This is a genomic window from Mesorhizobium sp. B2-8-5 (assembly GCF_006440675.2).
Classification (GTDB): Bacteria; Pseudomonadota; Alphaproteobacteria; order Rhizobiales; family Rhizobiaceae; genus Mesorhizobium.
Genome location: NZ_CP083951.1, coordinates 567,487 through 679,694, shown reverse-complemented (window position 1 = coordinate 679,694; position 112,208 = coordinate 567,487). Strand labels below are relative to the sequence as shown.

Annotated in this window: 114 protein-coding genes (2 of these 114 only partly in view); 49 read left to right on the top strand and 65 right to left on the bottom strand. The window is 63.8% G+C overall.

Annotated elements, in window-relative coordinates; all coding sequences use genetic code 11:
* From FJ430_RS03170 to infC, 6 genes are all read right to left on the bottom strand, one after another.
* Window positions 1-150, bottom strand: partial view of a GFA family protein gene (locus tag FJ430_RS03170; protein ID WP_140708527.1) — the beginning only. Its footprint begins 303 nt before the window's first position; the window shows 150 of its 453 coding nt (coding positions 1-150); it begins with the start codon at window positions 148-150; its stop codon lies off the left edge, out of view.
* Complete coding sequence (pheS, locus tag FJ430_RS03165; protein ID WP_140708525.1) at window positions 147-1,244, bottom strand: phenylalanine--tRNA ligase subunit alpha; 1,098 nt, start codon at window positions 1,242-1,244, stop codon at window positions 147-149. Before pheS ends, FJ430_RS03170 begins: the two co-directional genes overlap by 4 nt.
* Window positions 1,245-1,386: 142 nt before the next feature.
* Complete coding sequence (gene rplT, locus FJ430_RS03160; protein ID WP_042637600.1) at window positions 1,387-1,788, bottom strand: 50S ribosomal protein L20; 402 nt, start codon at window positions 1,786-1,788, stop codon at window positions 1,387-1,389.
* Between the two features lie 91 nt (window positions 1,789-1,879).
* Complete coding sequence (gene rpmI, locus FJ430_RS03155) at window positions 1,880-2,083, bottom strand: 50S ribosomal protein L35 (RefSeq protein ID WP_027166935.1); 204 nt, start codon at window positions 2,081-2,083, stop codon at window positions 1,880-1,882.
* Between the two features lie 335 nt (window positions 2,084-2,418).
* Window positions 2,419-3,066, bottom strand: a complete 648-nt coding sequence (locus tag FJ430_RS03150) for a methyltransferase family protein (RefSeq protein WP_140708523.1) — start codon at window positions 3,064-3,066, stop codon at window positions 2,419-2,421.
* Between the two features lie 199 nt (window positions 3,067-3,265).
* Window positions 3,266-3,802 (bottom strand): translation initiation factor IF-3, encoded by a 537-nt coding sequence (infC, locus tag FJ430_RS03145; protein WP_095767981.1) that lies wholly within the window; start codon window positions 3,800-3,802, stop codon window positions 3,266-3,268.
* A gap of 213 nt (window positions 3,803-4,015) precedes the next feature.
* Between infC and FJ430_RS03140 the strand changes: the two genes are divergently transcribed.
* From FJ430_RS03140 to FJ430_RS03125, 4 genes are all read left to right on the top strand, one after another.
* A complete protein-coding gene (locus tag FJ430_RS03140) occupies window positions 4,016-4,789 on the top strand; it encodes an alpha/beta hydrolase (RefSeq protein WP_140708521.1) in 774 nt (257 codons plus the stop codon).
* Window positions 4,789-5,931, top strand: coding sequence for a benzoate/H(+) symporter BenE family transporter (locus FJ430_RS03135; protein WP_140708519.1), 1,143 nt, complete (start codon window positions 4,789-4,791; stop codon window positions 5,929-5,931). The genes FJ430_RS03140 and FJ430_RS03135 overlap by 1 nt, the downstream gene beginning before the upstream one ends.
* A gap of 116 nt (window positions 5,932-6,047) precedes the next feature.
* Window positions 6,048-6,527, top strand: coding sequence for a DUF2852 domain-containing protein (locus FJ430_RS03130; RefSeq protein ID WP_140708517.1), 480 nt, complete (start codon window positions 6,048-6,050; stop codon window positions 6,525-6,527).
* Window positions 6,528-6,647: 120 nt separating this feature from the next.
* Window positions 6,648-7,406 carry a M48 family metallopeptidase gene (locus FJ430_RS03125; RefSeq protein WP_140641790.1) on the top strand — a complete coding sequence of 253 codons (759 nt, stop codon included), beginning with the start codon at window positions 6,648-6,650 and terminating at the stop codon, window positions 7,404-7,406.
* 254 nt (window positions 7,407-7,660) lie between these two features.
* Here FJ430_RS03125 and FJ430_RS03120 read toward each other — a convergent pair whose 3' ends face one another.
* Window positions 7,661-7,876, bottom strand: coding sequence for a hypothetical protein (locus tag FJ430_RS03120; protein ID WP_140708515.1), 216 nt, complete (start codon window positions 7,874-7,876; stop codon window positions 7,661-7,663).
* A 110-nt stretch (window positions 7,877-7,986) separates the two neighbouring features.
* On the opposite strand from FJ430_RS03120, the gene FJ430_RS03115 reads away from it, so the two are divergent.
* From FJ430_RS03115 to FJ430_RS03090, 6 genes are all read left to right on the top strand, one after another.
* Window positions 7,987-8,646 carry a phosphoribosylanthranilate isomerase gene (locus FJ430_RS03115; RefSeq protein WP_140708618.1) on the top strand — a complete coding sequence of 220 codons (660 nt, stop codon included), beginning with the start codon at window positions 7,987-7,989 and terminating at the stop codon, window positions 8,644-8,646.
* A gap of 27 nt (window positions 8,647-8,673) precedes the next feature.
* Window positions 8,674-9,894 carry a tryptophan synthase subunit beta gene (gene trpB, locus FJ430_RS03110; protein WP_140641786.1) on the top strand — a complete coding sequence of 407 codons (1,221 nt, stop codon included), beginning with the start codon at window positions 8,674-8,676 and terminating at the stop codon, window positions 9,892-9,894.
* Between the two features lie 2 nt (window positions 9,895-9,896).
* Complete coding sequence (gene trpA / locus FJ430_RS03105) at window positions 9,897-10,736, top strand: tryptophan synthase subunit alpha (RefSeq protein ID WP_140708513.1); 840 nt, start codon at window positions 9,897-9,899, stop codon at window positions 10,734-10,736.
* 95 nt (window positions 10,737-10,831) lie between these two features.
* The gene (gene accD / locus FJ430_RS03100; RefSeq protein WP_140708511.1) at window positions 10,832-11,749 is read left to right on the top strand and encodes an acetyl-CoA carboxylase, carboxyltransferase subunit beta; all 918 of its coding nucleotides are present in this window, start codon (window positions 10,832-10,834) and stop codon (window positions 11,747-11,749) included.
* A gap of 137 nt (window positions 11,750-11,886) precedes the next feature.
* Window positions 11,887-13,212 carry a bifunctional folylpolyglutamate synthase/dihydrofolate synthase gene (locus tag FJ430_RS03095; protein WP_140708509.1) on the top strand — a complete coding sequence of 442 codons (1,326 nt, stop codon included), beginning with the start codon at window positions 11,887-11,889 and terminating at the stop codon, window positions 13,210-13,212.
* Between the two features lie 51 nt (window positions 13,213-13,263).
* On the top strand, window positions 13,264-13,683 hold the full coding sequence (locus FJ430_RS03090) for a VOC family protein (protein ID WP_140708507.1): 420 nt from the start codon (window positions 13,264-13,266) through the stop codon (window positions 13,681-13,683).
* Between the two features lie 34 nt (window positions 13,684-13,717).
* Here the strand turns inward: FJ430_RS03090 and FJ430_RS03085 are convergent, their stop codons facing one another.
* From FJ430_RS03085 to FJ430_RS03020, 14 genes are all read right to left on the bottom strand, one after another.
* The gene (locus tag FJ430_RS03085) at window positions 13,718-14,482 is read right to left on the bottom strand and encodes a sulfite exporter TauE/SafE family protein (RefSeq protein WP_140708505.1); all 765 of its coding nucleotides are present in this window, start codon (window positions 14,480-14,482) and stop codon (window positions 13,718-13,720) included.
* A 54-nt stretch (window positions 14,483-14,536) separates the two neighbouring features.
* Window positions 14,537-14,818 carry a cupin domain-containing protein gene (locus FJ430_RS03080; protein ID WP_027166948.1) on the bottom strand — a complete coding sequence of 94 codons (282 nt, stop codon included), beginning with the start codon at window positions 14,816-14,818 and terminating at the stop codon, window positions 14,537-14,539.
* 131 nt (window positions 14,819-14,949) lie between these two features.
* Complete coding sequence (trxA, locus tag FJ430_RS03075) at window positions 14,950-15,273, bottom strand: thioredoxin (protein WP_095767992.1); 324 nt, start codon at window positions 15,271-15,273, stop codon at window positions 14,950-14,952.
* Between the two features lie 74 nt (window positions 15,274-15,347).
* Window positions 15,348-18,860, bottom strand: coding sequence for a double-strand break repair helicase AddA (gene addA, locus FJ430_RS03070; protein WP_140708503.1), 3,513 nt, complete (start codon window positions 18,858-18,860; stop codon window positions 15,348-15,350).
* The gene (gene addB, locus FJ430_RS03065; protein WP_140708500.1) at window positions 18,857-21,976 is read right to left on the bottom strand and encodes a double-strand break repair protein AddB; all 3,120 of its coding nucleotides are present in this window, start codon (window positions 21,974-21,976) and stop codon (window positions 18,857-18,859) included. Before addB ends, addA begins: the two co-directional genes overlap by 4 nt.
* A gap of 60 nt (window positions 21,977-22,036) precedes the next feature.
* Entirely contained in the window at window positions 22,037-22,798 is a 762-nt protein-coding gene (locus FJ430_RS03060) for a nucleotidyltransferase family protein (RefSeq protein WP_140708498.1), read from the bottom strand.
* Complete coding sequence (tsaE, locus tag FJ430_RS03055; protein WP_140708496.1) at window positions 22,795-24,306, bottom strand: tRNA (adenosine(37)-N6)-threonylcarbamoyltransferase complex ATPase subunit type 1 TsaE; 1,512 nt, start codon at window positions 24,304-24,306, stop codon at window positions 22,795-22,797. Before tsaE ends, FJ430_RS03060 begins: the two co-directional genes overlap by 4 nt.
* A gap of 10 nt (window positions 24,307-24,316) precedes the next feature.
* Window positions 24,317-26,896: a sensor histidine kinase gene (locus tag FJ430_RS03050; protein ID WP_140708494.1), complete on the bottom strand. Its 2,580-nt coding sequence runs from the start codon at window positions 26,894-26,896 to the stop codon at window positions 24,317-24,319.
* A 188-nt stretch (window positions 26,897-27,084) separates the two neighbouring features.
* Entirely contained in the window at window positions 27,085-28,485 is a 1,401-nt protein-coding gene (gene ahcY, locus FJ430_RS03045) for an adenosylhomocysteinase (RefSeq protein WP_140641747.1), read from the bottom strand.
* Between the two features lie 267 nt (window positions 28,486-28,752).
* A complete protein-coding gene (locus FJ430_RS03040) occupies window positions 28,753-29,049 on the bottom strand; it encodes an HPr family phosphocarrier protein (protein ID WP_140658726.1) in 297 nt (98 codons plus the stop codon).
* A complete protein-coding gene (locus FJ430_RS03035; RefSeq protein WP_027166957.1) occupies window positions 29,046-29,447 on the bottom strand; it encodes a PTS sugar transporter subunit IIA in 402 nt (133 codons plus the stop codon). The genes FJ430_RS03040 and FJ430_RS03035 overlap by 4 nt, the downstream gene beginning before the upstream one ends.
* Before the next feature lie 164 nt (window positions 29,448-29,611).
* A complete protein-coding gene (locus FJ430_RS03030; RefSeq protein WP_140708492.1) occupies window positions 29,612-30,073 on the bottom strand; it encodes an HPr kinase/phosphorylase in 462 nt (153 codons plus the stop codon).
* Between the two features lie 14 nt (window positions 30,074-30,087).
* The gene (locus FJ430_RS03025; RefSeq protein ID WP_140708489.1) at window positions 30,088-31,872 is read right to left on the bottom strand and encodes a sensor histidine kinase; all 1,785 of its coding nucleotides are present in this window, start codon (window positions 31,870-31,872) and stop codon (window positions 30,088-30,090) included.
* A 147-nt stretch (window positions 31,873-32,019) separates the two neighbouring features.
* Window positions 32,020-32,721 (bottom strand): response regulator transcription factor, encoded by a 702-nt coding sequence (locus FJ430_RS03020; RefSeq protein WP_006201274.1) that lies wholly within the window; start codon window positions 32,719-32,721, stop codon window positions 32,020-32,022.
* Between the two features lie 341 nt (window positions 32,722-33,062).
* Here FJ430_RS03020 and FJ430_RS03015 point away from each other — a divergent pair, with 341 nt between their 5' ends.
* From FJ430_RS03015 to FJ430_RS03000, 4 genes are all read left to right on the top strand, one after another.
* Complete coding sequence (locus FJ430_RS03015; RefSeq protein ID WP_140708487.1) at window positions 33,063-34,673, top strand: phosphoenolpyruvate carboxykinase; 1,611 nt, start codon at window positions 33,063-33,065, stop codon at window positions 34,671-34,673.
* 83 nt (window positions 34,674-34,756) lie between these two features.
* Window positions 34,757-35,194 carry an alternative ribosome rescue aminoacyl-tRNA hydrolase ArfB gene (gene arfB / locus FJ430_RS03010; protein WP_140708485.1) on the top strand — a complete coding sequence of 146 codons (438 nt, stop codon included), beginning with the start codon at window positions 34,757-34,759 and terminating at the stop codon, window positions 35,192-35,194.
* A 78-nt stretch (window positions 35,195-35,272) separates the two neighbouring features.
* On the top strand, window positions 35,273-35,749 hold the full coding sequence (gene lysM, locus FJ430_RS03005; RefSeq protein WP_140708483.1) for a peptidoglycan-binding protein LysM: 477 nt from the start codon (window positions 35,273-35,275) through the stop codon (window positions 35,747-35,749).
* Between the two features lie 203 nt (window positions 35,750-35,952).
* Window positions 35,953-36,570: an alpha-ketoglutarate-dependent dioxygenase AlkB family protein gene (locus FJ430_RS03000; RefSeq protein ID WP_140708481.1), complete on the top strand. Its 618-nt coding sequence runs from the start codon at window positions 35,953-35,955 to the stop codon at window positions 36,568-36,570.
* Here FJ430_RS03000 and FJ430_RS02995 read toward each other — a convergent pair.
* The 12 genes from FJ430_RS02995 to hisB all read right to left on the bottom strand — a co-directional run bounded on the left by FJ430_RS02995 (window position 36,533) and on the right by hisB (window position 45,453).
* Window positions 36,533-38,095 carry a glycosyltransferase family 39 protein gene (locus FJ430_RS02995; RefSeq protein ID WP_226892053.1) on the bottom strand — a complete coding sequence of 521 codons (1,563 nt, stop codon included), beginning with the start codon at window positions 38,093-38,095 and terminating at the stop codon, window positions 36,533-36,535. The two genes, FJ430_RS03000 and FJ430_RS02995, sit on opposite strands and share 38 nt — an antisense overlap.
* Window positions 38,096-38,133: 38 nt before the next feature.
* Window positions 38,134-38,610, bottom strand: coding sequence for a GtrA family protein (locus FJ430_RS02990; RefSeq protein WP_226892052.1), 477 nt, complete (start codon window positions 38,608-38,610; stop codon window positions 38,134-38,136).
* Between the two features lie 2 nt (window positions 38,611-38,612).
* Window positions 38,613-39,650, bottom strand: a complete 1,038-nt coding sequence (locus tag FJ430_RS02985) for a glycosyltransferase family 2 protein (protein WP_226892050.1) — start codon at window positions 39,648-39,650, stop codon at window positions 38,613-38,615.
* Between the two features lie 73 nt (window positions 39,651-39,723).
* Complete coding sequence (gene coaA / locus FJ430_RS02980; protein WP_140708475.1) at window positions 39,724-40,683, bottom strand: type I pantothenate kinase; 960 nt, start codon at window positions 40,681-40,683, stop codon at window positions 39,724-39,726.
* 37 nt (window positions 40,684-40,720) lie between these two features.
* Window positions 40,721-41,044 (bottom strand): phosphoribosyl-ATP diphosphatase, encoded by a 324-nt coding sequence (locus FJ430_RS02975; protein WP_140658734.1) that lies wholly within the window; start codon window positions 41,042-41,044, stop codon window positions 40,721-40,723.
* Between the two features lie 9 nt (window positions 41,045-41,053).
* Window positions 41,054-41,845: an imidazole glycerol phosphate synthase subunit HisF gene (gene hisF, locus FJ430_RS02970; RefSeq protein ID WP_140708473.1), complete on the bottom strand. Its 792-nt coding sequence runs from the start codon at window positions 41,843-41,845 to the stop codon at window positions 41,054-41,056.
* The gene (locus tag FJ430_RS02965) at window positions 41,845-42,684 is read right to left on the bottom strand and encodes an arginase family protein (RefSeq protein WP_140708471.1); all 840 of its coding nucleotides are present in this window, start codon (window positions 42,682-42,684) and stop codon (window positions 41,845-41,847) included. Before FJ430_RS02965 ends, hisF begins: the two co-directional genes overlap by 1 nt.
* On the bottom strand, window positions 42,681-43,427 hold the full coding sequence (gene hisA / locus FJ430_RS02960; protein ID WP_140708469.1) for a 1-(5-phosphoribosyl)-5-[(5-phosphoribosylamino)methylideneamino]imidazole-4-carboxamide isomerase: 747 nt from the start codon (window positions 43,425-43,427) through the stop codon (window positions 42,681-42,683). The genes FJ430_RS02965 and hisA overlap by 4 nt, the downstream gene beginning before the upstream one ends.
* 3 nt (window positions 43,428-43,430) lie before the next feature.
* Window positions 43,431-43,721 carry a DUF1330 domain-containing protein gene (locus FJ430_RS02955; protein ID WP_140641712.1) on the bottom strand — a complete coding sequence of 97 codons (291 nt, stop codon included), beginning with the start codon at window positions 43,719-43,721 and terminating at the stop codon, window positions 43,431-43,433.
* Between the two features lie 2 nt (window positions 43,722-43,723).
* Entirely contained in the window at window positions 43,724-44,374 is a 651-nt protein-coding gene (gene hisH, locus FJ430_RS02950) for an imidazole glycerol phosphate synthase subunit HisH (RefSeq protein WP_140658738.1), read from the bottom strand.
* Between the two features lies 1 nt (window position 44,375).
* Window positions 44,376-44,852: a DUF2628 domain-containing protein gene (locus FJ430_RS02945; protein ID WP_140708467.1), complete on the bottom strand. Its 477-nt coding sequence runs from the start codon at window positions 44,850-44,852 to the stop codon at window positions 44,376-44,378.
* A 4-nt stretch (window positions 44,853-44,856) separates the two neighbouring features.
* The gene (gene hisB, locus FJ430_RS02940) at window positions 44,857-45,453 is read right to left on the bottom strand and encodes an imidazoleglycerol-phosphate dehydratase HisB (RefSeq protein ID WP_140708465.1); all 597 of its coding nucleotides are present in this window, start codon (window positions 45,451-45,453) and stop codon (window positions 44,857-44,859) included.
* 216 nt (window positions 45,454-45,669) lie between these two features.
* Here hisB and hslV point away from each other — a divergent pair, with 216 nt between their 5' ends.
* The 5 genes from hslV to FJ430_RS02915 all read left to right on the top strand — a co-directional run bounded on the left by hslV (window position 45,670) and on the right by FJ430_RS02915 (window position 49,903).
* A complete protein-coding gene (gene hslV, locus FJ430_RS02935) occupies window positions 45,670-46,221 on the top strand; it encodes an ATP-dependent protease subunit HslV (protein ID WP_140641704.1) in 552 nt (183 codons plus the stop codon).
* A 65-nt stretch (window positions 46,222-46,286) separates the two neighbouring features.
* Entirely contained in the window at window positions 46,287-46,811 is a 525-nt protein-coding gene (locus tag FJ430_RS02930) for a GNAT family N-acetyltransferase (protein ID WP_140708463.1), read from the top strand.
* A 4-nt stretch (window positions 46,812-46,815) separates the two neighbouring features.
* Window positions 46,816-47,415 carry a DUF2585 domain-containing protein gene (locus FJ430_RS02925; protein ID WP_140708461.1) on the top strand — a complete coding sequence of 200 codons (600 nt, stop codon included), beginning with the start codon at window positions 46,816-46,818 and terminating at the stop codon, window positions 47,413-47,415.
* Window positions 47,416-47,420: 5 nt separating this feature from the next.
* On the top strand, window positions 47,421-48,731 hold the full coding sequence (gene hslU, locus FJ430_RS02920; protein WP_140708459.1) for an ATP-dependent protease ATPase subunit HslU: 1,311 nt from the start codon (window positions 47,421-47,423) through the stop codon (window positions 48,729-48,731).
* A gap of 215 nt (window positions 48,732-48,946) precedes the next feature.
* Entirely contained in the window at window positions 48,947-49,903 is a 957-nt protein-coding gene (locus FJ430_RS02915; RefSeq protein WP_140708457.1) for a DUF1402 family protein, read from the top strand.
* 6 nt (window positions 49,904-49,909) lie between these two features.
* Here the strand turns inward: FJ430_RS02915 and FJ430_RS02910 are convergent, their stop codons facing one another.
* The 3 genes from FJ430_RS02910 to FJ430_RS02900 are packed head-to-tail and all read right to left on the bottom strand — an operon-like array spanning window position 49,910 to window position 52,603.
* Entirely contained in the window at window positions 49,910-51,127 is a 1,218-nt protein-coding gene (locus FJ430_RS02910) for an NAD(P)/FAD-dependent oxidoreductase (protein WP_181175514.1), read from the bottom strand.
* A 16-nt stretch (window positions 51,128-51,143) separates the two neighbouring features.
* Window positions 51,144-51,458, bottom strand: coding sequence for a MocE family 2Fe-2S type ferredoxin (locus FJ430_RS02905; RefSeq protein WP_127234133.1), 315 nt, complete (start codon window positions 51,456-51,458; stop codon window positions 51,144-51,146).
* 38 nt (window positions 51,459-51,496) lie between these two features.
* A complete protein-coding gene (locus FJ430_RS02900; RefSeq protein ID WP_413467823.1) occupies window positions 51,497-52,603 on the bottom strand; it encodes a fatty acid desaturase family protein in 1,107 nt (368 codons plus the stop codon).
* A gap of 173 nt (window positions 52,604-52,776) precedes the next feature.
* Between FJ430_RS02900 and FJ430_RS02895 the strand changes: the two genes are divergently transcribed.
* The 7 genes from FJ430_RS02895 to FJ430_RS02865 all read left to right on the top strand — a co-directional run bounded on the left by FJ430_RS02895 (window position 52,777) and on the right by FJ430_RS02865 (window position 61,268).
* Window positions 52,777-53,808 carry a LacI family DNA-binding transcriptional regulator gene (locus FJ430_RS02895; protein ID WP_140708453.1) on the top strand — a complete coding sequence of 344 codons (1,032 nt, stop codon included), beginning with the start codon at window positions 52,777-52,779 and terminating at the stop codon, window positions 53,806-53,808.
* A gap of 741 nt (window positions 53,809-54,549) precedes the next feature.
* Window positions 54,550-55,491: a sugar ABC transporter substrate-binding protein gene (locus FJ430_RS02890; RefSeq protein WP_140641688.1), complete on the top strand. Its 942-nt coding sequence runs from the start codon at window positions 54,550-54,552 to the stop codon at window positions 55,489-55,491.
* A gap of 136 nt (window positions 55,492-55,627) precedes the next feature.
* Window positions 55,628-56,704 carry an ABC transporter permease gene (locus tag FJ430_RS02885; protein WP_140708451.1) on the top strand — a complete coding sequence of 359 codons (1,077 nt, stop codon included), beginning with the start codon at window positions 55,628-55,630 and terminating at the stop codon, window positions 56,702-56,704.
* Between the two features lie 2 nt (window positions 56,705-56,706).
* The gene (locus tag FJ430_RS02880) at window positions 56,707-57,477 is read left to right on the top strand and encodes an ATP-binding cassette domain-containing protein (RefSeq protein WP_140641685.1); all 771 of its coding nucleotides are present in this window, start codon (window positions 56,707-56,709) and stop codon (window positions 57,475-57,477) included.
* An 83-nt stretch (window positions 57,478-57,560) separates the two neighbouring features.
* The gene (gene iolG / locus FJ430_RS02875; protein WP_140708449.1) at window positions 57,561-58,553 is read left to right on the top strand and encodes an inositol 2-dehydrogenase; all 993 of its coding nucleotides are present in this window, start codon (window positions 57,561-57,563) and stop codon (window positions 58,551-58,553) included.
* Window positions 58,554-58,930: 377 nt separating this feature from the next.
* Window positions 58,931-59,725 carry an SDR family oxidoreductase gene (locus tag FJ430_RS02870; RefSeq protein WP_140708447.1) on the top strand — a complete coding sequence of 265 codons (795 nt, stop codon included), beginning with the start codon at window positions 58,931-58,933 and terminating at the stop codon, window positions 59,723-59,725.
* A gap of 451 nt (window positions 59,726-60,176) precedes the next feature.
* The gene (locus FJ430_RS02865) at window positions 60,177-61,268 is read left to right on the top strand and encodes a 3-deoxy-7-phosphoheptulonate synthase (RefSeq protein ID WP_140641678.1); all 1,092 of its coding nucleotides are present in this window, start codon (window positions 60,177-60,179) and stop codon (window positions 61,266-61,268) included.
* Window positions 61,269-61,290: 22 nt separating this feature from the next.
* Here the strand turns inward: FJ430_RS02865 and FJ430_RS02860 are convergent, their stop codons facing one another.
* Window positions 61,291-61,926, bottom strand: coding sequence for a LysE family translocator (locus FJ430_RS02860; RefSeq protein WP_140708445.1), 636 nt, complete (start codon window positions 61,924-61,926; stop codon window positions 61,291-61,293).
* Window positions 61,927-62,050: 124 nt separating this feature from the next.
* On the opposite strand from FJ430_RS02860, the gene FJ430_RS02855 reads away from it, so the two are divergent.
* Complete coding sequence (locus FJ430_RS02855; protein WP_140708443.1) at window positions 62,051-62,782, top strand: helix-turn-helix transcriptional regulator; 732 nt, start codon at window positions 62,051-62,053, stop codon at window positions 62,780-62,782.
* A 3-nt stretch (window positions 62,783-62,785) separates the two neighbouring features.
* On the opposite strand, the gene FJ430_RS02850 is transcribed toward FJ430_RS02855, so the two are convergent.
* The 4 genes from FJ430_RS02850 to FJ430_RS02835 all read right to left on the bottom strand — a co-directional run bounded on the left by FJ430_RS02850 (window position 62,786) and on the right by FJ430_RS02835 (window position 65,766).
* Complete coding sequence (locus FJ430_RS02850; protein ID WP_140708441.1) at window positions 62,786-63,586, bottom strand: class I SAM-dependent methyltransferase; 801 nt, start codon at window positions 63,584-63,586, stop codon at window positions 62,786-62,788.
* Window positions 63,587-63,729: 143 nt separating this feature from the next.
* Window positions 63,730-64,266, bottom strand: a complete 537-nt coding sequence (locus FJ430_RS02845; protein WP_140641655.1) for a GNAT family N-acetyltransferase — start codon at window positions 64,264-64,266, stop codon at window positions 63,730-63,732.
* A complete protein-coding gene (locus FJ430_RS02840; RefSeq protein ID WP_140708439.1) occupies window positions 64,266-64,571 on the bottom strand; it encodes a DUF1778 domain-containing protein in 306 nt (101 codons plus the stop codon). Before FJ430_RS02840 ends, FJ430_RS02845 begins: the two co-directional genes overlap by 1 nt.
* Window positions 64,572-64,659: 88 nt before the next feature.
* Window positions 64,660-65,766, bottom strand: coding sequence for a LacI family DNA-binding transcriptional regulator (locus tag FJ430_RS02835; protein ID WP_181175513.1), 1,107 nt, complete (start codon window positions 65,764-65,766; stop codon window positions 64,660-64,662).
* A gap of 629 nt (window positions 65,767-66,395) precedes the next feature.
* On the opposite strand from FJ430_RS02835, the gene FJ430_RS02830 reads away from it, so the two are divergent.
* The 7 genes from FJ430_RS02830 to FJ430_RS02800 all read left to right on the top strand — a co-directional run bounded on the left by FJ430_RS02830 (window position 66,396) and on the right by FJ430_RS02800 (window position 73,544).
* Window positions 66,396-67,358, top strand: coding sequence for a sugar-binding protein (locus tag FJ430_RS02830; RefSeq protein WP_140641641.1), 963 nt, complete (start codon window positions 66,396-66,398; stop codon window positions 67,356-67,358).
* 122 nt (window positions 67,359-67,480) lie between these two features.
* A complete protein-coding gene (locus tag FJ430_RS02825) occupies window positions 67,481-69,046 on the top strand; it encodes a sugar ABC transporter ATP-binding protein (RefSeq protein ID WP_140641639.1) in 1,566 nt (521 codons plus the stop codon).
* Entirely contained in the window at window positions 69,043-70,038 is a 996-nt protein-coding gene (locus tag FJ430_RS02820; RefSeq protein ID WP_140708437.1) for an ABC transporter permease, read from the top strand. Before FJ430_RS02825 ends, FJ430_RS02820 begins: the two co-directional genes overlap by 4 nt.
* Before the next feature lie 185 nt (window positions 70,039-70,223).
* Entirely contained in the window at window positions 70,224-71,066 is an 843-nt protein-coding gene (locus FJ430_RS02815; RefSeq protein ID WP_210242107.1) for a transporter substrate-binding domain-containing protein, read from the top strand.
* A gap of 175 nt (window positions 71,067-71,241) precedes the next feature.
* Entirely contained in the window at window positions 71,242-71,988 is a 747-nt protein-coding gene (locus FJ430_RS02810) for an ABC transporter permease (RefSeq protein ID WP_226892049.1), read from the top strand.
* Window positions 71,989-71,991: 3 nt separating this feature from the next.
* Entirely contained in the window at window positions 71,992-72,729 is a 738-nt protein-coding gene (locus FJ430_RS02805; RefSeq protein WP_319022997.1) for an ABC transporter permease, read from the top strand.
* Entirely contained in the window at window positions 72,729-73,544 is an 816-nt protein-coding gene (locus FJ430_RS02800) for an ABC transporter ATP-binding protein (RefSeq protein ID WP_140708433.1), read from the top strand. The genes FJ430_RS02805 and FJ430_RS02800 overlap by 1 nt, the downstream gene beginning before the upstream one ends.
* A 162-nt stretch (window positions 73,545-73,706) precedes the next feature.
* Here FJ430_RS02800 and phnN read toward each other — a convergent pair whose 3' ends face one another.
* The 9 genes from phnN to FJ430_RS02755 form a co-directional block, all read right to left on the bottom strand.
* Window positions 73,707-74,333: a phosphonate metabolism protein/1,5-bisphosphokinase (PRPP-forming) PhnN gene (gene phnN / locus FJ430_RS02795; protein WP_181166885.1), complete on the bottom strand. Its 627-nt coding sequence runs from the start codon at window positions 74,331-74,333 to the stop codon at window positions 73,707-73,709.
* Window positions 74,330-75,469 carry an alpha-D-ribose 1-methylphosphonate 5-triphosphate diphosphatase gene (locus FJ430_RS02790; protein ID WP_140708431.1) on the bottom strand — a complete coding sequence of 380 codons (1,140 nt, stop codon included), beginning with the start codon at window positions 75,467-75,469 and terminating at the stop codon, window positions 74,330-74,332. Before FJ430_RS02790 ends, phnN begins: the two co-directional genes overlap by 4 nt.
* Before the next feature lie 121 nt (window positions 75,470-75,590).
* The gene (locus FJ430_RS02785; protein WP_140708429.1) at window positions 75,591-76,298 is read right to left on the bottom strand and encodes a DUF1045 domain-containing protein; all 708 of its coding nucleotides are present in this window, start codon (window positions 76,296-76,298) and stop codon (window positions 75,591-75,593) included.
* A gap of 249 nt (window positions 76,299-76,547) precedes the next feature.
* The gene (gene iolB / locus FJ430_RS02780; RefSeq protein WP_140708427.1) at window positions 76,548-77,360 is read right to left on the bottom strand and encodes a 5-deoxy-glucuronate isomerase; all 813 of its coding nucleotides are present in this window, start codon (window positions 77,358-77,360) and stop codon (window positions 76,548-76,550) included.
* A 380-nt stretch (window positions 77,361-77,740) separates the two neighbouring features.
* Window positions 77,741-77,953, bottom strand: a complete 213-nt coding sequence (locus tag FJ430_RS02775; RefSeq protein WP_140708423.1) for a DUF3329 domain-containing protein — start codon at window positions 77,951-77,953, stop codon at window positions 77,741-77,743.
* An 82-nt stretch (window positions 77,954-78,035) separates the two neighbouring features.
* Entirely contained in the window at window positions 78,036-78,950 is a 915-nt protein-coding gene (iolE, locus tag FJ430_RS02770) for a myo-inosose-2 dehydratase (protein ID WP_140708419.1), read from the bottom strand.
* A 42-nt stretch (window positions 78,951-78,992) separates the two neighbouring features.
* A complete protein-coding gene (gene iolD, locus FJ430_RS02765; RefSeq protein ID WP_140708415.1) occupies window positions 78,993-80,837 on the bottom strand; it encodes a 3D-(3,5/4)-trihydroxycyclohexane-1,2-dione acylhydrolase (decyclizing) in 1,845 nt (614 codons plus the stop codon).
* 33 nt (window positions 80,838-80,870) lie between these two features.
* Window positions 80,871-82,805: a bifunctional 5-dehydro-2-deoxygluconokinase/5-dehydro-2-deoxyphosphogluconate aldolase gene (locus FJ430_RS02760; RefSeq protein WP_140708411.1), complete on the bottom strand. Its 1,935-nt coding sequence runs from the start codon at window positions 82,803-82,805 to the stop codon at window positions 80,871-80,873.
* Between the two features lie 154 nt (window positions 82,806-82,959).
* The gene (locus FJ430_RS02755; protein ID WP_181175512.1) at window positions 82,960-83,805 is read right to left on the bottom strand and encodes a MurR/RpiR family transcriptional regulator; all 846 of its coding nucleotides are present in this window, start codon (window positions 83,803-83,805) and stop codon (window positions 82,960-82,962) included.
* A gap of 248 nt (window positions 83,806-84,053) precedes the next feature.
* Between FJ430_RS02755 and FJ430_RS02750 the strand changes: the two genes are divergently transcribed.
* Complete coding sequence (locus FJ430_RS02750; RefSeq protein WP_140708409.1) at window positions 84,054-85,163, top strand: Gfo/Idh/MocA family protein; 1,110 nt, start codon at window positions 84,054-84,056, stop codon at window positions 85,161-85,163.
* 23 nt (window positions 85,164-85,186) lie between these two features.
* Here FJ430_RS02750 and iolG (FJ430_RS02745) read toward each other — a convergent pair whose 3' ends face one another.
* From iolG (FJ430_RS02745) to iolE (FJ430_RS02720), 6 genes are all read right to left on the bottom strand, one after another.
* Complete coding sequence (gene iolG / locus FJ430_RS02745; RefSeq protein WP_140708408.1) at window positions 85,187-86,179, bottom strand: inositol 2-dehydrogenase; 993 nt, start codon at window positions 86,177-86,179, stop codon at window positions 85,187-85,189.
* A gap of 21 nt (window positions 86,180-86,200) precedes the next feature.
* Window positions 86,201-87,019: an ATP-binding cassette domain-containing protein gene (locus FJ430_RS02740; RefSeq protein ID WP_140708407.1), complete on the bottom strand. Its 819-nt coding sequence runs from the start codon at window positions 87,017-87,019 to the stop codon at window positions 86,201-86,203.
* A 3-nt stretch (window positions 87,020-87,022) separates the two neighbouring features.
* Entirely contained in the window at window positions 87,023-88,141 is a 1,119-nt protein-coding gene (locus FJ430_RS02735) for an ABC transporter permease (protein ID WP_140708406.1), read from the bottom strand.
* 186 nt (window positions 88,142-88,327) lie between these two features.
* On the bottom strand, window positions 88,328-89,308 hold the full coding sequence (locus FJ430_RS02730) for a sugar ABC transporter substrate-binding protein (protein ID WP_226892046.1): 981 nt from the start codon (window positions 89,306-89,308) through the stop codon (window positions 88,328-88,330).
* 102 nt (window positions 89,309-89,410) lie between these two features.
* Window positions 89,411-90,253, bottom strand: coding sequence for a polysaccharide deacetylase family protein (locus FJ430_RS02725; RefSeq protein ID WP_140708405.1), 843 nt, complete (start codon window positions 90,251-90,253; stop codon window positions 89,411-89,413).
* Window positions 90,243-91,172: a myo-inosose-2 dehydratase gene (gene iolE, locus FJ430_RS02720; protein WP_140708404.1), complete on the bottom strand. Its 930-nt coding sequence runs from the start codon at window positions 91,170-91,172 to the stop codon at window positions 90,243-90,245. The genes FJ430_RS02725 and iolE (FJ430_RS02720) overlap by 11 nt, the downstream gene beginning before the upstream one ends.
* 540 nt (window positions 91,173-91,712) lie before the next feature.
* Here iolE (FJ430_RS02720) and FJ430_RS02715 point away from each other — a divergent pair.
* Window positions 91,713-93,287 (top strand): PLP-dependent aminotransferase family protein, encoded by a 1,575-nt coding sequence (locus FJ430_RS02715; protein WP_226892045.1) that lies wholly within the window; start codon window positions 91,713-91,715, stop codon window positions 93,285-93,287.
* On the opposite strand, the gene FJ430_RS02710 is transcribed toward FJ430_RS02715, so the two are convergent.
* Together FJ430_RS02710 and FJ430_RS02705 are read right to left on the bottom strand one after the other, a co-directional pair.
* Window positions 93,268-94,074 (bottom strand): hypothetical protein, encoded by an 807-nt coding sequence (locus FJ430_RS02710; protein ID WP_140711143.1) that lies wholly within the window; start codon window positions 94,072-94,074, stop codon window positions 93,268-93,270. The two genes, FJ430_RS02715 and FJ430_RS02710, sit on opposite strands and share 20 nt — an antisense overlap.
* Window positions 94,071-94,715 (bottom strand): hypothetical protein, encoded by a 645-nt coding sequence (locus FJ430_RS02705; protein ID WP_140711144.1) that lies wholly within the window; start codon window positions 94,713-94,715, stop codon window positions 94,071-94,073. The genes FJ430_RS02710 and FJ430_RS02705 overlap by 4 nt, the downstream gene beginning before the upstream one ends.
* Window positions 94,716-94,911: 196 nt before the next feature.
* Here FJ430_RS02705 and FJ430_RS02700 point away from each other — a divergent pair, with 196 nt between their 5' ends.
* The 6 genes from FJ430_RS02700 (at window position 94,912) to FJ430_RS02675 (ending at window position 99,692) form a co-directional block, all read left to right on the top strand.
* Window positions 94,912-95,478 (top strand): ADP-ribosyltransferase domain-containing protein, encoded by a 567-nt coding sequence (locus FJ430_RS02700; RefSeq protein ID WP_140711145.1) that lies wholly within the window; start codon window positions 94,912-94,914, stop codon window positions 95,476-95,478.
* Window positions 95,479-96,135: 657 nt separating this feature from the next.
* On the top strand, window positions 96,136-96,714 hold the full coding sequence (locus FJ430_RS02695) for a hypothetical protein (protein WP_140711146.1): 579 nt from the start codon (window positions 96,136-96,138) through the stop codon (window positions 96,712-96,714).
* Window positions 96,715-96,807: 93 nt separating this feature from the next.
* The gene (locus FJ430_RS02690) at window positions 96,808-97,359 is read left to right on the top strand and encodes a copper chaperone PCu(A)C (RefSeq protein ID WP_140711147.1); all 552 of its coding nucleotides are present in this window, start codon (window positions 96,808-96,810) and stop codon (window positions 97,357-97,359) included.
* Complete coding sequence (locus tag FJ430_RS02685; protein WP_140711148.1) at window positions 97,340-97,960, top strand: SCO family protein; 621 nt, start codon at window positions 97,340-97,342, stop codon at window positions 97,958-97,960. The genes FJ430_RS02690 and FJ430_RS02685 overlap by 20 nt, the downstream gene beginning before the upstream one ends.
* Window positions 97,957-98,202, top strand: coding sequence for a hypothetical protein (locus FJ430_RS02680; protein WP_140711149.1), 246 nt, complete (start codon window positions 97,957-97,959; stop codon window positions 98,200-98,202). Before FJ430_RS02685 ends, FJ430_RS02680 begins: the two co-directional genes overlap by 4 nt.
* Before the next feature lie 89 nt (window positions 98,203-98,291).
* Entirely contained in the window at window positions 98,292-99,692 is a 1,401-nt protein-coding gene (locus tag FJ430_RS02675; RefSeq protein ID WP_140711150.1) for a PepSY-associated TM helix domain-containing protein, read from the top strand.
* A 74-nt stretch (window positions 99,693-99,766) separates the two neighbouring features.
* Here the strand turns inward: FJ430_RS02675 and copD are convergent, their stop codons facing one another.
* The 3 genes from copD to FJ430_RS02660 all read right to left on the bottom strand — a co-directional run bounded on the left by copD (window position 99,767) and on the right by FJ430_RS02660 (window position 101,589).
* Window positions 99,767-100,657, bottom strand: a complete 891-nt coding sequence (copD, locus tag FJ430_RS02670; RefSeq protein WP_140711151.1) for a copper homeostasis membrane protein CopD — start codon at window positions 100,655-100,657, stop codon at window positions 99,767-99,769.
* Window positions 100,658-100,741: 84 nt separating this feature from the next.
* The gene (gene copC / locus FJ430_RS02665; protein ID WP_140711152.1) at window positions 100,742-101,110 is read right to left on the bottom strand and encodes a copper homeostasis periplasmic binding protein CopC; all 369 of its coding nucleotides are present in this window, start codon (window positions 101,108-101,110) and stop codon (window positions 100,742-100,744) included.
* A 110-nt stretch (window positions 101,111-101,220) separates the two neighbouring features.
* Entirely contained in the window at window positions 101,221-101,589 is a 369-nt protein-coding gene (locus tag FJ430_RS02660) for a hypothetical protein (RefSeq protein ID WP_140711153.1), read from the bottom strand.
* A 317-nt stretch (window positions 101,590-101,906) separates the two neighbouring features.
* Between FJ430_RS02660 and FJ430_RS02655 the strand changes: the two genes are divergently transcribed.
* Genes FJ430_RS02655 through FJ430_RS02645 form a run of 3 tightly spaced genes read left to right on the top strand, consistent with a single transcriptional unit; the run spans window position 101,907 to window position 104,366 of the window.
* Entirely contained in the window at window positions 101,907-102,788 is an 882-nt protein-coding gene (locus tag FJ430_RS02655) for a metal ABC transporter solute-binding protein, Zn/Mn family (RefSeq protein WP_140647742.1), read from the top strand.
* Window positions 102,785-103,579 carry a metal ABC transporter ATP-binding protein gene (locus tag FJ430_RS02650; RefSeq protein WP_140711154.1) on the top strand — a complete coding sequence of 265 codons (795 nt, stop codon included), beginning with the start codon at window positions 102,785-102,787 and terminating at the stop codon, window positions 103,577-103,579. The genes FJ430_RS02655 and FJ430_RS02650 overlap by 4 nt, the downstream gene beginning before the upstream one ends.
* Window positions 103,563-104,366, top strand: a complete 804-nt coding sequence (locus FJ430_RS02645) for a metal ABC transporter permease (protein WP_210242130.1) — start codon at window positions 103,563-103,565, stop codon at window positions 104,364-104,366. The genes FJ430_RS02650 and FJ430_RS02645 overlap by 17 nt, the downstream gene beginning before the upstream one ends.
* A 94-nt stretch (window positions 104,367-104,460) precedes the next feature.
* Here the strand turns inward: FJ430_RS02645 and FJ430_RS02640 are convergent, their stop codons facing one another.
* From FJ430_RS02640 to FJ430_RS02630, 3 genes are all read right to left on the bottom strand, one after another.
* Window positions 104,461-105,165, bottom strand: coding sequence for a hypothetical protein (locus FJ430_RS02640; protein WP_140711155.1), 705 nt, complete (start codon window positions 105,163-105,165; stop codon window positions 104,461-104,463).
* 76 nt (window positions 105,166-105,241) lie between these two features.
* Window positions 105,242-105,886 (bottom strand): HupE/UreJ family protein, encoded by a 645-nt coding sequence (locus FJ430_RS02635; protein ID WP_226892044.1) that lies wholly within the window; start codon window positions 105,884-105,886, stop codon window positions 105,242-105,244.
* A 285-nt stretch (window positions 105,887-106,171) separates the two neighbouring features.
* Complete coding sequence (locus FJ430_RS02630; RefSeq protein WP_140711156.1) at window positions 106,172-108,052, bottom strand: M23 family metallopeptidase; 1,881 nt, start codon at window positions 108,050-108,052, stop codon at window positions 106,172-106,174.
* 180 nt (window positions 108,053-108,232) lie between these two features.
* Here FJ430_RS02630 and FJ430_RS02625 point away from each other — a divergent pair, with 180 nt between their 5' ends.
* The 3 genes from FJ430_RS02625 to FJ430_RS02615 are packed head-to-tail and all read left to right on the top strand — an operon-like array spanning window position 108,233 to window position 110,430.
* Window positions 108,233-109,195, top strand: coding sequence for a CobW family GTP-binding protein (locus FJ430_RS02625; RefSeq protein WP_140711157.1), 963 nt, complete (start codon window positions 108,233-108,235; stop codon window positions 109,193-109,195).
* 31 nt (window positions 109,196-109,226) lie between these two features.
* Window positions 109,227-109,550: a nitrate reductase gene (locus FJ430_RS02620; protein WP_140711158.1), complete on the top strand. Its 324-nt coding sequence runs from the start codon at window positions 109,227-109,229 to the stop codon at window positions 109,548-109,550.
* 4 nt (window positions 109,551-109,554) lie between these two features.
* A complete protein-coding gene (locus tag FJ430_RS02615; protein WP_140711159.1) occupies window positions 109,555-110,430 on the top strand; it encodes an alpha/beta hydrolase in 876 nt (291 codons plus the stop codon).
* 62 nt (window positions 110,431-110,492) lie between these two features.
* Here the strand turns inward: FJ430_RS02615 and FJ430_RS02610 are convergent, their stop codons facing one another.
* On the bottom strand, window positions 110,493-110,918 hold the full coding sequence (locus FJ430_RS02610) for a Fur family transcriptional regulator (protein ID WP_181175614.1): 426 nt from the start codon (window positions 110,916-110,918) through the stop codon (window positions 110,493-110,495).
* A 103-nt stretch (window positions 110,919-111,021) separates the two neighbouring features.
* On the opposite strand from FJ430_RS02610, the gene zigA reads away from it, so the two are divergent.
* Window positions 111,022-112,208: the 5' portion of a zinc metallochaperone GTPase ZigA gene (gene zigA / locus FJ430_RS02605; protein ID WP_140711161.1), read on the top strand. Its footprint extends 31 nt past the window's final position; 1,187 of the gene's 1,218 nt are visible here — the first part of the coding sequence; it begins with the start codon at window positions 111,022-111,024; the stop codon falls past the right edge of the window.

Below are 112,208 nucleotides of genomic sequence, written 5' to 3'. Positions count from 1 at the left end.
GTCGGCCATGAAGCCGACAAAGGCCGACACCGGCGCGCCCGTGGCGCGCCGGCAATCGCCGCAATGGCAATAGCTGATGTGGTGCGGCTCGGCCGAAGCCTCGAACCGCACGGCGCCGCAGCGGCAACCCCCGGTGTGGGGTGCGGTCATGTCGACAATCCCCCGAACAGCGTCGGCAGGTCGAGCGGCCTGAAGCCGTAATGCGAAAGCCAGCGCACGTCGGCGTCGAAGAAGGCGCGCAGATCCGGCATGCCGTATTTCAGCATGGCGATGCGGTCGATGCCCATGCCCCAGGCAAAGCCCTGATACTCGTCGGGATCGAGCCCGCCGGCGCGCAGCACGTTGGGGTGAACCATGCCGCAACCCAGGATCTCCATCCAGTCGGTGCCTTCGCCGAAGCGCACTTCGCCGGGACGCGAGCGGTCGCACTGGATGTCGACCTCGAGGCTGGGTTCGGTGAACGGGAAGAAGGACGGGCGGAAGCGCATCTTGACCGACGGCACCTCGAAGAAGGCCTTGCAGAACTCCTCCAGCACCCACTTCATGTTGGCAATATTGGCCGACTTGTCGACCACCAGCCCCTCGACCTGATGGAACATAGGCGAGTGGGTGGCGTCGGAATCCTGCCGGTAGGTCTTGCCGGGGATGACGATGCGGATCGGCGGCTTCTGCCGCTCCATGGTGCGGATCTGCACGGGCGAGGTGTGTGTGCGCAACAGTTTGCGCTCGCCCTTCTCGTCCGGCTGGAAGAAGAAGGTGTCGTGCATTTCGCGCGCCGGATGCCCCTCGGGGAAATTCAGCGCGGTGAAATTGTAGTAGTCGGTCTCGATATCGGGGCCTTCGGCGATGGCGAAGCCGAGATCGCCGAAGATCGCCGCGATCTCGTCGATCACCTGGCTGATCGGATGGATGCGGCCACGCTCGGCCGGCGACTGGCGAACGGGGAGCGTGACATCGACCTTCTCGGCAGCGAGCCGGGCGGCGATTGCCACATCCTTGAGCTCCGCCTTGCGCGCGGCGAGCGCCTCGGTGACGCGGTTCTTCAGGCCGTTGATCGCCGGGCCCTTCACCTGGCGCTCCTCGGCGCTCATCGCGCCGAGCGTCTTCAGCATTTCGGAAACCGAGCCCTTCTTGCCCAGCGCCGAGACGCGCACCGCCTCAATCGCCGGCTCGTCGGCCGCGGCCGCGATTTCGGCTAGAAGGGAATTTTCAAGTGTATCCAAGCCGGTAGTTGCGTCGTTCACGGTCAAACTCGCTTCGTTGGAAATCACGCTAAAGGTGAAAATCACTTTAAACGTGACAGGTCAGGCGCAAAAAAGAACCCGCGCCAGCCGTGCCAGCGCGGGTTCCCCAAATCAGTACTAAAAATGCTTGGGAAGCGCTGGCTTAGGCGACAGCGCTCTCAAAAGCATTCGGCGTGGTGTTCTTCAGATATTCGAGCGCGACCTTGGCCTTCGCGACCAGCGCGGCGAAAGCCTGCGGCTCGTGGATGGCCATGTCCGAAAGAACCTTGCGGTCGATCTCGATGCCGGCCTTGTTGAGGCCGTCGATGAAGCGGCCATAGGTCAGGCCGTGCTCGTGCGTCGCGGCGTTGATGCGCTGGATCCACAGCGCGCGGAACGAGCGCTTGCGGTTCTTGCGGTCGCGGTAGGCGTACTGCAGCGACTTTTCCACCGCCTGCTTGGCGATGCGGATGGTGTTCTTGCGGCGGCCGTAGAAACCTTTGGCGGCCTTCAAAACCTTCTTGTGCTTGGCGTGGGCGGTGACGCCTCTCTTTACGCGTGCCATGTCATGATCTCCTTAAAAAGCAATTCCAGGAAAAGTGTCTAGCGGTTTTCCGTTCGGAATTGCGTCAAACAAATGCGTCCAGGCCGAATGCTCAGAGGCCGTTCGGCAGAAAATTCTTGATGACCTTCTTGCCGTCCGGTTCAGCCAGAACCATCGTGCCGCGGGCATCGCGAATGAACTTGTTGGAACGCTTGATCATGCCGTGGCGCTTGCCGGCGGCAGCCGACAGCACCTTGCCGGTGGCAGTAATCTTGAACCGCTTCTTGGCGGCCGATTTGGTCTTCATCTTGGGCATTTTGCTACTCCGTATTGGTGGCGCACCATCGCGCTTCTTTTTCGCTTCGGGCCGACCAAAGCCCGAAAAGCAAATGAAACCGCCACGGCATGCCCTGCCGGGCGGTTTTCTTGGAACGGCGGTCCTATAGATCAAACAGGGCCGGTGCGCAACACCTGAAGCCATGCGACGCGCTGTCCTCGCCGTGCGCCGGCGGGAACGGTTGAGATTCAGGTCAGGCCGAGTCGAAAATGGTGGGTTCCGAGAACCGGAGCGGAGCGTACTTTTCGTACGTGAGCACCGGAAGCGCAGGAAGCCGCCATTTGCAGGCCGACCTCACCTGAAGATCACCGTTCCTACGGCAGCGTGAACCACACCGGCAGCATCCCCGACTGCTGCATGCCGTCGATCAGTTCGAAGGCCGGCAGCGCGACAAGGAACACCAGCCCGTCGAGCAGCGTGTTCAAGAGCAGGCGGGGCTTGAAGCTGCCGGTGTCGCCTTCCTGGTAGAGCGAAAGGTTCGGGAAGAAGCGCGGCACCCTGGCGAGATAGGCCTGGTAGGGCGCGCCGAGCACTTCCTTGAGATACCGCTCCTCGCGCAGGATGACGATGTGGAAGGCGCCGGCGCAGAGCAGCGAAAACAGGACGATGCCGCTGAACGAGCCGATCTGCGCGCCGACGCCGGCGGCAGCAACCGTCGAAAACAGGTAGAGCGGGTTGCGGGTGATCGAATAAGGCCCGCCGGTGACCACTTCGGCCGACTTGCGCCCGCCGATATAGAGCGTCGACCACAGCCGCCCGACGATGCCGAGGAAGATCAGAAGCACGCCGAACATCTCGATCGACTCATGCATCGAGGTCTCGGGCGGAAAGCTCGATTGGCCGAACAGCAATGCGCAGAACAGCACCACGATCAGCACCGCCAGCACGATCCGGCGCATGTGCTGGTAGCCGCCCAACCCTTCATTCTGGTTGTCGGCCGGGACCTTCATTTCATCGACCATGACCCATCCGATCGCATTTTGCTCGCGATCGGGAAACCCGATCATCGATTTGTTCGCGATCGGATGGAAAACAGCGCCCCGCCGATCGCCGGGACGCCGTGCCCGGCAATTCGGGCGGATTTTAGAGCGGGATACGAAGAGCCCGGCAACTCTCGAAACCGTGATAGACGCGACGCTTTGACGGCCGCGCCTTTCCCGGTCAGCGCGGCGCCAGCACCATCATCATCTGACGGCCTTCGAGCTTCGGCTCCGCCTCGACCTTGGCGATCGTCGCAACTTCCTCGCGCACCTTGTTCAGAAGCTGCATGCCGAGTTCCATATGCGCCATCTCGCGGCCGCGGAAGCGTAGCGTCAGCTTGACCTTGTCGCCTTCCTCGAAGAAGCGCCGCACGGCCTTCATCTTGGTCTCGTAGTCATGGCTGTCGATGTTCGGGCGCATCTTGATCTCCTTGATCTCGATGACCTTCTGGTTCTTGCGCGCTTCGGCCGCCTTCTTCTGGTTGGCGTATTTCAGCTTGCCGAGATCGAGGATCTTGACGACCGGCGGTACCGCGTTGGGCGATATCTCGACCAGATCGAGCCCGGCCTCTTCGGCCAGCAGCAATGCGTCGTTGATGGAAACATCGCCTCGGTTCTGGCCGTCGGCGTCGATAAGCTGGACCCGGGGCACCCGGATGTCTCGGTTGGAGCGCGGCCCGTCCTTGGTGGGTGCCGCTGCTTTGAAAGGTCTGCGAATGGTCGTGGTCTCCTCGGCCGTTTCGTTCTGGGTTCTTTAGACAAAAATAGGTGGACGCGCCTATGTGGTGAGCGCGGGGCGTGAGTCAATAGCATAGCCCCGCCGGAAAATCACCTGCCGACTGGCAATTGTCTGCACCAAGCAAAGAAATGCCGCGAGCACTTTTCGTTGAACCACCGCCTGTGCCAAAAGACCGGCCGAGAGGACAAGCTCATGGCCGCCAGCGCTCCGGTTTTCATCGATGTGGACGGATCGGACATCGCCGTCAGGCAGGCGCCTGGCGCGGCGCCCGGCGTGGTCTGGCTGGGCGGCTACAAGTCCGACATGCTGGGCACGAAGGCGGAGACGCTTGCCGCCTGGGCCACGAGCGAAGGTCGTGCCTGTCTGCGCCACGACTATTCCGGCCATGGCGAATCGGGCGGCGCGTTCGCCGACGGCACGATCTCCAGATGGCTGGCCGAGAGCCTTGCCGTCTTTCGCCGGTTCAGCCAGGGCAAGCAGATACTGGTCGGCTCCTCGATGGGGGCGTGGATCGCGCTGCGCATGGCGCAGGAGCTGCGCAAGGCGGGCGACACGAGGGTTGCCGGCCTCGTTCTGCTCGCCCCGGCGCCTGATTTCACCATCGAGCTGATCGAGCCGGTGCTGACCGACGCGCAGCGCCGCGATCTCGAGGAAAAAGGCTTCTTCGCCGAGCCGTCCGACTATTCGGACGAGCCTTACATCTACACGCGCGCGCTGATCGAGGATGGCCGCGCCAACCGGGTGATGACGGGGCCGATCGACACCCATTGCCCGGTGCACATCCTGCAGGGCCTGGCCGATCCGGACGTGCCTTCGGGCCATGCGCTGAAGCTGGCCGCGATGCTGCCCGCCGACGACGTGACGCTGTCGCTGATCCCGGACGGCGACCATCGCCTGTCCCGCCCCGAGGATCTCGATATGCTCAAGCGAGCCGTAGGCGACATGGTCAAGCGGGCCGCGGGATAATGCGCATCTCCATCCCGATATCCGCCTTCGTCGCGGCGATCGTCGGCTTCGGCGGCACGCTGGCCCTCGTCATCGCCGCCGCCAAGGCGGTCGGCGCCACGCAGATCGAGACCGCAAGCGGCGTGACGGCGATCTGCCTGGCCATGGTCGTGGAATGTCTGTGGCTATCCTGGCGCACCAAGATGCCGGTGATCACCGCATGGTCGACGCCCGGCCTGGCGCTGATCGCGGCCTCCAGCGGTTTTACCATGCCGCAGGCCGTCGGCGCCTTCATCGTCACCGGCATCCTTTTGGTCGCCACCGGCCTGTTCGGACCGCTGACCCGGCTGATCGCGAAGATCCCGGCCTCGGTCGCGTCCGGCATGCTGGCCGGCATCCTGGTGAGCTTCGCCGTCAATGCGGTGAAGGCCATTCCAGCCGACCCTTGGCTGATCCTGCCCTTGATCGCCGCCTTCTTCGTCATCCGCCTGTTCAACCCGGCCTTATCGGTGCTGGTGGTGCTGATCGGCGGCGGCCTCGCCGCTTTCCTTACTGGCCGCGTCGGCAGCCTGCCGGCGCCGGAACTGTCGACATTGACGTTCATTGCGCCGCAATTCACCGCCTCGGCGATCATCGGCCTTGCCCTGCCGCTCTATCTGGTCACCATGGCATCCCAGAACCTTTCCGGCCTCGCCGTGCTGCGCGCCGCGGGCTATCATCCGGAGCCCGGTCCGCTGATCGGCGTCACCGGTCTGTTTTCGCTGCTCTCGGCGCCGTTCGGCGCCGCTACCACCAATCTTGCGGCGATCTCGGCCGCCATCTGCACCGGTCCCGATGTCCATCCCGACCCGGCCGAGCGCTGGAAGACCGGGCCGTTCTACGCGCTCGCCTATCTCATCTTCGCGATCTTCGGCGCCTCGCTCGTGGCGATCTTCGCCGTCCTGCCGCAAAGCCTGATCGTGCTGGTCGCGGGGCTCGCCTTGACGGCGCCCTTGGCCAACGCGCTGTCGATCGCGCTGAAGGACGAGGCCGAACGCATGCCGGCCACCGTCACCTTCGCCGTGACGGCTTCGGGGCTCACGCTCTTCGGCGTCGGCGCCGCATTTTGGGGGCTGGTCGCCGGAATGGCAGTGCTTTTCCTCGAGAAGCTCAAAAAGCGATAATCATTTCAGGTGCTTCGCCGGTTTTGGCCGGGTTTGCCTTGAATAGCCGATTTCGCCTTCCCATTTCGATTCCACGCAGCCGGTTTGGCTGTCTCCAATGGAAGGATTGGGAGAAAATGAACACAAGTGCATTGATCCGTCCGGCCTGGACGCCGGCCACCATCGCGCTGATGGTCATCGGCTTCATGGTGTTCTGGCCGCTCGGCTTCGCCATGCTCGCCTACATCATCTGGGGCGATCGGTTGGAAGGCTTCAAGCGCGACGTCAACCGCGCCACGGACGGCATCTTCGCCGGCTGCCGCCGCGGTTCCGACAAGGCGGCCCGCTGGGGCCACGGCTCGGCCCGCACCGGCAACGTCGCCTTCGACGACTGGCGCGAGAAGGAACTCGAGCGCCTCGCCGAGGAGCGCCGCAAGCTCGACGAGATGCTGACCGAGTTCGATGACTACGCCCGCGAACTGCGCCGCGCCAAGGACCAGGACGAGTTCGACCGCTTCATGGCGAACCGCAACAAGTCGACCGCGCCGACCACCACCGGCTCGACCGACAAGACCGCTCCCAAGCGCGGCAAGGGCACGACCCTGCTCGACGACTAAGATCCGGCGACAGGTCTTAGGCTGATAAAACGGCGTCGCGCGAGCGGCGCCGTTTCTTTTTTGTTCTCCATGTGCCTTCCCTCCACTGGCCGTTTTTTTCGAATCGCGTATCGTCCAGCCATGACCCTCGGCTTCTTTCGCAATCTGACCAAGCCAAAGCCCACGCCTGTCGTGGAGCGCGAACATTGCGTCGCCGGCCGCACACTGCCGCTGAAAATCGTCGAAAGCGCCAGAGCCCGGCGGCTCACGCTGCGCATCGATTCGGGCGGCCAGGGCCTGCGCGTCACCGTGCCGCCGGGCCTGCGCCGGGGCGAGGTGGAGAAATTCCTCGACCGCCATCAGGACTGGCTGGAACAGCGGCTGGCCAAGGTGCCGACGAGGCCGCAGGTGCGCCCGGGCATCAGGATCCCGATCCGCGGCGTGCCGCACCGTATCGTGCATGAGTCTTCGAGGCGCGGCACCGTCACCGTCGCGCGCGACGAGCGCGGCCCGCTCCTGATCGTCCATGGCGAGCGCATCCACCTGCCGCGCCGCATCGCCGATTACCTCAAGCGCGAGGCCAAGAAGGAGATCGAGAAGCTGGTGGTGAAGCACACCGAGGCGATCGGCAAGCGCGCCAAGGCGATAAGGTATAAGGATACCTCCAGCCGCTGGGGGTCATGCACCTCGGAGGGCAATCTCTCCTTCTCGTGGCGCATCATGATGGCGCCGCCGGCGGTGATAAACTACCTGGTGGCGCATGAGGTGGCGCATCTGAAAGAGATGAACCACGGCCCGAAATTCTGGAAACTGTGCGAGAAGCTCTGCCCCGACACCGACCGCTGCAAGGACTGGCTGAAGCGGAATGGTGGGGCGTTGCAGGCGATTGTGTTCGAGTAGCTACTCTGATGTTGCGCGCGGATGCGCGCGCAACATCTAGACGCCGAGTTCCTTCGCGCCCCCCTCTGCCCTGCCGGGCATCTCCCCCACAAGGAGGGAGATCAGCAGCTCGGGCGCCTCGCTCTTTCTGTAATGTTGGTGATTGGCGAAAGCCGGCGTTAAATCCAATCTCCCCCCTCGTGGGGGAGATGTCCGGCAGGACAGACGGGGGCGCTGTCCCGCCGACGCTTGCCGGGTTCACGGCATAAGCAGTTTCAATCGTCATTCGCCGCATTCAGTTCCTCCGGCCGCAGTCCTTCCTCGGAATGCGGCCAGGGCAGGAAATTCCGATCGAACGCGTCGCTGCTGAAATACTCCAGCGCCCGGTGCGCTTCGGCGCCGTTATAGGCGGCCTTGTCCATCAGATGCGCGATCACCTCGCGCGCCTGCGCGATCTTCTGCTTGAGTTCGGCGACGGTCCGGTCGGCCATGCTTATCGTTCTCCCGCCTGTGGTTCCTATATCAACGTAGTGTTTTCCGCAGAACCGGCAACAGCATGCTTTTTCTCGACTCTTTGGCCGTTTCGTGCCAATCCCGCGCCATGACGCTCGACATCAAGATCTGCGGATTGAAGACCGACGCCGCGATGACCGCCGCGCTTGCCGGCGGCGCCAGCCATGTCGGCTTTATTTTCTTCGCCAAGAGCCCGCGCTATGTCGAGCCCGCTGAGGCCGGGCGCCTGCGCGAAGCGGCGCGCGGCAAGGCCAAGGCGGTCGCCGTCACTGTCGATGCCGACGATGCCTTCCTCGACGAGATCGTCGCCAAGATGCAGCCGGACATGCTGCAACTGCACGGCTCGGAAACGCCCGGGCGCGTGGCGGAGCTCAAGGCCCGCTATGGCCTGCCGGTCATGAAGGTGTTTTCCGTCAGCGAGGCAGCCGACCTCGAGCGGATAAAGCCGTTCGTCGGGATTGCCGATCGTCTCATGTTCGACGCCAAGCCGCCGAAGGGATCGCAGCTTCCGGGCGGCAACGGCGTCGCCTTCGACTGGCGCGTCCTTGCCGGCCTTGACGCCGGGCTCGATTACATGCTTTCCGGTGGGCTAAACGCCGCCAATGTCGGCGATGCCCTGAGACAGGCCAATCCGCCCGGAATAGACGTTTCGTCCGGCGTGGAAAGCGCTCCGGGCGTCAAGGATCCGGCGCTGATCGAGCAGTTTTTCCGGGCCGTCAGGGCCGCGCGCGACGACCGCGCCGCCTGAAGCACAATTCACACTAGGAGATCGGCGATGAACAAGCCGGCAATGCCCAATTCCTTCCGCACCGGCCCCGACGAGCAGGGCATGTTCGGCATTTTCGGCGGTCGTTTCGTCGCCGAAACGCTGATGCCGCTGATCCTCGATCTGGAAAGGAACTGGAACGAGGTCAAGAACGATCCAGAGTTCAAGGCCGAATTGCAGAACCTGTCGACCCATTATGCCGGGCGGCCATCAAAGCTCTATTTCGCCGAAGGGCTGACGAAGCATCTCGGCGGCGCCAAGGTCTATTTCAAGCGCGAGGACCTCAACCACACCGGCTCGCACAAGATCAACAATTGCCTCGGCCAGATCCTGCTCGCCAAGCGCATGGGTAAGAAACGCATCATCGCCGAGACGGGTGCGGGCCAGCACGGCGTGGCTTCGGCAACCGTCGCCGCGCGCTTCGGCTATCCGTGCGTCGTCTACATGGGCGCCACCGACGTCGCCCGCCAGAGCCCCAACGTCTTCCGCATGAAGCTGCTCGGCGCCGAGGTGCGGCCGGTCACCGCCGGCCACGGCACGCTGAAGGATGCCATGAACGAGGCGCTGCGCGACTGGGTCACCAATGTCGAGGACACTTACTACCTGATCGGCACCGCCGCCGGCCCGCATCCCTATCCGGAGCTGGTGCGCGACTTCCAGTCTGTGATCGGCACGGAAGCCCGCGCCCAGATGCTGGAGCAGGAAGGCCGGTTGCCCGATGTCATCATCGCCGCCGTCGGCGGCGGCTCCAACGCCATCGGCCTGTTCCATCCCTTCCTCGACGACAAGGATGTGCGCATCATCGGCATCGAAGCAGGCGGGCGCGGTCTCGACGGCATCGAGCATTGCGCCTCGATGAATGCCGGCAAGCCAGGCGTGCTGCATGGCAACCGCACCTATCTGTTGCAGAACTCGGACGGCCAGATCCTCGACGGCCACTCGATCTCGGCCGGCCTCGACTATCCGGGCGTCGGCCCCGAGCATTCCTGGCTGCGCGATTCCGGCCGCGTCCAGTATGAGCCGATCCTCGACGACGAGGCGCTGGAAGCCTTCCAGCTCACCACCCGGGTCGAAGGCATCATCCCGGCGCTGGAATCGGCGCATGCCATCGCCCACGCGATGAAGATCGTGCCCAAGATGGACAAGGACCAGATCGTCATCGTCAATTTGTCCGGCCGCGGCGACAAGGACGTGCACACGGTGGCGAACATGCTGGGCATGGAGATCTGACAATGACCACCCGCATCGACCGCCGCATGGCCAAGCTCAAAGCCGAAGGCCGCCCGGCTTTGGTCACCTATTTCATGGGCGGCGACCCGGACTACGATACCGCCTTGGCCATCATGAAGGCGCTGCCGGGCGCCGGCAGCGACGTCATCGAGCTCGGCATGCCCTTCTCCGATCCGATGGCCGATGGCCCGGCGATCCAGGCGGCCGGTCTTCGAGCGCTGAAGGGCGGCCAGACGCTGGCCAAGACGCTGAAGCTGGCGTCCGAATTCCGCGCCGGCGACGACGAGACGCCGATCGTGCTGATGGGCTACTACAATCCGATCTACATCTATGGCGTCGACCGCTTCCTCGCGGATGCCAAGGCGAGCGGCATCGACGGCCTGATCGTCGTCGACCTGCCGCCGGAGATGGATGAGGAGCTTTGCATTCCGGCGCTGAAAGCCGGCGTCAACTTCATCCGGCTGGCGACCCCGACCACCGACGACAAGCGCCTGCCCAAGGTTTTGGAAAACACCTCCGGCTTCGTCTATTACGTCTCGATGACGGGCATCACGGGCTCGGCCTTGGCCGACACCGGCAAGGTCTCGGCGGCTGTCACCCGCATCAAGGGCCATACGGCGCTGCCGGTCTGCGTCGGCTTCGGCGTCAAGACCGCCGAGCAGGCGCGTGTCATCGGCGCCTCGGCTGATGGCGTCGTCGTCGGTACGGCGATCGTCAACGCGATAGCCAATGTGCTTGGACCGAAGGGCGAGAAAACCGCCGATCCGGCCGAGGCCGTCGCCACTTTGGTCAGCGGCCTTGCCCAGGGCGTCCGCTCGGCCCGCCTTGCCGCCGCCGAATAGCCTGACTATTTGTTCTTGAGCAATTCCGGCCGGAAAACCGCCACAGACTTTTCCTGGAATAGCTTGAAGTTCTTTCCAGGACAGGAGCCGAAGCCATGAACTGGATCACCAATTACGTCCGCCCGAAGATCAATTCGATGCTCGGCCGGCGCACTGACATGCCGGAAAACCTCTGGATCAAGGATCCCGAGACCGGCGAGATGATCTTCCACAAGGATCTCGAATCCAACCAGTTCGTCATCCCGGCTTCCGGCCACCACATGAAGATCTCGGCCAAGGAGCGGCTGAAATACTTCTTCGACGACGGCAAATACGAGGTGTTGGAAAACCCCAAGGTCGTCCTCGATCCGCTGAAGTTCCGCGACGAGAAGCGCTACACCGATCGCCTGAAGGAGGCGAAGGCCAAGACCAGCCTCGAGGACGCGATCCTCAACGGCGCCGGCACCATCGACGGCCTGCCGGTCATCGTCACCGTGCAGGATTTCGCCTTCATGGGCGGCTCGCTCGGCATGGCCGCCGGCGAAGCCATCGTGCATGCCTTCGAGGTCGCGCTGCAGCGCAAACGGCCGCTGATCCTGTTCGCCGCCTCCGGCGGCGCCCGCATGCAGGAAGGCATCCTGTCGCTGATGCAATTGCCGCGCACAACGGTCGGCGTCGACCGGCTGAAGGAAGCCGGCCTGCCCTATATCGTCGTGCTGACCAACCCGACCACCGGCGGCGTCACCGCCTCCTACGCCATGCTGGGCGACGTCCAGATCGCCGAGCCCGGCGCGCTGATCGGCTTTGCCGGCCCGCGCGTCATCGAGCAGACCATCCGCGAAAAGCTGCCCGATGGTTTTCAGCGCGCCGAGTATCTGATGGAACACGGCATGGTCGACATGGTCGTCTCGCGCCTCGAGATGCGCCGGACCATTTCCCAGCTCTTGAAGATGCTGCTCAAGATGCCGGAGGCCGAGAAGCCGGAGATCCTGCCGCCGGCGGTGGTCAATGCCGAGGCGCGGCCGCAAGCCTGACGCGATATCGGCCCGACGCGACATCGCTCGCCGCGAACCGCGATTTGCGCCGCCCGTTGCGTGCTGTAGCCTCTGATTTGCGCATGGCCGTTCTGAAACCGATTCCCGGTTTCGGGACCGTGCGCTAGGATTCCATCATGACAACGCTTTCCGCCGAACGCGAAATCGAACATCTGATGACGCTGCATCCGAAAGGCTTCGACCTTTCGCTGGACCGTGTCACGCGGCTTCTCGAGCGCCTCGGCAATCCGCAGGACCGGCTGCCGCCGGTCATCCACATCGCCGGCACCAACGGCAAGGGCTCCTGCGCCGCCTTCTCGCGCGCGCTGCTGGAGGCGGCCGGCCATCTCGTTCACGTCCACACCTCGCCGCATCTGGTGAACTGGCACGAACGCTACCGGCTGGCGGACGAAGGCGGCGGCAAGCTCGTCGATGACGATATCTTCGCCGAGGCCATCGCGCGTGTCGCCGAGGCCAATGGCGGCCAGAAGATCACCGTCTTCGAGATCCTCACCGCCGTCACCTTCATCCTGTTTTCGGAGCACCCGGCGGAGGCGGCGATCATCGAGGTCGGCCTCGGCGGCCGCTTCGACGCCACCAATGTCATCAAGCGGCCGGCGGTTTCGGTGATCATGCCGATCTCGATGGACCACGAGGCCTATCTCGGCGACCGCGTCGAGCTGATCGCCGCCGAAAAGGCCGGCATCATGAAGCACGGCTGCCCGGTGGTGATCGGCGCCCAGGAAAGCGACACCGCGCTTCAGGTGCTGATCGAGACGGCCGAGCGGCTGGATTGCCCGACCGTGGTCTATGGCCAGGATTTCCTCGCTTTCGAGGAGAACGGCCGCATGGTCTATCAGGACGGGGACGGGCTGATGGACCTGCCCTCGCCGCGCCTGCCGGGGCGCCATCAATACGCCAACGCCGCCGCGGCGATCGCCGCCGTCAAGGCGGCCGGCTTCGAGATCGGCCACCGCGCCGCCGAGCGGGCGATGACCCAAGTCGCCTGGCCGGCGCGCATGCAGAAGCTGACGCAGGGCAAGCTCGTCGACCTGGCGCCGAAGGGCGCCGAGATCTGGCTGGACGGCGGCCACAATCCAGGCGCCGGCATCGTCATCGCCGAGGCGCTGGCCGAGCAGGAGGAAAAGAACCCGAGGCCGCTGGTCCTGATCTCCGGCATGATCAACACCAAGGACCAGACGGGCTATTTCAGCGCCTTCAAGGGGCTGGCCCGCCATGTCTATACCGTGCCGGTGAACAACAGCGACGCCGGCGTGCCGAATGATGAGCTGGCCCTGCGTGCCGCAGAGGCCGGGCTGTCGGCCGAGCCGGTCAGCTCCGTCGCCAGCGCGCTGATGCTGTTGCGTGACAGTTGGGACGGCCCGGCACCGCGCATCCTGATCGGCGGCTCGCTCTATTTCGCCGGCGCCGTGCTGGCCGAGAACGGCACGCCGCCGACCTGAAGCGATCAGCATGGCGTGTTGGATTTCGGCGGGGGTCGAAAGGAACCGGCCATGATCAAGGTGAAGCAGCTTGCCCATGTCTGCATCTTCGCGCATGACTTGGAGGAGACGCGCCGCTTCTATCGTGACGTGCTCGGCATGGACACGCGGTTCAATTTCCTGCGTGACGGCAAGATCTTCGGCTTCTACCTCGATTGCAGTGGCCGCAGCCACGTCGAGGTGTTCGAGAAAAGTGAAGCCAGCTACAGCGACGCAAACCAGATCAACCACTTCTGCCTTGAGGTGGAAGACATCGATGCGGCGATCGCTCACATCCGGTCGAAAGGCGTCGCGGTGACGCCAAAGAAGCTTGCCTGCGACGACACGTTCCAGGCCTGGATCGCCGATCCCAACGGCGTGAAGATCGAGCTGTTCGAATACACCGCCAAGAGCGCGCAATTCGCCGGCGGCGACCGCATCGCCGACTGGTGATGGAGCTATGCATCGCCGGCGTGAGCAATTGAACTTAGACGGCAAGATGCATCGCGGCGGGCAGCGCCAGCGAGAGCCCTGACAGGAAAAGCAGAACAAAGACGATCTTTCGCATCGTCCCTTGCGACAATGACGGTGGCCAGCGGCGCGCGGCATAGGTCATCAGCATTACGGCCGGTATGGCGAGGACGAGCGCGACAGGCGACATAGTCGGGAGGTTGCCGCTTGCCATCACCAGGATGAGCCGGACCACCTGCGCGGCACCGAAGGCGGTGACGAGCGTTTCACGGACACGTACGTGCGCCATTGGCTGGCGAAAGAGATGATAAACGAGCGGTGGGCCGCCGGTCGCAAACAGCCCACTCATCAGGCCCGAAACGACACCGAAGCCGACGAAACTCGCATCCGACGACCGTTTTGCCAAGCCGGCGGGCCTGATGGCCAGTTGCAGGCTGGACACCATGATGACCAGGCCGAGTCCGATTTTCAGCAGGTCGGCCCGCGTGTCCGCCAGCCATTCCAACAGGGCATACCCCAAGAGCAGCGAAGGCAGGCTTGCTACCAGGATAAGCCGCAGCTCCCGGCGGGCAATCTCGCGCCAGCCGCCCTGGATCAGCATCTGCGTGGCGTTGACCAGGGTCAGCATGCCGACCATTGCGGCTGCGTCGGGCAGCGGCAGCAAGCCGACAAGCGTAATCGCGCCCATCATCACCAGGCCGAAGGCGAAGCCTGTCAGGGTCTGGACATATGCGGCCACCGCCGCAAAACCGGCAAAGGCGAGGAGAGATGCTACAGTCACGACATCCCGCACGGGGCCGAAATGGAACCGTGCAAGCCGGCAACCACGGCCGGCCTACTTCAGCTCGATCTCGATGAAAGCATACTCGCCGTCATTGGCGTTGATGACGTCGTGCTCGACGCCTTCCCGCCGGAAATAGGGCGCGCCTTGCTTCATCTCGGCAAAGGACTCGCCGTCCTTGGTCACCAGCTTCACCTTGCCGTCCATCAGCGGCACGACGACATAGTCGTGGCCATGGCGGTGCCAGCCGGTGTTGGCGCCCGGCGCGAAGCGGTATTCGGTGACGATGACGCGCTCGTTGTCGACGTGCACTGTGGCCTTGGCTGTTCCGGTCATGGCGCTCTCCTTTTTTCTGAAGCAGAGAGTATGACGTGCCTGCGTGCGAGGGCCAGAGCGCGTCGAGCGATGACGCCAAAGAAAAGCCCGGCGCGATTGGCCGGGCTCGTTCTTGAACTTTTCGGATTGGCTCAGGCGAGGCTGCCGTTGATCCAGTGCGACAGCGCGGTCTTCGGCGCGGCGCCCACCTTCATGTCGGCCACTTCGCCACCCTTGAAGATCATCAGCGTCGGGATCGAGCGCACGCCGTACTGCGCGGCTAGCTCGGGATTCTCATCGATGTTGAGCTTGGCGACCTTGATCTTCGCGCCGAGCTCGTTGGCGATGTCTTCCAGCGCCGGGGCGATCATCTTGCAGGGGCCACACCATTCCGCCCAGAAATCCACCACGACCGGCTCCTTGGCGTTGAGCACATCGGCCTGGAAATTGCCCTTGTCGACCTTGACGGTGGCCATGCTGAAATCCTTTCGAAAACTCGGGTTGCACCAAATGTGGTGGTTGTGGCGGCGATGTTCAAGCAGTTCTTGTGTCACGCTGCCGTGAGTCGGGCAAGGGCGTCGTCCATGGCCGCCGCCGGCAGCTCGATCAGCCCCGGCGCCTCGGTGAACAGCAGCGCGGCCGTTACTTCGCGGCCCGGATAGAGCGGCTGGAGCAGCGCCCGGTAAAGCGCAAGCTGCAGCACATAGGCGGGCGGCACTTCGGCCAGACTCGTGGGCGCCGGGCGATTGGTCTTGTAGTCGACGATTGAAACCTTTTCCGGCGTGACGGCCAGCCGGTCGATCTTGCCGGAGATCGAGCGCAGCTTGCCTTTCACCTCCAGGCTGCCCATCACCGCGACTTCCGCGCGCGAGGATTGCGAGAACAACGCCGCGAAATGATTGTCGGACAGGATCGACAGCACCGCTTCCAGCGTCCGGTCGCGCTCGCTTTCCGGCCAATCGACACCGGCGCGTGCCAGATAGCGCTCCGCCGCGCCGCGCCTTTCATCTTCAGCGATCCCGGGCAGCATCTGCAGCAATTTGTGCACGGCCAGGCCGCGCATCACCGCAAAGCCGGGCTCGGCGGCGGCATCGAGTACCGGCGAGCGTGTGTCGGGCGCGGTGTCTTTCGCCTCGTCGATCAGCGCCGAGGCGCCGGAAGGCGAAAGCGGCCGCGGCAGCTCCTCATAGGGCGGCAGCGGCCGGAACAGGCCGTCCGGCAATGGCGCGGTATGCTCGAACAACCCCGCCTTGTCGACGCCGGTCAGCGCCACCGGCGGCAATTTGGTCATGTGGAAGCGGTGCACGGCCACATCGTTCGTTGCCGGATGCCGGCGCTCCTCGCTTTCCGGCGCACCAAGCAACGCGCGGCTGACGATCGAATGCCACGTGCCGGGGCTGGGCTGACGCTTGCCGTGATAGCCGCAGACGATCAGCCGGTCCTCGGCGCGCGTCATGCCGACATAGAGCAGCCGTCGGTATTCGTCGTCCGCCAGTTCGCGCGCCCGGATCGAAGCCGCCTTTGAGACGCCATTGGCGACATCGCTGGCCGAGCGCCACAGATAGCCCTTGCCCTTCCAGTGCGCGCCCGAGCCCTCGAACGGCATCAGCCGCGGCAGATGCTGGTCGCTGAACGGCGCCGAGCCGCCGTCGACCAGGAAAACCACCGGCGCCTCCAGGCCCTTGGCGGCGTGCACGGTCATGACGCGGACCTCGTCGCGCGTCTGGTCCATCTCGCGCTTGATCTCGGGACCGGCATTTTCCAGCGTCGACAGGAAGGACTCCAGCCCCGGCAGGCCAGTGCGTTCCTCGGCCAGGCAGAAACTCAGGAATTCGTCCAGGATATCGCCGGCTTCGGGCCCCAGCCGCGCCGTCATCTTGCGGCGCAGGCCGTCACGCGCCAGCACCGCGGCATAGAATTCGAACACCGGCTTGAACGCCACTTCGCTCGCCCAGGCGTCGAGCCGGCTAACGACAGCGGTGAGCGCGACATCTTCCGCCGCTTGGTGCCGCAGCGAAGCGATCAGCGACTGGCCTTTCGGCCTCGAGCCAGCGAACGCCAGCAACGTCTCCTCGGAGACCTCGAAGATCGGACTGCGCAGCACCGCGGCCAACGAAAGATCGTCTTCCGGCTGGATCAGGAAATGTCCAAGCGCGATCAGGTCCTGGATGGCTATATGGCCGGGCAGGCTCAGCCTGTCGGCGCCGGCAACCGGGATTTGCCGGTTCTTCAGGCTGCGCGACAGCGCATGGACGAAGCGGTCGCGCTTGCGCACCAGGACGAGGATGTCGCCGGCGGTCAGTTTCTTGCCCTTGCCTTCGATCACCTCGCCGCTGCGCAGCCAGGTCTGGATCGTCGCGGCCACATGCTCGGCCACGCGCACGGCCGGCGCGCTGGCATGGTTGACCGGCAAGATCCAATCGTCGGGCTCCTCGACCATTTCGGCGCCGATCGAAGGCCACACCTCGACATAGCCCGGCGCATCATTGCGGATCGCCTTGTGGCTCAGCGGATCGGGATCGTGGCTGATGCCGCGCCAGACACCCGGCTCGGCGAAGACCCGGTCGACGGCGGCCAGCACGTCGTCGCTCGAACGGAACGACCAGGTGAGCTTGAGATTGGCGAAGGCGGCTTCGGCGCCGCGCACGCGGCCGGCGAACAACAGCCGGCTTTCGGCGAAGGAATCGGGTGCTGCTCCCTGGAAGGAGTAGATCGACTGCTTCTCGTCGCCGACGGCAAAGACAGTTCGGCGCACCGTTTCGCGCTGGCCAAGCCCGGCAAAGAAGTCTTCCGTCAGTTTCTTCACCACTTCCCACTGGTCGGGGCTGGTGTCCTGCGCCTCGTCGAGCAGGATGTGGTCGATGCCCTGGTCGAGCTTGAACTGCACCCACGGTCCGGCATCCGGCCGCGACAAGAGACCGACCGTGCGTGTGATCAGATCGTTGAAGTCGAGAAAACCCCGCCCGCGCTTCAACTGCTCGTAGCGCGCGATCAGCCAGCCGGCGACGGTGAGCGCCGCCGCTGTCCCTTCCAGCATGCGGAACAGCGCCAGCCGGTCGGTTACCTCGAGGATCGCCTTGGCCGCGGCCAGATAGCGATCGGCCAAGTCCGGCAGCCGGTCGACCAGCGCCTTCTTGAAGATCTTGGGCGGCTCATAGGGGTCGCCGTCGGCCTTCAGGAAGGCCTTTGCCAGCAGCCGCAGCCGGCGGATCGGGTCGGTTTCGGCGAAGGCGCCCCGTGCATAGGGGATGACATTGTTCAGCACCTGCCGCGCGTCGGCGGTTTCGGCGGCCTGCGCGAATTCGGCGAATTGGCCGGGGGCGAAGCCAGGCAGCGGCCACAGCGAAGCGGCGATGCCCTCGGCCGTCTGTCCGGGCCTGAAACCGAATTCGGCGAACAACGGCCGGAAATCCCGATCCCTGCCGAGCTTGGCGATGAAATCGCGCAATTCGTCGCGCTTGCCGACGATTTCGCCAAGCAGCGTGTCGAGCCCGAACTCGCCGCCGCGTTCCAGCACGGTGGCGAAGGCCTCCGCCAGGCCTTCGACGCCGGCGCCCGCCCCCGAAATCATGTCTCGACGAGCGTCGCCAAACAGTGAGGCCTCCATCTGCGGATCGAGCATCTCGAAATGCGCCGGGATATTGGCTTCGAGCGGGAACCGGTGCAGCACCGATTCGCAGAAGGCGTGGATGGTCTGGATCTTCAGCCCGCCCGGCGTCTCGAGCGCCTCGGCGAACAATCGCCGCGCGCGCCGCATCGTGTCGCGGTCGGCGCCGCGGCCGTCCAGCGCCGCGATCCGCACGCCAAGTTCCGCATCGGGCAGCGCCGTCCATTCTGACAGGGTCGAGAACACACGGTTCGACATGTTGGCGGCGGCGGCCCGCGTATAGGTGAGGCACAGGATCTTCGATGGGTCGGTGCCGTTGAGCAGGAGCCGGATGACGCGCTGCGCCAGCACATGCGTCTTGCCCGAGCCGGCATTTGCCGACACCCAGGCGGAATAGGCCGGATCTGAGGCGCGCGCCTGGATGGCCGCGGTATCGGAGGGGATCGGATATTTCATCCGTCCGCCTCGTCTTCGCTGGCGCCGCCGGCCGACCATTCGAGCACACGCGCCAGATGGTCGTAGTCGCCGTCGGCTTCGCCCTCGCGGAATGGCAGGGCGCGCGACAGATAGCCGGCGGTCGGATCGGCATAATGGAAAAGCAGCCGCTCCAGCCGCGCCCAGGCTTCCTCGGAAAGGTCGTTGGCGGTACGGGGCTTGCGGTTGTATTCGAGGATCGATTCCTCGAACACCTCGCCATTCGGTTTCAGCCGCACGAAGGCGAGTTGCGAGGGCTCGCGAATGCCGAGTTCCTTGAAGGCGCCGCGTCTCAGCAGCGCGCCCTCCAACGCAAGCTGCGGCGACAGCAGCGTGTGCGCCTGCGCTTTCGAGGGTGAGGAGCCGGTCTTGTAGTCGAGGATGTCGGCCATGCCGCCGGCAAGCAGGTCGACGCGGTCGGCATAGCCGGAAAGCGTCACGCCGGTGCGGCCGACCACTGTCTTCTCCGCGCGTTCCTCGGCATAGCGCCTCGCCACCGCATCGGCGCGGCCATGCTCCCATTCGATGATGTTTTCGGCGAGCTTTTCGAAGCGCGGCCACCAGATCGCCTCGATATCCGCCGGAAGCTTTGCCTCGGCAAAGCAGACACGACCCGCTTCGATGAGGCTTTGCAGCGCGTTTGGTGCCCGGGGGTCTTCGACGCGGCGCGAAAACAAATGCAGGATTTCGTGGAACAATGTGCCGCGTTCGGCGGCGCCCGGATCGCGGATAAGCGGCTCCAGCGGCATCAGGCCAAGGATGCGCCGTGCGTAGACCGCGTAGGGGTCGCGGCGCAGCGTCTCGATCTCGGTGACCGAGAAATGCTGCGGGCGCATGCTGAGCGGCGGCTTCGGCTGCGGGCGGGCGGCAAAATCCTTCTTCTCGCCGGCATCGAGCGCGCGCGCCCAGGCAAGCAGCGCGTCGCCGCGCCCGCGAAGTGCTGCCGCCGGCTCCTTGCCGATGAAGGTCAGGATGCGCTGCAGCCAGCGCGACGGCACCGCCGGCGCGTCGCCCGAACGTGCCGAACGCGTCAGCACCACTTCGCTCGCGCCCATCGCCATCTGGAAATCATGCGCGGCAAGGCCAATGCGCCGTTCCGGCGGTTCGAGGTCGATGCCGGTCTTCATCAGCCGCGACATGAAGCGGTCGCTCTCGGGTTTGCGCGGCCAGACACCTTCATTGAGCCCGCCGATGACCAGCGTGTCGACGTTCTGCAATCGGGCTTCCAGCGCGCCCCAGATGGCGATGTTGCGGTCGGTGCCTTGCGCCGGCTTCACCGTCTCCGGCGCGATCAGCGCTTCCATCACGTCGGGCCATTCCGAAGCGGCGAAGGTGAAGGGCGAGGACGCCGCCACCAGCCCGCGCAACAGCTCGGCGAGTTTTTCGCCGGCGTCGCCGGCATAGAGTTCCGCCAGACCGCCATCAGCCGCGCGGCCCAAATCCTCCAGCGCGACAACGCTCGCGCGCGTCAGCGTCGCGATGTCGGCGTCCTTCTCGTCGCGCATCGCGTTGAGCGGCGAGAGCGCCTTGGTAAGGCGGCTAAGCATGCCGTGCGCCTGCTCGATGCCGCGCACGGTCAGGCGCGAAAACCAGAAAGGCTGCCTGGCGTCGCCGCTCAGCTCCGCGAGTCGTGTCTCGAAAAGCGCGCCAAGCGAGGCGACATCGGGGCGCCCCGTGCCGCCGCGCAGCGCCACCAGTTCGACGAGCTCGGCCGCCTTGCGCACGCTCCGGCGTTCGAGACCGAGTCCAAGCAGCGGATGCTTGAGCAATGACAGGAGGCTTACCGGATCGCCGGGCCGGAAGGCGGCGCTCAGCGCGAGCCTGAGCAGGCTGGCGGCCGGCGTGTTGACGAGCGGCGCGCCGCCGGAATCGTCGGCGACGACGCCGAAACGCAAAAGCTCGGCCGAAACCCGTCGCGCCAGCGCCCGGTCGCCGGTGACGAGCGCCGCGCGCTTGCCTGGGATCTCCACCGCGCGCTTCAACGCGATGGCGATTGCCGCCGCCTCGTCGCGTTCGTTCGCCGCTTCCACCAGCGTCACGCCGGCAAGCGCCGGTTCGACATCGTGCGCCGTGAAGCGCGGCCGCGTCTCGGTCCAGTATTCGGTGGTTTCGGCCGGCCGCAGCGCCTCGCCGACAAGGGCGGCGCGCAACGCAAGCGGCGGTGGCGCGGCGACGATATCCTCGACGTCGCGGCGCGCAATGCCGATGCTTCCGATCAGCTTGGCGAGGCCGTATTGCGGGTGGCCGAGCGTCGCCGGACGCGCGCCAGGCGCCGTGATCGCCGCGAAGGATGCGTCGTCCAGCTCGCGGTCGAGCCCGGGCAGCACGACGGCGCCGTTGGGCAGGCCGGCGATGACGCCAAGCAGTTCCGCGGTGGCGGGAATGGAGCCGGTCGAACCGGCGGCGATGACGGGCCCGGCCGGCGGATTGCGCTTCAGCCGCGCCGCCTCCAGCCGGATCAGCGCGCTGCGATGCGCGGCAGGATTGGAACGGTCGCGCTCCTTCAGCAATTCCGGCCAGTTGTCGGTGACGATGCCGAGGAAATCGAGCGTCACCTGCCACCAGCCGGCGAGGTTGCCGGTCACCAGCGTCGCGAGCTTCGCCCAATCCGTGCCTTCGGTCTCGATCTCGTCCATCAGCCGGGCAAGGTCGCGCGCCAGCCAGATGGCGTCGGCGGCCGAGGCCGGCACGACGAATTCCTCGTTGAACCGGGCTCTGACATGCGCCGGGAGGCTTTCCTTCCAGGCCCGCACCAGCGGCGCCAGCAACAACAGCCGCTCCTGCGCGGCGATCGGCGGCGCGAGTTCGATGGCCGGCGCCGCCTCGGCGTCGAAGGCGGCCTCGTCCTCGTCGAATTCGCCGAGCGGCCGCACCGTCGGCAGGATGGCCGAGCGTCTGCCGAGCATGTCGACGAAGGCGCCGCGCAGCGCACGCGCCGCACGGCGCGTCGGCACATAGATGGTGGCGTCGGCAAGCGCCAGCGGATCGCCGTCGAAGCGGAAGCCGGGGATCAGGCGTCCATCGAGCAACGCTCCAGCCAGCGTCGGCAGGAACGGCGCTCCGGACGGAATGGAAAGGACGCGGCGCGCGCCGCTCATACCGCATTAGATCGCCGTGCGCCCGTTTGGGCGCACAAAGGACGATCTAACCCTTTGACTCTACGCATCGTGCTTTCCGAAAATCGGAGCCGATTTTCGGGCCGATGCGGATGCGAGCGCGCCGGCCACGGCCGCCTCGGCCGCTGGAATGGCGTCCGGGGTGCCGACGGTGATCCAGCTTCCGTTCATCTTCATGCCGAACAGGCGGCCGGCGGCGATCGCCTTGTCGAAATAGATGTTGAGCGAATGCGAGCCGGTGCGAGCGTCCTTGAAGATGCGCGGATGGATGATCGCGGCACCGGCATAGATCAACCCCGTCGGATCACCCTTCGAGCGCTGCAGCGCGCCGTCATGCACAATCAGGAAATCGGTGCCGACGCAGTGCCCGGTCGCTGAGTCGAGATCGGTAAGCATCAGCAGAATATCCATTCTCGCGGCGTCCCATGCAAGGGCAAGGCGCTCGAGGCTGGGTTGGCCGCTGTCGATCCAGAACGTATCGGCGTTGATGATGTAGAAGGGCTCGCTGCCCAAAAGCGGCAGCGCCTTGACGATGCCGCCAGCCGATTCCAGCAGCGCCTCGCGCTCGTCGGAGATAACGATCTTCGGTGCGCGCCTATGGGCGACATGGGCGACGATCTGCTCGGGCAGATAGTGCACGTTAACGACGGCCTTGGCGACGCCGGCGGCTTCCAGGCTATCCAGCCCCCAGTCGAGCAAGGTCTTGCCAGCGATCTTCACCAGCGGCTTCGGCATCGAATCGGTAATCGGCCGCATGCGCTTGCCGAGCCCGGCCGCCAGCACCATCGCCGTCGTCGGCTTCATGGGACCCGTTCCTCGAGCAGGCCGTGGGCCATGTAGAAATCCTTCAGGCCGGCCAGCGCCGGATGCGCCAGCGCCCGCCTCAGATAGTCGCGGATGCGCGGCAGGTGCTTCAGATAGTAAGGCTTGCCGTCGCGCTTTTCGAGCCGCACGAAGATGCCGAGGATCTTCGAATTGCGCTGCGCGGCCATGATCGCATAGGTCTCGGCGAAGCCGGCCTCGTCGAAAGCGCCGGCGGCGCGTCGCGCCGCGACATAGGCCGCGACCGTCCGCCGCTCGATCTCGGGCGGGACGGTGACGCGCGCATCCATGGCCAAGGAGGCGACGTCATAGGCCGCCGGCCCGATCAGCGCGTCCTGCACATCGACGATGCCGAGCCGGTCGAGGCCGGAACGCTCGGCCCGCCAGATGATGTTGGGCGAATGGAAATCGCGCAGCATCAGCGTGTATTCGCTGCCTGCCAGGCGGTCGAGAACCGCGTTCCATACCTTGTGGTAGCCTGCCCGCAACTCGTCGTTTGCCGGTTCGCCGGTGATCCATGGCACATACCAGGCGACCAAAAGGTCGGCTTCGATCAGCATGGCTTCCCGGTCGAAAGGCGGCACGTCGTGGAATGCGCGCGGCGCCGCTTCCATGCGTGTGGGCCAGGTCTCGCCATGCATCATGGCCAGCAACTCGGCCGCCGCCTCGTAGCGTTGGGCGACAGGCTGGCCGTCCTTGCTCAAAAAGCCTTCCGAGCCGAGATGCTCGATGAGCAGAAAACCCTGGTCGAGATCCTGGGCATGGATCGCCGGCACGCTGACGCCGGCCGCAAGCAACGCCCGGTCGATGGCGACGAAGGCGGTGACGGATTGCGCCGTATGGGCGATCACCGCATAGGGCTTGCCGTCGCGCACGGGCGGCCCGAGCACGAGGCGCGGCGAGTTCATCAGCACGCGCGGCGCCTTGCCGGGCAGCGAGACGATCTCATAGGAGCGGGCGGAGGCGTCGCCGACGAAATGGCGGCGGCTGGCTTCGCCCCATCCGGCCGAGGCCAGGAAATCGCGCATCGCCAGCGATCGCGCCACGCGATCATAGACCGGCCCGTTTCCGGACAGCCTTGCCACGCGGCCCTCGCCATGTTCGGCAAGATCGACCCACAGCGCGCCTGCCGGCAACCGGTCTCCGGCCCGTTCCGGCCATTCGATCAGCGCCGCGCCCTGCGTCAGCGCGTCGTCGAGCCCGAGCTCGTCGAGCTCGTCCGGTGAAGAGAGGCGGTAGAGGTCGAAATGATGCACCGGAACGCGCGTCTCGTAGCTCTGCACCAGCGTGAAGGTAGGGCTGGGCACTTCGAGGCCGCTATCGTCGGCGAGCGCCCGGATCAGCGCGCGCGCCAGCGTCGACTTGCCGGCGCCGAGATCGCCTTTCAGCGCGATCGCGTCGCCGGCGCGCAATGCCATGGCGAGATCCTCGCCAAGCCTTGCTGTTGCCGCCTCGTCGGCGAGAAAACGCTCCAGCGCCATCCCTGTCATATAGGCCGCGCTACTCGGCCGCGTCGCGGATGCCCGCCGGCGTATCCGGGATTCCGGAAGGCTTGTCCGGGAAGGTGCAGATGACGGTCGTGCCCCTGTCCTGGCCGGTCTCGATGCGCACGGTCCCGCCATGCAGTTCGACGAAGCTCTTGACGATCGAGAGCCCAAGCCCCGCGCCGCGCCGACGCCCGCCATTGGCGCGCGGCTCGAAGCGGCGGAAGACCGATTCAAGCACGTCCGGCGGCATGCCCGGCCCGTCGTCATGCACCGAGAACTCGACGCCGTCGGCCAAGCGGCGGCAGGTCAGCCGGATCGTGCTTGCCTCCGGCGCGTAGTTCGCCGCGTTGCTGAGCAGGTTGTAGAGGATCTGGCGAATGCGGGTCTCGTCGCCATGAAAGCTCGTCGGCGCCTCGGCCGCGTCGATCGTGAGCTTGATTTGATGCTCGTCCAGCCGGTCGGCGACCAGTTCGGCGGCCGCGGCGATCGTCCGGTCGATGTTCATTTCGGAGATGTCGAGCTGCATGATGCCGGCATCGACGGTGGCCAGATCGAGGATATCGTTGACGATGGTGAGCAGCACTGAGGACGACGAGCCGACATGCTCGACATATTCGCGCTGTTTCGGTGTCAGTGGCCCGGTCGCGGGCAGCGACAGAAGCTCGGTGAAGCCGATGATGTTGGTCAGCGGCGAGCGCAGCTCATAGGACACGTGCTGCACGAATTCGTTCTTCAGCTGGTCGGATTTCTCCAGCGCCTCGTTCCTGTCCTTCAGCGCCCGTTCGACATTGACGGTGTCAGTGACGTCGACGAAGGTGATCATCACCTGGCCGTTGGGCAGGTGGATCACCGCGTAGCTCAGCACCGTGCCGTTGACCAGCTCGATCTGGCCGCGGCGGTCGCGGCGCTCGTCGTCGAAGCCGGTGACCGCGGCGACGAAGCCGCCCCACGGGCTGTTCGCGGCGCGCTGGTCGCAAAAGTCGCGGATCGCCGAGACATGGACTTTCGGCTTGACCGCTTCCACAGTCAGCCCCCACAGCGCGACGAAGGCCGGATTGGACAGGCGCAGCCGGCCGTCCGGACCGAACACGACCACGCCTTCGGCGAGGTTGTCCAGCGTCTCGCCCTGCACCCGCACGGCGGTCTGGTAACGGCTTTCGAGATCCATCTTCTCGGTCAGGTTCTCGAATACCCAGGTGACGCCGCCCTTCGGCTGCGGGTTCGCCACGACGCGGATCGTCTTGCCGTCCGGCAGATGCCACCAATGCTCCTGCGATTCGACGGCGCGATAGGCGCTGAGCAGGTTTTCCTTCCAGCGCCGCCATTCGGGCTGCTCGGCGATCCTGCCTTCGCTGCGCAGCCTGTCGAGCAGCAACGTGTTGGAGGGAGCGCTGAGCAGGAAACCCGAGTCGAGACCCCACAGCTTCTGGAAGGCCTGGTTGAAGAAGCGCAGCTTTTCCTCGGTGTCGAAGATCGCTACCGCTGTGTTCAACTGGTCGAGCGTGTCGGCATGGCTGCGCACGGTCCGCTCATATTCGGCGCGGATCGTCTCGGCGGCACTGGTGTCGCAGGCAAGTCCCGCCGAACCGTCGGCGCCGGCGAAATCGGTGACCGCGAACATGCGGCGGTCGCCCTCGATCACGGTGGAAAGCGTCTGCTCGAAGACCGGGCGCGACTTGTGCTGTTCGGCGATCTGCTCGCGCGCCTGGCCGCCGAGGAATTCCTTCGCGTCGCGCACGGCCGCGGCCGTGCTTTCCGCCTCCACCGCCTCGGCATAGGCGCGGTTGACCCATTGCAATCGCCCGTCCGCGCCGCGCAGCCACGCCGGCATCTTCAACGCGTCGAGCAGGCCGACCATGGTGTCGTAGTCGGCGCTGAGCCGCTGGTTCTCGATCTTCAGCCTGGCCTGGTTGCGCAGCGTCTCCGACAGTGAGACGAAGCGCACCAGCACATGCGCCGCGCTCTTGCGGCCATGCACCTCCAGCGGCACGCCGGCCTGCGTTTCGATGACGAGATCGAAGGCCCTAGCCTGTTCGCGCAGCGCCGCAACCGCGTGCTCCAGCGCCGCCGCCGAGCGCGGCATCAGCCAGCGGCCGAAGGCCAGGAAAGCGGACCTGTCGTCGGGCGCGCCGCTTTCCAGCGGCAGGCTGCCGATGAGCTCGGGCTTCTTGTTGTCCGTGGTCCACACCACCAGGCGCTGGTCGCGCAGGTTGAGCAGCGCCTCGGAGCGCTGCAGCGCCGCGTTGACGTCCGCGATGCGGGCCCTGAGCTGTAGATTCTGCGAGGCGGTGCGTGCGCGCTCGCGGATCAGGAAGATGGCCGAAACCAGCGCCGCGCCCATGACGCCGACGAACATTGCGAGCTGCATGACCTCGACGGTGCTGACCGGCGCCGCGGCCTTTCCCGGGATGCCTGTCTCGGCATGGGCGGCAAAGGCGAGCAGCGGGCCTGCAAGCGCCGAGGTGGCAAGCAGCGACGCCAGCCGCAAGCCGGCACGAAAACCGCCGCCGCTCACGGCGGGGCCAGCCTCGTTCGAATCCTCATGGCCGCCGGAAACGGCCTTTCCCGCGCGTGGCGGGTAATCCCCCGGCATGTCTTGGTCCTCTTCGCCGCTTGAATGCAAGACCGCCCTGAATGCGTCCCGGCCCAACATGTCCCCGAGCCGCGAATCACAACAATAACGCTTGCCGGAATCGGCGTGAAGAATCATGGCGCAAAAAATAAAGCCGGATGGAAAGTCAACCACCCGGCTTCAATATATGGTAGATAATTTCGCTTTGGTTAATAGCGGTAGTGTTCGGGCTTGTACGGGCCCTGCGGCGTCACGCCGATATAGGCGGCCTGTTCGCCGGACAGCTCGGTGAGCTTGGCGCCGAGCTTGTCGAGATGCAGCCGCGCGACCTTCTCGTCGAGATGCTTGGGCAGCACATAGACCTGGTTCTCGTACTGGCCGTGCTTGCTGAAAAGCTCGATTTGCGCCAGCACCTGGTTGGTGAACGAGGCCGACATGACGAAGCTCGGATGACCAGTGGCGTTGCCGAGGTTGAGCAGGCGTCCCTCGGACAGAAGGATCATCCGCTTGCCGTCCGGGAAGGTGATCAGGTCGACCTGCGGCTTGACGTTGGTCCATTTCAGGTTGCGCAGCGACGCCACCTGGATCTCGTTGTCGAAGTGGCCGATATTGCCGACGATCACCATGTCCTTCATCGACCGCATATGGTCGAGCGTGACGACGTCCTTGTTGCCGGTGGTGGTGATGACGATGTCGGCGTTGGGGGCCGCGTCTTCCAGCGTCACCACCTCATAGCCGTCCATCGCCGCCTGCAGCGCGCAGATCGGGTCGACCTCGGTGACTTTGACGCGGGCGCCGGCGCCGCGCAGCGAAGCCGACGAGCCCTTGCCGACGTCGCCATAGCCGCAGACCACCGCGACCTTGCCGGCCATCATCGTGTCGGTGCCGCGGCGGATGCCGTCGACCAGCGATTCCTTGCAGCCGTATTTGTTGTCGAATTTCGACTTGGTGACGGAATCGTTGACGTTGATCGCCGGGAAGGGCAGCAGGCCCTTCTTCTGAAGCTGGTAGAGGCGGTTGACACCAGTGGTGGTCTCCTCGGTGACACCGCGGATCGCCTCCCGCTGCTTGGTGAAGAAACCGGGCGAGGCCTTCAGGCGCTTCTTGATCTGCGCGACGAAGTATTCCTCCTCCTCGCTCTGCGGATTGGACAGCACATCCTCGCCGGCCTCGGCGCGCGCGCCGACCAGAATATACATGGTGGCGTCGCCGCCATCGTCGAGGATCATGTTGGAGAGGCCGCCATCGGCCCACTGGAAGATCCTGTCGGTGTAATCCCAGTAGTCCTCGAGCGACTCGCCCTTGACCGCGAACACCGGGATGCCGGCCTCGGCGATCGCCGCGGCCGCATGGTCCTGGGTCGAGAAGATGTTGCAGGAGGCCCAGCGGATGTCGGCGCCCAGCGCCTTCAGCGTCTCGATCAGCACCGCCGTCTGGATGGTCATGTGCAGCGAGCCGGTGATGCGCGCGCCCTTCAGCGGCTTCTTGGCGCCGAACTCCTCGCGGCAGGCCATCAGGCCTGGCATTTCGGTTTCGGCGATCTCGATCTCCTTGCGGCCCCAGCCGGCAAGCGAGATGTCGGCGACCACATAGTCCTTGCTACCCGTCATGGCAGTGCTCCGGTGTGATTTTTTCTCAAAGACGCGCCGGCGCCGGGAGGCGCGTGGAAGGGCGCGGTTGCCGGCTTGACTAGCAGATCGGCCGTCGCCCGACAATGGGATATAAAGAAATCTTTATGCGCGCATGTCTCTGCGGGGCGGTGCATGTCGCCCAAAAGTGCACAGCGGTTTTGGGATCACGACATGCACAAGCAGAAATCATGTCGCCCAAAAGTGTGCGGCGGTTTTGCGATCACGACATGCACCAAAGCAAAAATTTCAGATTTCCTCGCCGAAACGCGAGGCGACCAGCTGCTCCAGCGCATCCATGGCCGGCACGGCTTCCGGGCCGCTGGCGATGACGCGGATCGAATAACCCGGGCTTGCCGCCAGCATCATCAGGCCCATGATCGAGGTGCCGCCGACCTTCACGCCGTCCTTCTCGACATGGATGGTGGCATCAAAGCCGCTGGCGACCTGGACGAACTTGGCCGAAGCGCGCGCGTGCAGGCCGCGCTGATTGATGATCGGGAACTCCCGCACCACCTCATCCGTACGCGGCGCCGGTGCGTTCATTTGCTGCTCAGGAGCTGGCTGGCGACGTTGATGTATTTGCGGCCCGCCGCCTGCGCCTCGTCGAGCGCGGCGGCCATGTTGTCGCCCTTGCGGATCGAGGAGAGCTTGATCAGCATCGGCAGGTTCATGCCGGCGATCACCTCGGTGCGGCCCGATTCCATCACCGAGATGGCGAGGTTGGAGGGCGTGCCGCCGAACATGTCGGTGAGCACGATGACGCCGGCGCCGGTGTCGACGCGCGCCACGGCGTCGACGATGTCGGCCCGGCGCTGCTCCATGTCGTCATCGGCGCCGATCGCCACGGTTTCGAAATTGTCCTGCGGCCCGACGACATGCTCTACGGCATGCCGGAACTCGGTAGCGAGTTGACCGTGCGTCACGAGCACGAGTCCGATCATTCTCTGGTGGCTCCCGTCATCGCCTCTTCACAGGCGTATCTTATGTTCGCCAGCCATTCCAGGCGGCGGGAGCGCTATCTTGTCGACGCACGGCCGGTTGACAAGCCCAAAATTGCGGCAGCTCGGGCCATTTTGACGCATCGCAGCAAAAAACCCGGGGCGGATCATGAAAAAGGCTGGATCGACAGCCGCGCCATCAGCAGGGGCAGCGCGGCGGTGACGTTTTGCCGGGCGACGTCGACGCGGGGCAGCCGGCATCCGTCGATCGTTTCCGTGGCTTCGTCCTGCAGGCGCGGCATGTCGGCCGCCTCGACCAGCCGCACCATGAGGTCGATCACGGCGGCCGGTTCGAAAGCCAGCGGCCGCGGGCCGATGCCGTGCACCTCGGCGAGACCGGCGATGCTCGCCGGCGCGCGGCACACCAGCCGGCCGCCATGGGCCACCGCAAACAACTGGTCGTCGCCCACCAGCCGGGCAAAAAGCCCCCGCGCGCGGCAATGATCGATTAGCGCCAGCGCCAGCGTCGTCTTGCCGGCGCCCGACGGCCCGGTGATCAGCACGCCGCGCTCGCCGACCAGTATGGCCGTCCCATGGATGTTGCGGGGCTTTGCGGCGGCGTCTGGCATGTTCGGCTCGGCGGTCAGCCTTCCGCCGGCAGCGTCACCACGAAACGCGCGCCCTTGATCTCGCCGGGCTTGGTGCCGGGGATGTTTTCGGCCGTCAGCGTGCCACCATGCGCCTCGACGATCTGGCGGCTGATCGACAGCCCGAGGCCGGAATTCTGGCCGAATGCCTCGCCGGCCGGCCGGTCGGTGTAGAAGCGCTCGAAGATGCGGTCGATCTTTTCGGCCCGGATGCCCGGGCCGTTGTCGTCGACGGTGATGATGTTGAACTTGCCCGCGCGCGCCAACGAGATCGCTATGTGGCCATGCTCGTCGGGCACGAAGGAGCGCGCGTTCTCGATCAGGTTGGTGATGACCTGGCCGATCCTGAGGTCGTGGCCAACAACGAAATAGCCTTTGGCGCCGGCCGGCAGCTTGGCGACCTTGAGCTCGATCTCGACGGCCTTCTTGTTGCGCGTCGCCTCGCGCGAGACCGCGATGAGATCGGTGGTGAATTTCTTCAGGTCGACGGTCGCGGCATCCTCGCGCGCCAGCTCGGCATCGAGCCGCGAAGCGTCCGAGATGTCGGTGATCAGCCGGTCGAGCCGCCTCACATCGTGCTGGATGATTTCCATCAGCCGGCCACGCGAGTTCTCGTTCTTCGCCAGGGGCAGCGTCTCAACCGCGCTGCGCAGCGAAGTCAGCGGGTTCTTCAATTCATGCGAGACATCCGCCGCAAAACTTTCGATCGCCTCGATTCTCGCGTACAGCGCATTCGTCATGTCGCGCACGGCAATGGACAAATTGCCGATCTCGTCCTGGCGATCGGAAAAATCGGGGATTTCCTCGCGGTTCTTGACGCCGCGCCGCACCCTGACGGCGGCCGCGGAAAGCCGGCGCAGCGGATTGGCGATGGTGGAGGCGAGCAGCATCGACAGGATCGCGGTGACGAGCGCCGCCACCCCGAACACGCGCAGGATCGCCTTGCGCTCGGCCGCGACGATCTTGTCGATGTCGCCGCCTTCGGTGGACAGCATCAGCACGCCGAGCACGGCGCGGAAGCGCTGGATCGGCACCGCGACGGAGACGATCTGCTCGCCCTGCTCGCTCACCCGCACGATGGTCGAAGGGCTGCCGGTCAGCGCCTTGACCACTTCGGGGAAGGCCGCGCCATTGCCGCCGGGCTGCTCGTGGTAGACCGGCAGGTCCTTGTTGCGGAAGAAGTCGAAGATGAATTTCTCGACTTGCTCCACGACGCCGGGCTGTTCGTCGTCGACGGGCGGCAGGTCGTAGCGCAGGATCTGGCCGCGCGAATAAAGATGCCGCGAATCGAGCAGCAGGTTGGCGTCGCGGTCATAGATGCGGGCGCGGGTGCGCGTCGGCGAGATCAAGCGTCGCAGCACCGGCGCCACGCGCTCGGGATTGATCGGGAAATCGAGGTTGTCGAGCTGGTCCGACCCCGGCCCCAGGCTTTCGCCCGCCTGCAGCTCAAGCAACTTTTCCGGGTCGATGCTGATCGAATCGGTCTCGACGGTCGCCGAGGCCGCGATCGCGCCGGCGATGATCTCGCCCTGCGTCATCAGGCTTTCGACCCGCGCGTCGATCAGCCCGTCGCGGAAGGTGTTCAGGTAAAGGATGCCGGTGACCAGCACGGCGAGGCCGGCCAGGTTGAGGAACAGGATGCGCCGGGTCAGGCTGGAGAAAATGTGATGGCCGAGAAACCGGCGCATCGGCACCGTGAATTTCGACACGAAGGCGGGCACGATCCGCGACGGGCGCCTTGCCGCGCCCATCCGTCTGCCTCGCTCTACTTCCACTGCCATCGACTAGCAGGCCCTGCTTAGTTAGTGGGTAGTGAGTGGGCAGTAGGCAGTAGGAGCAATGATTGGCTGACTGCGGCTATGCACGAATGGCCGCTCGCATCATTCAAAACTGACTACGGACTATTCCCTACTGCCTACTGCCTATTCTCATGCTTCGCGGAACCGGTATCCGACTCCGTAAAGGGTTTCGATCATCTCGAAGTCGTCGTCGACGGCCTTGAACTTCTTGCGCAGCCGCTTGATGTGGCTGTCGATGGTGCGGTCGTCGACATAGACCTGCTCATCATAGGCCGAATCCATTAGCGCATCACGGCTTTTTACCACGCCGGGACGCTGCGCCAGCGAATGCAGGATGAGGAACTCGGTCACCGTCAGCGTCACCGGCTCGCCCTTCCAGGTGCAGGTGTGCCGCTCCTGGTCCATCACCAGTTGGCCGCGTTCGAGCGAGCGGGCCTGCTGGCTCGGCGCCTTGGCCGCCGCCTCGCGGGCGCTGGTCCGACGCAGCACGGCGCGCACGCGCTCGACAAGGAGGCGCTGCGAGAAGGGTTTGCGGATGAAGTCGTCGGCGCCCATCTTGAGGCCGAACAATTCGTCGATCTCGTCATCCTTCGACGTCAGGAAGATGACCGGCAGGTCCGACTTCTGGCGCATGCGGCGCAACAGCTCCATGCCGTCCATGCGCGGCATCTTGATGTCGAGGATGGCGAGGTTCGGCGGCCGCGCCGCCAGGCCTTCCAGCGCCGACGCGCCGTCCGTGTAGGTTTCGACCCGATAGCCCTCGGACTCGAGCGCGATCGACACCGAGGTCAGAATGTTGCGGTCGTCGTCGACAAGCGCGATTGTTGCCATTTCAAGCGGCTCCCTCATGAGCTGTCCCTTCTGTCGTCGAGAAGGGGCTTTTGCAGGACAAATTGGGTACAAAATGTGGCACGGGCCTTGTCCGAAGTCACGAGCGGCCTGCCGTCACACGACATCGCACCCTAATTGGGATTGGACGCACCAAGCCTGCCAATCCTTTGGGCAACCTCTGCGATTTTTTGCACATATAAACGATTTAAACAACTTTCAAATTTTTTAAATCGATTAATGATTTGATATCATTCGGCTTTTCTGGTTTTGAACCTGACGGCCCCAGCGCGGGCTCCGGGAAGCCACCCGTCAGATGCGGCCAAATCCAGAGAGGAAATTTGATGTCGGAAGCCGGCAAACGCAACCCCGACTGCGCCATCGACGCGATCGGCCTGAAGACAACGGGTATGGTGCGCTATAATTTTGGCGCGGCGGAACTCTACGAGGAAGCGATCCGGCGCGGCGAGGCGAGGTTGACCGCGCAGGGCGCGCTGGTCGCCGAGACCGGCCAGCACACCGGGCGTTCGCCGAAGGACAAATTCGTCGTGCGCGACGAGGCGACCGGCGGCCAAGTCTGGTGGGACAACAACAAGCCGATCTCGCCAGCACAGTTCGAAGCGCTGCTCGCGGATTTCAAGGCTCACGCAACCGGCAAGGACCTCTACGTGCAGGACCTCGTCGGCGGCGCCGACGCCGATCTCAAGCTGCCGACCCGGGTCGTCACCGAATTCGCCTGGCATTCGCTGTTCATCCGCAATCTTCTGATCCGCCCTGAAGCCGCGGAGCTCGAGCGTTTCGTGCCGCGGATGACGATCGTCGACCTGCCCTCCTTCCGCGCCGATCCGGCACGTCACGGCACCCGCACCGAGACGGTGATCGCGGTCGACCTCACCCGCAAGATCGTGCTGATCGGCGGCACCTCCTATGCCGGCGAGATGAAGAAGTCGGTGTTCACGATGCTGAACTACCTGCTGCCGGCAAAGGGCGTCATGCCGATGCACTGCTCCGCCAATGAAGGTCCGGACGGCGACGCGGCCGTCTTCTTCGGCCTGTCCGGCACCGGCAAGACGACCCTTTCCGCGGATCCGTCGCGCACGCTGATCGGCGACGACGAGCATGGCTGGGGTCCGCAGGGCATCTTCAATTTCGAGGGCGGCTGCTACGCCAAGACGATCAGGCTGTCGGCAGAGGCCGAGCCGGAGATCTTCGCCACCACGCAGCGCTTCGGCACGGTGCTGGAGAACGTGGTGCTCGACGCCGGCCGCGTTCCGGATTTCAACGATGGCAGCCTGACCGAGAACACGCGCTGCGCCTATCCGCTGGACTTTATCCCCAATGCCTCGAAGACCGGCCGCGCCGGTCATCCGAAGAACATCATCATGCTTACCGCCGACGCCTTCGGCGTCATGCCGCCGATCGCCAGGCTGACGCCGGCGCAGGCGATGTATCACTTTCTGTCGGGCTATACCGCCAAGGTCGCCGGCACGGAAAAGGGCGTCACCGAGCCGGAAGCGACGTTCTCGACCTGCTTCGGCGCCCCGTTCATGCCGCGCCACCCGTCCGAATACGGCAATCTGCTGCGCGAGCTGATCGCCAGCCACGGCGTCGACTGCTGGCTGGTCAACACCGGCTGGACCGGCGGCGCCTATGGCACCGGCCGCCGCATGCCGATCAAGGTGACGCGCGCCTTGCTGGGCGCCGCGCTCGACGGTTCGCTGAACTCGGCCGAGTTCCGCACCGACGCCAATTTCGGCTTCGAGGTGCCGGTGGCAGTCCCGGGTGTCGACGGCGCCATTCTCGACCCGCGCTCGACCTGGGCGGACAAGGCCGGTTACGACCGCCAGGCCGCAAAACTGGTCAACATGTTCGCGACCAATTTCGAGAAGTTCGAACGCCATGTCGACGCCACTATCCTCGGCGCCGCGCCGCGCTTGCAGGAAGCGGCTGAATAGCGGCCGCTTCTCATATCTTTCCTCCAGGGCCCGGCTCGCGCCGGGCCTTTTCTTTTTGCCGTCATCGCGTCATGAGTGCGTGCATGGCAAGCGACGACGACATCATCATCTCGGGCGAAGCGGTCATTCGTGCGGGCGACCTGCATGAGGACTTCATCCGCTCGTCCGGTCCGGGCGGCCAGAACGTCAACAAGGTGGCCACCGCCGTGCAGCTGCGCTTCGACGCGGCGAACGCTTCCGGCCTGTCCGAGCGGGTGCGCGAGCGCGCCATCAAGCTTGCCGGCCAGCGCGCCACCAAGGACGGCGTCATCGTCATCGAGGCCGGCCGTTTCCGCACCCAGGAGCAGAACCGGGCCGATGCGCGGGCGCGGCTGATGGCGTTGATCGCCAAGGCGGCCGAGCCGCCACCGCCGCCGCGCAAGAAGACCAGGCCGTCCAAAGGTGCCGTGGAGCGCCGCCTCAAGAGCAAGGCGGGCCGATCGACGGTGAAAAAGCTGCGCGGCCGTGTCGAGAACGATTAAGCACGGTTGTATCAGCTGCTTCCAATTCTGGGTTGCAGATGGCAAGCTCCGATTGCTGCAACAGCGAGGAGGCCAGCCATGGGTATTTTCGATTTCGTCAAAGGCGTCGGCAAGAAGCTCGGCATCGGCGGCGACGACGAGGCATCGCCAAACGCGGATACGTTGAAGAAGGAGCTCGATTCCCACAAGCTGGGCACGGACGGCGTCGAGGTTGCCGTCCAGGGCGACACCGCGGTTTTGAAGGGCACGGTCAAGGATCAGTCGGCCTTCGAAAAGGCGGTGATCGCCGTCGGCAACACGCTCGGCGTCTCCAAGGTGCAGGCGGACGAGCTGAAGGTCGCGCCCGAGGCCGGCAAGGCGGCGCCGGCCAAGGAACCGACGCTCTATACCGTCCAGAAGGGCGATAATCTCTGGAAGATCGCCGAGAAATATTACGGCAAGGGGAAGGGCGCCAAGAACAACGTCATCTTCGAGGCCAACAAGCCGATGCTGACGCATCCCGACAAGATCTATCCCGGCCAGGTGCTGCGCATACCGGATATCGACCAGGCCTGAGGGCATATCGCCGAGATTGAACGAACGGCGGCTTTCGGGTCGCCGTTTTCTTTTGCCGGTGGCATGCTGGAGCCGGATGATTTCAGGTCTGTTCGACCTGAAATCATCCGGCTCTAAATCAAAAAGATAGAGCATGATGTCGTCCGAAAGCCGCTTCACGCTTTTCGGCGTCGTGCTCCAGGGCGGATAAACCGGATCGACCCATGCTCGTTCTTCCCAAAGGCGTCCGCCATATGCCGGGCTACATCGCCCGGCCGGCCCAGGAAGCGCTGGTCGAGGAGATCAGGCGCGTCGTGCAGGCAGCCCCCCTCTACGTGCCGGCCATGCCGCGCACCGGCAAGGAGATGAGCGTGCGCATGACGAATTGCGGCGCGCTCGGCTGGGTCACCGACAAGGAGCGCGGCTATCGCTACCAGCCCACGCATCCGGTGACGGGCGAGCCCTGGCCGCCGATCCCGGAAGCCTTGCTGCAACTGTGGCGCGAGGTCTCGGCCTATTCGCATCCGCCCGAGGCATGCCTGGTCAACTTCTATTCGGCGGACGCAAGAATGGGCCTGCATCAGGATCGCGACGAGCAGGATTTCGCCGCGCCCGTGGTGTCGGTCTCGTTGGGCGACGACTGCCTGTTCCGGGTCGGTCAGCACAGGCGCGAAAATGGCACGAAGTCGTTCAAGCTGAAGAGCGGCGACGTCGTCGTGCTGGGCGGCGAGGGACGCCTCGCCTTCCATGGCGTCGACCGCATCTATCCCGCGACGTCGGCCCTCTTGAAGAATGGCGGCCGCATCAATCTGACGCTTCGGCGGGTGACGGTGCCGGGCTGACGCGAGTATCGCGAAGCAGCACCCGCACGGTCTCGTCCTCGGCGATTGGCCGGTAGTCTTGCATCAGACGGACATAGTCCTGGTGGCGCGACAGCTCTTCGGCCAAGGCTTGGTTGTTTTTCTGAATGATGAGTATCGTCGGTCGTTTCGTCTCGAGCTCGGCAAGCTTGCCGTCGATGTAGCGGTCGGCCATCTCACGATAGTGAGAGGCCGCCTCTTTGTTGCCGTCCCGGGTTGCGATCGCCGAAAGGTAAAGCGCCGTATCACTCAGCCAGTCGCTGCAATAGCGTGAGATCCATGTTCCGCCGAGCATGCGGGTAAGCGGATGGCCCGCCGCGATGTCTGAGCCGACGAGTGCGACGGTCGGTTGATGAACCGCGGCCTTGACCTTGGCGACGAATTCAGCGCCCGGCTTTTGTGTTTTCATGAACGGAATGGCCGCGGCGACGACGATGGCGGCCAACAACAGCTTTTGCCCCGGTTCCATCGTCCTGCCCGCCGACGAACGTGGCGCCGGATCGATTTGCGCGGTTCTCATCAGGAGCGCCGCCAGCAGCAGGCTAAACGCCGGGAATGCGTGATAGGGCCAACCCTTGGCCTGGTAGATCAACGGCGCCGTTGCCGCCAGCGAAGCGAGCGTGAGCACGCTGACCAATGGCGACGGGGTTAAGCCCGGCCGAAGAAAATGCAGCATCAGGAGCGCGATAAGATAGACCGGGGCATAGTCGATCAGCAGCGCCTGCATGTTCCCCATCCGCATGTAGGTGTCGGCCAGTATCGGATAGATGACGCTGAGGAATTCCGGATAGCAAAGCATCACGGCCACGGCATAGGCGACGCAGATCAGGCCGATCACCCAATATTCGACCGCCAGCAATGGCAAAATCGACCGGCGCCGCCAGGCCACGTACAGCGCCGGGACGAACACCACCAGCGCGTAGTAAGGCTTCACCAACAACAGGACGCTGCCGCCAAGCCCGGCAAGCACCGCCACCAGCAGGCTTGGTCGTGTCTCGTTCGCCGGCGCCGCGCGCCAGGCCATCAGCACCAGCAAAGGCAGGAACAACGCAACGCCCAGATGCTCCCGCTCGCTGAAGGCATTGCCGGGAAAGATGACCAGCAGCGCCAGGAACAGCGGCAGCATGGACAACAGCGCGCTGTTCTCCGCAAAGCCGGCCCGTCTGGCGATCAGCGCGGCAAAGCCGAGACCAATCAGGCAGACCGCATAGGCGTAGACATGGATCACCACTTCCGGCGACAGGCCGAGAGCCTGCGCCAGGGCCACGGCCGGCATGAACAACCAGGGCGTGAACGGCGGATTGACCTCGAACAGATCAACATAGAGCCGGGAGCCGGAAAGCACCCGTTCGGCCATGGTGATTGCCCAGCTGGTGTCGGGTATGACGCCCCATCGCATTTGCCAGGGCACCGCCGCCGCCAAGACGAGCAGGCAGAGGACCAAGGTCCGTGTCACCACGCCGGCGCTGGACACGCCGGCCGGCGAGCGGTCCAGGATCGGGGTCATGGCCGACCTCTCGGCAAGCGAAGCGCGGGTTTCCATGTTCATCGGACCACCGCCGTGAAGACGAATTTGCGCAGGATAATGAAGTTCAGGACCGGAACCAGCGTGCAGGCCATTGCCACCGGCACCAATGCCGGCAGCCCGACGACGTCGGCGAGCACTACGGTCAGCCCGACCGTGAGCAGGAAGCCGATCGCCGTGGCGCAGGCAAAGCGGATGATCTCGAAGCCCACCGCGCCGTCAGACATGAACGTCACGAAGCGGTGCCCGCAGTAGGAGAACACCGCGCCGGTGCCGTAGCCAGCGATCGAGGCGACCGTCGCCGGCATGCCGAAGCCATCCCGGTCCGATACCGCCAGCGTCACTCCCGCATAGATCAGGGTCGATACGCCGCCGATCGCGGCAAACCGCAGGATTCGCGCCGACTCCGAACGACCCATGGCCCATGATCGTAATCGCTGGCCGGGCGAGGGAGCTCCTGCAGCCACGATCTTCTGCTGATTGAGCGCCTGCAGCAAAGTCAGCCGAGCCGCCGTTCGCGCGTCGCCGGCACACGGTCCTTCGGCGCTTCGGCGTTTCTCATCGCGGCGATCGCTTCCTCAAAACCGGTTAATCGATCGACCACATAGAGCGGTCTCCGCTTCACCTCGGCATGGATACCGCCGACATAGAGGCCGATGATGCCGGTCATGAAGAGATTGATGCCGGACAGGAAGGAGATGATCACCACCGTCGATGTCCAACCATGGACGACGTCGTTGGTGAAGAGCCAGGAAGCCAGGGCGTAAAGGCCGAGCACGGCCGCAAAGCCGGAAATGGCGAGGCCCGACCACAGCGCCAGCCGCAAGGGCTTGTCGGAAAAGCTGATGACGCCATGGACCGCCAGCCGCACCATTTTCCAGAACGGATATTTGGTTTCGCCGGCCGCGCGCTCGGGCCGTTCGAACGACACCGCCGTTTGCTTGAAACCCATCCAGCCGAACATGCCGCGCACGAAGCGGTCGCGCTCGGGCATCTGCTTGAAGGTTTCCAGGGCCTTTCGTCCCACGAGCCGGAAATCGCCGACGTCGCGGGGGATGGTCACAGAGGTCATCTGCTCGAGAGCGCGGTAGAAGAGGCTGGCGCTCGCACGCTTGAAGAGCGTTTCCCCCTCGCGTTTGGTGCGGCGGGCATAGACGATCTCATAGCCTTCCTTCCATTTGGCGACGAGGTCGAGCACCACTTCGGGCGGATCCTGCAAGTCCGCGTCCATGACGATCACGGCATCGCCGGCAGCGGCGTCCATGCCGGCGGTGATCGCGATCTGGTGGCCGAAATTGCGCGACAGTTCGATCAGCCGGAAACGTGGGTCCGAGGCCGACATGCCGCGCAGGAAGATGACGCTTGTATCCCGGCTGCCATCGTCGACGAAGATCGCCTCGGCGCTGGCGTCGAGCTTGTCGAGCAAGGCCGTGATCCGCCGCACGAGCAGCGGCAGCACCGCCTCCTCGTTGAAGATCGGAATGACCAGTGAATAGACCGGGGCCTTGCGGCCGGCGGCATTGCCCGCATTGATCACCGGTTGCCTCCCGACACCCGCTGGAGTTTGGCTGGCAACGCTAGTCGGGATTGCCTAAGGCGCCGTTAAGGGGTCACAATTTCCTTAACGCCACTTCCTCGATCAGGTGGTTGGTGCCCTTGCGCAGGATGAGATCGGCCCGCGCCCTGGTCGGCAGGATGTTCTCGCGCAGGTTCTTCAGGTTGATGTTGGCCCAGAGCCCTTCGGCGATGGCCCGCGCGGCATCCTCGGAGAGCTGCGAATAGCGGTGGAAGAAGGAGTCCGGATTGCGGAAGGCGGTTTCACGCAGGCGCATGAAGCGCTGGATGTACCATTGATGGATCAGCTTCTCGTCAGCATCGATATAGATGGCGAAGTCGAAGAAGTCGGACAGGAACGGCACGATCTTGCCGTCCTTCGGCAGTTTGCCCGGCTGCAGGACGTTGATGCCTTCGAAGATCAGTATGTCCGGACGGTCGATGGTGACGAACTCGCCGGGGATCACGTCGTAGGTCAGGTGCGAATAGACCGGCGCGATGACGCTGTTTTGCGCCGACTTGATGCCGGACAGGAACCTGAGCAGCGCGCCGACGTCGTAGCTCTCGGGGAATCCCTTGCGCTCCATGAGGTTCTCGCGGCGCAGGATCTCGTTGGGCAACAGGAAGCCGTCGGTGGTGATGAGGTCCACCTTCGGGCTCGACGGCCAGCGCGCCAGAAGCTGCTTCAGCACGCGCGCCGTGGTCGACTTGCCGACCGCGACCGAGCCGGCGATGCCGATGATGAAGGGGGTCTTGACGACATCCTGCGCCTTGAAGAAGGCCTGGCGCTGCCTGAACAAAAGCTGGCTCGCCTCGACATGCGCCGAAAGCAGGCGCGACAACGAAAGGTAGATGCGCTTGACCTCTTCCAGGTCGACCGGATCGTTCAGCGAGCGCAGCCGGTCGATCTCTTCTCCGGTCAGCGTCAGCGGCGTGTCGGCGCGGAACTGCGACCATTGCTCGGCGGAGAAGAATCGATAGGGGGAATACTTCTCGGTCGGAGCAAGCTGGTCCATCGGGTTTCCTACCCTCCTCGCCGTCAGCCCCGGGCCATCAACCGCGGGGACGAGACGCCTTTTCGGCGATGCCCGAGCGTCCGGTTCGGCTCTCGAGCTCCTTCAGCACGTCGTCAAGCGGAATGCCCGCTATGCCAAGGACGACCAGCCAATGATATATAAGATCGGCACTTTCCGAAACGAGGGCCTGCCTGTCGCCGCGGATGGCGGCGATCACGGTCTCGACCGCTTCCTCGCCGAGCTTCTGCGCCGCCTTGTCCATGCCCTTGGCGAACAGCTTCGCCGTCCATGAGTCAGCGTCGCCGGAATGGGCGCGCTGATGGATGATCGTTTCCAGCTCGGCGAGCGAAAATTGAGCCATAGCAGTGGTTTAAGTCCGATGTGCCGACGAGTCCAGCCGCATCGGCAGGCCGGCTCTGGCCATGTGCGCCTTGGCCTCGGCGATCGTGAAGGTGCCGAAGTGGAAGATCGAGGCGGCAAGCACCGCGCCCGCATGGCCGTCGCGGATGCCTTCGACCAGGTGATCGAGCGTTCCGACGCCGCCGGAAGCGATCACCGGCGCGCGCACCGCGTCGGCAATCGCGCGGGTGAGCGCAATGTCGTAGCCGGCCTTGGTGCCGTCGCGGTCCATCGAGGTCAAAAGGATCTCACCGGCGCCGCGATCGACCATCGTCTTGGCGAATTCGACCGCGTCTATGCCGGTCTTCTCGCGTCCGCCATGAGTGAAAATCTCCCAGCGATCGGCTTCGCCGGCCGCCGACACCTTCTTGGCGTCGATCGCCACGACGATGCACTGGTTGCCGAACTTGTCGGCGGCTTCCGCGACGAAATCCGGGTTCTTCACCGCCGCGGTGTTGATCGATACCTTGTCGGCGCCGGCCAGAAGCAGCTTGCGGATGTCGGCCACCTGGCGCACGCCGCCGCCGACGGTAAGCGGCATGAAGCACTGCTCGGCCGTCCTGGCGACCACGTCGAAGATCGTCTCGCGATTGTCGGACGATGCGGTGATGTCGAGGAAGCAGAGCTCGTCGGCACCAGCCGCATCATAAGCCTTGGCGGCTTCGACCGGGTCGCCGGCATCGATCAAGTCGACGAAATTGACGCCCTTGACCACGCGGCCGTTCTTGACGTCGAGGCAGGGGATGACGCGGGCCTTGAGCATCACTTGCCTTCCAGGGTCGAGAGCAGGTCGACCACCAGCTCGCCGACCAGCGGCGGCACGTCGCCCTTGGGATCGAAGGCCGGATCATAGGCGGAAATGGTCAGCCCGGCGATGGCGAGCGGACCGGCGAGACCGCACATCGCGGTGCGCACCTGTTCGGGCGCCGGACCGCCGGGCGTGGTGTAGCGGTTGGCCTGCAGCTTTTCGGGATCGTGCACGTCGAGGTCGACATGCATGTGCACCTGGTTTGCGCCGTCGGCCTTCAGCCTTTGCGCAGCAGCCTTCCAGTCCGGGCACTCGGTCCGGATGACGGGCAGCGCTTTCAGCAGCTCCTTCTCGGCCTCGTCGAGGTCGCGCGCATTGACCAAAACACAACGCGACGGATCGACCGGCTTGAAGCCGGGAATCTGGTTGGCCATCGTCCGCCAGCACAGGCCGAGTGCGACAGCCAGCGCCATGCCGTCGAGGAAACCGGTGGTGGAGGTCTCAGGCGTGTTGAGGTCGCCATGCTGGTCGGCCCAGATGATGGCGTCAGCGCCGGCACCGGCCACGGCGCCAGCGGCGGTCAGGCAGTTGCCCGCCAGCACGATCGGAAACCGCTTCTTGTCCATCGCGATGCGGACCTGGCCCGAAACGGCATTGCAGACGGCGAATCCGGTGCTGATCTCGCGCTCTTCTTCGTCCTCGACCACCTTGCCGATGTCATGCACCTCGACGTCGTGGCCGGCGAGCTTCAGCGCCTCGGCCAGCCCACCCGAGATCAGCGCGTCCGGGCCCTGGCCGCAGCCGCCGTGGAAATGGCCGCTGTCATAGGATGCCAGGATGATGGAAATGTTCACGCTCTTGCCTCCGCCCGCTCGCCGCGCAGGATCGCCAGCGCCTCGGCCGGGTCGATACGTCCGTCATATAGGGCGCGGCCGGAGATCGCGCCTTCGAGTTTGTGCGCGTCCGGCATGGTCATGCGCACGATGTCGGCGATCGAGGCGAGGCCGCCGGACGCGATCACCGGAATGGACACCGCCTCGGCGAGGTCGATGGTCGAATCCCAGTTGATGCCGGTCAGCACACCGTCCCGATCGATGTCGGTGTAGATGATGGCGGCCACACCTGCCCCCTCGAACTTCTTCGCCAGCTCGATGACGCCGAGCTCGGAGGCCTCGGCCCAGCCCTCGACGGCGACCTTGCCGCCCTTGGCGTCGATGCCGACCGCTATTTTTCCGGGAAAAACCTTGCAGGCTTGCTTGACCAGTTCGGGTTCGCGCACCGCCACCGTGCCGAGGATAACGCGCGTCAGGCCGCGGTCCAGCCAGTCTTCGATCTGCGGCAAGGTGCGGATGCCGCCGCCGAGTTGCACCGGATTCTTCGTCGCCTTCAGGATGGCGTCGACCGCCGCTGAGTTGACGCTCTGGCCCTTGAAGGCGCCGTTGAGGTCGACGACATGCAGCCACTCGAACCCCTGGTCCTCGAAGGCCTTGGCCTGCGCGGCGGGATCGTCATTGTAGATGGTGGCGGTGGCCATGTCGCCGTGCTTCAGGCGCACGCACTTGCCGTCCTTGAGGTCGATCGCCGGAAACAGGATCATGGGTCAGGCGCCCTCGACGATGACGAAATGGCCGGTCGAGGCGGCGAGCCGGAACTTCGAGGCATGCTGGTATTCAGGCGAGTGATAGCATTCGATCGCCTTGTCGTAGGTGTCGAACTCGACCAGCACGTGACGGTTGCCGGTCGCTCCTTCCGGGCTCTCGTAGCGGCCGGCCCGGACCGGGAACTTCGCGCCGTATTTCGCGAAGGCGACGGCATTCGCTTCGATATACTGCTTGTAGACGTCCGGATCGCGGACATCGATCATCGCCATCCAATAGCCCTTCTTGCTCATTTTCAGGGCCTCCACTTCAAGAAATTGGTGATCAAGGCCAGGCCGAGCGCCTGGCTCTTTTCAGGATGAAACTGCGTGCCGGCGATATTGTCGCGCGCAACCGCTGCTGTCACCGCGCCGCCATAGTCCGCTGTCGCCACGATCTCGGCCGGATTCTTCGCTTCCAGATGATAGGAATGGACGAAATAGGCGTGCAATCCCTTCGCGCCGGTCTCGATGCCGGAAAACAGCGGATGCGGGCGGGTAAGCTCGATCGTGTTCCAGCCGATCTGCGGAATTTTCAGCGCCGGATCGGACGGCGTGATCTCCTTGACGTCGCCGGCGACCCAGCCGAGGCCCTTGGTGACGGTCTTTTCGAGGCCGCGTTCCGACATCAGCTGCATGCCGACGCAGATGCCGAGGAAAGGCCGCCCCTTGGCGATTGCCGCTTCCTCCACCGCCTCCCACATGCCCGCCACCGCGTGCAGGCCGGCGGCGCAGTCGGCATAGGCGCCGACACCCGGCAGTACGATGCGGTCGGCGGAACGCACCCGCTCGGCGTCGGCCGTCAACTCGATGGCCGCGGCAAGGCCAGCCTCGTGCGCGGCGCGCTCGAAGGCCTTGGTGGCCGAGCGCAGATTGCCCGAGCCGTAGTCGATGATGGCTACCCGCATGTCAGGGCCTTCCGGGCGTATGGGTCAGTCCCAGCGCCATGCCTGTCTGTGGCGGACGGGCCAGCGACGCATCCGGCACGATGCGCGGCATTGGCGCCTCCTCCTCGACATCGTCGGCGGTTTCCAGCGCATGGCGCGTCTCGGCATCGCCGAGATTGCCGGCCTCGACCACGCCCCATTCCCGCCAGCCGCGCCGGCGAAGTGCCGCGATGCGCAGGCCCCGGCCTTCGAACCCGACATAGAGCGAGACCAGCAGCGACAGCAGCGATCCGGCCGCTTCGAGCCCGAGCCTCTCGCCGAGCACCGACAGGAGCGCCATGACGATGAAGGTCAGGGCCGCCTCGATCCACAGCCGGTGCCAGGCGAGCCAGAGCGGCGCGGCCAGGAAGCCCAGCCAGGTGAAACTGTCGCGCACGAAGATCGCGTCCTCGGCTTTGTTGCCGCCAGCCGGCGGCTGCATCACCACATAGATCGCCATAGGGCTATCCTTTCAGGGATCCCTTGGTGGAAGGCACCGTGTCAGGCTGGCGCGGATCGCGCTCCAGCGCCGCGCGCAGCGCCCGCGCCACCGCCTTGAAGCAGGTTTCGGCGATGTGATGGTTGTTGGCGCCGTAATGGTTGGTCACATGCAGCGTGATGCCGGCATTCTGCGCCAGCGCCTGGAAGAACTCGCGCACCAGTTCGGTGTCGAACGTGCCGATCTTCGGCGACGAGAAGGCGACATTCCAGACCAGGAAAGGCCGGCCGGAGACGTCGATCGCCGCCCTGGTCAGCGTCTCGTCCATGGCGAGGTCGATCGAGGCGTAGCGCATGATGCCACGCCGCTCGCCCAGCGCCTTGCTCAACGCCTGGCCGATCGCGATCCCGGTGTCCTCGACCGTGTGGTGGTCGTCGATATGCAGGTCGCCCTTGGCCTTGATCGTCATGTCGATCAGCGAATGCCGCGACAGCTGGTCGAGCATATGGTCGAAGAAGCCGACACCGGTCGAAATGTCGGATTTTCCCTTGCCGTCGACATGGACGGAGACCGAAATCTCGGTTTCCTTGGTCTTGCGGCTAACTTCGGCCGAACGCGTCATCGCTCTGTCCTTGTTGCCCTGTTCGGAGGCGCCAGGGCTTGAAAACGAAAGCCTTCTATCAGCATGATCCGGCGATTGCCAGTTGCCATTCCTAGCGGTATGGCCTCGGCTGAGGGGCGGTTTGCAATCGTTGGCCCTATGCATACATATGGCCGATCAAACTCACTCGTACCGCGCCAATCGCCTTTTCAAGGGATAGCGCGCATCGGAGCTCAAATGTCGAACGAACTCACCATGCACGCCACGACCATCATCAGCGTGCGCAAGGGCAATAAGGTCGTGATCGCCGGCGACGGCCAGGTCAGCCTCGGCCAGACGATCATGAAGGGCAACGCCCGCAAGGTGCGCCGCATCGGCAAGGGCGGCAGCGTCATTGCCGGCTTCGCCGGCGCCACCGCCGATGCCTTCACCCTGCTCGAGCGGCTCGAGGCCAAGCTCGAGCAATATCCCGACCAGCTGACGCGCGCCTGCGTCGAGCTCGCCAAGGACTGGCGCACCGACCGCTATCTGCGCCGCCTGGAAGCCATGATGCTGGTCGCCGACAAGTCGGTCTCGCTGGCGCTGACCGGCAATGGCGACGTGCTGGAGCCCGAGCATGGCGTCATGGCCATCGGTTCCGGCGGCAACTATGCGCTGGCGGCTGCCCGCGCGCTGATCGACACCGACAAGGATGCCGAGGAGATCGCCCGCAAGGCGATGCAGATCGCGGCCGACATCTGCGTCTATACCAACAACAATTTTGTTGTCGAAACGCTCGATGCCGCCTGACGACCATGATCCCGAACCGAAGGACCGCGAAAGCGAAAAGTGGCCGCCGGTTTTCGGACAAGATCATGGTCGAACCAGCAGACACATATGATTTTCGGCCGGTCACGCAAAAAGACCTGCCGATGATCGCCAGTTGGCTGCGCGAGCCGCATGTTGCCGCATGGTGGGACGATCCGACCAAGGAAATCGCCGAGATCCGCGAGCATATCGATTCGGTCTCGGTGGAACCGCTCATCGTCGAGCTCGACGGCAGGCCGATCGCCTATCTGCAGAGCTATGACCCGCATATGGAGGACGATCATCCCTATGCCGATCAGCCCTTCGGCACGGTTGGCATCGATCTGTCGATCGGTCCGCCGGAGCTGGTCGGCATCGGCCATGGCTCGGCCATCGTGCGCCAGTTCGTCGAGGAGCTGTTCGAGGAAGGCGCGCCGCGCGTCATCATCGATCCGCATCCCGACAATGGCCGCGCCATCCGCGCCTATGAGAAGGCGGGCTTCAGGCCGATCGGCCGCAGGCATTCGCAATATGGGGACGTCGTGCTGATGGCTGTCGATGCGGCCGAAGACGACGAAATTTTGGGGGACTGACTGAATGACCGCATCCGAACAGGATAAGACGCTATCGGCCTATGAGGACAGCTGGCGAATGGGCCTGCTGCTCGTGCTTGCCCTGGTCGTCTTCCAGGCGGGCGCCTTGTACGGCATGGGCCATCCGCCGATCTGCACCTGCGGCTACGTCAAGCTCTGGCACGGCGTGGTCAACAGCTCGGAGAATTCCCAGCACATCGCCGACTGGTACACCTTCTCGCACATCATCCACGGCTTCCTGTTCTACGCGCTGGCGACGTTCCTGTTTCCACGCTCGCCGGTCGGGCTGAGGCTCGCTTTCGCGGTCCTGATCGAGGGGGGCTGGGAGCTTCTGGAAAACAGCCCTTTCATCATCGACCGCTACCGCGCCGGCACGATCTCGCTCAACTATTACGGCGACTCCATCATCAACTCGGTGTCCGACACGCTGTTCATGGCGCTGGGGTTTGTGATGGCGCGAAAGCTACCTATATGGGTGATCGTGGCCCTGGCGCTCATCTTCGAGCTCGGCACGGGCTACATCATCCGGGACAATCTGACGCTCAACGTGATCATGCTGCTGCATCCGTTCGAGTCCATCAAGCAGTGGCAAAGTGGAATTTGAGTCTTATGAGCACCTTTTCTCCCCGTGAAATCGTTTCGGAACTCGACCGCTTCATCATCGGCCAGAAGGACGCCAAGCGCGCCGTGGCGATCGCCTTGCGCAACCGCTGGCGCCGCCAGCAGCTGGAAGGCCAGATGCGCGAAGAGGTGATGCCGAAGAACATCCTGATGATCGGCCCGACCGGTGTCGGCAAGACCGAGATCTCGCGCCGCTTGGCGCGGCTTGCCGGCGCGCCCTTCGTCAAGGTCGAGGCGACCAAGTTCACCGAGGTCGGCTATGTCGGCCGCGATGTCGAACAGATCGTGCGCGACCTCGTCGAGGTTGCCATCGGCCTGGCGCGCGAAAAGATGCGCGGCGATGTCAATGCGCGCGCCCAGGTCAATGCCGAGGAACGCGTGCTGGAAGCCCTCGTCGGCAAGACGGCGAGCCCGGCGACCCGCGATTCGTTCCGCAAGAAGCTGCGCGACGGCGAGCTCGACGACAAGGAGATCGAGATCGAGGTGGCCGACACCGGCACCGGCGGCATGCCCGGCTTCGAGATTCCCGGCATGCCCGGCGCCAATGTCGGCGTGCTCAACATCAACGACATGCTGTCGAAGGCGATGGGCGGCCGCAAGACCAAGACCCGCAAGACCACGGTGCGCGATTCCTACGCGCTGCTGGTCAATGACGAGTCCGACAAGCTGCTCGATCAGGACGAGGTGGTGCGCAGAGCGCTGGAATCGGCCGAAAACGACGGCATCGTCTTCCTCGACGAGATCGACAAGATCGCGGCCAGGAGCGACATTTCGGGCGGCCCGTCGCGCGAAGGCGTGCAGCGCGACCTGCTGCCGCTGGTCGAAGGCACCACGGTCGCGACCAAATATGGGCCGATCAAGACCGACCATATATTGTTCATCGCTTCGGGCGCCTTCCACGTCTCCAAGCCGTCCGACCTGCTGCCCGAGCTGCAGGGCCGCCTGCCGATCCGTGTCGAGCTGCGCGCGCTGGAGAAGGCGGATTTCATCCGCATCCTCACCGAGACGGAGGCAAGCCTCATCAAGCAGTATATCGCGCTGATGAAGACCGAAGGCGTCGATCTGACCTTCACCGACGACGCCATCGATTCGCTCGCCGGCATCGCCGTCGACCTCAACGCCAGCGTCGAGAACATCGGCGCCCGGCGCCTGCAGACGGTAATGGAGCGCGTGCTGGACGAAATCTCCTACGACGCCCCGGACCGCAACGGCACGGCCGTCACCATCGACGCCGCCTATGTCGAGAAGCATGTCGGCGACTTGTCGCGCAACACCGACCTGTCGCGGTTCATCCTTTAAGCCTGTCTTGGTTTCGGGGCTCAAGCTCGCCCCGAAACGCCCCCTCGCCAATGCCCGATTTAGAGCCGGGTTCAGGCCGGCCTGAAACGCCCTTCCAATGCGAAGTGTGGCCAAATGGAAGCATCTGGCCACCATTCTGGTGGGTGGCTCGAAGCCTTCTCTCGACTCTGCCACGCGCTTTACCTAGTTTGCCGCGCATTCGAAAGCGGCGGCGTATGAAGAAACTTATCCTGCTTTTTCTCGGCATGGCCTTGGCGACGGCGGTGGCAACCGCCGATGCCGCGACAATGGTGCCGCCGGGCAACCGCTACAGCGTGCAGCCGGATATTCCGGGCGCCTCCAGCCGGCGCACCCAAGCCACCAACACCACCTTCCAGGCCAAGTACCGCAAGGTCTACGCGCTGTTGCAGAACGACGCCGAGCTACGCGGCAAGATCAGGAAGGTGGCGGCGGCCTACGGCATAGATCCCATGCATATTGTCGGCGCCATCGTCGGCGAGCACACCTACAATGTCGACGCCTACGACCGCCTGCAGACCTACTACGTCAAGGCGATCTCATACCTGTCGAGCAAGCTTTCCTTCGCCTATCACGGTGAGGACGTCAGCGATTTCATCCAGCGGCCGGAATTCAAGAAATGCGCCGGCATGGACAGCTACGACCTTTGGGAATGCCGCGAGCAGGTCTGGAACCGCTCCTTCCGCGGCAAGAGCGTCGGCGGCGAGGATTTCCCCGACGACCGCTTCGGCGCCACCTTCTTCCAGCCTTATTATGCCGGCCAGACGTTCGGGCTCGGCCAGTTGAACCCGCTGACGGCGCTGCAGATGAGCGACCTGGTGCACAAGGTCTCCGGCCTGCCCAGGCTCGACGTCAGCGACCCCAACGCGGTCTACAAGACCATCATGGACCCGGACCTGACGCTGCCCTACGTCGCCGCGACCATCAAAAAGTCGATCGACGCCTATCGCGGCATCGCAGGCTTCGACATCTCGAAAAATCCGGGCCTGACCGCCACGCTCTACAATGTCGGCAATCCCGAGCAGCGCGCCTATGCACTGAAGGCCGAGAACGAGAAGCGCAGCGCCGCCGGCGAGCCGGAAAAGCTGCCGGAGGAGAATTATTACGGCTGGCTGGTCAACGACAAGCTGGACGAGCTGAAGGCGCTTTTCTAAAAAACCTCACGCCGCCAGCAGCGACTTCAGCTTGACCGCCTGCGAGCCGAGCGCTTCCGGCGCCGGGCTCGCTCTCTTGGCGATCAGCATCTCCGCCAGGCGGATGTCGCGCGCCACCGAATTGCCGGGGCCGATGCCGCTGGCGGCGACCAGTCTGCCGTCTTCCGCCAGGTGGAACAGGATGAAGGCGCCGTCATCGAGGTCGCGCCGCACGATGCTCTTGCCTTCGTCCGACAGCCCGGCGATCTGCAGGGTAAGCCCGTACTGATCCGACCAGAACCACGGCACGGCGGCATGCGCCGCATCGGCGCCCAGCATGTTCTTCGCAGCCAGTGCGCCCTGTTCCTGGGCGTTGCGCCAGGCCTCCAGCCGCACCCGCCGGCCGCCATAGACGGCGAGCGGGAACGAGCAGCAATCGCCGGCGGCGAAGATATCCGGATCGGCTGTGCGCAAATGCTCATCGACAGCGATGCCGTTGTCGATTGTTAGCCCACTTTCGGCGGCAAGCGCCGTCACCGGCACGGCGCCGATGCCGATCACCGTGAGATCGGCGATGACCTTCCGTCCGTCGGCCAGCGTGATGCCGACCTCCGCGCCGTCATCGTCAATCGCTGCGATTCCCTGGCCGGTGCGGATCGCAACACCCTCGGTCTCATGCGCCTTGTGGATGATTTCGGCGATCTCGGCCGGCACGCCGCGCATCAGGATGCGCGGCTGCGCCTCGATGACCGTGACGATGGCGCCAAGCTTGCGCGCCGAGGCCGCGAGCTCGAGGCCGATGAAGCCGCCGCCGATGATGGCGACACGGTTGCCGGCGCTGAGATGGGCGCGAATGGCTAAAGCGTCGTTGAAGGTCCTGAGATAGACGCAGCGGCCGCCAAGCCCCGGCATCGACAGCTTGCGCGGCACCGATCCGGTCGCCAGCAAAAGCTTTTCATATGGCAGGGAAGAGCCGTCCGACAGCCGCACGACGTGCGCGCCGCGATCGATCGCGACGGCGCGGACGGAATGGATGTGGCGGATCGAGCGTTCGGCGAAAAACGCGTCGCTGGCGATCGCCTTGATGGCCGGCGCCTCGCCGGTCATCGCTTCCTTCGACAGCGGCGGCCGCTCATAGGGCAGATGCGGCTCGTCGCCGACCAGCGCGACCGGCCCTTCGAAACCGAGATCGCGGAGCGCAAGCGCGGCGCGCCCGCCGCATTCGCCTGCTCCGATGATCACCATCCCCGCTTGCATGATCTCACCCGATCTGGATCAGGACTTTGCCGGCGTCGACCTTGACCGGATAGGTCTTGAGGTTGACGCAGACCGGCGCGCCGCGCGCGTCGCCGGTCTTGTAGTTGAAGCGGCCGTTGTGCTTGGGGCATTCGATGATGTCGTCCATCACCAGCCCGTCGGCCAGATGCACCTTTTCATGCGTGCACAGGCCGTCGGTCGCGAAATATTCGTCGTCCGGGCTGCGGTAGATGGCAAAGGTGCGGCCGGCATGGTCGAACCGCATCACGTCCTCTTCGTCAATGTCTCCGGCCGCGCAGGCCTCGACCCAGTCGCTCATCTCGTCCTCCAGCGAATATCCTTGAATTTCTTTGGGCCTCACTCCGCGGCGGCAGCCATCGGAATATCGTTATGCAGTTCCTCGCGATAGGGCTTCGCCGTCGGCGGCAGCGCGCGCTTGAGGAAATAATCCTCGTTGCGCAACTGGCGCAGGAAGGCCGGAACCATCTCGCGATAACCGGCCAGGATCGAAGGCGTCGGCGCTGGCAGGTCGTGCTTGATCATCTCATGCAGCTTCGGCAGCGCGTGATAGGGCACCATCGGGAACATGTGGTGCTCCACATGGTAGTTCATGTTCCAGTAGATGAAGCGGCTGATCGGGTTCATCAGCACCGTGCGGCTGTTCAGGCGGTGGTCGATGACATTGTCGGCGAGGCCGCCATGCTGCAGCAGGCCGGTCATGACGTGATGCCAGGCGCCATAGAGCCGGGGCAGGCCGATCAGCATCAGCGGCAGCCACGAATGCAGGTAGAGGGCCAAGGCGATGGTCGCGACGTAGATGGCGAGCCATATGCGGGCCACCCGGATCGCCTTCGGCTGCTCCCGCTCTGGAATGAAGGTTTTTTCAGCGGCGCTGATGACGCCGGCGGCGTTGCGCACCATGTCGACGACCGCGTGCCAGGCGTCGAGAATGCCGAAGAAGTTGAGCACCACGCGCAGCAGGTCCGGCGGCCGCATAACGGCGATCTCCGGGTCGCGGCCGACGATGATGGTGTCGGTGTGGTGGCGCGTGTGGCTCCAGCGCCAGGTCACCGGGTTGCGCATGATCATGAAGCAGGCCAGCTGGTAGACGGCGTCGTTCATCCACTGCGTGCGGAAGGCCGTGCCGTGGCCGCATTCGTGCCAGCGGGAATCGGTCGAGGAACCGTAGAGCGTGCCGTAGACGAACAGGAACGGCACGCACCACCAGCTGCCCCAGAACCAGATGCCGCCCGCGGCGCTGACGATGAAAGCGGCCAGCCATATGATGGTGTCGCGGATCGCCGGCTGGTCCGAGCGCTGCATCAACTCCTTCATCCGCTTGCGCGGGATTTCGGTGTGGTACCACTCGGCCGCCGACAGCCCGTTCTCGACGGCGCGTTTTGCATCGCGGCCGGTCAGGCTGTAGTCGCGTGGCGGCGTTGCCAAAGACGTCATGGCCGTCATTGAGGTTCCTCCAACAGCGCCTGGTGAACGGCTCCGGCAGGTCCGGGCTCGTCCATGGCCAGCTTGCACTTCAACATACCGCCAGCCCATGATAGGCTCAACATCAGAAAGATAGTTTCTATCATTTCCTATCAGAATGAGATACCCTCAGCCGGATAAGCGATGGAGCATTCATGGCAAAGCGGCCGACCATTACCGATCTCGCGCGCGTCTCGGGCGTCAGCGTCGCTACCGTCGACAGAGTGCTGAACAGCCGCCTGCCTGTGCGCGAGGAGACGGCGCGCCGGGTCTACGAGGCCGCCACCGAGATCGGCTATCACGCGGCGGGACTGATCAAGCAGCGCATGCGACAGGAATTGCCGGAATACCGGCTCGGCTTCCTGCTGCTGAGGGGCAATGACGTCTTCTATGGCGATTTCGCCAGGGAACTCGAGCTGGCGGTCGCACAATCGCAACGCTTTCGCGGCGCTGCGACAGTCGATTTCGCCGCCTCGCTGGCGCCCGACGAGATTGCCGCCCAGATGCGTGGGCTGGCGGCGAAGTCGAGAGCCATTGCCGTCGTCGGCCCGGATCATCCGACGCTGACGGCGGTCGTGGAGGCGCTGAAGGCGAGGGGGCAGCCGGTCTTCTCGCTGCTGTCCGATTTTGCCGCCGGTATCCGCGAGGGCTATGTCGGTCTCGACAACCGCAAGGTCGGGCGCAGCGCCGCCTGGATGATCGCCAAGGCCGCCAGGAAGCCAGGCAAGGTCGCGCTCTTCGTCGGCAGCCATCGCTTCCACGGCCATGAATTGCGCGAGATCGGCTTCCGCTCCTATTTCCGCGAGCACGCGCCGGACTTCACCGTGATGGAGACGCTGGTCAACCTCGAGGCCAATGACGTCACGCATGACGCCATGCTCGATCTTCTGGCGCGCCATCCCGATCTTGCCGGTTGCTATGTCGCCGGCGGCGGCATGGAGGGCGCGGTCTCGGCGCTGAGGGCGGCGAGCCCGGCCGAGATGCCGATCGTCATCTGCAACGAGATCAACGCCGTCTCGCGCGCCGCGCTCGCCGATAACATCCTCACCATGGTCATCTCGACACCGCTCGCGGCACTCTGCCGGGAACTCGTCGGGCTGATGGCCCATGCCATCGAAAGCGGCGCGGCCAATGCGCCGGGACAGACCTTCCTGCCCTTCGACATCTACCTGCCGGAAAATATCTAGTTCCCCAGCACAGGGATTTTGACCGGTCGGCTTTGTTTGCGTTGGCAGGTGGCATGCGTTGGAGATTGGCCGAAACGCCCTTCGCGATCGTCATTCTAGGGCGGAGCAGGAGCGAAGCTCCGTCGCGAAGACCCTGGAATCCATGCCGTTACCTTCGCCAAGGCGTGCGACGGAGCAAAATTCTTCACCGCAGCAACGCTTCCAAGTCACGGAATGGATTCTATGGTCTGCGCGCGTCGCTTCGCTCCTTGCTCCGCCATAGAATGACGAGGTTGGGGCGGCTTCAACCAATCCCCGGCGTTTGCGCTGATTCACGGAAATGAACGGAAAGTCCTGCACCAAGACAAACGGCAACCTTTCAAAATCCCTGTGTCGGGGAACTGACTCCCGGAGCAATGGGATCGATGTGAAAGAATCCATCAGGCTGATGGATTCTTTCACGGCGGTTTGCCGCGATTCTGGCCCATGCAGCGATGATCGTGGGTCTTCGCCGCGACGATCGCGATCGAAAAACCGACTGCCCCAGTCGGAATCACCCTTGACGTTTCCAAACGAAATGGAATAAATATTTCACTAACTAGGCTTTTTGGTTCTTTCGTTCCGAAGCGTCTGTTTCGAACGGAGGAAGAGGCGTTCCACCGGATTGGCAGCGCCGCATGGCCGCAGGGAGAGATTCCCCGGGCAAACCGGGGATTCCGGTTCAAATGGGTGCAGCCGGACACCAAGTGGAGGAGAGATAAAATGAAGAAACTGCTTTTGGGCGTCGCGCTTTCGGCGCTGATGTGTTCATCCGCCTTCGCCGCCAAGATCGGCGTTTCGATGGCCAAGTTCGACGACAACTTCCTGACCGTGCTGCGCAACGGCATGATCGCGCAGGCCAAGGGCATGGACGGCGTCGAGCTGCAGGTCGAGGACGCGCAGAACGACGTGGCCAAGCAGCTAGACCAGATCAAGAATTTTGCCGCATCGGGCGTCGACGCCATCATCGTCAATCCGGTCGACACCTCGGCCACCCAGGCGATGTCGGATGCGGCCGCCGCGGCCAAGATCCCGTTGGTCTATGTCAATCGCCAGCCGGTCAATGTCGACTCGCTGCCCGACAACCAGGCCTTCGTCGCTTCGAACGAATCCGAATCCGGCACGCTCGAGACCAAGGAAGCCTGCCGCCTGTTCAAGGAAGCCGGCAAGAAGGAAGCCAATGTCTATGTGATCATGGGCGAGCTATCCAACCAGGCCGCGGTGCAGCGCACCAAGGACATCGAGGAAGTGATCGCCACCCCGGACTGCAGCTTCATCAAGATCATCGACAAGCAGACCTCGAATTGGGATCGTGACCAGGCGCAGAACCTGATGACCAACTGGCTGTCGTCCGGCAAGCCGTTCGACGGCGTCATCGCCAACAACGACGAGAGTGCCATCGGCGCCATCCAGGCAATGAAGGCCGCGAATGTCGACATGAAGTCGGTGGTCGTCGGCGGCGTCGACGCCACCCAGGACGCGCTGGCCGCGATGCAGGCCGGCGATCTTGATGTGACGGTGTTCCAGGACGCCGCCGGCCAGGGCGCCGGCGCGCTCGACGCGGCGCTGAAGCTCGCCAAGGGCGAGAAGGTCGAGCACAAGGTCTATGTGCCCTTCCAGCTTGTCACCCCGGCGAACATCGACAAGTTCCTGAAGAAGAACTGAGGCTGGACTTCTCGATGAGCGGCGCGCCGACGCATCGGACCGGCTGAAATCGGCTGCTGTTAAAGCGGCGCCGCTCCCTTCGTTCTCCCGCCCCACCGGGCGGGAGAACGGGCGCGGTCATTCGGAGGAAGAAGACGTGTCACAGACATCGCATGGCATTGGCGGGTTGAGCTATGACGCCAAGAAGCGTCCATGGCCCGCCGAATTCAACGTGTTTCTGGCGCTGGTCATCCTCGTCGTCGCCTTCGAACTGATCGGCCGAGTCTTCCTTGGCGACAGCTTCCTGTTCAACACCCGCGAGAACGTCAACGCGATCTTCAACCAGCAGCGTCTGGAAATCATCATCCTGCAGGTGTCGATCGTCGGCATCATCGCCATCGGCGTCACCCAGGTCATCATCTGCGGCGGCATCGACCTCTCCTCGGGCTCGATCGTCGGCGCCACCGCCATGATCGCCATGAGCTTCGCGCAAGTCGCGACCGTCAACGGCAATCCCAATCCCAAGGCGATGTTCATCGACTATGGCTGGACCGACCTGCCGGTCGTCGTGCCGCTGCTGGTTGCGGTCGGCTGTGGCCTGATCGCCGGCCTGATCAACGGCCTGTTGATCGCCTACACCCGCATCCCGCCTTTCATCGCCACGCTCGGCATGATGGTCACCGCCCGCGGCATCGCCAAATGGTGGTCGAAGGGCCAGCCGATCTCGTTCCCGACCGAGAGCTTCGCGGCCATCGGCAAGGGCCTGATGCCTGTCGTCATCTTCATCTCGCTGGCGATCCTGTTCCAGCTCATCCTGACCTACACGAAATACGGCAAGCACTGCTACGCCATCGGTTCCAACGAGGATGCCGCGCGCATGTCCGGCATCAAGATCGCCAACCACAAGGTGCTGGTCTATGCCATCGCCGGTATCCTGGCAGCGATCGCCGCGGTGGTTCTCTCCTCCAAGAACCTCACCGCCCAGGCCGGCATGGGCGTCATGTACGAGCTCGACGCCATCGCCATGGCGGTCATCGGCGGCGTTTCGCTGTCGGGCGGCCGCGGTTCCATCATCGGCACCGTGATCGGCTCGCTGATCTTCGGCGTCATCATTTCCGGCTTCACCTTCCTGCGCCTCGACGCCTACTATCAGGAGATGGTCAAGGGCGTGATCATCGTCGGCGCGGTCGTTCTCGATCAATGGCGCCAGCGCCGCCGCGCGATAGGAGCTTGACCATGTCCGACATCGTTCTGAAGACCGAAAACCTCACCAAGCACTATGGCGGCGTGCACGCGCTCCAGGAGGCGAATTTCGAGCTGCGCAAGGGCGAGCACGTCGCCATCATGGGCGACAACGGCGCCGGCAAGTCGACCTTCGTGCGCCAGATCACCGGCGTCGAGCAGCGCACCGACGGCAAGATCTGGTTCGACGGCAAGGAGGTGAATTTCGCCGGCCCGATCGAGGCGCGCGAGGCGGGCATCGAGACAGTGTTCCAGAACCTCGCTCTGGCCGACGACCTCGACGTGCCGTCGAACCTGTTCCTCGGCCGCGAGAAGGTGCTGTTCAATCTCGGGCCGTTCTCGATCCTCGACCGCAAGGCGATGCGCAAGGCGACGGAGGCAGCACTTGTCCGCACGGCGGTGAAGATCCCGAACCTCTCCAGCACCATTCGCCACATGTCGGGCGGCCAGCGCCAGTGCGTGGCGATCGCCAGGACCGCGACCTTCGCCTCCAAGCTGATCATCATGGACGAGCCGACGGCGGCGCTCGGCGTGCAAGAGACGGCGCAGGTCGAAAACATCATCCGCACGCTGAAGGAAAACGGCGAGCCGCTGATCCTGGTCAGCCACAACATGCGCCAGGTGTTCGACCTGGTCGACCGCATCGTCGTCTTCCGTCGCGGCAAGATCGTCGCCAATCTGCGCAAACAAGACACCGACGGCAACGACATCGTCGCCTACATCACCGGCGCCAAGACCGGACAGGCGGAGCTGCAGGCCGCCTGACGGGGGCCACGACGGGATCAAACCAGTCATCCGCGCCGGAAGGCGCGGATATGCCTACAAAACCCACCCTCGAAGGACATTCCATGACACTCCGCTTCGCTCTCCTCGGCGCCGGCCGTATCGGCAAGGTGCATGCCCGCGCCGTCGCCTCCAACCCGCAGGCCAAGCTGGTCGCCGTCGCCGATGCGTTCGAGAAAGCGGCGACGGAGCTCGCTTCCGCCTATGGCGCGGAAGTCCGCACGATCGAGGCGATCGAGAAGGCCAAGGACATCGACGCCGTCATCATCTGCACGCCGACCGACACCCACGCCGATCTGATCGAGCGCTTCGCCAAGGCCGGCAAGGCGATCTTCTGCGAAAAGCCGATCGACCTCTCCGTCGAGCGCGTCGAAAAATGCCTGGCGGTGGTCGAAAAGACCGGCGCCACGCTGATGGTCGGCTTCAACCGCCGCTTCGATCCGCATTTCGCCGCCGTCCGCAAGGCGATCGATGACGGCGCCATCGGCACGGTCGAGATGGTCACCATCACGTCGCGCGATCCCGGCGCCCCGCCGCTCGATTACATCGCCCGCTCGGGCGGCATTTTTCGCGATATGACCATCCATGATTTCGACATGGCGCGCTTCCTGCTCGGCGAGGAGCCGGTTGCGGTGAGCGCCCACGCCTCCGTGCTGGTCGACAGGAAGATCGGCGAAGCAGGCGATTTCGATAGCGTCAGCGTCATCCTCGAAACCGCCTCCGGCAAGCAGGCCGTCATCTCCAATTCGCGCCGTGCCACCTATGGCTACGACCAGCGCATCGAGGTGCATGGCTCCAAGGGCATGGTCGCGGCCGAGAACCAGCGGCCGGTGTCGATCGAGCTCGCCAACGACAAGGGCTACACCCGCCCGCCGCTGCACGACTTCTTCATGACCCGCTACATCGACGCCTATGCCAATGAGATCGCCTCCTTCATCGCCGCTGCCACCGCAGGCAAGAAGGCGGCACCGAGCGGCAAGGATGGGCTGATCGCGCTGAAGCTGGCGGACGCTGCCTTGCAGTCGGCCAAGACGGGCAAGACCGTCCGCGTCGACTAGTCCGGCTGGGCGAACGCTTTGAAGGATGGTCGGTTTGTTGGTCTGCAAGGGTGGCGAGTAGCCGGAACATCCATCGCGTCGTCATCCACGGGCGGAGCAAGGAGCGAAGCGACGCGCGCAGACCCGAGGATCCATGCCGTTACATCGGAGCGGTGCCCAACGGTCCAGAATTCTGCGCCGCGGCATTCTTCGGCCGGGGTCACGGCATGGATCCTAGGGTCTCCGCGACGGAGCTTCGCTCCTGCTTCGCCCTAGGATGACGAAGTTGGGGACGCCTCGGCCAAGTTGTGAACGTCGCGACAAGGCACCGGGAAGCTGATCGGAACGTCAATGAACCTCGAAAATCCATTGGTCATTCAAAACACAGGAGCAGAGCGATGAACGGTTTGGCCGGTCGCAATTCAGAAACGCGTGCCATCGTCACCGGCGGCGCGCAGGGCATCGGCTTCGCGGTTGCGGAAGCCTTGGCCGACGAGGGCTGCCGCGCGCTGGCCCTGATCGGCCGCTCGCAGGAAAAGGGCGACAGGGCGGTCGCGGCGCTGAAGAAGAACGGCGTCGACGCCATCTTCATCAGCGCCGATGTCGCCAAGGTCGCCGATTGCAAGCGCGCCGTGGCAACGGCCATCGCGCATTTCGGCACGCTGAACGCGCTGGTCAACGCCGCCGCCACTTCCGCGCGCGGCTCGCTGGTCGAGACCTCGGAAGAGCTTTTCGACCAGATCTTCGACACCAATGTGCGCGGCCCCTTCTTCCTGATGCAGGGCCTCGTCGCGCATCTGCTCGAACGCAAGGCGCCCGGCTCGATCGTCAACGTGCTGTCGATGTCGGCGCATGCCGGCCAGTCGTTCCTGACGCCCTATTCGACCAGCAAGGGCGCGCTGATGACGCTGACCAAGAATGTTGCGAGCTCCTACCGGAAGAACCGCATCCGCTGCAACGCGGTGCTGCCCGGCTGGATGGACACCGAAGGCGAGGCGATCGTGCAGAAGAAGTGGCACGACGCCCCCGACGATTGGCTGGCAAAGGCCGAGGCAGCGCAGCCCATGGGCCAACTGGTCAAGCCGGCGCAGCTTGCCCGGCTGATCACCTATATGCTGAGCCCCCAGGCCGGCGTCATGACCGGCTCGTTGGTCGATTATGACCAGAACATTGCTGGCGTGATCGGGGAGTAGTGACGGCGAGCCCGGTGGAAACCGTCACTTCGTCATCCACGGGCGGAGCAAGGAGCGAAGCGACGCGCGCAGACCCGAGGATCCATGCCGTTACTTTGAAGCGGCGCAGCGGCGCAGAATTTGCTCCGGTGCAACCCTCGGCCAAGGTCACGGAATGGATCCCAGGGTCTCCGCGACGGAGCTTCGCTCCTGCTTCGCCCTGGGATGACGAAATCGCGAGATTCGGCCATTCCGAATTGGCTCTCATCACCCGCGTGACAAACACTCCCGCATCGACTATATGAGCCGCATGATCAACCTGACCGCCACCTATTGGTACTTTAGCAGCTCGCTGGCGGCGGGAGGATTGCGCTCGATCTGAAGATTTGCAGATCAAACATCCGACAAGCCGCCAGACCTGGCGGCTTTTTTGTTTCAGCCGGCAGGTCTCCTAAACCAGGAGCAGAAAGCCGTGTTGACCACCACAGACGACCTTCGGGTCACCGAAATCAGAGCCTTGAGCACGCCGGACGAGGTGATGCGCGAAATATCGCGCACGCTGACGGCGACGCGCACCGTCGCCACCGCGCGCAACGCCATCCATTCCATCCTCTCGGGGGCCGACGATCGACTGCTTGTCATCGTCGGCCCTTGTTCCATCCACGATCCGGTCGCCGCCGTTGACTATGCCAGCCGTCTGGCGGCGCTGCGCGAAACCTTGGCCGACCGGCTCGAGATCGTCATGCGCGTCTATTTCGAGAAGCCGCGCACCACGGTCGGCTGGAAGGGCCTGATCAACGATCCCGACCTCGACGGCAGCTTCAACATCGAAAAGGGGTTGCGCATGGCGCGCAACGTGCTGTCGGCCGTCAACAATCTCGGCCTGCCGGCGGCGACCGAGTTCCTCGACATGACCATCCCGCAATACATCGCCGATCTCGTCGCCTGGGGCGCCATCGGCGCGCGCACCACCGAAAGCCAGATCCACCGCGAACTGGCCTCGGGCCTGTCCTGCCCGGTCGGCTTCAAGAACGGCACCGACGGCAATTTGCGCATTGCCGCCGAGGCGGTGAAGTCGGCCGCTCAGCCGCATCATTTCATGGCGGTGACCAAGGGTGGACGCAGCGCCATTGCGGCAACCACCGGCAACGAGGATTGCCACGTTATTCTGCGTGGCGGCGTCCAGCCGAACTATGATGCGGCGAGCGTTGAAGCGGCCGCTGCCGAGCTTGGCCGGATCGGTATAGCGCCGCGGCTGATGATCGATGTCAGCCACGCCAACAGCGCCAAGAAGCCGGAGAACCAGCCAAAGGTCGCGCATGACGTGGCGGAGCAGGTTGCCGCGGGCGACGAGCGCATCGTCGGCGTCATGATCGAGAGCAATCTCGTCGCCGGCCGTCAGGATGTCGTGCCTGGCAAGCCGCTCGTCTACGGCCAGAGCATCACCGACGGCTGCATCGACTGGGCGACCACCGAAACGGTGCTGCACGGCCTCGCCGGCGCCGTCGAATGGCGCCGGTCGGTGAAGCGCGAGATGCTCGCCACCCGTCAGGGCGCTGCTTGAGCGAAAAAGGTGAGGGCGGCGCTCACGCCGCCCTCAATCCTTCCCAGGCAGTGAATATCGAAACGGCAAACAAAAGCAGTCCGGCGCCCCGTCCGGCCAGGATTGTCGCTTGCGGATTGTCGACCAGCAGCCCCCGGCTGCGCCCCGCCGTGACGGCGAGCCCGCCATAGATCGCGGCCTGCGTGGCGACCGTCAGCAATCCCATGATCGTCGCCTGCATCCAGATCGGGCCGTAAGCCGGCTTCAGGAATTGCGGATAGACGGCTAGGATGAAGAGATAGGCCTTCGGATTGATCAGGCAGGTGACCAGTCCCTGGCGAAACGCCTTCCAGGCCGAGCGGCTCCCCGAAGGCCCGTCGTCGCCGACGGTGATCGAGCTGCGCATCAGCGAAATGCCGATATAGGCCATGTAGGCGGCGCCGGCTACCAGCAGCGGCGTGAACAGGATCGGCGCGAAATGCATGAGCAGGCCGACGCCGATGGCGCCGTTCAGCGTGTGTACGGCGCCGCCAAGCATGATGCCGCCGGTGGCGGCGAGACCCCTGTTGCTGCCGCCGGTCAGCGCGTTGGCCAGCACGAACAGCATGTCCATGCCCGGAACGGCGATGATGCCGAACAGAAGCACGAAGAACAGCCAGAGGTTTTCGGCGTAGCTCATGTCAGTTGCCCGTCGCATTACCCGCTTGCGCAAAAAGGAACCTGTTGATTTTCAAGTCGGTAGGCGGCCCTATAGGCGATCCCAACTGACGGGGATGTGTCAGTTGCGTTTCGGGTGAGAAAAAATGCGCAAGGCCTCGCGCCTGTTCGAGATCATCCAGATCCTGCGGCTGGCCAAGAAGCCGGTCACGGCGGCGACGATCGCCGGGCGGCTGGAGGTCACGGTCCGCTCGGTCTATCGCGACATCGTCGCGCTGCAGGCGATGCGCGTGCCGATCGAGGGCGGGCGTGGCATCGGCTACATACTGCGTCCCGGCTTCGACCTGCCGCCGCTGATGTTTTCCATCGAGGAGATGGAAGCGATCGTGCTGTCGCTGGCGCTGCTCGAACGTACCGGCGACGATGAGCTCAAGCAGGCCGCGAAGCGCGTCGGCGCCAAGATCGCCGGCGCGGTGCCGCCGCCCTTGCGGCAGACGCTGGACGCCAACGCCCTTCATGCCTGGGGTTTTGCAGCGCCTTCCGCTTCCGCCGTCGATCTCGCTCTGGTCCGCCGCGCCATCCGCGACGAGGAGAAGCTCGACCTCTCCTATCGCGACGAGGCGGGGCGGGCGACCGGCCGTGTCATCCGCCCGGTCGCGCTGATCTACTATGCCGAGACCGCCAACATCGTCGCCTGGTGCGAACTGCGCCAGGCCATCCGCAATTTCCGCAGCGACCGCATCGAGGACTGCCGGCCGGCAGGCCTGTGGTTCAAGGGCGAGGGCGACCGGCTGCGGCAGGTCTGGGTGGACGGCTGGGAGATCAATGCTTCGGCCGCTGCCGGCAACCGAGGCGCCGCCCCGCCGCGGTCGAGGTGACTTTCAGGGCACGATGCCCCGACAGGCCCAGGCGACATTGGCGAAGGACCGCGGCCCGTCGGGCCGGCCGGCCTGATAGGCATCGCGCACGGCGGCTTCGACGCGCTCCCGCTCGGCCGGATCCAACGTGGTCATGTATTTGCCGAGCGGGCCTTCGCCGGCGCCGATCGGCGCCCAGAAGTCGTCGAAATCCGTGTAGTCCATGCGGATCATGAGCTCGGCCTCGCTGACGTCGATGAGATCTTGCTCGACAAACGTCCGCTTCATCTCGCCCGGCTGCATCATCGGCTGGAAGCAATAGCGGCCGCGCATCTGGCGCCCGCTTTCGCTGAGCGCCGCGACGGTGTCGATCATCATGCGCATGCCAGGCATGCCGCCGTAATGATCCCAGACCACGGCCGCGACCACGCCGCCCGGACGCACCACGCGGCGCATCTCTGCCACCGCCTTGCCGGCCTCCGGCACGAAGTGCAGCACCAGCAACGCCAACGCGCGGTCGAACGCGTTGTCCGCGAATGGCAGCGCCGTGGCGTCGGCCTGACTGATGGTGACGCGCGGATCGGTGTTCCTCTCGTTCGCCGCCGCGACGAAAACCGGTGAAAAGTCGATGGCCTGGATCTCGGCAAGATCGGCCGATTTTGCCAATTCGAAGGCCAGGCTGCCGGTGCCGCAGCCGACATCGAGGATTTTTTCGCCGCCGGCCAGACCGGCGAAGTCGATGAACTTGGGCGCGAGCCTGCGGCTCCATCGCCCCATAAGTTGCTCATAACCGGATGCGGCGTGAACGGTGAAGTTGGATGCCATTGGAGCCTCCCATATGAGCCCAAGCTAAACCTCGGCGGAATTGCTGCCAAGACACAGAGCGATCGTAATCGGAGCAAGGATAGCGTGGTGCATACAGGTGTTTATGTGGGCGATCTCACGCTCGCCTGGCTATGGGATCAGGCTCAAACGTTCGAGAATAACGCCTGAGCGGTTTCGATTGGCAGCAGCATGATCCGCTCGCCAAGCAGAGACGCGATGAAGCCATGCCGTTGATAGAAACCCATTGCTGCATCATCGATCGCGTGTGCCACCACAGCACGAACCCCGGCAATGTCCGAGACAGCGAGACATCGCCTAAGCGCGTCGGAAAGCAGGTCGCCTCCGAGTCCCATTCCCTGGAACGTCTGATCGACCGCAAGGCGACCGATCAGCAGCAGGGGCACTTGCTCGGGCATGCCTCGCCGAAGCTTTGCGCTTGGCAGCGCGATCCGTTCTTCCATCGCCGTCGAGATCGCATAATAACCGACGACGCGATTTTTAGTGCCCGCGTCACAGACGACATAGGTTCGGGCGGACAGTCCTTCGGCAACCAAGGCGCGGTTTCGCAGCCAGTCATCGAGAGATGAATGCTTGCCATTGTGAAATTCAGATACGTCGTGGCTAATGGTCAGCCGTTCCGGAGCGCGGACTCGCCATCCTTGCGGTCGGCCAGCGGACATCAGCGCTCCCAGGCCGGCTTACGCGTCATACGCGCGCGAAGCTCCTCCGACGGTTTGTTCGGAGCATCAAGCAGGTTGAGAAATTTTTCATGCGCGTCCGTATCGAGAAAGAAGGCGCGCTGGTCGAGAATCGTCTCCTCGGCCTGCCTGCGGGCACTGTCCAGCATGAACTCCGACAGCTTCTGCCCGCGCAAACTCGCGGCGCGGTTGAGAATAGCCTTCATCCCCGCCGAGGCGCGGATCTGAATCACGTCGTCCTTGCGCGCTGCGTCGCGATTGCTGCCGACATGACTGGAATGCGCCATCGAAATCCTCCTATGTCAGGATCAGATATCTAGCGACTGTCAATACAATGTCAATACGTATCGGCTTTGAAGTGGTGATCTGGGGTACCTATTCCTTCACACTGGCCACGCTCTCCCGCTCCACCAGCGGGCATTCGAGCTTGGTGATGGGATAGCGGCCGCGGCCGGGCGTTGGCGGCGTTTCCAACTGCTCGATCGCCCATTGGCCCATCGCCAGATGCGGCAGGATGGAGGTGGTCAGCGGCGGGAAGAGGTGCCGGGCGATCTCCTCGTCGTCATAGCCGACCACCGAAATGTCCTGCGGGATATGCAGGCCCGCTTCCTTCAGCGCTTCGTAGCAGCCGATCGCGGTTCGGTCGTTCTGGCAGAAGATGGCGGTCGGCCGCTCCTTGAGCCCGAGCAGCTTGACCGTCGCGGCATAGCCGGCGCTGGCCGACCAGTCGCCCTCGACCACCAGTTCCGGGTCGAACGGGATGTCGGCGGTGGCCAAGGCGCGGCGATAACCTTTCAGTCGGTCCTGCGCGGCTTGCATCCAAGGCTCGCCGGTGACGGTGGCGATGCGGCGATGGCCGTGGGCGATCAGGTGCCTTGTCGCGCTCTGGCCGCCGGCGATCTCGGAGGGAACCACGGCCGGGAAGGCATAGTCGGCGGTGTAGCAGTTGAGCAGGATCACCGGGATGTCGAGGCTGTAGAGGAAATCCGGCGCGGCGATCTCGCGGGTGAAGATGGTCATGTAGATCAGCGCCGAGATGCCTCGCCTTGTCAGTGCTGAAACCGCGCGCGGCTCCATCACCGCGTCGCCCATGGTCTGCGCCACCAGAAGCACATTGCCGGCGTTCCAGGAGGCTTGCCGGGCGCCCTCGATGGCGACCACCGCCTCGGGGCTGGTGGCGAGCTGGTCGACCGCGAAGCCGATGACGCCGTCGAGGCCTTCGAACGGCGTCACCGGCGGCCGCAGCGCTGAAAAGACCGGCGGCGAATAGCCCAGCGCTCGGGCTGCCTCGATCACCCGGTCGCGTGTCTGCTGCGACAGCCTGATGCCCGGTGAATTGTTGAGCACGAACGACACCGTCGCCTGCGAGCAGCCGGCGGCGCGCGCGATGTCGGTCATGGTGACGCGTCCCTTGGGCTTGGCGGCCGGCTTGCGGCGCTTGGAAGCTCCGGGGGGATCGCTCAGTTCCGTCGGTTCGCTCATGGTCGTTTCCCAAACCCAGCCGGCTCTAAAGCAAAGGCCGACGGCAACGGCAAGATGGTCGAGGTCGGTGCGTTTATCGACATTGCGCTCGGCTAATACATATTAGCAAGCGCGACAGGCAAATCGCCGGCTGCGCCGCTTCGCGACGAAACCGCCAGACAAGGTCAGCAATGCTGACGATTCCCGTATTTTCCGCGCGGTTTCAAGCGTTGCGGCGTTCGCTCCCCTCACTCCTGGCGCGCCCTTCGACCAGCGTTCTCCTCCGCGTCGAAAGCGCGCCTCGCGGCCTCATAACTAATACTCTTTACTAATAGCTGTTAGCGTTCTACTGTCAACTCGTCGTAACCGTCCGGGCTTCCGTTCGGTGCCGGCAAAGTGCGAAGGATGCTTGCTTGGAACCCGGCGGCATGCCGGATTGGGTGTGCACTCCGTCTCACGAAAATGTCAGACAAATCGGACTATTTACGAACGCCACATGAGTGTCTAGTGTCTTGACCGCGGCCGGATCGGCACCGTTCTTAAGTCGGCGGACCTTTGCGCCACACCCTTGAGGAGGAGGGTTATCCGCGCCGCAGCCGGGACATCAGCGAAGAGTTCTACAAGGCAAGTTCTACAAGGGAGGTTGAACTATGAAATCCATGATCCGTAACGCATCTGTCGCCGCGGCGGCCCTGCTTGTCGGCCTGTCGGTAAGCGCCAGCGTGCGCGCCGACGACAAGCCGACGCTGGCCTTCGTCGTCAACGGTGCGTCAGACTTCTGGAAGGCGGCGGAAGCCGGCGTGAAGAAAGCGCAGGGTGAACTGCCCGACTACAATCTCGAGCTCAAATATCCGGAACAGTCCTCGGTCGCCATCCAGCAGCGGCTGATGGACGACCTGGTGACGGCAGGCGTCAAGGGCATCATGGTCTCGGCCGTCGATCCCAAGACCTCGACCGACGGGTTGAACAAGATCGCGTCGGAAACGGCGCTGTTCACCACCGACTCGGACGCGCCGCAGACCAAGCGTGTCGCCTATATCGGCTCGTCCAATGTCGATGCCGGCAAGCAGGCGGCCGAGATCGCCAAGAAGGCGATGCCGAACGGCGGCAAGTGCCTCGGCTTCGTCGGCCTGCTCGGCGCCGACAACGCCAAGGAGCGCATCCAGGGCATGAAGGACGGGCTCGCCGGCAGCAAGATCGAGCTGGTCGACGTGCGCGGCGACGACATCGACCAGGCGCGCGCCAAGAAGAATGTCGAGGACGCGCTGGTCGCCAGCCCCGACATCACCTGCATGGTCGGCTTCTACTCCTACAACACGCCCCGCATCTACGAAGCGCTGCGCGATGCCGGCAAGCTTGGCCAGATCACCGTCGTCGGCTTCGACGACGATCCGATCACGCTGGGCGGCGTCAAGGAAGGCACTGTCGCCGCGACCGTGGTGCAGCAGCCGTTCGAATGGGCCTATCAAGGCATGAAGCTGATGGCCGCCTACCTCAAGGGCGACAAGTCGGGCATCCCGGCCGGTAACCTGATCATCATCCCGACCAAGATCATCGGCAAGGATGACGTCGACACCTACGCCGCCAACCTCAAGGCGATGGCGGGCAAGTAAGCCCAAGACAGTTGCGCCGGCTCGAGGGTCCACCTTGAGCCGGCGTTCGTATTGACGGACCTGCCAAGGCCCGTCAGTCTGTGGCCCACCGGCTGCTGCCCCGTGCGGTAAACTATGGCGCGATGACCTCTACCGACACCACTCAACCGATCGCCGCTCCGTTCCTGGGCCTGGAGGCCGTGCGCAAGACCTATCCGGGTGTTGTGGCGCTGGACAGGTTTTCGATGGAGGTCCGGCCCGGCGAAGTCATCGGCCTCGTCGGCGAAAACGGCGCCGGCAAATCGACGCTGATGAAAATCCTCGGCGGCGTGACGCGGCCGGACAGCGGCACCGTTGCCGTCGATGGCGCGGCGCATGACGGATTGACCGTCGAGCAAAGCATCGGCTCCGGCATCGCCTTCGTGCACCAGGAGCTCAACCTCTTCGAAAACCTCGACGTCGCCGCCAACATCTTCTTCGGCCGCGAGCCGCTGCGCGCTGGGCCGCTGAAGCTGGTCGACCGCGCGAAACTGCGCGAGATGGTGGCGCCGCTCCTGAAGCGCGTCGGCGCCAATTTCTCGGCCGACGCGCCGGTGGCTTCGCTGTCGCTCGCCCAGCAGCAGATGGTCGAGATCGCCAAGGCGCTGTCGATCAAGGCGCGCCTGGTCATCCTCGACGAGCCGACCTCCAGCCTGCCGATCGCCGAGACCGAAAAGCTGCTCGACGTCATCAAGGGCCTGAAGGCGGAAGGCATCAGCGTCATCTTCATCTCGCACCGGCTGCATGAGATCGAGCGCGTCGCCGACCGTGTCGTGGTGCTGCGCGACGGCACGCTGGCCGGCACGCTGGCAAAGGACCAGATCAATCACGACGAGATGGTCAGGCTGATGATCGGCCGCATGCTGAAGGAGCGCGAGAAGGCCGGCGAAGCCGCCCGCGCGCCGGGCAGCGTGGCCCTGTCGGCGGACGCGATCCGCACCAGCACCTATCCCGACCGGCCGGTCAGCCTGGAATTGAGACACGGCGAGATCCTCGGCCTCGCGGGCCTAGTCGGCTCCGGCCGCACGGAGTTGGCGCGCGTGCTGTTCGGCATCGACGAGCGGTTGGCAGGCAGTGTCACGCTCGACGGCAAGCCGCTCGATGTAGGCTCGGCGGCGGACGCGGTGGCGAACGGCATCTTCCTGGTGCCGGAGGACCGCAAGCTGACCGGCATATTGCTCGACCTGTCGATCGCCCAGAACATCTCGCTGCCCAATCTGCCTGCGCATGCCAGGCGCTCACTGGTGTCCGCCAGCGCTGAACTCGCGACGGCCGAAAAGCAGAAGAAAAACCTCGGCATCAAGGCACCGTCGGTCCTGACCCGCACCGGCACTTTGTCAGGCGGCAACCAGCAGAAGGTGGTTCTGGCCAAATGGCTGGCGATGAACCCGAAGGTGATGATCCTGGATGAGCCGACGCGCGGCATCGACATCGGCGCCAAGGCCGAGATCTACGGGCTGATGCGAGCGCTGGCCGATGCCGGCGTCGCCGTGCTGATGATCTCCAGCGACATGGAAGAGGTGATCGGCGTGTCGGACCGCATCGCGGTCATGCATGAGGGGCAGATCTCCGGCATCCTCGACAAGGACGATTTCAGCCAGGAGAACGTGCTCTTGCTGGCGGTCGGCAAGAAGCCGAAATTGCTGCAAGCGGCGGGAGGAGCGCAATGAGCAAGAAAGATCTCGGCCTGCTGATCCTGATCTTGGTGGTCGGCGCGGTGGTGACGGCCATCAACCCGCGCTTCCTGTCGGCGATCAACCTCGCCAACACCTCCAACCTGGTGGCGCTGTTCGGCATCCTGTCGATCGGCCAGGCCTTCGTCATCATCACCGGCGGCATAGAATTGTCGGTCGGCTCGCTGGTCGCCCTGCTCGGCACGCTGTTCATCGACTTCATCGCGGTGCGCGAGGTGAACTGGCCGCTGGCCTTCGTGCTGATCCTGGTGCTTGGCGCCATCATCGGCTTCGTGCATGGCTGGCTGATCACGCGGCTGAAACTGCAGCCCTTCGTGGTGACGCTGTGCGGCCTGCTCATCTATCGCGGCGTGGCGCGCTTCTACACCGCCGACGGCACGGCGGGCTTCGCCTTCGGCCAGAATTTCCCGACGCTCGAATTCCTGACCGCGGGTCGCTCCTATGGCCTGCCGAACAGCTTCATCGCGCTGATCGTCATCGGCATCGTCATGTGGGTGGTGCTGCACCGCTCGGTATTCGGCCGCTACCTCTACGCTATCGGCAAGAACGAGGAAGCGGCGAAATATTCCGGCATCCGCACGGGCCGGGTGATCATCGCGGCCTATGTCATCTGCGGCGTCCTGACAGCGCTGTCTGCGATCTATTTCGCCATGTACACGCGCTCGATCTCGCCGGCGAGCCACGGCCAGTTCTACGAGCTCTATGCCATTGCGGCGGCGGTGCTGGGCGGCTTCTCGCTGCGCGGCGGCGAGGGCTCGCTGGTCGGCGTCATCCTCGGCACCGTGCTGCTGCAGGAGTTGCAGAACCTCGTCAACCTGCTCGGCATTCCCTCCTCGCTCAACTTCGCCGTGATGGGCGGCGTGATCCTGATCGGCGTGCTGGTCGACCAGCAATGGGGCGTCTTCCGCGCCCGCCGCCGCATGGTCGAAGCGACGCGCCAAAACGTTGCGGGCGCGCCGGCGGAGTAGCCTCGCTTTAACATTCACGGTTCTGATTGGACCGATGCTCGCGGGAAAACCCACCGGGCAGACCCGGATTCGCGGGCGGATTGCAACAACGCGTGAACCGGAAAACTGCCCTTGTCGCAGAATTGGGGCTGGGCTAAGCAATTGGCATCTGAGGGTTCCAAGAACAGAATATGGGAGAAATTACCGTGACATCAGCACGTTGGATCGCGCTCGCCGCGCTGGCGTTGACCTGCTCGACCCCGGCAATGGCCAAGGACTGGAAGACCGTGACGGTCGCCATGGAGGGCTCCTACGCCCCCTGGAACCAGACGGATGCCAGCGGCAAGATCGTCGGCTTCGAGGTGGATATCCTCAACGACGTCTGCGCCCGCGCGAAGCTGGAATGCAACATCGTGGCGCAGGACTGGGACGGCGTCATTCCCGGCCTGACGGCCGGCAAGTTCGACATCGTCATGGATGGCATGTCGATCACCGAAGAGCGCATGAAGACCATCGACTTCTCGATCCCCTATGCCTCTTCGCCGGTGGCTTTCCTTGCCGACAAGAACGGTCCGCTGGCGCAGCTGTCCAACAGCGGCAAGATGATCGATCTGTCGAAGGACGACGCCGAATCCAAGGCGGCGCTCGACACGCTGCGCAAGGAGCTCACCGGCAAGAATGTCGGCCTGCAGGTTTCGACCACCGAGGCGACGTTTGCCGACAAGTATCTCAAGGACGTCGCCAACGTCCATGAATACAAGACCACCGACGAGCATGACCTCGACCTGATGGCGGGCCGCATCGACGTCGCTTTCGCCGACACCACCTACTTCCTCGGCACGCTGGCCAAGCCGGACGCCAAGGACCTGGAATTCGTCGGCCCGCAATTCAAGGGTGGCCCGATCCTCGGGCCGGGCATCGGCGCCGCTTTCCGCAAGACCGACAAGGACCTGCAGGACATTTACAACAAGGCGCTCAAGGCGGCTCTCGACGACGGCTCGGTGTCGAAATACAGCCTGCAGTGGTTCAAGATCGACATTACCAAGTAATGTCGCAACGGGAGCAGCCAAGGCTGCTTCCGTTTTGCTTTGCATGTCGCCCAAAAGTGCGCAGCGGTTTTGGGAGAACGACGTGCATCAAGGCAAGGCCTTAAAGCGCGTCGCCTAACCCGTTTTGACACGCGCTTTAAGGCGGGCAACCCGTCGACGCCCGCAGGAGCCGTACGTGGAGTTTCTCAACGATCTCAAGGACCAGGTGTCGACGGCCTATGAGCTGTTGGCCGCCGGCTGGGGCGTGCAACTGCTCTGGGGCATCGGCTGGACGCTCGCCGTCACCGTCGTCTCGATGCTGATTGGTGCCGTGCTGGGCTCGCTGGTTGCGGCGGCCAAGCTTTCGCATCACGGCGGATTGAGGTTCATCGGCGAGAGCTACACAACCGTGTTTCGCGGCGAGCCGGAACTGCTGATCATCTATCTGTTCTACTATGGCGGCACGCAGGTCTTGACCGGCGTGGCAAGGTCCACCGGATCGATCGGCTCGACCGACATCTTGAACATGCCGAGCTTCCTCGGCGGCGTTCTCGCGGTCGGCATCATTTCCGGCGCCTATCAAGCGGAGGTTTTTCGCGGGTCGTTCCTGGCGATCCACCGCGGCGAGCTGGAAGCGGCGCGTGCCTATGGCATGTCGGCCTGGCTGCGGTTTCGCCTCGTGATCATGCCGCAGGTCCTGCGCCTCGCCGTGCCTGGGCTGGGCAATGTCTGGCAATTGACCATCAAGGATTCGGCGCTGATCTCGGTCACCGGCGTCGCCGAGCTGATGCTCACCGCGAACAAGGCCGCGCGTTCGACGCATCATTCGCTGCTTTTCTACACGGTCGCCGGCATCCTTTATCTGGTGATGACCTCGATCTCGACGCCGATCTTCGAGAAGGCCGAGCGTTACACTTCGCGCAGTTTCACCCGGCCGAAATAAGAGGTGGCGGTGGATTTCGACTTCTACCTTTCGACCATGTGGAGCGTGCTGAAGGCGCTGCCGCTGACGCTCGAGATCTGGTTCTTCGGCATCGCCTTCGGGCTACTCATCGCCACCGGCCTGACCTGGTTGCGGGCTTCCGGCTACAAGTTCGGCGAATATTTTACCCGCGCTTATGTCTTCGTCTTCCGCGGCTCGCCGTTGCTGGTGCAGCTCTATCTGATCTATTTCGGGCTCTCCCAGTTCGATTTCGTTCGCCACAGCCCGATCCTGTGGCCGATCCTGCGCGATCCGATGTATTGCACGATCGTCGCCATGGCCTTGAACACAGCCGCCTATGAGAGCGAGATTTTCCGCGGCGCGCTGCGGGCGGTGCCTGTCGGCCAGATCGAGGCGGCCAAGGCGTTCGGCATGTCGGCCTTCACCCGCTTCCGCCTCGTCACGCTGCCGATCGCGCTCAGGCTGGCCTTGCCGGCCTATTCGACCGAAATCATCCTCATGACCAAGGCGACGGCGCTCGCGTCCGTGGTCACCATCATGGAGATGATGGGGACGGCGCAAAAGATCCAGCACGACACGTTCCGGCCGATCGAGGTGCTGACCTGCGCCGGCGTGATCTACCTGCTTCTCAACTTGTCGATCGCCCGCCTGTTCGCCTGGGTCGAATACCGGCTTTCACCGCATCTGCGTCCCCCGCCTGAGCAGAGCCAGCAAATCAAATCCGTTCCGGAGGTGTTGTGATGTCGGCAAATGTCGCCACTTCCGCGCAAGCGGCATCGTCCCCGGACGACAAGGCAGCCATCAGCGTCAAGGACCTGCGCAAGTGTTTTGGCGATCACGAGGTGCTCAAGGGCATTTCGCTGGAAGCGCACAAGGGCGATGTGATTTCGATCCTCGGCTCCTCGGGGTCCGGCAAGAGCACGATGCTGCGCTGTATCAATCTCCTGGAGACCCCGGATTCCGGCGAAGTGCGCGTGGATGGCGAGCTCATCCGGATGAAGCGGGGCCGCGACGGCCACCAAATGCCGGCCGACATCCGCCAGGTGGAGCGGATCCGCGCCAACCTCGCCATGGTTTTCCAGAGCTTCAATCTCTGGTCGCACATGACCGTGTTGGAAAACCTCGTCGCCGCGCCGACGCATGTGCTGAAGCGGCCGCGCGCGGAGTGCCTGGAGCAGGCCGAGGCATTGCTGAAGCGCGTCGGCATCTGGGAGCGCCGCAACTACTATCCGCCGCATATGTCGGGCGGCCAGCAGCAGCGCGCTGCGATCGCCCGCGCGCTGGCAATGAATCCCAAGGTGATGCTGTTCGACGAGCCGACATCCGCGCTCGATCCGGAACTGGTCGGCGAGGTGCTGCGCGTCATGCGCTCGCTTGCCGAAGAAGGGCGCACCATGCTGGTCGTGACCCATGAAATGGGCTTTGCCCGCGACGTGTCGAGCAAGGTGATGTTCCTGCACAAGGGCGAGGTGGATTCGGCCGGCGAGCCGAAGGAGATGTTCGCCAGGCCGCCGACGCCGCAGTTCAAGCAGTTCATCGCCAACTTCAACAAGTGAAGACGGACCTTGCTCGGCACCAAGATGCGCTGAGATTCAGGTCAGGCCGAGCCGAAAGTGGTGGCTTCCGAGAACCGGAGCGGAGCGTACTTAAGCACGTGAGCACCGGAAGCGCAGGGAGCCGCTACTTGCAGGCCGGGCTCACCTGAATATCAGCGCATCTTAGATCATGTCCGACAGGTCGGAAAACGCCATCGCCTTGCGCAGCACCTCGGCAAAGCGTTCGCCGGCGACCTCCTTGTCGCCGCCATTGTCGATCGACGTGATGTCCGGTCCTGTCAGCTTGACGTTCGTGCTGCGCGCCAGGCGGGCAAGCACTTCGCCGCGTGATTCACGGCCGCGCGCCGCCAGCCGTTCCGCGAGGATCTCCGGCGCCGCGGTGATCTCGACCACGGCCAGATTGGCGTAGCGTTCGCGCAGCGCCGGGATGACCGCGCGGGAGACATTCGCCACGGCCACATGACCATTGGCGACAGCCCAGTCGACATCGGCCGGCAGGCCATAGCGGAGGCCATGCGCGTCCCAGCACAGCGAGAAGGCGCCGTCGGCCTCCGCTTCGGCGAAGGCGGCGTCGGCCAGTGTGTCGTGGTCCTCGCTTGCCGTGTCGCTCGGCCTGGTGATGACGCGGCGCACGAATTCCAGCCGCGTCTCGCCGGCGAAGCGCTGCTTGGCGTAGCCGATCAGCGTATCCTTGCCGGCGCCGCTCGGCCCCACCACCGCGACGAAGACGCCGTTGCGGATCGGCAGGCTCTCGGCCAGCTCGCGTTCGATGAGGGCCGAGACCATCATGCGACCCGGCGGCCCTGGCGCCACACGGTGCGCACGACCGGCACATGATCGTCGACGCGCACCCGCACCAGGTCCGCGCGGCGGCCCGGCTCGATGACGCCGCGATCGGTAAGGCCGATGGCTTCGGCCGGGTTCTTCGAGACCATGGCGACCGCCTGCGGCAGCGAGATGCCCTCGACGACATCGCCGAGGAAGAAGGCCGACTGGATCAGGCTGAAGGGGATGTAGTCCGACGACAGGATGTCGAGCAGCCCGTCGGCGGCAAGCGTCCGCGCTGAAACATTGCCGGAATGCGAAGCGCCGCGCATGACGTTGGGCGCGCCCATCAGCACGCCGAGGCCGGCCGCCTTCGAGGCCTTGGCCGCCTCTTCCGTCGTCGGGAACTCGGCGACGCGCACGCCCTGCTCGATTGCTTCTTCGACATGGCCGGCGGTCGCGTCGTCATGGCTCGCCAGCACGATGCCGCGCTCCTGGCAGGCGGCCGAGATGAAGACGCGGTTCGGACCGGAGTTGCGGGCCGATTCCGCCATCCGCTTCTCGCAGAATTTCTTGAAATCCTGGTCCGTCAGCTTCAGCTTGCGCTGGTAGTAGTAGGCATAGGTCTCGAGGTTGACGAACTGGCGCTGTCCGGGCGCATGGTCCATCAGCGAGGCAAGTTTCACCCGGTCGTCGGTCTCGAAATTGGCGAAAGCCTCGAGGCAGTCCGGCGCCGAGACCTCGCAGCGCAGATGGATGAAATGGTCGGCCCTGAGCCGGTCCTGGCGCACGCTGTCCTCGATCGCGTCGGCCAGCTTGCGAACGTCGTCGGATTTCAGGTCGGCGTCCTCGTCCATGCCGACGCGCAAGGCGTCGAGCACGGTGGTGATGCCGGCGGTCGCCACCTGGGCGTCATGCGCAAGCACGGCGGCGATCGGGTTCCAGCGCACTTTCGGCCGCGGCGCGTAGTGGCCTTCGAGATGGTCGGTGTGAAGCTCGACGAGGCCCGGGATGATGTAGTCGCCGCCCATGTCCTCCCCGGTGCGGGCAGCGCCCGGTTCGACGGCGGCGATCAGGCCGTCGCGCAACAACAGCGAGCCCTCGACGATTTCGTCCGGCAGCACGATGCGGGCATTGGTGAGAATGGTTTCGGCGGTCATCTCAGGCGGTCCTATCTCGAGCGGTCAATCAGAGCAATTCCAGGAAAAGTGCCTTGCGGTTTTCCGTCCGGAATTGCGTAAACACAGAGCTAGGGCGGTTCAGCGTTTCCGCTGACCCGCCCTAGGCGGTCTTGCGGGCCGGGCCGTGGCCAAGCGCATGATGGGAAAGCACCATGAACGGGGCGCCGGGCTCGCTTTCGACGAATAATGTCAGCGCATCCACCGGCACCGGCTGCCGCAGCACGTCGGCGAACAGGCCGTCTATCGCTGCGCGAAGACGTGGGCTTTCCTGTGGCCCGGCGCGCCCCGACAGCGTCATGTGGAAGCGGAAAGTGTCGAAAACATATGGGTAGCCCCATTGGCAAAGGTTGCGGAACTCGTCCGGCTTCAGCGAATCTGGGCTGCGGCGCTCGATCTCGGCCTCGGTCAATGGCGCACGGAAGCCGTCGAAGGCGCGCACGACCTCGCCGGCGAAATCGTTGATCGGGGCGAACGCGGCTTCGGGCACCAGGGCGAAGAAATCGTCGATCTGGCCGACCACGAGGCGCGGGATGACGACCGGCGGCGTGGCTTCGGCGAAACTGTCGAGAGCGGCGCGCAGCGAAGCTTCCGTCTCGTCCGGCGCCAGCCGGAACGGCGCCTTCAGCGTCGCGTGGAACCCGTAGCGCCTGGCCGAGGCGGTATGGAAGGCGACTTCCGCGGCCGACAGATCGCCCACGGCCTCGACCGGTCGCGTCGCCGCGCCAAACGGGTCGCGGCCCAGCCAGTTGGCGGCAATGCGCGCCAGCTTCTCGTCCTGTCCCGGAGTGTAGTAGATGGCGTAGCGCATGGGCATTCCTCGTCAAGCGCGCTGCGCGCCCCGAAAGGAATATGCGACGCGCTTCAAGTCATTGTCTTGGCAAGTCGTGGCCCAAAAACGCCGGAGCGTTTGCGGCGACATGCACCGGAACCGCTGCCATAGGTGATTTCCATGACGGATTGACGAAGCTTTCGTGGGTTTTCGAAGGCAAGTCCAGCCGCAAGGTCGTTAGCCGACGATTTCTCTTAACTGGACCAACGGCTTTGCCGAACTGCTTGATCAGGCCTTCATCAGCCACTCGTGCTCGGCCGCGTTGTGGAATTTCCACGTCCGCTTCGGTCCGGCCATGACATTGAGGTAATAGAGGTCGTAGCCGTGGCAGGCCGCGCAGGGGTGATAGCCCTTCGGCACGAGCACGACATCGCCGTCCTCGATCGCCATCGCCTCGTCCAGCTCGCGCACGCCGTTGCGGTCGGCGTCGGTGTAGACGCGCTGAAAGGCAAAGCCCTGCGGCGGGTTGAGCCGGTGGTAATAGGTCTCCTCGAGATAGGATTCCACGGGGAGATTGTCCTGGTCGTGCTTGTGCGGCGGATAGCTCGACGTGTGGCCGCCGGGCGTGATCACCTCGACCACCAGCAGCGAATCCGCCGGCTTGCCCTCGGGCAGGATGTTGGTGACGTAGCGCGTGTTGGTACCCTTGCCGCGCACCTCCTGGCCGAGATCGTCAGGTCCGATGACGCGCACCGGCAGGCCGCCGCTTAAGCCCGGCGCCGAGCAGACGGCAAGCTCCAGTTCGGTATCGGCGGTCACCGACCAGTCGTCGCCTTCCGGCACATAGACCGACCAGGGCTTGCCTTCGAAGGGCGACATGCGCTCGCCGAGCAGGCCGAGGTCCTTGCCGCCGGCCGACGCCTTGCCCTTGCCGGTGACGAAGACCAGGCAGACCTCGCGGTCGCCGGTCTTGCCGGACACCGTCTCGCCCGCTTTCAGCCGATGCAGATCGAAACCGACATAGGTCCAGCCGGCGCTTTGCGGCGTGACATGAGCGACATGGCCGTGGCCCTTGTCGGCCTTGACGAGCAGTTTCGACATTTTTGTCTCCTAATTCCTCGACGCTTCGATTTTCAGGCCTGCTTGCAGGATTTCATCGTTCATTGGACTATCGTGAAAACCGTGGAGATTGGCCGGTTCCTCTCAACTTCGTCATCCTAGGGCGGAGCAGGAGCGAAGCTCCGTCGCGGAGACCCTAGGATCCATTCCATTCCCTCAGTCGAAGAGTGCAGCGGAGCAGAATTCTGCACCGCAGCGGCTGCTTCGAAGTCACGGAATGGATCCTCGGGTCTGCGCCGCGTCGCTTCGCTCCTTGCTTCGCCCGTGGATGACGAAGCGAAAGATGTTTCAGCCAATCGCTAATGCATCCGATGCGCCATGCGCGCTGTCCGATCCGTGAACCCTCCACCCCATCGACCGCTTCATTCCCTCGGCTCGGCCGGTGGCTTGGTCTCGTCGGCCGGCTTGTAGAGGTAGAAAAACTGCCATACCGCATAACCGGCGAAGCCGAGCGCGATGACGCCCCAGAACGGCGTGCCGGAGGCGAATTCGATCACCGACCAGACCAGGCAGACCGCGACGACGGCGATGCGGCGCCACAGCGGCCGGAAGAAGGGGTGCTCATAGTCTTTCATCACGCCAATCCAGGATTTGCCCAAAGCGCATCAGATAGACCGAGTGCCCGGACTAATCCATCATTCATGACTAATCCACCGTTCAGGCCGGAAAACCCTGCGTTTCGACCGTGTAGCCGGCGGCCGTCATCACCCGCATCAGCTCCTTGTGGCCGACCTGAGCCATCTTGAGCGGCGGGTTCTTCTTCGGATCCTGCTCGGCTTCCACGACGAACCAACCCTCATAGCCATGATCGGCGAACCGTTGGACGATGGCGCCGAAATCGAGCGAGCCGTCGCCCGGCACGGTGAAGGCACCGAGCGCCACGGCATCGAGGAAGGACTGTTTTGAGCGGTCGAGCCCGTCGATGACGCCCATGCGCACGTCCTTCACATGGACATGGTTGATGCGCTTGTGGTGGTTGTCGATGGCGCGCAGCACGTCGCCGCCGGCAAAGGCCAGATGGCCGGCATCGAGCAAAAGCGGAATGCCTTCGCCGGAATGGCGCATGAAAGCGTCGAGCTCCGGCTCGGTCTCGACCACCGCCGCCATGTGATGGTGGTAGGAAAGCGGCATGCCTTGGTCCGCGCACCATTCGCCGAATTCGGTGACGCGGCGGCCATAGGCCTTCATCTCGTCGCCGGTAAGCGTCGGCTTGGTGGCCAAGGGTTTCGAACGATCGCCCTGGATGGAGCGGCCGACCTCGCCATAGACGATGCAGGGCGCGTCGACCGCCTTGAACAGGTCGATCATCGGCTGGATGCGGTCCTTGTTCCTGGCCAGGTCCTCATTGACCAGCGTGCCGGAGAACCAGCCGCCGCAAAGCGTGACGTCGGCCGCCTTCAGGATCGGCAGCATCACCTTCGGGTCGTTGGGGAAGCGGCGGCCCATCTCCATGCCGGTGAAGCCGGCCGAGCGCGACTGGCGCAGACACTCCTCCAGCGACACGTCATCGCTCAGTTCCACGAGATCGTCGTTCCACCACGCTATGGGGGACATGCCCAGTTTGGCTTTCAAGTCTTCGCTCCGATGTCAGTTCATTATGAGGCGGACGCCGGCTCAGCCTTGCCGGCTGTCCACGGCTTCCTCGTATTTCTTGCGCGCGGCGTTGACCTGGGGCCGCGCGGAGACTTCCGGCACGGCGACATCCCACCAATGGCCGCCGGCATCGGTCGACACCAGCGGATCGGTGTCGATGACCAGCACCGTCGTCTTGTCATTGTTTTTGGCCTTGGCCAGCGCCGTCTCCAGTTCCGCGATCGACGCCACCTTCTCGGCGACGGCGCCGAGGCTCGCCGCATGGGCGGCGAAGTCGACGTCGGGCATCACCTCGTGGCGGGCGTCCTTCAGCAAATTGTTGAAGTTGGCGCCGCCGGTCGCCATCTGCAGCCGGTTGATGCAGCCGTAGCCGCGATTGTCGAGCAGCACGATGGTGAGCTTCAAGCCAAGCATGACAGAGGTGGCGATCTCGGAATTGAGCATCAGATAGGAGCCGTCCCCGACCATGACGACGACCTCCTGGTCGGGCCTTGCCATCTTGACGCCGAGCCCGCCGGCGATCTCGTAGCCCATGGTCGAGAAGCCGTATTCGGCATGGTAGGAGCCCGGCGCGCCTGCCTGCCAGAGCTTGTGCAATTCGCCGGGCAGGCCGCCGGCGGCATGCAGCAGCGTCACATCGGAGCCCATCGCCCGTTGCACGGCGCCGATCACCTGCGCGTCGGAAGGATAGGCCGCGTTGGTCGAGGCCGTCACCTTGGCGGCGGCGGCCTGCCATTCCGTCTTGCCCTTCAGCGCATTGTCGGTCCAGGCGGCCGGCGCCTTCCAGCCCTTCAGCGCGGAAGCCAATTCGGCCAGACCCTCGGCGGCATCGGCGACCAGCGGCAAGGCCCAATGCTTGCCGGCGTCGAAAACCTGGGTGTTCAGGCCGATGATGGTGCGGCCGGCATTCTTGAACAGCGCCCAGGAGCCCGTTGTGAAATCCTGCAGCCTGGTGCCGACGGCAAGCACGACATCGGCTTCCTCGGCCAACCGGTTGGCGGCTGAGGTGCCGGTGACGCCGACGGCGGCCATGTTGAGCGGATGATCGTCCGGCAGCGAGGACTTGCCCCCTTGCGTCTCGCAGACCGGGATACCGGCGCCCTGCACCAGCTTCGCCAGCTCTCCGGAAGCCTGCGAGTAGAGGACGCCACCGCCGGCGATCACCAGCGGCTTCTTGGCGCCCTTCAACGCCGCGACGGCGGCGACCAGTTCATTGCGGTCGGGGCGCAGTCTGCGCGGCGTCCAGACGCGTTCGGCAAACAGGCTTTCGGGATAATCATAGGCCTCGGCCTGCACGTCCTGGCAGAGCGAGAGCGTGACCGGGCCGCATTCGGCCGGATCGGTCAGCACCTGCATGGCGCGGTTCAGCGCCGGGATGATCTGCTCCGGCCGCATGATGCGGTCGAAATAGCGCGATACCGGGCGGAAACAGTCGTTGACGCTCGCCGTACCGTCGGAAAAATCCTCGGCCTGCTGCAGCACCGGGTCAGGCAGGCGGTTGGCGAAGACGTCGCCGGGCAAAAACAGGACAGGCAACCGGTTTACATGCGCGAGCGCGGCGGCCGTCACCATGTTGAGCGCGCCGGGGCCGATCGAGGTGGTCGCTGCCATGAAGCGGCGGCGAAAATTCGCCTTGCCATAGGCGATCGCCGCATGCGCCATCGCCTGCTCGTTATGGGCGCGGAAGGTCGGCAGCTCGTCGCGCACCTGATAGAGCGCCTCACCGACGCCGGCGACATTGCCATGGCCGAAGATCGCCCAGACGCCGCCGAAGATCGGCACCGTCTTCCCGTCGATCTCGGTCATTTGCCGGCTGAGAAAGCGGGTTAGCGCCTGCGCCATGGTCAGGCGAACGGTCTTGCTCATTGTCGTTTCCTCCGCAATTCTTCAGCGGTCTTCTTATGCGGCCTTGCGGCCGCGCGCGGCAAGCCACGCCTCGGTCAGCTGCTCGAAGCGCGCGGCCATGTCGGCCACCGCTTCGTCATCCGACATCCTGCCGGCCAGCCATTGTTCGGCGGCGTTGATGAAGATGGTGCGGCCGACGGCAAAACCTTTGACGATCGGCGCGTTGGCGGTTGCCGCGAAGGCCGCGACCAGCTCGTCCTGTGGCGCTTCGAGCCCGAGCAGCACGACGCCGCGGCACCAGGGATCGTTCCTGACGATCACCTGTTCGATCTTCGCCCAGGCGCCCGCCGAAGCCTGCGGCTCGAGCTTCCACCAGTCCGGCTTGATGCCCAGCACATAAAGTTCCTCCAGCACGCGCGGAATGGTGGTGTCGTCGAGCTTGCCATGCTTGCCGGCGATGATCTCGACCAGCAGTTCCCGGCCTACCTTCCTCGCCGCCTCGAACAAAGCGCGCAGCTTCTGCTGCTGCTCGACTTTGAGCGCTTCCGGGTCGTCCGGGTGGTAGAAGCACAGGCATTTGATGCAATGGTCGACCGGCCATTCGGTGAGCTGCGAGCCGATATCCTGCGAGAACTCGAAGCGCAGCGGCCGCGATCCGGGCAATTCGACGGGACGCCCGAGCCAGGCGAAGGGATGGCATGCGAATTCGAACATCGCGTCGCGCCCGTATTTCTCGTCGATCAGCATGCCGTAGCCGTCGCGGCCGGCGGCGACTTTTGCCGCCGCCTTGACCGTCAGCACCTTGAAGTCGGGGATGCGCGAAACGTTGGCGCCGATCTTGGCGGCAACGTCTTCGAGCTGGACACGATGATCGCAGGCCAAAGCCATCAGCGAGGGGATATCGCGCCGCCGCGTCGTCGCCCAGTGGATGTGGTTGATCGCCTCGTCCTTGCGCAGCGCCAGGTGCTTGCTGCCGTGCTTCAGGAAGAACTGCAGCTCCTCGAAGGTCGGGTACTCCGGCGCGCAAAGCAGGCGCGATACGGCGAAGGCGCCGCAGGCATTGGCCCAGGTCGCGGCGGTGGCAAAACTCTCGCCGCCCAGCCAGCCGCGCAGGAAGCCCGACATGAAGGCGTCGCCGGCGCCGAGCACATTGTAGATCTCGATCGGGAAACCCTTGCCGACGATACCGTCCTCGAGATCGTCGCTGATCGGGCCGTCATAGACGATGCAGCCCTTGGCGCCGCGCTTGAGCACGATGGTGGCCGAGGACAGGGCGCGGATCGTCTTCAGCGCGCTCAGGCAATCGTCGGCGCCCGACGCGATCATGATCTCTTCCTCGGTGCCGACGATGAGATCGCAATCCGGCAGCACGGTCTTCAGCTGTGCCGAGACGCGGTCGGATTTGACGTAGCGCTCGAAACCCTCGGCATGGCCGGCAAGACCCCAGAGGTTCGGGCGGTAATCGATATCGAACACCACCTTGCCGCCCTTGGCCTTCATCAGGCGGATCGCTTTGCGCTGCGCGGCATCGGAATTGGGCCGCGAGAAATGCGTGCCGGTGACGACCACCGAACGCGCCGAGGCGATGAAGGCTTCGTCGATGTCTTCTTCGGCAAGCGCCATGTCGGCGCAGTCGGAGCGGTAGAAGATCATCGGCGAGACGCCTTCGCTCTCGACCGAAAGCAGCACCAGCGCTGTCAGCCGTTCCTTGTCGGTCTTCAGCCCGTCGACCGACACGCCCTCGCGCCGAAGCTGCTCGCGGATGAAGCGGCCCATCTGCTCGTCGCCGACGCGCGTCAGCAGTGCCGAGCGCAGGCCGAGCCTTGCCGTGCCGACGGAAATATTGGCCGGACAGCCGCCCACCGACTTGGCGAAGGAGGCGATGTCCTCCAGCCGCGAGCCGATCTGCTGGCCATAGAGATCGACCGAGGCGCGGCCGATGGTGATGACGTCGTGCGGCGGGTATTTCCCTTCCACGGCTTCGCCCATTCGAACCTCCCATCGGCCTTGTTGGATAGAGCAGCGTCGTTTTGGACAGCACGCGCCAGCGACGGCGTAGTGTCGTCAATATGAAATATTAATTCCAATCTACAGTCAATATGGAATGAGTGTTCCCATGCCGAAAAGCGCTCCTCGGCGAGGCTCAGCCCTTGCGCCGGCGCCCGGCTTCGCGGCGCTTCTCGCCGACGGCGACGGTCAGCGCCATGGCCAGCGCCATCGTCGCCGAGATCGAGCGGAAACCGCCGAAATCGGCCTCGGCGACCTCGAACCAGACCTTTGCGAATTGCGCCAGCGGCGAGAAGGACGAGTCGGTGATCGCCACGATCGGTACGCCCTGTTCCGCGATCGAGCGCGTCTCGTCGATGGTCGCCGGCGCATAGGGAGAGAAGCTGATGGCGATGACGGCGTCGCGCGGCGTGGCGAAGCCGATCATCTCGGCATTCAGGCCGGCGGCCGATTCCACCAGCTGGTTGCGGATCTTGAGCTTGCCCAGCGCATAGGCGATGTAGGACGCCACCGGATAGGATCGGCGTTTGGCCAGCACATAGATCGTCTCGGCCTTCGCCAGAAGCGCCACCGCCTCTTCGAAATGCCCGTCGTTCAGCGCGCGAGAAATATCGCCCAGCGAGGTGCTGGCGGCGGCGACGAAGCCGTCGAAGATCGCCCGATGCCCGCCGCCGTCCTCGGCCTTGGCGCGCAGCGCCGCCAGCCGCTCATCATAGGAGGAGTTGCGTTCGCGCAGCCGCTCGCGGAAAACCTGCTGCAGGCTGGTGAATCCGTCGAAGCCGAGCTGCTGGGCAAAACGGATCAGCGTCGAGGGCTGAACGCCGGCCGAGGCCGCGATGCTTGCCGCCGTGCCGAAAGCGATGTCGTCGGGGTTGTCGAGCGCATAGGCGGCGATCTGCGCGATGCGCTTGGGCAGGCTCGCGCGCCTGTCCAGGATCGTCGCGCGCAGCGTTTCGAAATCGCGAGGCACCCGTTCGTCCATCGTCGCTCCGCCCACGCCCATAAGGTTTGCCCCTCTCCTGCCTCATCATAACGAGTTCGCGCAAGAACACCATAAAAAATGATTTGGATGTTCCATTCCTTACCAAAATGGACTAATTCATCCACACCAGTATTTCCCCGGAGCGATTCCGCTTTCACGCAACCGCTCCATCTGTTTGTTGACGCAATTCCGGACGGCAAACCGCTCGGCACTTTTCCTGGAATTGCTCTGGCGCGGAGACAATCGACATGGTCGGAGTGGGCCTCATCGGCACGGGCTTCATGGGCAAGTGCCACGCCATCGCCTGGAATGGGGTGGGCACGGTCTTTCCCGATGTCGAGAAGCCGAAACTGGTGCATCTGGGCGAGGTGAATGACGAGCTTGCCCGGCGCAAGGCCGGCGAATTCGGCTTCGCGAAAGGCTCCGGCGACTGGCGCGCCGTGGTCGAGGATCCGGACGTCGAAATCGTCTCGCTGACCACGCCCAACCAGTTCCACCCCGAAATGGCGGTCGCCATCCTCGAAGCCGGCAAGCATCTGTGGTGCGAGAAGCCGATGGCGCCGAGCTTCGCCGAGGCCGAGACCATGGCGGCCGCGGCGAAGCAATCCGGCAAGGTCGCCGTGCTCGGCTACAACTACATCCAGAACCCCGCCATCCGCCACATCGGCGCGCTGCTGGAGGAAAAGATCATCGGCGACGTCAACCTCGTGCGCATCGAGATGGACGAGGATTTCATGGCCGACCCGGAAGCACTGTTCTTCTGGAAGCACGAGGCTTCGTCCGGTTATGGCGCGCTCGACGATTTCGCCGTCCATCCGCTGTCGCTGATCAAGGCGCTGTTCGGCCGTGTTTCCCGCGTCATGTGCGACATGGTCAAACCCTATGCCGACCGCAAGACCGCTTCCGGCGCCCGCCGCGCGGTCGAGACCTACGACATCGCCAGCGTCTTGATGCATCTGGAAAACGGCGTTGCCGGCACGCTCATGGTCAATCGCTCGGCCTGGGGCCGCAAGGGCCGCATCGCCATCCAGATTTTCGGCTCGAAGGGCTCGATCCTCTACGACCAGGAGCGGATGAACGAATTCCAGCTCTACCTCACCGCCGACCGGCCGACCGAACAGGGCTACCGCACCGTCCTGGTCGCGCCGCACCACAAGCCTTACGATTCCTTCCTGCCGGCGCCCGGCCACGGCCTCGGCTTCAACGACCTCAAGATGATCGAATGCCGCGAGCTCTTGATGCGCATCGCCGGCAGGCCGGCCCGCATCATCGACTTCGACGAGGGACTGGAGATCGAGCGCACCGTGCATGCCATGGCGCGCTCGTTCCAGGAGCAGCGCTGGGTCGATGTGAGATAGGGCAGCGGGCAAGGCGTCACGCCTTAGAATCGAACCGGCTCGAAGCGGCCGGACTTGGCCGAGGCAAGCGCTGCCTCGCACAGGATCATCGCCTTGCGCCCGTCCGCCGCGCCGACCGCCGGCTTCCGCCCTGCGGCGACCGACTGGATGAAATGGTCGAGCTCCGCCTCGTAGGATTGGGCATAGCGCTCGACGAAGAAATAGAGCGGCCGGTCTGCGGCGATCCCGTTCTCGCCGCTGAGACTGACGGAGGTCGGGGTACGGTTGCCGGCCTGCAGCATGCCCTTCGAGCCATGCACCTCGATGCGCTGGTCGTAGCCATAGACGGCGCGCACGCTGTTGTTGATGTGGCACTGCCGGCCTGACGCGGTGCGCAGGATGAACATCGCCGTGTCGTAATCGCCGAGTTTTGCGTAGTAGGGCGCGACCAGCGACGATCCGGTCGCGAAGAGCTCCACCGGCTCTTCGCCGAGCAGGAAACGCGCCATGTCGAAATCATGGATGGTCATCTCGCGGAACACGCCGCCGCCGCCGGCCAGCGCCTCCTCGGTCTCCGCCTCCGGGTCGCGGCTGGTTATGATCACCTGCTCGACCGCGCCGATCTCGCCGGCCTCGATCCTTCGCTTCACGGCGGCGAAGGACGGATCGAAGCGCCGGTTGAAGCCGATTTGCAAGGGCACGCCAGCCTTCTCGACCGCCGCCAGACATGCGTCCGTGCGTGCGATGTCGAGGTCGATCGGCTTTTCGCAGAAGATCGCCTTTCCCTTGGCGGCGGCCTCGACGATCAGGTCGGCATGGGTGCGGGTGGCGGAAGCGATCACCACCGCCTTGATCGACGGGTCGTTCATCACCGTTGCGGTGTCGGCGATCTCCGCGCCTGCTCCGGTGGCGATGCGCTCAGCCGCGTCGCGGCGCGGGTCGACGATAGTGCGCAGGCGCACCCCCGGATGCCGGGCAAGGTTTTTCGCATGCACCGAGCCGATCAGCCCGGCGCCGAACAATGCGGCGTCGATCATTTTTCTACCTTCTGTAATGCCTCAGTGAGTAGCCGCTTCCGCGCCGGATCCCGGCTTGCTGAAGCGCTCCAGTTCCTGCTGCAATTCGCGGATCTCGCGGCCGCCGGCCATCATGTCGAGCACCTCCTTCTCGGTGATGTCGCCCTTGCGGAACGTGCCGAGCGAACGGCCGCGGTTGAGCATGGTGAAGACATCGCCGATCGGATAGGCGTGGTGGATGTTGTGGGTGATGAAGATGACGGCGAGCCCACGCTGGCGCGCCTGCGCCACATAGCGCAGCACGATCGAGGCCTGGTGCACGCCGAGCGCCGAGGTCGGCTCGTCGAGGATCAGCACCCGCGCCCCGTGATAGACGGCGCGCGCGATCGCCACGCATTGCCGCTCGCCGCCGGAAAGCGTGCCCACCGCCTGCTGCGGATCGCGCACATTGATGCCGATCTTGCCGAGCTCGTCATAGACGATCGCATCGGCCGCCTTCATGTCGATACGCCTGGCGGGCCCCCAGCCCTTCACCGGCTCGCGTCCGAGGAAGAAGTTGCGGGTGATGCTCATCAGCGGGATCATCGACAGGTCCTGGAAGACGGTGGCGATGCCGGCGTCCAGCGCCTGCCTGGGGGAACTGAACGTTACCGGCTTGCCGTCGACATACATCTGGCCTTCGCTCGGCGTGTGCACGCCCGACAGCGTCTTGATCAGCGTCGACTTGCCGGCGCCGTTGTCGCCGAGCAGGCAGTGGACCTCGCCGGCATGCGCGGCGAAAGACATGTCGCGCAGCGCCGTCACCGAGCCGAAGCGGCGGGTGACGTTGCGCAGTTCGATGAGCGGAACGGGCTCGGCCATCTGTCAGCGCGCCTCCGTCGCCTTGCGGCGCACGTAATTGTTGACCAGCACGGCGATCAGCAGCATCGAGCCGAGGAAGACCTGGAACCAGTCGGTGTCGATGCCGGTGTAGAAGATGCCCATCTCCACCGTGCCGAAGATCAGCGCGCCGAACATGGCGCCGATCGCCGAGCCGTAGCCGCCGGTGAGCAGGCAGCCGCCGATCACCGCCGCGATGATCGCCTGGAACTCCTTCTGCGTGCCGCGCAGCGTGTCGGCGGAGCCGGCTTCCAGCACCTGGATGACGGCGAACAGCGTCGCCGACAGCGCCGTGCCGATGAACAGCAAGATCTTCACCCGGTCGACCGGCACGCCGACATTGCGCGCCGCGCGGTCGTCGCCGCCGACGGCGAACACCCAGTTGCCGAAGCGCGTCTTGACCAGCAGCCATGTGGCGAAGGCCGTCACCGCCACCCACCACAGGATCGACATCGACAGGCCCTGCACCATCGCCGAGCCGTCGGGCCGGGCGTCGATCACGCCATGCGAGGCGAGCCAGGCGAAGACCGGCGCGCCGAACTTGCCGCCGAACAGCCAGACCACGAAGCTGCCTTCCTGGCCGTCGGTGATATAGGGGATCTGCGTGCGCCCGGTGACGGTGCGCGTGATGGCCAGCGTCAGCCCGCGCAGGATGAACAGGCCTGCCAGCGTGACGATGAAGGAGGGCAGCCTTGTGCGCACCACGAGGATGCCGTTCAAAGCGCCGACGATGATGGCGATGACGAAGGCGATCGCCACCGCCGCGGGGATCGACAGCCCGAACTGGGTGACGCAAAGCCCGATTGTGACGCTGGCAAAGCCGATCATCGAACCCAGCGACAGGTCGAACTCGCCGCCGATCATCAGAAGCGCGACCGCCGCGGCAAGGATGCCGAGCTGCGCCGACACCTGCAGGAAATTGGCGATGCCGGCCATCGAGAACAGGCCGCTATTGCCGGCTGTGATGCCGAAAGCGAGGAAGACGATGACCGTGCCGGTGATGGCGCCGAGCTCCGGCCGCCGCATCAGGCGCACCAGCCTTCGCGAAACGGGCTTCGGCTCGGGTGGATGGGCCGGGTTCAGTGCATCGGTCAAGATCGTCATCCCAATAAGCGTCCAGGGCACCCCAGGAAAAATCCGAAGCGGCAGGTTCGGCGGCTTCGCCTTGGCTTCCGTCCGGATTCCGTGTCCAACAAGTGCCCGCCGGCCAGAGCATGATGCCGAAAAGTGTGAAGCGGTTTTCGGACGACATCACGCTCTATCTTTGAGCGCCGTCGGGCCATTATAGCATCAGCGGATGCCGGCCTTGCTGAGATCGCGTACGGCGGCCGCATCATCCTTCATGATGAACGACGGACCGGTGCGCACGGCCGATGTCGGGAAGGTCTTGTACATCGCCTTGTTGGTCAGGAAGACGACGGGATAATAGCCCATCATATATTGCTGGTTGTCGATGCCGAACATCATCGTGCCCTTGGCTACGGCATCGAGGATCTCGGGCGACAGGTCGAAGGTGCCGATCTTGTAGTTGCCGATCGTGCCGGCATCCGAAAACATCTTGAGCAGCGGTGCCGCGACGGTCGGGCCGAGCGTCAGCACGCCGGTGACGTCCGCATGCGCGGTGAGATAGCCTTCGACACGGCGCGTCACGTCGGTCGGGTCCATCGTGGCCGCCACCACGTCGGAGGAGCCGCCGCTCTTCTTCAGCCCGTCATTATAGCCTTCGCAGCGCTTGTCGAGGCTGACATTGCCGACTTCGTGGTTGATGCAGATGCCCTTCTTGACGCCGGCTTTGGCCATGATCTCGCCGGCCTTGACGCCATTGTCGTATTCCGAGCCGCCGCCGACGAAGAGATCGAGGCCCCAGGGCTCCACCGCTTCCTCGCCGCTGTCGATGACCACCACCGGAATGCCGACCGCCTTGGCCGCTTCCACCGGCGCCTTCAGCGCGTCCATGTCGGGGATGGAGACGACCAGCCCGTCCGGCTTTGACGCGGTCGCCGCCTCGATCATGCGCGCCATGCGCACCACGTCGAAGGTTTCCGGTGCCTGGTATTCGACCTTGACGCCGAGTTGCTGGGCGGCGGCCTGCATGCCGTTCTTCACCACGCTCCAATAGACGTCGTTGGCCTGGCCGTGGGTGACGAAGACGATGCGCACATCGCCTTCCTGCTTCACCTGGGCCGGCGCAGGCAGAATGCCGACGCCGGCAAAAGCAAGCGAGAGCGCCGCGGCGCCGAGCATATTCCGGATCGAGAATAAGGCACTCATAGTGGTTCTCCTCAGTTGTTGTTGTGTTCCCAAAGTCTTGGCCTCGACCCTCCCTGGTCAGGCCATTTCGTCATGATTGCAGGTCTCTCCTTGCGGGCATGATCATGCCCGGAAATCCCGGAGCGAGCCGCGGCGGATGGACAATCCTTCCACGAAGGCCATGAAGTCCGGGTCTGGAAGCAGGTCGAATTCGTCGATGCGGATCTGCGCCGAGTTGGGTTCGATCTCCTCGATCTCGCCCGGCGCATTGGCGTGCAGGCAAAGGAAATTGAGCCCTTCGCCGATCTGGTTGAACAGGGCCTCATAGCGCGCGCGGGCCGGCTGGTTGCGATGCCAGGGCGTTTCCAGCACGGCGCTCGCCAGCGTCTCGCCGGCTTGCTCCAGCCGTTTCCCCGGCGCGGCATAGACGCCGTCGTCCAGCTTGCCCAGATTATGGATCGGTCCGTAGACCGTAATACTTTTCGGAAACAAAGTCGGCAGGCCGTAGTCGATGCCGACCGCTGCATAGCGGTCGACGAATTCCGGCGAGAACACCGCGCCCATATGGCCGTCGATATGGGTGAGCGAGAGCCCGGCGGCCAATGCCGCGTCGATCTGCGCCCGCATCTCGGCCTCCACGGCTTCCGGCTCGCCCTTGGCGCGCAATTCCGGCACGGAGCGGAACAGATAGCCGTCGCTATCGACGATGCCCGACGCCTGGCTCGCCTTGGTCAGTGGCCGCCAGCGATAGTACTTTTTCTCGGAGGTAAGCGTGATGTGGACGCCGAGGTTGAGCGAGGCGTCTTTCGCGCCTTCCTCGGCGATCTCGAGGAACCAGGGGCAGGGCATCATCACCGAGCCGCTGTCGACCGCGCCGGCGCGCTTCAGTTTCAGATAGGCGACATTGGCGCCATGGCACATGCCGACATCGTCGATGTTGATGACGACCTTGCGTTCAGCCGGCATGGCGGACCTCCTGTGCACGCTCGTGCACGTAGAAGCCCGCGCCTTGCGCCAGCCTCTTCAGATTGCGGTAGCCCATCGTCGCATAGGTCAAGGGGTGCGCCTTGGCCGGATCCTGCTCGGCTTCGACCACCAGCCAGCCGGAATAGCCCTGGTCGGCGAGGATCTTCAGCAGCGTCGGATAGTCGATCGCGCCGTCGCCCGGCACGGTGAAGATGCCTTCCATCACCGCGCCCATGAAGCTCATGTCGGCGTCGCGCGCCTTCTTCAGCGCTGCCGGGCGCACATCCTTGCAATGCACATGCACGACGCGCTCGACATGCCGGCGCAGCAATTGCTCCGGATCGCCGCCCGAAAAGGCGCAGTGCCCGGTATCGTAGAGCAGGCCGACCGCCTCGCCGCTTGTGTGCATCAGCCTGTCGATCTCCGCGTCGGTCTCGACGATCGTGCCCATGTGGTGGTGGAAGGCCATGCCGACGCCGAAATCGGAAAAACGCTCGGCGAGCCGGGTGATCTTGGCGCCATAGGCTTTCCATTCCCCGTCCATCAGCATCGGCCGCTGCGAGATCGGGTCGTGGATCGCGCCATGCCGGCCGCGCGAGGTGTCGGCATAGACGACGCGCCGGGCGCCGAGATCCCGAAGCAGCGTCAGATGCGGCCGGATCGCCTCGAATTCCTCGTCGACATCGTTCTCGCAGATGCGGCCGTCATACCACCCGGAGACCAGCGCCAGCCCGTAATGGTCGAGGATGGGCCTGAGCGCGCGGCTGTCGCGCGGGAACTTGCCGCCGAGCTCGGTGCCGGCATAGCCGGCCTCGGCGGTTTCGCTCAGGCAGGTCTCAAGCGGCGTGTCGCCGCCCAGTTCCGGCACGTCGTCATTGGTCCAGGTGATCGGGTTTATGCCAAGTCGAACTGTCGTCATTGCTCGCTTTCCGCCCCGCAGCCGGGATGGCTGCGGGGTGTCTGGTCTCGGGAGGAGATGGCTGCGATTGCTGGCGACAGGGCGCGAAACCCCGCCGTTTCATTCGGCAGGACGCCCTCCCAGCACCCCGCCCAACTTGTTTTGTCTTCGACGTCTTACCCCAACGTCAGTGCGGGAAGTCTATCCCGCTCTGTCTCCCCCGCGAGGGCCAGTTTTCCGGAAAATGAAGGAACCAGTTTGTGTCGGGAGGTGGCTGTGGCAGGATGGGGGGAGGATGGGAAATCTGGAAATCATCAAGCGGTGGCGCGAGGCCCCCCTCTCTGCCCTGCCGGGCATCTCCCCCTCAAGGGGGGAGATTGGCAGCTTCGCCGTCGCGCGCCCTTTTGCGACGTTGGCGATTGGCGAAAGCCTGCGCGACATCCGATCTCCCCCCTTGCGGGGGAGATGTCCGGCAGGACAGAGAGGGGGGCGAAGGAACTCGACCGTGCAAAGCAAGCATATCTCGGCCCGCCTTCGTACCTACGGCGACGGCTAACCCCCATGCGCCCCCACCCCAAGCCCCAACCCTTCCCCCTCGACATGCTGGCGGTCAACCGCGCGAGCCCCGAGCATCTCACGCGCCAGCTCTATCACGGCCTCGTCGCCATCATCCGCAGCCGCGCGCTTCCCCCCGGCTCGGAGCTGCCCTCCACCCGCGCCTTGGCCGCCGAGCTCTGCCTTGGCCGCAACACCATCGTTACCGCTTACGACCAGCTCGTCACCGAAGGCTATCTCGCCAACCGCCAGGGCGCCCGCCCGGTGATCGTCGACCTGCCGGATGGCCCGCGCGAGTCACCGCGCGAGGAGCCGCCGGTGCCGCTGCGCCAGCCCTCGCTGCGCGGCCAGCAACTGCTCAGCCAGCCCTATCATCACGGCAGGCCGGGCCACGTCGCCTTCCACCCCGGCATGCCGGATGCGCAGAGCTTTCCCTTCGGCGTCTGGGGCCGGCTGGTGGCGCGCCGCGCCAGCCATGGCGGCGAGACGCTGTTCGGCACTTATGACGTCACCGGCCACCCGGCGCTGAAGGAGGCTATCGCCGGCTATCTCTTCTCCGCCCGCGGCGTGCGCTGCCGGCCCGAGCAGATCGTCGTCACCACCGGCGCGCAGGCCGCCTTCGACCTTCTCGCCCGCCTGCTGCTCGATCCCGACGACACGGTGTGGATGGAGGAGCCCGGCTATTACGGCGCCAAGGCCGCCTTCACCGTGGCCGGTGCCAGGATCCTGCCCATCCCGGTCGACCAGGAGCGCGGCTGGTATCTCGACCCGCCGGACCCGTTGCCCCGCCTCATCTATGTGACGCCGGCCTGCCAGCATCCGCTCGGCATCACCATGCGCATGGAGGAGCGGCTGCGCCTGCTCGACATCGCCGAGACCGCCAATGCCTGGGTGATCGAGGACGATTTCGACGGCGAATACCGCTTTCAAGGGAGGCCTGTGCCGGCGATCCAGAGCATGGACCGCTCCGGCCGCGTCATCTATGTCGGCACCTTCGCCAAGCTCCTGTTTCCCGCACTTCGCCTCGGCTTCATGGTGCTTCCCGTGGAGCTCGCCGGCCGCATCGTCAACGCGCTCTCCACCACCGGCCAGTTCGCGCCGCTGCTGCTGCAGGCCGCCTTGGCCGATTTCATCACCGAAGGCCATATGAGCCGGCACCTGAAGCGCATGCGCCGCATCTACGCCCAGCGCCGCCAGCTTTTCCGCGACATCGTCACCGAACGCCTGCGCGACGAGATCACGCTCTCCCCCGCCGAGGCCGGTATCCAGGTGGTTGGTTATCTGAAAGAGGGCATCGACGACATCAAGGTCAGCCAGGCGGCGGCAAGGCGGGCCATCAACGTCTCGCCGCTGTCGAAATATTTCCAGAACACGGCGCCGACACAAGGGCTGGTGCTGGGCTATGCGGCTTGCGATGCGGCGCAGACGCGGGACGGGGTGGAGCGGCTGGCGGCGGCGATAAGGGAGACGCTGGGTGAGGGGGACGACTCCGAGAATATAGTGCACCCGACAAGAGCCGCCACAAAGTCGCCAAAGCGACCTCACAAATCTGACAGGTCATCTAGCGAGGACGCGGAGTAGACCTTTCGCCTTGGAACTGGATGTACCCGCTAGTTTCGAGCGCCACTCTCTCCTCGACATAGCGCGAACCAACTGGGGAAATCTGCGCTGTGTCTGCCTTGGCGTCGAAGTGCAAGAGGTGCTCGCGGTGCGCGTCCTTGAGGATACTTGATCGGTAACGAGAGGCGTTGCCGTACTCGACCGATGCAAGCAGGCTCTTAACATCCAAAGGACCGGGCGCGCTGTAGAGAACCGCAAGCGTCTTGTCCTTGGCGCTCAGCGGGGCAAGCACCCGTGTTACGTCACCTACGTGCCATAGGATTGGCAAGCTCCGCTCAGTCAGGCTTTCAACCATCTGAGTGGCTTCTTCTGTCGTGGTGCCGTGAAAGATGCGGACTAGCTCTGCCATCATCCACCTTACCATCGCGAGCACTAGGGAAGCATCCATATGGCTAGGGTCGACGTCGGCGCCGATGTGCCCGACATTGCGGTTGTTCCTAATCTCGTAGAGAGCCAGGAGCATGCGAGGGACCTGTATGCGTACTGACCTCGGGAAGCCTGTGGCCTCCTCTAGTTTCCGGCAGGCAACAACCATGTTGTCTGGCTTGTAAGGTGCATTGGCGAATGCGCTGTCAACGTGGCCCCTAAGGATCGAATAGACGATCTCACATAGCTTGCCGCCGTTCAGTTCTGCGGGCTCCCAGTGCCCCTCGCGATAGTGCTTGGCGAGTTTGTTGTACTCATCAAGCAGGGGCCGTCTAAGACCCTCCGGTATGCCTGAGAATATGACTTGAGGTGTGGCCGTCACGATTTAGTGGCCTTGGCCGGCGGAGGAAGATCGTGGTCAACGAAGTTCCTGCCCTGCGGAGTGATCCGGATGTTGTCCATGTCGCTGGTGACGATTGTGCCCTTCCGGCTAGATGCAACCCGCAAGGAGCCCTTCAAGTCGGAAGGCTCCCGCCATTCCGGCACCATTCGAAAGGCTGTACCGACGTGGTCCGCAGTAACAGCAGGAAGTTCGGCGGTTTGCTCAAGCCAATAGACAGCGACGGCAAACTTGTCTTCATTGGTTTGGGGAACTTTCTCCGCCACAAAATCGAAGAACGACTTCTTGCCCGCTGGCCGGAGGTCTAGTTCTCGGAGGAATTTGAAATTTTGACCGTTTGCTCCCGCCGAAGATTTTCTCGGCTTCATTTGCTTAGGTGGAGACGCCGCCTTGGACGGAGTGCCTTCATCGCCCGTCTTGGCCACCAGTTCTGCTTCCCGCGGTTGCAGAGTGTCTGGAGCTTGCGCTGCGTTAGACAGCGTTGCCTGGGCAACTTTGAAGCCGTAGGCCGTAAGGAGAGCATTGAATACGGATTGCTGGATCGCTTCGGACTTAAATTCGTTCACTGCAGCAGCAATCTTTGGCATCCGCGCCAACAGGCTATCTAATTCTGCTTCGCCCACAGGCCTTCTCCTCCGTCACGTCAGTCCACAACTTTTGATCCAAAATTTGCCTACCGCAATGAAGGAAGTCATCTTTTCACAGTTTGATATGGATTTCCGTTGGATTCCTCCGTCCTCAATGCAAAGTGCTCTATTTGCGAAGCGGACGTCTTGCTAGGATGCCCTGCATGTTGGGTCGAGGGACAAAATAAGTGGTATGAATGGGGATGCTTTTCTTGAGTGCGTGGCAAAAATCGTTGGAACCGAAACTGCCGAGAGATATGCAAAGGGCTTTCGTGATCTAGATAGGCCTTACACCGATACAATACTCGGGTATGAGGCACTGGCATTCTACGTATATTCAACCGGTGTCGCTTGGCATGACCACATAAACGGTTCCCTGTGGAAGGGTGAGGCCTCCTCAGAGGTCTTGCAGTTCACGGACGTTTTGAACAATGCTCTCGGAAAGCTTCCTCCGTATGCTCTTCATGGAGGGCTGGTGTACAGGGGCTACCGGACCCTTGACGTGGATGATTTTGTGGCCAGATATAGCGTTGGTAAGGTCATGCAGTTTCCCGGATTTACAAGCGCTGCTGTTCGGGGAGAGGAGGCCTACTTCGGTAACGTACTGTTTACCATTAAAGCGCTTACTGCACGACGAATATGGTTCCTCGCCGCATACGATGAGAACGAAGTGCTGATCCCTTCGGGACGATCCTTTCAGGTGGTTGAGAGCACGGTATCAGAAGGCAAAGCGGCGATATTTTTGGACGAACTGCCATGATCACATCTGAACGGAAGCGCAAAACTCAGTCGGCTCTTGGGACTATGAAACGCGTCGAAGGTGCGGGGTCGGAAAATGCTAAGCAGGTCCGCTCACTTTCGGAGGAAGAGAAAGCTGCTGGCCGTAGATTTCTTGGGCTGAATGTCCCTGTTGATCCGAAGACGCGGTTTCAAAAAAGGATGCAGTCTTCGCGCGGCTAGATGCCGGAAGCGCGCTGCCGCATATCTCCTTAATCCTGCAGCTTGTGTGTCTGCGGTCACTCTAAGTCCTGAATTCTAGACCTTTTGGCATTCTCAATGCGCCAAGTAAACCTGGCGCACCCGACAGGATTCGAACCTGTGACCTCTGCCTTCGGAGAATGGATAATCGGTTTCGCCGAAACTATCCATTTCTATCCGATTTCGCGCTATGCTGCTGAAATCAAAAAACAAATTTGAATTCAATAAGCGCCGAGTCTACGACAGGGCAGCCGAAACCCTACCCTGCCGTGCTTACGCTTTGCTTACGCGCGGAATCTTTCAAGGAGACGCCCGAGCGTGGCGAAGCTGACCAAACGAACTGTCGATACCACTGAAATTCGTTCCAAGCGGCGCCACATCATCGAAAGGGCGCGAGTCAAAATAGCGGCAGTCGATCATCCCGAGAAATAAGACTTGCGTGACCTTTGCCGTCGCGAGAATTGCGTTCAAAGGCAAACTCCTGCCCTCAGGGTCCAAACCTCATCGCCCAAATCGTAGGCCGTTTGGTGCCGCAAAACGGCTTGCACAAATCGCCGCACCTTTGGAAAGTATTTCTGATCACTCCGGCGTGATGATAGGTATCGGTCATTGGAGGCCGTTTGTGGGTTGTCGCACCAGGAAAGCAGGGCTGATTGGAGCGCTAGCGCTAGCGCTTGCGCTGGTGCTTGTCGTCCAATCTGTCGTCGGCGCCTTCGCGCTCGGCGCGGCCGGCGCTGGGCAGCAACTGGATGCTTTCGGCAATCCGCTCTGCCTCAACGGTCCGGATCATGACGGTTCGGGCGGCAACAGTACGCCGGATCACTCCAAAGTCCCCTCCTGCTGCACCTTCGCCTGCAGCATGTTCTGGCCAGGCGTGGCCGCGCCGACGAATGTTGGCCAGATCGCGCCAGGTCTGCGCATCGCCGAGCGACTGGCGTCCACCCACCCCAAGACGACAGACCTCAACGAGAAGCGCTATCGGCCCGGCAATCCCCGCGCTCCCCCAATATTGGTCTGATCGGCGACCCGTGTAGGCGGGACATCACCCTTCAAGATCAAAGGCTTCGGATTCCGCCGTCAAATCGGTGGGACCGCCTTGGGAGCAATCCAAATGCACCATCCATTCCGCGCTTTCGCGCGCACGCTTTCGTTTGCCCATCCGCTCGGCCGATTTCGTTCGTTCGAGGAACGGCTAGGCATCGCCGTTTTCACGCTGGCACTGATTTTCGCAACAACCCACTCCTTGTGGGCACATGAGTTCAAGGCCGGCGATATCGAGATCGTCCATCCCTGGTCGCGTGCCACACCTGAAGGTGCGGCGGTTGCCGCCGGCTACTTTACGCTGAAGAACCATGGATCGACGGCCGATCGCCTCGTCTCGGCAACCGGCGACATAGCCGGCATGACGCAAGTCCACGAAATGGCTGTGGACGCCCAGGGCGTCATGACCATGAAGCAACTCGCCGACGGGTTGGAGATACCGGCCGGCGGTGAGGTCACGCTCAAGCCCGGCTCGTTCCACATCATGTTCATGGACCTGAAGCAGCCGGTCAAACAGGGCCAGCCCTTCAAGGGCACGCTGACCTTCGAGAAGGCGGGCACGGTCGAGGTCGAATACGCCGTCGACGCCATGGGAGGCGAGCATGACGACCACGGCGAATAGTGCTCGTCCCGCAAGGCGATTGGGCTCGATCATCGCGCTCGCCTGCCTGGCGCTTATGCTGGTCGGGATAACCGCAATGCTTGTCTGGCCAAGGCTGGTGCAGCGGAACGTCTCGCCGATCGGCGGGCCGTTCACGCTCACCACCCAGACCGGGGAGAAGCTTTCGGACGCCGACCTGCGCGGCAAGCCGTTCGCGATCGTCTTCGGCTTCACGCGCTGCCCGGAAGTCTGCCCGACGACGCTGTGGGAGACGACGGAAGCGCTGAAGACCCTCGGCCCTGATGCCGACAAGCTCAGGGTGCTGTTCGTCTCCGTCGATCCGACGCGGGATACGCCGGAATTCATGGCGCGCTACCTGCAGTCCTTCGACAAGCACATTACCGGGCTTACCGGCACCGAAACCGAGATCGCCTCAATCGGCAGGGAATACCGCATCTACTACAAGAAGGTGCCGACCGACGACGGCGACTACACCATGGACCACACCGCGACGATGTTCCTGATGGATGCCGAAGGGCGGTTCACCGGGACGATCTCCTACGGTGAGGAGATGGCGATGCGGATTCAAAAACTGCGCCGTCTTATCGGCGGCTCGGCATGAGACTGGGCCAGTGCACAAGCTCCAGTCCCTGGGTGCAGTTCGGACTGACCTTCGCCACGGGTGCGGCGTCCGGCCTTGCCGTGTTCGCCTGGGTTGTCCGGAAGTCTCCCGAACCGGGCGCGCGGCTGTTCGATCTGCAGCGCAACGGCCTCGATGTCTTTGATGCCTTCGTGGTGGCATGGCTGTTCGGCCAACTGGCTGTTCTCGTCCACCATGTGCTGCCTGGCATCGGACGCGACTGAAATAGCACGGCCGCGTCCCGGACGCGGCCGTACCCCTTTCAAAACATTGCAACGGCGGCCGTTCGGACCGCCTTCCTGGAGAGGTTATCATGTCTACCGCAACGCTTGCGACACAGCCGGACGTGGCTGTCAGCACAAGGCTCTATCGCGCCATCTGGCGCTGGCATTTCTATGCCGGCCTCTATGTCATCCCGTTCCTGCTGGTGCTCGCCTGCACCGGCCTCATCATGGTCTACGGCAATTCGATCGAGACCTTTCTCGGCGCCAAGCACTACGTGGCGCCCGGTGGCGAGCGCGCTTCCTACGAGGCGCAGTCGCAAGCGGCCGTCGCGGCGATTCCCGGCGGCGCGCTGAAGCTGATGGTGGTGTCCAAGGAGGCCGACCGCGCCACCGTCTTCATCGTCAACGGCAATGGCAAGGACAATGTGGTCGCCGTCGATCCGCATGGCGCCAAGGCGCTGGATACAATCGTCAAGGATGATACCTGGTTCTACTGGGCCGACAACATCCACGGCACGCTGCTGTTAGGCGATGTCGGCGATCGTCTGATCGAGGTTGCCGCCGGCCTCGGCATCGTGCTGATCCTCACCGGGCTCTATATGTGGTGGCCGCGCAACGGACGTTCACTCGGCAAGGTGCTGTTCCCGAATCTCTCCGCGCCGGGGCGCTCGTTCTGGAAGGAAATCCACGTCTCGCTGGGCTTCTACATCTCGATCGTGCTGTTCTTCTTCCTGCTCTCCGGTCTCTCCTGGACCGGCATCTGGGGCACCAAGATCATGCAGGCCTGGAGCACCTTTCCGGCGGCGAAATGGGACAATGTTCCGCTCTCCGACAAGACCCATGCCTCGATGAACCATGGCGCGATGAAGGAAGTGCCCTGGGCGCTGGAGCAGACGCCGAAGCCGATGTCGGGTTCGCAGGCGGGTTCCGCCGGGCTGCAGATGGGTTCCGTCAATCTCGACACGGTCGCTGCCTACGCCCGTGCCAATGGATTCACCGAGCAGTTTCGCATCAACGCGCCGCAGGACGACGGCGGCGTGTACACGATCTCGGCCGATTCGATGGATGCCGACACCAAGAACCCGTTCGGCGACCGCACTGTGCATATCGACCGCTACACCGGCAAGATCCTCGCCGACGTGCGCTTCGCCGACTACGGTCTGGCCGGCAAGGCGATGGCGGTGGGTATTGCCCTGCACCAGGCCAATCTCGGCTGGTGGAACACGGCGCTCAACGTGCTGTTTTGCCTTTCCGTCATCACCATGGCGTTGTCCGGCGTCGTGATGTGGTGGAAGCGCCGCCCCACGGGGCGCCTCGGCGCGCCGCTTTATCCGAAGAACTACCGGGCGCCGGTGGCGATCATAGTGATCGCGCTTGCGGTTTCGGCTCTCTTCCCGCTGACTGGCATCGCGATCGTCGTCTTCGCCATCATCGACTGCTTGGTGCCGAAGCGCTTCAAGGAAGCTGGTCTTCAGCCGGCGGGAGCCTGACGCTCGAACGGGCTCGCCCGCCTTTGCGGACGAGCCCATATCGCGGAACAATCGGGCTCCGCCATCAGGTAGGATCACTCCCCGCCGTTCGGATCGAGCATGCCGAAGATCGCGACGAGCAGGATGGCGGCAAGGCCGAGGCCGATCTCGACCAGCGTGCCTGTCCGGATTGCCGCGAGGGCCGATGCTCGGTCGCGGCCGATGCGGGGCACAAACCGGTAGCGGTTGAGAATCGCCACCGAAGTCATGACGAGCACGACAGCGATCTTCGCCGTCAACAAAGCCTGGTAGGTCGAACCCCAGCCGAGCGGCCAGCCGATGATGAAAAGGCTGTTGCCGATGCCGGAGAGGATCGCCAGCGCGACCGCCCAGTGGCCGGCCGTCGAGAAACGGCGAAGCGCTGTCGCGGTCTCCGCCCGAAATGCCGGCCGGCCGAATCTGGCCAGCACGAGCACAAGTGGCAGCAGGGCGCCGAACCATGCCCCCGCGGCAAGCACGTGCAGGATGTCGTTGAGCGGATGGACAACGCCTTGCCAGCCGTCCTGCATGACGGCGTGTCCAGTGAGCGCGAGGCTGGCCAAGGCCAGGGCCGCCGTCGCAGCCGTCGCCATTGGCACAAGGCGGGCGGAAGCGCTTTGCGCGATCGCCAGCGCGCCGGCAGCGGACAGTTGCCAAAGCCACGCCTTGCCGACGCTCGTCGAGGCAAGGATGTCGCCGAGCACCTGTCCGTTGACGGCATCCGGCCAGCCATCGCCGATCATCGCGGCCTGCAGCGGCAATGCCGCGCATGTCGTGACCAGGACCAGGCCGACCGCCGCAAGGCGAAAGATCGTCAACCTCTCCGCCACCGGCTCGGCCAGACGTCGCGGGACAAGCGTTGCAAGATAGCCGAAGCCGCCCCATAGCAGCATCAGCGCCGCATCGTGAACGAAGCGGCAGGCCATGAGCAGGGTGTCCGGCGTCATCGGGCGGCCGGGCGATCGGACGTAGGGTGGTCCATCATCGGGCGGGGCGAACGAGGGGGCACGAATCGTGCCCCCTCTGGCCGATCACGGCTTCACGGTGAACTTGTAGTCGCCATGCGTCTTGTGGCCGTCCTGCGACAGCGCATGCCACTCGACCTTGTAGGTACCGGCAGCAAGTCCTGCTGGTAGATTGACCATGAAGGTCTTATCGCCGTCCATCAGCATGTCATTGTCGGTCTTGACCGCCTTCTTATCGGGTCCGGTGACCTTCACGCCGGTGAACTTCAGGTTGAGCTCCTCGCTGAACTTGAGGTCAAGCTCCGTAGGCGCTTCCTTGACCGTCCCGTTGATCGGCGGTTGCGCCGCTTCGAGATGGGCATGGGCATACGCGGCTTCCGAAAGCGCGACGGAGGAGAGGGCTGCAAATGCGGTTGCGAGAACGATATTGCGCATGGTTCATTTCCTTATGGTGGGCGGACTAGGCCGGCCCGAATTGAATTGGAGACTGGTCGAGATCTAGAAGCGATCCTGCAACCGCCACGGTTGCTTCCGCCGGTTTCCAGTCAGGGGGGACCGCGTGAGCTGAGCGGCTGAAGCTCGTAACGCCGGACCAATGCATCGGAAAAACGCCTGCTGTCGGAGGTGATGAGGAAGGCGTTCAACAGCGGCTCGACGCTGTTCGCTTCGGGAATGATCGCCGTTGCGAAATCGCAGCCGGACAGGCAGCAGTCGCAATCATAGCCGCCGCTATGCGATCCGCTGTGTGAAGTGGTTCCCGCATCGGCGGTGCACAAGATGTTGCCGAAAGCATCGCGCGGCCCGGCGGCGGCCTGCGCGCCGATTCCCGCACCGCTTACGAATGCCTGAACGAAAAGAACCAGCGCAGCGGCGATCGCTGCTGGTGCGGGCGATCGTCTGCGCGACAATGTCATTTGGCCAAGCCGATCCTGTCCTCCAGGGCTATAGCATACGTGATTTCGGCTTGGCTATCGTGGCTTCGGCCAGCGGGACGACAACAAAAAATTGGGCGCCGCGGGCGAAACCGTGGCGGCCGGCGAGCACCGATTGGCCTACGGTACCTAGGTATCGTCAGGCCGCGGGAGGTCGGACCTGCCGACAGCGGACCGCACATATTTCACATTTCCGTTATGTGATAACATCGCTTTCTGGTTGACTGACGTAATAACATAACCTACCCAGTGATCGCTTCGGCGACAGGGGTTGCCTCGCTCTGCAAAGGGAGAAAGACATGCGTTCCTTTCCATTTTTGGCGGCGCTGTTGTTCGCCGTGACATTGCTGTCAGGCGGCGGTGCTCGCGCCGAAGATAAGGTGAACATCGTCGCGGCCGAGAATTTCTATGGCGATCTCGCCCGTCAGATCGGCGGCAGCAATGTCGCGGTGACCAGCATCCTTGCCAATCCCGACGATGACCCGCATCTGTTCGAGACCAGCCCATCGACGGCGCGCACGATCGCCGACGCCAAGATCATCATCTACAACGGCGCGGATTACGATCCGTGGATGGAGAAACTTCTATCGGCCTCCACCAACGCGCAGCGCACGACCATCGTGGCCGCGGATCTGATCGGCAAGAAGTCGGGCGACAACCCGCATTTGTGGTACAATCCGGCGACGCTGCCCGCGATCGCCAAGCAACTCTCCGCCGACCTTTCAAAGCTCGACCCCGCCAATGCAGCGCACTATCAGGCCAACCTGGCGAAGTTTCAGTCGTCGTTGGATGCAATCAACAAGCAGATCGACGACGTCAAGAAGGCCTATGGCGGAACCGAGGTCACCGCGACGGAGCCGGTGTTCGGCTATATGGCCGATGCCCTCGGCCTCAAGATGCTGAATTACGATTTTCAGGTCACGGTGATGAACGATGCCGAGCCGAGCCCGACGCAGGTGGCGGCATTCGAGAACAGCCTCAAGGACGGATCGGCCAAGATCCTCTTCTACAATTCGCAGGTGACGGACGAAGCGACGACGCGTCTCCTCGACATTGCCAAGCAGAACAAGGTCACCGTCATAGGCGTAACCGAGACGGAACCCGCCGGCAAGACGATCCAGTCGTGGTTCGGCGGCCAGATCAGCGACGTGCAGAAGGCCCTGGCCGCTCGCACACAATGAATGTCATCGCCTTCGACAGGGTCACATTGACCTATGGGGGACGCCGGGTTCTTACCGACGTCTCCTTTTCCATTCCACAGGGTGCGTTCGTGGGGCTGCTTGGCGCCAACGGGGCGGGCAAGACAACGATGCTGCGCGCGGTTCTGGGGCTTTTCCGTCCGGCCAGCGGGACGATTTCCGTCCTTGGCCGGCCGCCGACACGCGGCAATCCCGCCATAGGCTATATGCCGCAGGCGCGCCGCACCGTGACCCATGCCGGCATCAGCGGCTTCGATCTCGTCGTCACGGCGGCGGGCGGCCATCGTTGGCGCTGGCCGGCGGCGTCGGCGATCGAGAAGGACGCGGCATGGAAAGCGCTTGAAGAGGTCGGCGCGGCCGATATCGCCAGGAGGCCGTTCGCGGAGCTGTCGGGGGGCGAGCGGCAGCGAATCCTCATCGCCCAGTCGCTGATCGGCGACCCCAAGCTGCTGCTGCTCGACGAGCCGCTGATCAGCCTGGACGCCGCGCATCAGCGCACCATCATCGAACTCGTCCATGAGGTCGGCGAGCGGCTGGGTATCGCCGTCATCTTCTGCTCGCACGAGATCAACCCCTTGCTGCGCGCCGTCGATGCCGTCCTCTATCTCGGGAACGGCAACGCCGCGATCGGGAGCGTCGACGAGGTCATCAACGGTCCGGTCCTGTCGAGGCTTTATGGAACGCACATCAACGTGGTGCGGGTAGGCGGACGCATCTTCGTGATGGCCGACGACGTTGAACTGGAGGGCGCCGCGCATGTTCACGATGTTTGACTACGAATTCATGCGCAACGCCTTCGCCGCATGCACGGTCGTTGCCATCGTGACCGGGGCGGTAGGATATTTCCTCGTGCTGCGAGGCCAGACCTTCGCAGGACATGCGCTGGCTCATGTCGGATTTCCCGGCGCAACGGGCGCCGGTCTGCTCGGCCTGTCGCCATTCTTCGGGTTGACTATCTTCACCGTGCTGGCCGGCATCGGCATCGGCCTTCTGGGCGAAAGAGCGCATCGCGACGTCGCGATCGGCATCGTGCTGACCCTTTCGCTCGGTCTCGGCTTGCTTTTCCTGCATTTCTACACCGCTTTCGCGTCCCAGGCGACGAATGTCCTGTTCGGAAACGTGCTCGGCATCAGTTTCCGGACGGTCGTCATCCTTGCAGCGCTTTCCCTGGCGATCCTGGTCGGCTTGACCTTCATTTCCAGACCCTTGCTCTTCGCCAGCCTGCAGCCTGAGTTGGCGGAGGCCAAGGGCGTGAACCTCGATCTGGTTTCGACATTGTTCATGATCATTGTCGCCGTGACGACGGCTGAAGCCACCCAAATCGTCGGCGTGCTTCTCGTCTTCGCGCTGATGGTCGCCCCGGCGGCAACGACGCTGCGCCTGACCCGCGGTGTGCTGCGGGGCATCCTTGTCTCGATCGCGCTAGCGGTCGCCATTGCCTGGACCAGCTTGTGGCTTGCGTTCGAAACAGACTGGCCGACGAGCTTCTGGATCACATCGCTCGGTGCCACTGCCTATCTGGGCGCCGGTCTCATCCGGCGCTTGAAGGCGGCGCAATGACTCCTTGATGAACGGCTGAAAGCGTCGAACACCAGAGCAGCAGCCGGCCTGCCGCAGCCACGCGACCAAGATGTTTTTCTGGCCGGGATACCGTTCACGGCATCAGCTTGTGTTCGCCCTGCTTCAAGGAATCGCGCGGACGCGTAAATTGCTGAACAGGAGGCTCGTAGCGGTATTTCCCAGTGGGCAATCCATCGGCGGGAGCAGCCCCCGATGGTTGGGACATGGTTGTTGGAGGCTTGGTGGCGATCGCCGTTCCTCCAAGGAGGAGCCCGATCGCGACCAGCCAACTGCCCAGAATGCGTGTGCCGATCGTGTACCACGCAGGCGGGAAAATCCGTCCGATAAGGCCGACGGCGACAACGATCCAAAGGGCGATGATCGTCCCCGAGAGCGGTATTCGGAGATCGTTCAACGTAGGGTCGGTGAACTTTGTGACGACGGCCAACAACGCGCCGATGAGCAACGCCGCGGCGGGTATTGTGCAAGTTCGGAAACGACCGGAAACGACGAGAACGATGCCGATTATCAGCATCGAAAATGGCGCGGTAAGGAAAGCGTGAGTCGTCGCTCCCCGTACGCCGGCCATCACATCAAGGAATCGATCGTAAAGCAGAGCCCCGACCACCTCGCCCAGCAGCAATGCCACGAGTGTGAGAACTCCAAGCCTCACGCTTACCAGAGCGGTTGCAAAGCCCAATCCGACCAGCGGCAAGACGCGTTCAGGAGAAAGGGCGCTGTTGAGGATCCACCACGACGTCTGCGTCCTTTCCGAAGAGGTCGCAAGTACGCCGATCATGGCAACGCCAGCGATGGCCACGACAGGGCCTGACCATCGAAACAGGAATCGCCACGCCGATCGCTTGGGATATGTTTCAGGCGACAAGGAAATAAACGCCTCCCGCCGCGATCAATCCGCCCAGGCCCTGCGACAACCGTCCGCCGAATGCCTTGCCCAGCAGAAGTCCGAATCCGATACCCAGCAGGTGGATCAAGCCGGTGGCGATGACGAAGCCGATTGCATAGTCGGCTGGGTCGGCTGCATTCGGCAGTTCCGCGCCGTGGGCGTGTCCGTGGCAAATGGCGAACACGGCAATCATAAGCAACGCAACCCATTCCGCCGGCCGCCATGCGCAAGCGATGGCCAGCCCCAGGGCGATGATCGACAGCGCAATGCCAATCTCAACACCGGGCAGCGGGACACCTGCTATTCCGGCAATCCCGCCTACGACCATGATCAGCGGGAATGCAACCGGCAGCGTCCAGATCGAACGCCCGCCGATCTGGGCGCCCCACAGTCCTACGGCAAACATGGCCAGGAAATGATCAGGCCCGGTCAGCGGATGTTCGAAGCCGCTGCCAAATCCACCCGTCCCCGATTGAATGATATGCGCTTGCGCCATCGTGGAGCCGGCCGTCAGAGCTGTTGCCGCCGCCACCATGCCGTATGCAAAATAGCCAAACCGGAGGGGGCTGCTGATGGACGGCAGTTCCGCTTTCTCTTCAAGACTCTGCACCACTCACGAACCTGCCATGTCGCCAAACCGGCAAATTGCCATCGATGGAATCATCAAGATAGGACTTTTACGCTCAATGGATTCAGCGAACCAGAAAACGGCTATTTTTGGCGTTGAACTCGAAGCGGAGCCTCAATTGTCGGCACTGGAGCGTGAGAGCGCAAGGGTGCAGAAGCTGAAACGAAGAGGCGCTTGAAGTCCCGGTCCCCTCTGGGGAGTTCAGTCCGGAGCAGATCTGGCGGGCAGATTGGCCTTCGGAATCGAAAACTTGCCGAGAGACGGAAGCGATCAGCTTCGGGCCGGTGCCGCGAGAGCATTCGCGTGATCGAAGTTCACGTGGCTGAGGTGCCCACGGTCCTTCGGGACCGCCGTCATGGCCTGCTCCAAATATCGCGAAATTCTCCCCACGTGGTCGATTTGCTTTCGCAAGGCTTCAAACCTCTGCCCGGTCAATCGAGTGCCGGCCGTCAGCCGCACGGATGTAGGATCGTAGTAGCGGCCGCCGATCCGCAATTCGTAATAAAGGTGCGGCCCAGTCGAAAGACCTGTCGAACCGATATAGGCGATGACCTGCCCCTGCTTCACATATTGTCCAACCTGAAGCGTCGCGGGCACTCGGGAAATATGGGCGTAGGTCGTGAAATACCCGCCATCGTGCTGCAGGCGCACATACTTGCCATAGCCGGGCTGCCAACCGATGATGGCAACCTTGCCGTCCCCCGCGGCGACGATCGGAGAGCCATAGGGGGCGGCGTAGTCGACACCGTTATGATGCAGCCATCGCCCGAGAATGGGGTGCAGCCGCCAGGCAAAACCATCGCCAAGCCTTCCGTTGGCGACTGGCTTTGCCATCATCATCTTTGAAACAGACCGGCCCTGGTCATCGAAGAATTCCGCCTCTTCGTTTGCGGACGGCCGATAGCGATAGAATGTCTTGCCGCCATCTCCGCTGTCGAATCTTGCCGAGACAAGTTCGGAGCTGCCATCAGCACGTGTCCGGAAGATCAGCTCGATTAAGTGGGCGTCAGCCGAGTCACCATCGAGCTTGAGGCCGCAATTGCGCGCCAGCCCGATAATCTGGCTCGCCACGGCGGGCGGCACGTTTTCCTTTTCAAGGCGCTGCATGACAAGCGGATATTTCGCCCGCAGTTGCGAGACATTTCTATCCGCATCCAGTCCGTCCACGCCTCCCGCGTGGAAGCCTGCTTCGGTCGCCTCGGCAGCGAGGCGGTCAAACAAGTCGTGGTTGGCGACCGGCTGAAAACCTCCAGCGTCGCTCCGCGCAAGAATCGCCTCCGCACCATTATCCCGAAGGACCCGGACCGCCGCGAGTTGCGCGGTTCCGGCTTTCGATGCCGGCGTCTCAAGCATCAGATCGACACGGTCGGAAGGGGCAATGGCCTGCTCCTTCAACGCATCCGCCAGCAAATGGCCATCGGCATTGCTCAAACCCGCGGCAGCTAAAAAAGCGGCAACGTCCACATCGGACTTCGGCATCGCCGCCACCCGTTTGATATGCGGCGCCGGCTGCTCCGCGGCCATGCTGACATTGATAGGAGTCCCTCGCGCCGCCATCATCTTGGAATTGCCCGGCATTGGCCGAGGGACCGCGCTCGGAGCACGGTTTGATGAGGCGTCGGTCGGTGGCTTTGCGAGCAGCGCATCGAAGGGACTCGGCCGCGCAACAGCATCTTCCTGAAATAGCAGCGGTTCCGCCGCATCCGATTGATCGTCAGCAGATGGATTGCCCAGCGAAACCTCGACATGGCGATAGGTGAATTCGTTGGCGGATCCATTGGGGCCGGCTTCCACCAGATTGGCGATCGCATCCGTTCCAGCGACATGCGGCGGTGGCAGCCGATCGTCCTTTGGTGTCGATCCTTGTCTTGTCCTTTGTGGTTTTGCCGGGATTGCCTGGGCAAAGGCCGGAGGACGCACGGCAACACGCAATGTGCCAAGCAGCATACCCGTGGCACCGATGGCCGCGACCATGATCGCGAGCACGAGTCGCGCATGGGTTCGAAACGCAAACCGCACGGTTCGTTCCTGCCAGTGAATGCCCGCCAGGGGACCATGGCTCAAATCGATACCGCGATGCCGGAACGCGCCGGAATTGCCATCATGCCCCCGACGATACTTGCCCGCTGCGGGCACGACAGGCACTGCCATTTGCCAGATTTCCCCTCTCTGGTCCCGTCCCACATCTTGTCAGGATCGAACGATCCCCGCCCTCTATGACGAGGATGTGTCCCTAAGGACACCCGTTCAACCCTCACATCTTTGTGCTTGATACGTTATACTATAACCGATAACAAGATGAAAACCGCCCCCTCAACGGAGTTTCCCGCCATGCAGACCCAGACTCCAGTGACCGTGCTGACCGGCTATCTCGGCGCGGGCAAAACCACGCTGTTGAACCGTATCCTGTCCGAAAATCACGGCAAGAAGTTTGCCGTCATTGTCAACGAGTTCGGCGAGGTCGGTATCGACAACGATCTTATCGTCGACGCCGACGAAGAAGTGTTCGAGATGAACAATGGCTGCATCTGCTGCACGGTGCGCGGCGATTTGATCCGCATCATCGACAGCCTGATGCGCCGTCGCGACCGTTTCGACGCGATCCTGGTGGAGACGACCGGCCTCGCCGACCCGGCGCCGGTCGCGCAGACGTTTTTCGTCGACGAGGACGTTCGTTCCAAGACCAGGCTCGATTCCATCGTGACAGTGGTCGACGCCAAGCATCTGCTCGGCGAGATCGACGAAGCGCACGAAGCCCAGGAGCAGTTGGCATTCGCCGATACGGTGCTGCTCAACAAGACCGACCTCGTCTCGGCCAAAGACCTGAAGGAGGTCGAAAGCCGCATCCGGCGCATCAACCCCACTGTTTCCATCCACCGCACACAGCGTTGCGACGTCGATCTCGACAAGGTTCTCGGCCGCAATTCGTTCGACCTTGACCGTATCCTCGAAGTTGAACCGGATTTCCTCGACGAGTTCCACGAGCATGAGCACGATGACCATGTGACCAGCTTCGCCCTGGTCACCAGGGAACCGCTCGACCCGAAAAAATTCCTGCCGTGGCTGCAGACGGTCACGCAGCGGTTCGGCATGGATATGTTGCGCATGAAGGGCATTCTCGCTTTCAAGGACGACGACGACCGCTTTGTGGTGCAAGCCGTCCATATGCTGCTGGAAGGCGATCACCAGCGGCCGTGGAAGGCTGATGAGGAACGGACCAGTCGTCTTGTCTTCATCGGCCGCAATCTGCCGAAGGGTATCATCGAGAGCGGGTTCATGGGGTGCCGGGCGTGACCTTCGCCTATCACGAGAGGCCGCGAAGCTGGTGAAATTCGTCAATCCCTTTGCGCCCAGACGGGGGCCTTCATCATCTCATGCCGACAGGATCAAACAATGGATACGCGATGGGCTTGATCTGAAGGAAGATGTCGCAATCACCGTGACGGAGGTTCGCTGCCGCGAATCCGGCTGTCCGGACCTGGAGACAGTCATCAGCATATTGGAGCGGCCGATACGCTCCTTGCGCGTCGGCAAGACCGTGGCAATGATTGCAGAGCCCGACATCGCGCTCGCGCTGCAAATCGGGCAACGGCTTCTCGACGCAAACGCGGAGAATTCATCCCCGAAGGTCAGCGTCAAACAGCATTGAAGGCATGGACTGGATCGAGGATCAAATTGAATGGATTGCGGACGGCAAAAAGGTTGCCGTCGGCCTGACCCGTTTTGGAATGGGCAAGAACCTGCTTCTTTTGCCGGCGCTCAGCTCGATCTCGACGCGCGCCGAAATGCGACCGCTGCAGGAGCGGCTCGGCGCATCCTTTGCCACGACGGCCATCGACTGGCCCGGCTTCGGCGCCTTGCCTCGCCCCAGGATTGCCTGGCGCCCGGAACTTTATCGTACATTCCTGCGCTTCGTGACGCAGAGTGTCGTTCAGCCTGCTGCGACCATCGCCGCCGGTCATGGCGCGGGCTATGCGCTGGCAGTGGCCGCCGAAAATCCGGGTGGCTTGGGTCGCCTTTGCCTGCTGTCGCCGACCTGGCGTGGGCCGCTTCCAACCATGACCGGCAGGCGCATGGCGCTGTTTCGCGGGCTGGCAAAGGCCGTCGACCTGCCGCTCGCCGGGTCTTTTCTCTATCGGCTCAATGTGAACAGCCTTGTCATCGGCATGATGGCGCGCGGCCATGTCTATGCCGATCCGGCCTGGCTGACGCCGGAGCGCATGGCCGAAAAACGCACCGTCACCGACGCGCCTGGCGCCCGCTACGCTTCCTTCCGCTTCGTCGCCGGGGAACTCGATCCGTTCACCGATCGCGATGCCTTCCTGGAAAGCGCGCGACGAATCTTGACGAAGATACTCGTCGTCTACGGCGCCGGAACCCCACGCAAGTCCAGGGCGGAGATGACGGGCCTGGCATCGCTGACGAATGTGCGGACCGTCGAACTGCCGCGCGGCAAGCTCTCATTCTACGAGGAGTTTCCGAACCAGACCTGGGAGACGATCAACCCATTTCTCCTCGAATCCGACTGAGGTCGGATCGGTAGCCGGTTCGCGATGCCGGTATGGCGTTGGCGTGACTTGTGGTTGCTCATTCAGGAAGCTGAGGCATTGCAGCTCGCGCAGCGCACCTTGAGTTCAATGGCGACAGTATCGACCTGAAAGGCCTCTTGCTCGGCCCAGGCCACAAGCCGGCGATCGACTGTCTCGTCATGGTGTTCAACAACAGTTCCACACCGGTCGCAGACCGCGAGGATCGTCGTTTGTCCACGATGGGGGTGCGCGTCGGTGCAGCGCACAAAGGCGTTCATGCTCTCGACCTTGTGGACGATACCGCATTGAATAAGACTGTTGACCGCCCGGTAAACCTGCACCGGTGATTTGATCCCCCGAGGCCCAAGTTCCCTCAAAATCTCGTAGGCGCCGATCGGCTTACCTGCCTTGTCTATGATCTCCAGCACGAGCGCCTGGTTCTTGGTCAGACCGCCGGGGATCGTGCCGACGCGATTGAGATCGAGCATCCGGTTCACATTTCCGTTATGAAATAACATAACTTTCTGTTGACCAATGTAATAACATAACCTACCCAGGGGTCAACTGGAATTGAAATCTACCGGAGATCACATGCAGGCAGAGGCAGGGCGCAAATTGCCGGTGACCGTCCTTTCCGGCTTTCTCGGCGCCGGAAAGACGACACTTCTCAACACCATTCTCGGCAATCGCCAGGGTCGGCGGGTCGCTGTGATCGTCAACGACATGAGCGTGGTCAACATCGATGGGTCGCTGATCCGCGACGGCGGGGCGAACCTGTCGCGGACCGACGAGCAACTGGTCGAGATGACCAATGGCTGCATCTGCTGCACCTTGAGGGACGACCTTCTGAAGGAAGTTCAGGCGCTGGCAAGGCAGGGCCGGTTTGACAATCTTCTGATCGAATCCACCGGCGTTTCCGAGCCGCTTCCGGTTGCCTCCACCTTCGAGTTTCGTGACGAAAATGGCGTCAGCCTGTCGGACGTGGCGAGGCTCGACGCCATGGTCACTGTGGTCGACGCCGCCAATCTGCTGAAGGACTACGCCTCGAGCGATTTCCTGAAGGATCGCGGTGAATCGCTTGGCAATGGGGATAACCGCGCGCTTGTCGATCTGCTGGTCGAGCAGATCGAATTTGCCGATGTCATCGTACTCAACAAGGTGTCGGCCGCGACGGCGGCCGACCTCGACGCCGCGCGAAAGATCGTGCGTGCGCTCAATCGGGATGCGCGGATCATCGAGACTGATTTTGGTCGGGTGGACCTTGCGGCAATCCTCGATACCGGCCTGTTCGATTTCGACAAGGCGCATGAGCATCCGCTCTGGTTCAAGGAGCTGAACGGCTTTTCCGAACACGTTCCCGAAACCGAGGAATACGGGATTAGTTCGTTCGTTTACCGGGCGCGCCGGCCCTTCGATCCGACGAGGTTCAAGGCTTTCATCGACCGCGTATGGCCGGGCGTCGTCCGCGCCAAGGGATTCTTCTGGCTGGCCACGCGCCCGCAGCATGTGGGCGAATTGAGCCAGGCTGGTGCGTTGGTCCGCAGCGGCCGGCGCGGCTTCTGGTGGTCGGCGGTTCCGAAGGTCAGATGGCCCGACAACGACGGCTGGCGCCAATCCATGCAGCCTTATTTCGATCCGGTCTGGGGAGACCGCCGGCAGGAGATCGTCTTCATCGGAACGCACCCGATGAACGAAGCGCGCATCCGGGATGAACTCGATTCCTGCCTGGTTGCCGCCGAAACTTTCTCGCCGGCACAATGGAAGCATCTGTCCGATCC

Bases quoted from the DNA above. Each gene is read 5' to 3' on its own strand.
- rplT (WP_042637600.1), bottom strand. From the start codon at position 1,788: ATGGCACGCGTAAAGAGAGGCGTCACCGCCCACGCCAAGCACAAGAAG.
- rpmI (WP_027166935.1), bottom strand. From the start codon at position 2,083: ATGCCCAAGATGAAGACCAAATCGGCCGCCAAGAAGCGGTTCAAGATT.
- FJ430_RS03150 (WP_140708523.1), bottom strand. From the start codon at position 3,066: ATGGTCGATGAAATGAAGGTCCCGGCCGACAACCAGAATGAAGGGTTG.
- FJ430_RS03140 (WP_140708521.1), top strand. From the start codon at position 4,016: ATGGCCGCCAGCGCTCCGGTTTTCATCGATGTGGACGGATCGGACATC.
- FJ430_RS03135 (WP_140708519.1), top strand. From the start codon at position 4,789: ATGCGCATCTCCATCCCGATATCCGCCTTCGTCGCGGCGATCGTCGGC.
- FJ430_RS03130 (WP_140708517.1), top strand. From the start codon at position 6,048: ATGAACACAAGTGCATTGATCCGTCCGGCCTGGACGCCGGCCACCATC.
- FJ430_RS03125 (WP_140641790.1), top strand. From the start codon at position 6,648: ATGACCCTCGGCTTCTTTCGCAATCTGACCAAGCCAAAGCCCACGCCT.
- FJ430_RS03120 (WP_140708515.1), bottom strand. From the start codon at position 7,876: ATGGCCGACCGGACCGTCGCCGAACTCAAGCAGAAGATCGCGCAGGCG.
- FJ430_RS03115 (WP_140708618.1), top strand. From the start codon at position 7,987: ATGACGCTCGACATCAAGATCTGCGGATTGAAGACCGACGCCGCGATG.
- trpB (WP_140641786.1), top strand. From the start codon at position 8,674: ATGAACAAGCCGGCAATGCCCAATTCCTTCCGCACCGGCCCCGACGAG.
- trpA (WP_140708513.1), top strand. From the start codon at position 9,897: ATGACCACCCGCATCGACCGCCGCATGGCCAAGCTCAAAGCCGAAGGC.
- accD (WP_140708511.1), top strand. From the start codon at position 10,832: ATGAACTGGATCACCAATTACGTCCGCCCGAAGATCAATTCGATGCTC.
- FJ430_RS03095 (WP_140708509.1), top strand. From the start codon at position 11,887: ATGACAACGCTTTCCGCCGAACGCGAAATCGAACATCTGATGACGCTG.
- FJ430_RS03090 (WP_140708507.1), top strand. From the start codon at position 13,264: ATGATCAAGGTGAAGCAGCTTGCCCATGTCTGCATCTTCGCGCATGAC.
- FJ430_RS03080 (WP_027166948.1), bottom strand. From the start codon at position 14,818: ATGACCGGAACAGCCAAGGCCACAGTGCACGTCGACAACGAGCGCGTC.
- trxA (WP_095767992.1), bottom strand. From the start codon at position 15,273: ATGGCCACCGTCAAGGTCGACAAGGGCAATTTCCAGGCCGATGTGCTC.
- addA (WP_140708503.1), bottom strand. From the start codon at position 18,860: ATGAAATATCCGATCCCCTCCGATACCGCGGCCATCCAGGCGCGCGCC.
- addB (WP_140708500.1), bottom strand. From the start codon at position 21,976: ATGAGCGGCGCGCGCCGCGTCCTTTCCATTCCGTCCGGAGCGCCGTTC.
- FJ430_RS03060 (WP_140708498.1), bottom strand. From the start codon at position 22,798: ATGAAGCCGACGACGGCGATGGTGCTGGCGGCCGGGCTCGGCAAGCGC.
- tsaE (WP_140708496.1), bottom strand. From the start codon at position 24,306: ATGACAGGGATGGCGCTGGAGCGTTTTCTCGCCGACGAGGCGGCAACA.
- FJ430_RS03050 (WP_140708494.1), bottom strand. From the start codon at position 26,896: ATGCCGGGGGATTACCCGCCACGCGCGGGAAAGGCCGTTTCCGGCGGC.
- ahcY (WP_140641747.1), bottom strand. From the start codon at position 28,485: ATGACGGGTAGCAAGGACTATGTGGTCGCCGACATCTCGCTTGCCGGC.
- FJ430_RS03040 (WP_140658726.1), bottom strand. From the start codon at position 29,049: ATGAACGCACCGGCGCCGCGTACGGATGAGGTGGTGCGGGAGTTCCCG.
- FJ430_RS03035 (WP_027166957.1), bottom strand. From the start codon at position 29,447: ATGATCGGACTCGTGCTCGTGACGCACGGTCAACTCGCTACCGAGTTC.
- FJ430_RS03030 (WP_140708492.1), bottom strand. From the start codon at position 30,073: ATGCCAGACGCCGCCGCAAAGCCCCGCAACATCCATGGGACGGCCATA.
- FJ430_RS03025 (WP_140708489.1), bottom strand. From the start codon at position 31,872: ATGGCAGTGGAAGTAGAGCGAGGCAGACGGATGGGCGCGGCAAGGCGC.
- FJ430_RS03020 (WP_006201274.1), bottom strand. From the start codon at position 32,721: ATGGCAACAATCGCGCTTGTCGACGACGACCGCAACATTCTGACCTCG.
- FJ430_RS03015 (WP_140708487.1), top strand. From the start codon at position 33,063: ATGTCGGAAGCCGGCAAACGCAACCCCGACTGCGCCATCGACGCGATC.
- arfB (WP_140708485.1), top strand. From the start codon at position 34,757: ATGGCAAGCGACGACGACATCATCATCTCGGGCGAAGCGGTCATTCGT.
- lysM (WP_140708483.1), top strand. From the start codon at position 35,273: ATGGGTATTTTCGATTTCGTCAAAGGCGTCGGCAAGAAGCTCGGCATC.
- FJ430_RS03000 (WP_140708481.1), top strand. From the start codon at position 35,953: ATGCTCGTTCTTCCCAAAGGCGTCCGCCATATGCCGGGCTACATCGCC.
- FJ430_RS02995 (WP_226892053.1), bottom strand. From the start codon at position 38,095: ATGACCCCGATCCTGGACCGCTCGCCGGCCGGCGTGTCCAGCGCCGGC.
- coaA (WP_140708475.1), bottom strand. From the start codon at position 40,683: ATGGACCAGCTTGCTCCGACCGAGAAGTATTCCCCCTATCGATTCTTC.
- FJ430_RS02975 (WP_140658734.1), bottom strand. From the start codon at position 41,044: ATGGCTCAATTTTCGCTCGCCGAGCTGGAAACGATCATCCATCAGCGC.
- hisF (WP_140708473.1), bottom strand. From the start codon at position 41,845: ATGCTCAAGGCCCGCGTCATCCCCTGCCTCGACGTCAAGAACGGCCGC.
- hisA (WP_140708469.1), bottom strand. From the start codon at position 43,427: ATGATCCTGTTTCCGGCGATCGACCTCAAGGACGGCAAGTGCGTGCGC.
- FJ430_RS02955 (WP_140641712.1), bottom strand. From the start codon at position 43,721: ATGAGCAAGAAGGGCTATTGGATGGCGATGATCGATGTCCGCGATCCG.
- hisH (WP_140658738.1), bottom strand. From the start codon at position 44,374: ATGCGGGTAGCCATCATCGACTACGGCTCGGGCAATCTGCGCTCGGCC.
- FJ430_RS02945 (WP_140708467.1), bottom strand. From the start codon at position 44,852: ATGGCGATCTATGTGGTGATGCAGCCGCCGGCTGGCGGCAACAAAGCC.
- hisB (WP_140708465.1), bottom strand. From the start codon at position 45,453: ATGACGCGTTCGGCCGAAGTTAGCCGCAAGACCAAGGAAACCGAGATT.
- hslV (WP_140641704.1), top strand. From the start codon at position 45,670: ATGTCGAACGAACTCACCATGCACGCCACGACCATCATCAGCGTGCGC.
- FJ430_RS02930 (WP_140708463.1), top strand. From the start codon at position 46,287: ATGGTCGAACCAGCAGACACATATGATTTTCGGCCGGTCACGCAAAAA.
- FJ430_RS02925 (WP_140708461.1), top strand. From the start codon at position 46,816: ATGACCGCATCCGAACAGGATAAGACGCTATCGGCCTATGAGGACAGC.
- hslU (WP_140708459.1), top strand. From the start codon at position 47,421: ATGAGCACCTTTTCTCCCCGTGAAATCGTTTCGGAACTCGACCGCTTC.
- FJ430_RS02915 (WP_140708457.1), top strand. From the start codon at position 48,947: ATGAAGAAACTTATCCTGCTTTTTCTCGGCATGGCCTTGGCGACGGCG.
- FJ430_RS02910 (WP_181175514.1), bottom strand. From the start codon at position 51,127: ATGGTGATCATCGGAGCAGGCGAATGCGGCGGGCGCGCCGCGCTTGCG.
- FJ430_RS02905 (WP_127234133.1), bottom strand. From the start codon at position 51,458: ATGAGCGACTGGGTCGAGGCCTGCGCGGCCGGAGACATTGACGAAGAG.
- FJ430_RS02900 (WP_413467823.1), bottom strand. From the start codon at position 52,603: ATGACGGCCATGACGTCTTTGGCAACGCCGCCACGCGACTACAGCCTG.
- FJ430_RS02895 (WP_140708453.1), top strand. From the start codon at position 52,777: ATGGCAAAGCGGCCGACCATTACCGATCTCGCGCGCGTCTCGGGCGTC.
- FJ430_RS02890 (WP_140641688.1), top strand. From the start codon at position 54,550: ATGAAGAAACTGCTTTTGGGCGTCGCGCTTTCGGCGCTGATGTGTTCA.
- FJ430_RS02880 (WP_140641685.1), top strand. From the start codon at position 56,707: ATGTCCGACATCGTTCTGAAGACCGAAAACCTCACCAAGCACTATGGC.
- iolG (WP_140708449.1), top strand. From the start codon at position 57,561: ATGACACTCCGCTTCGCTCTCCTCGGCGCCGGCCGTATCGGCAAGGTG.
- FJ430_RS02870 (WP_140708447.1), top strand. From the start codon at position 58,931: ATGAACGGTTTGGCCGGTCGCAATTCAGAAACGCGTGCCATCGTCACC.
- FJ430_RS02860 (WP_140708445.1), bottom strand. From the start codon at position 61,926: ATGAGCTACGCCGAAAACCTCTGGCTGTTCTTCGTGCTTCTGTTCGGC.
- FJ430_RS02855 (WP_140708443.1), top strand. From the start codon at position 62,051: ATGCGCAAGGCCTCGCGCCTGTTCGAGATCATCCAGATCCTGCGGCTG.
- FJ430_RS02850 (WP_140708441.1), bottom strand. From the start codon at position 63,586: ATGGCATCCAACTTCACCGTTCACGCCGCATCCGGTTATGAGCAACTT.
- FJ430_RS02845 (WP_140641655.1), bottom strand. From the start codon at position 64,266: ATGTCCGCTGGCCGACCGCAAGGATGGCGAGTCCGCGCTCCGGAACGG.
- FJ430_RS02840 (WP_140708439.1), bottom strand. From the start codon at position 64,571: ATGGCGCATTCCAGTCATGTCGGCAGCAATCGCGACGCAGCGCGCAAG.
- FJ430_RS02835 (WP_181175513.1), bottom strand. From the start codon at position 65,766: ATGAGCGAACCGACGGAACTGAGCGATCCCCCCGGAGCTTCCAAGCGC.
- FJ430_RS02830 (WP_140641641.1), top strand. From the start codon at position 66,396: ATGAAATCCATGATCCGTAACGCATCTGTCGCCGCGGCGGCCCTGCTT.
- FJ430_RS02825 (WP_140641639.1), top strand. From the start codon at position 67,481: ATGACCTCTACCGACACCACTCAACCGATCGCCGCTCCGTTCCTGGGC.
- FJ430_RS02820 (WP_140708437.1), top strand. From the start codon at position 69,043: ATGAGCAAGAAAGATCTCGGCCTGCTGATCCTGATCTTGGTGGTCGGC.
- FJ430_RS02800 (WP_140708433.1), top strand. From the start codon at position 72,729: ATGTCGGCAAATGTCGCCACTTCCGCGCAAGCGGCATCGTCCCCGGAC.
- phnN (WP_181166885.1), bottom strand. From the start codon at position 74,333: ATGATGGTCTCGGCCCTCATCGAACGCGAGCTGGCCGAGAGCCTGCCG.
- FJ430_RS02790 (WP_140708431.1), bottom strand. From the start codon at position 75,469: ATGACCGCCGAAACCATTCTCACCAATGCCCGCATCGTGCTGCCGGAC.
- FJ430_RS02785 (WP_140708429.1), bottom strand. From the start codon at position 76,298: ATGCGCTACGCCATCTACTACACTCCGGGACAGGACGAGAAGCTGGCG.
- iolB (WP_140708427.1), bottom strand. From the start codon at position 77,360: ATGTCGAAACTGCTCGTCAAGGCCGACAAGGGCCACGGCCATGTCGCT.
- FJ430_RS02775 (WP_140708423.1), bottom strand. From the start codon at position 77,953: ATGAAAGACTATGAGCACCCCTTCTTCCGGCCGCTGTGGCGCCGCATC.
- iolD (WP_140708415.1), bottom strand. From the start codon at position 80,837: ATGAGCAAGACCGTTCGCCTGACCATGGCGCAGGCGCTAACCCGCTTT.
- FJ430_RS02760 (WP_140708411.1), bottom strand. From the start codon at position 82,805: ATGGGCGAAGCCGTGGAAGGGAAATACCCGCCGCACGACGTCATCACC.
- FJ430_RS02755 (WP_181175512.1), bottom strand. From the start codon at position 83,805: ATGGACGAACGGGTGCCTCGCGATTTCGAAACGCTGCGCGCGACGATC.
- FJ430_RS02750 (WP_140708409.1), top strand. From the start codon at position 84,054: ATGGTCGGAGTGGGCCTCATCGGCACGGGCTTCATGGGCAAGTGCCAC.
- iolG (WP_140708408.1), bottom strand. From the start codon at position 86,179: ATGATCGACGCCGCATTGTTCGGCGCCGGGCTGATCGGCTCGGTGCAT.
- FJ430_RS02740 (WP_140708407.1), bottom strand. From the start codon at position 87,019: ATGGCCGAGCCCGTTCCGCTCATCGAACTGCGCAACGTCACCCGCCGC.
- FJ430_RS02735 (WP_140708406.1), bottom strand. From the start codon at position 88,141: ATGACGATCTTGACCGATGCACTGAACCCGGCCCATCCACCCGAGCCG.
- FJ430_RS02730 (WP_226892046.1), bottom strand. From the start codon at position 89,308: ATGAGTGCCTTATTCTCGATCCGGAATATGCTCGGCGCCGCGGCGCTC.
- FJ430_RS02725 (WP_140708405.1), bottom strand. From the start codon at position 90,253: ATGCCGGCTGAACGCAAGGTCGTCATCAACATCGACGATGTCGGCATG.
- iolE (WP_140708404.1), bottom strand. From the start codon at position 91,172: ATGACGACAGTTCGACTTGGCATAAACCCGATCACCTGGACCAATGAC.
- FJ430_RS02715 (WP_226892045.1), top strand. From the start codon at position 91,713: ATGCGCCCCCACCCCAAGCCCCAACCCTTCCCCCTCGACATGCTGGCG.
- FJ430_RS02700 (WP_140711145.1), top strand. From the start codon at position 94,912: ATGAATGGGGATGCTTTTCTTGAGTGCGTGGCAAAAATCGTTGGAACC.
- FJ430_RS02690 (WP_140711147.1), top strand. From the start codon at position 96,808: ATGCACCATCCATTCCGCGCTTTCGCGCGCACGCTTTCGTTTGCCCAT.
- FJ430_RS02685 (WP_140711148.1), top strand. From the start codon at position 97,340: ATGACGACCACGGCGAATAGTGCTCGTCCCGCAAGGCGATTGGGCTCG.
- FJ430_RS02680 (WP_140711149.1), top strand. From the start codon at position 97,957: ATGAGACTGGGCCAGTGCACAAGCTCCAGTCCCTGGGTGCAGTTCGGA.
- FJ430_RS02675 (WP_140711150.1), top strand. From the start codon at position 98,292: ATGTCTACCGCAACGCTTGCGACACAGCCGGACGTGGCTGTCAGCACA.
- copD (WP_140711151.1), bottom strand. From the start codon at position 100,657: ATGACGCCGGACACCCTGCTCATGGCCTGCCGCTTCGTTCACGATGCG.
- copC (WP_140711152.1), bottom strand. From the start codon at position 101,110: ATGCGCAATATCGTTCTCGCAACCGCATTTGCAGCCCTCTCCTCCGTC.
- FJ430_RS02660 (WP_140711153.1), bottom strand. From the start codon at position 101,589: ATGACATTGTCGCGCAGACGATCGCCCGCACCAGCAGCGATCGCCGCT.
- FJ430_RS02655 (WP_140647742.1), top strand. From the start codon at position 101,907: ATGCGTTCCTTTCCATTTTTGGCGGCGCTGTTGTTCGCCGTGACATTG.
- FJ430_RS02650 (WP_140711154.1), top strand. From the start codon at position 102,785: ATGAATGTCATCGCCTTCGACAGGGTCACATTGACCTATGGGGGACGC.
- FJ430_RS02645 (WP_210242130.1), top strand. From the start codon at position 103,563: ATGTTCACGATGTTTGACTACGAATTCATGCGCAACGCCTTCGCCGCA.
- FJ430_RS02640 (WP_140711155.1), bottom strand. From the start codon at position 105,165: ATGATCGGCGTACTTGCGACCTCTTCGGAAAGGACGCAGACGTCGTGG.
- FJ430_RS02630 (WP_140711156.1), bottom strand. From the start codon at position 108,052: ATGGCAGTGCCTGTCGTGCCCGCAGCGGGCAAGTATCGTCGGGGGCAT.
- FJ430_RS02625 (WP_140711157.1), top strand. From the start codon at position 108,233: ATGCAGACCCAGACTCCAGTGACCGTGCTGACCGGCTATCTCGGCGCG.
- FJ430_RS02615 (WP_140711159.1), top strand. From the start codon at position 109,555: ATGGACTGGATCGAGGATCAAATTGAATGGATTGCGGACGGCAAAAAG.
- FJ430_RS02610 (WP_181175614.1), bottom strand. From the start codon at position 110,918: ATGCTCGATCTCAATCGCGTCGGCACGATCCCCGGCGGTCTGACCAAG.